Genomic DNA, 98,734 nt, shown 5'->3' on the forward strand with positions numbered 1-98,734 from the left:
CGGCGAGGTTGACGGCCATCTCGCCGTCGCCGGCCTCCCCGACAACCTCGTAACCCTCCTCTTGCAGCATCTCCCTGAGGTCGAGCCGGATCAGCGCTTCGTCCTCGGCGATCAGAACCCGGCGCGGGTTCGAGGAGGGTTGGCTCATCGAGTCGTACTCCTGGTCTCGGAGGTGTGACCCTAGTGTGACAGGGCAGGGGAGTCAGATTGACATCCTGCCCGAGCAGAGGAGGGCGGGAGGTCGAAACGCACCCTACCCGGATAGAGTCGTGGACGAGACGTNCCGGACCGGATCGATCACGATCCCTTCGTCCAGCTCCGCCCGGTCGTCTCCGCAGCGGCCCCGCCCGCTCGACCACGCNCCACCCGCCGGCCCCGGTACTCCAACGGCAGAGAGACGGTGCTCAAACCACCGACAGTGTGGGTTCGAATCCCACCCGGGGTACGTACAGCTTCCACGCGCCGTGGATGCCCAGTGGCTGCCGGGTGCGGTCCGGGGGCGGCGGTCACTTCCGCCAGATGGGCAACCTTGTCGAGGTCTGCCACCGGAATCTTGATCATCATGTGCACATCCTGCCTTTCGTGATCGAGGTGGACGGTGAGCTGAGTTCGGCGACCGACCACTGGCCGGGTCCCCGGTCGGTCAGCGCGGTGCAGGTGCCGCGGGGGTGGTGGGCTCGGACGCCGAGCCGGCGGGTCAGGGTCAGGATTTGGCCGGGGCCGAACCGGTTGGTGCGTTTGGGTGGGCGAAGGCCGTCGGTGTTGAGCTGGTCGGCGATCTGCCGGCTCGACAGGCCGNGGTCGGCGAGCTCGGTGACGCGCCGGACCAGCTGCGGGTAGTAGGACAGCTGGTCGAGGCGGGCGACCGGGCGGACGGCCTGCCCGGTGGTGTGGTGGCCGCCGGCCCAGGTGATGGTGACGTCGACCCGTTCACTGTCGCCGACGACCGCCACGGTGATCGTGTCGATGACCGTACGCAGCAGTTCCTTGCGTTCGGTCGCGGTGGTGGTCGGGGCGCGCCAGACCGCCGGGAGATCATTGGCGAGGGTGCGGATCGCGTCGCGTTCCCGGGCGGTCAGGGTGAGCGGCTGGGTCTCGGTGAACCGCCGATACTCGACGTCCAGGTGGTCGACCTGCGCCAGCGTGGCCTCCCAGTCGGTTTCCAGCTGTCGGGTGACCAGCCGGTTCTCCGGCTCGGCCAGCTGATATTGGCGCCGGNCACGGTCGGCGGCGTACCGGGCGCGCTCCAGCCGCTGACGCCACAGCGTGTCCAGGGTGGCCCGTTCGGCTTCGGCCTGCCCGGCGGCCTGGACGGAGACCTCCAGCGCGNCCGGGGCGACCGCGTCCAACAGCTGGGTGGTCACGTACCGGTCCAGGGCGGGTCCGGCGATGTGCTGACACACCTCGCCGGTGCCGTAGTTGGCGTTNTCGTAGCCGCAGACGTAGCTGTGGGCGGGGCTGCCGCCGGTCGGCGTGTGGTAGCGGACCGTCATCCGATGGCCGCCGCACAACCCGCACCGCAGCAGGCCGGCCAGCAGCGCCGGTCCCNCCCGCGGGGCATCCGGAGACTCGGCGATCTGCCGGTTCGCAGCCATCCGGGCAAGGTTCGCCTCGTACCGTTCGGCCGTGATGTAGGCGGGCATCCGATCCGGGAGAGCCACCAGCCACTCGTCCATCGCGCGCACCACCCGTCCGGTACTCGGTCGGCCGGGCATCTTCCGCCGCGGATCGACCCGGCGCCGCCCGTAGGCGTAGTACCCGGCGTAGATCGGATTGTGCAGCATGATCTGCAGGGTTTCCCGCGACGGGCGACGCCACTGCAACTCGCCTTTCTCCAGTCCGCTGTGGGCCCGCACCGGAAGCCGCACCCCATGGTCGACGAAGTAGCGCAGCACGGCGTTGAGCGTCCCCAACCGGTCGAAGGTGTCGAAGGCCAGCCGTACCACCGTCCGGGCCTGGGAGTCCGGGTCGACCACGACCTCGCCCGACGAGCGGCGCACGTAGCCGATCGGCACNGGGATCGCCAGCTCCCCCCGTTCGGCCTTCGCCAGCCGCCCGGAAGCNATCCGCTGCCTGATCAGGTAAAGCTCCGCCTCGCCCATCGTCCCTTTCAACCCCAACAGCAGCCTGTCGTTGTAGAAACCAGGGTCATAGACCCCGTCGGCATCCGCGAGCAGGGCACCCGACAACGAACACAGTTCCAGCAGCTGATGCCAGTCCCGGCCGGTCCGGGCCAGNCGGGACATCTCGATGCCCAGCACGATCCCGACCCGTCCCATCGTCACCTCGGTGACGAGCTTGGCGAAACCGGGCCGACAGTCCGCGATCGCCGCCGAACGCCCCAGATCGTCATCGATCACCACGACCTTCGAGCGTGCCCAGCCCAACGCCACCGCCGCTCCACCAGGGCGTACTGCAACCGCGTCGACTCCCCGTGGTCGAGGACCTGCTGCTTCGAGGACTGCCGCACGTACACAACCGCCGCGAGATCACAATGTTCGGGTCGGATCTTCCCCTCGGATTGTCCCCACGGCCGGCACGTCGTNACGTTCACCACGACCGCCCCCGCCCGCTGCCACCGCAGCTCGGGCTGCCAGCACACCCAGCAGACGTACCGTCGCCATCCGCCGATCGACCGGGATCCTCATCCACNCCCGGGACTGGGGGGCTCGACTCCGTCACCGGACATCCAGNCCCNCNCCCCGCCTCATCCGCCGGGGACCGCAGCCGCTCGACCAGATCGACCAACCGCAGCAACGCCTCCCCATCGATTATCGCCCCATCCTGCGAGGAGGTACCCGCTTCAGGGGCGTCATGGGTGGCGCACTGAACACGACTACCGCGAACTGAAAGACGGCCTCGGCCTCGACCACTTCGAAGGCCGCACCTTCACCGGCTGGCACCACCACGTCACCCTCGTCTCCCTCGCCCAGGCGATCTGCACCCAGCTCCNCCGCGACCCAAAAGCCCCTGCGCCGGCCTGACCCTCTACGGAGTCCTCCACACCCTCCAGGCCCTGCTCGCCATCTGGACCGGCGCCTGACCCACCTGCCAACGATCCTTCAACCACGCACCCAACGTCACCCCGCAACTATCAGGAGCCACCTAACGAAGTCCTACTAGAGGAGCGCCGGGTCCGGAAGTCTTCTGTCGCCTCCCTGACACCAGTGCAACCCTCAGTGACGCGTTACCGCGGACATCAACGGATACGGAGGATGAATCCCAACACAACGAGCTACCAGTCGATCATGGAACCTCACCATGCGATGCGATTTACCTGCGGAGATATAAAGTGGCAACACAAAGGAGGTGCGGCGGGATGCCACTTCCGAACACGCACGGTGATTGCACAAAGTTGCATACTCAAGAAATCTGACCCGAGCCCATCGCCACAACNACCACTCTCTGTAATCTTGCGATTTGACAATCTCTGCCCCTCTCGATTCCTGCCGGTTGACAGACACTTGCACCGCCTCGTAGAGTTTATTCATGTTTCGCCCGATGCTGTTTGCGCCGAAGCACCATCTCAAAACGAGCGGCCCTTTCCCTGGAGGGTCGACACCCCTCGATCAGCAGCCATCGTGAGACGCCACCAACCCNGTATCAAGGAAAAATCTTCCCGGTTTCCGTGTCGGCCGTAGCGGGATTTCACGAGATCCCGACGATACTCTCGCCCATATTTCGCCGAGAGCAGGAGACGACCGCGGCGGGATCATTCGAGTCAACATACCGTAATCATGCCGATCGACGGACCTTGATCGACAGTCAATGTTGATCGATCAAGACGGAAACCAAATTACTGCGAGTGACCACATGACAGGGAATGGCGACGTACTAGCGATGTCGACAGCCTGGAGAATTGTCGCCGTCCTGAATAAGAAGGTTGAGTTCGGCCCGCTTCTGAACGTACTTGGGCACCTGATGACAGGGCTGGCGGGCGGCATTCCTGACAGGACCGGCCTCGACCTGCAACAATATTTCGACGGAGATGGCGATATCCATCCCGACATCAGCTGTCATCCGGTTATCGTGCTGCGGGCCGACCGCTCGAACCAACTGCGGGCCCTACGCGCGCGGCTACGCGACGTCAATATTCGGGTAGTCGATTTCGTCCATACCATGACCGAGGGCGGCACAGCNACGCAGCTCGCCCGTACGCAGGAAACTCCGGCCGCGGAGCTGGAGTATCTGGGCATCGCCTTCATGGGCGATCGCGCCACTCTGGACTCGTTTACCAGGACGCGAGGCACGGACCGACGAAATGATCAGGGACGTGCTGGAACGGCTCCTGCCGCGGCGGAGCAGTGTGCAGGTCGCGCTCGACTATCTCGCGGGGCTGGCGGATCCGCCGCCCGATCGGCCGTGACCACAACAACCTGACCTTCTACCTGGCCTGGGCGCCGTCCGACCGGCCCGCGACCAGGACCTGCGTCATCACCATCACCATCGCCGACGCCGGAATCAGGCCGTCGCACGCTGGCACCACTACAGCGCCCGGCTCGCTCTCGTCGCCGCCCCGGACTGACCGCCCGACGACCGGAAGTAGGTAATGCAGTGTGACTCTCATTCACCCGCGCCACATCACGCTACGCGGTAGTGGCATCCCGAAGCGGAAAACCGAGACTGCAACAGGACGTCCGCCGTTATCCGCCGTGAGGAGTTCGACCTCGACGGCAACCGCCTCACCAAAGGATGCACCTTCATCATCACCAGCCCACGCGGGAACCGCACCGCTCCGGCCGCCATCCACATCTATATTCGCCTGCACCGACGAATCGAAAACCGCGTGCACTGCGTCCGCGACACCGCCTGGCAGGAGGATGCNTATCACGCCCATCGAGGAAATGGCCCACGAAACCTCGCTGTCTCCGCAACCTAGCCCTCAGCCTCCTTCGCCTCCATGGCGCCACAAAGATCAAGGAGACCCTGGAATACATTGCCGGGGACGGTAACCGGGCATTCCAGCTTCTCGCTACCAAGAGTAGCCGATTCCTATGCTGAGCAACCTTCATACATCCCTGCGACAGNGCTGTCCGGGTGCCGCCGTGCCGCGTAGTAATTCACCAGTCAAATAGCCGCAGATGTATCGCATCCTGGATGAAGATGATACTCTTGGGACATCTGCACGACCGGACTGCCGCAGGCCGTGGTCAGGTTGTCCTTTGCGCTCAGGCCTGCGACTGGTTCGGTTGGTCGAGAGGCAAGGGAAAGGGGTTGTCGGCCGGTACGGATGATGCGCTCCCGGAGATAATGGCCGGTGGTCCGGTCGGATTCGCCGGAGTGAACTCGACCTTTATCGATGTGCGTGTTGCGGTAGCTGTCGCGAACTGCCATGCGGACCGGGGACATCGATATGCCGCGAAAGTCTGGTCCCGCGAATCACTTCTTGGCTGCTCCGCGCTCCGCGCACAACCTGAACCTTCGTGGCAGCATGCCCGGGCAGTGGACCTCCCTCGGTATAGAGACTGTAGCTCTCGATACTAGAAATGAGATTCCAATNCAGCGATTCGCCAATGATGACACGCAGCGCGGAGGTGNGCGCTCCGGCGCGAACTATCGGAGGAGCGGTCTGTCGAATCGCGCAGATGGGGCCCAGATCCTCACCACGCGAGTCGGTCTGCGGATACCAGGCGCGCTCACCTTCGAACGATGGNAGGATACCGGTTCCCAGATCTCCCGTCTAGTCGATTCCTCGGCTTGGTGTCTTGGCGACTGGCTGGTCTACGGCCAGAAAGAGTTTTCGGACCGCTACCTGCGGNCCATCGAGGTCTGCGGCCTCGATTACCAGACCCTTCGTAACTATGCCTGGGTTGCGCGGAAGTTCGATCTTGACCGCCGCCGTGAGACGCTGAGCTTTCAGCATCACGTCGAGGTGAGCTCCCTGCCGCCACACGAGCAGGACAGATGGCTCGATTTGGCCGANGAGTTCAACTGGTCGCGCAACGAGCTTCGTCGAAACATCCGTGCCCACCGCCAGCCCGACGAGAAGGGGGCGGCANGCCCGAGCGGCTCCCTGCCCAAACTCACGGTTCCCGCCGAACGCCTTCTTCAGTGGCGCAGAGCGGCCGATCTCAGCGGAGAGAAGTTCGAGCAGTGGGTACTCCGGGCACTCGATGAGGCGGCCACGGCCAGTCTTCACGAATCGGGCCCGGCCTCCTGACCTCTCCGGTGCGCTCGGCGGGTATCCACCGGCCCTGTTCAAGGCGGTTCAGGGGTCGAGTGCGGCGCCTGGCCAATGGCCATGCTTTAGCTGATCGTCGTGCGGGTAGGGTTGTGATGTGNCGCATGACGCGAGTGAGGGGCTGTCGCCGGAGGGCTGGTTGCCGGACCGAGTGACGGTGGGGGCGTTGACGGGGGTGTTCCCGCCGGAGCTGGTGGATGGGGTGCTTGATCGGCCCNGCGTTTTCCGGACACATTCTATCAGTCGGTTTTAGGCCGCATCATTGCGGTTCAGGAATTCGTTGTGGACTTCTTGCGGTGTTCTGTAGCCGAGTCCAGAGTGGAGTCGGCGGGTGTTGTAGTGAACTCGATGTACCGGGTGATGTCTCGGCGTGCGTGTTCGCGGGNGGGGNAGGAGGNGCGGTGGACCCGCTCGTTCTTCAGGGCGGCGAAGAACGACTCCGCCAATGCGTTATCGTAGCATATTCCGGTTCGTCCGACCGAGTGTCGGAGGCCGAGTGTGACAAGGGTCCTCGCGAACTCCTCCGAGGTGTAGTTACTCCCTCGATCGGTGTGGAAGATCGCGCCTGGGGCGAGCGGGATGGTGCNGACCGCATTGATGATCGCTGCGGAAATCAGCGGGGTTCTGTAGTGGTCATCCATGGCATAACCGATGATCGCTTTGGTGTGGCAGTCGATGACGGTGGCGATTCTGCGGAATCTGGCTTGTCAGGTGTGTCCTGGTTTGGCGTTTCGGACGTCGACGATGGGGAGGAGGTTCGCCGCTGGGCGGGCCGCGAGTTCGCGTGGTGTGGCGCCGGCTGGGGTCGGGACGTCGGCGAGGCGGTCGAGTAGCGCGTCGAGGGCGGTCTGGCCGTCGTCGACGGCGGCGCGTTCGTCGTCGGTGAGGGGGATCGTGGCGAGCATGCGTTGCAGGTTTTCCTTGGCTTCGAGGAGCTGGGCCTTGCTGGAGCCCTTCGGGGTGTAGAAGTCGCAGCGGGCGCAGGCCATCCGGTGAGGNCACTGCTCGAAGAACGTGTAGGTGCACCAGCCGTGGCCGAGGTCGTAGTGCTGCCAGGGCTCGCCTGACGCGGCGGTGCCGGCGGTGACGGCGTCGCGGTCGAGGAGGACCTCGATGGTCCGGACGTTGCGGGCGAAGTAGCCGGCCTCGGTGTATGCCTTGGTGAGAGCGTTCGGGGTGATCTTCGCGTAGTGCTGGGTGGTGTTCGGGGTGCGGTGCCCGAGCCAGGCCTGCAGCTCGAACAGGGTCATNGGCTCCTTGGCGTTGTAGAGCTGGCTGGCGATCGTCGACCGGGCGCGGTGGCTGGTGATGTTGCCTCGGATGTCGGCGGTGGGGACGCCGGCCTTGCGGCAGAGTGCCGGGATGATCGTGCGGTTGATGTAGTACTTGGNGACGGGGTGGGCGCGGACGCTGAAGAGCAGGTCGACGTACTCGTTGGTCTTGCGATCCAGGCGTTGGGGCTGGGCCGNCCGGAGGGCCTGCCGGGCCTCGATGGCGTGGCCGACGATCGGGTCGACCGGTTTGGTGAACGCGGTGCCGGTCTTGTGGACGGGCACGTCGAGCAGGCAGACGGCGTCCTGGGCGAGGACGTCGCGGGAGTCGCCGGGCACCGGAGAGCCGTTGTGCTGCCAGCGGATGCAGCCGAGGCGCAGCCGGGAGATCTCGTCGCTGCGCAGGCCGCTGAACAGCCAGGTCAACGTGACAGCGCGGATCAGTTCCAGGGGTAGTAGCTGCCGGCGGAGGTGCCGGGCAGGTCGGTGGCCGCCAGGTTCAGGCCGGCCCAGAGCAGCTTGGCCCACACGTCGTCGGCGATCACGCGGGGGTCGGTGCCGATCAGCGCCGCGACGCTGCGCGGGACGGCGAGCGCGCGGGCGGGGTCGAACCGGCGGGGGATCCACTCCCATTCCTGGCAGTCCCGGAAGAACGTGCGGGTGGCCATCAGGATGTGGGCCTTGGTGCGCGGGGCGATCGGTGTCCCGGCGCGGCCGACGAGGGCGTCACGGCGTTGGACGTAGTCGCCGACGGCCATCCGGTCGACGGCGGCGACCCAGGCAGCGCAGGTGACCCGGGTCCACTGGCCGGGTTCGGTGATGCCCGGGTGGTCGGCGGCCAGCCACCGTCCGGCCTTGGCCATCAGGGTGCGGATGACGGCGCGGACCTTCGGGGTCAGCGTCGAGGTGGNGTGCCAGCGTTCGACCGACGCGGTCCAGGCCGGGTCGGCGCCCTCAATGACCGGGGCATGGTTGCGGCCTGGGCGCACGGGTGCCTGGCAGTGGCCGAGATCGGCGACCACGCGCTNCAGCGCATAGAGCGCCGAGTGGTGGTGGGCGCCGGTGGCCGGGTGGGCGTGCAGCCGGTCGAACGCCTCGGTGGTCAGGTCCGCCAGCGCGGGGCTGCGGTTGAGCAGGAGCGCCTGGCCAGGCACGCCCGGGCAGCCGGTGACGGTGCTCGTCGCGGACCTGGCTGCGGTAGCCCCACCGGTCCAGGACCAGGCTCCCTACCTGGCCCGGCTGAACCCGGCCCGTAAGACCGACGGCCCGGCGCTGACCGTCCGGGTGATCGAGTACACCGTGCACACCACCGGCCCCGGTGGCACGGCCAGCTCGGAGCTGTTCTGCCTGGTCACCGACCTCCTCGACATCGAGAAGTGGCCGGCGTTGGACCTGGCCTGCGCCTACCNCGACCGGTGGGGCGTGGAGACCGTGATCGGCCACCACAAGACCGACCTCGGCGAGGGCCAGGCGGTCCTGCGTAGCCGCGACCCTGAGGGCGTCGCCCAGGAGATGTGGGCCCTTTTCGCCGTCTACCAGGCGTTGCACCGGCTCATGGGCACCTCCGCCGACGCCACCGGCCTACCCCCCTCAACGATCAGTTTCCGGCACACCCTGACCGCCGCGACCGACTCGATCGGCGCGGCCTTTCCCCCCTGACCAGGCACTCCTCAGCTTCCTACTCCAACTCGTCGAACCAGCCTTCACCCTCCGCGACCGGCCCCCACGCACCACACCCCGCACAAGCAAAAGNCCCGGCGCCTACCCCNCCCGCCAACCCGGCGACCCAGGCACCAGCCCAGTCGAACACCGCCTCGAGCTCCACTGCCTCCACCCCAGACGGTCACCCTGAACACAAATCTCCAAGCAATCCCTTAAAGCATGTCCATTGGGCGGGCGCCTCGCGCGGCGAACGCGTCCGCACGGCGACGGCCGCCCTCGACCACGTTGCAGATCACCCATCCCACGCATCGCCTCATCAGTGAATTGACAAAAACCGGCCGATACGCGTGGCGATGCTCTGCCTGCTCTCGGGTGAGTGGCGCCGTCGCTAGTATGTGAATGCATGTCCGGAGTTGCCGCCGCAGAGTGGAGGACCTGTCAGATGACAAACAAGGAAACACGCGTCGCCGTGGTGACCGGCGCAGGCCGCGGANTCGGCCTTGCAATCGTGCAGGCCCTGGTCAGGGAGGGCTATGCCGTCGTCGCGGCGAGCCGCACGATCACCGGCGCGCTGAAGGAGTTGGCGCCAGACGCCCTCGAAATGGACCTTGGTACTCCCGAGGCGCCGGAACAGCTGGTTCGTCACGCTCTGGACCGACACGGCAGAATTGATCTGCTTGTCAACAACGTCGCGGGTACCTCGACGCCTCCGGGCGGTTTCCTGCAACTCGACGACGACGCGTGGCAGCACACGTTCACCATGACGCTCATGCCGACGGTCCGGACCACACGCGCGGCGCTCCCGAGCCTGCTGGAGCACCGCGGCGCGGTGGTGAACATCAGCTCGGTCAACGCCAGGCTGCCGCAGCCGCGGCTCGTGGCACAGTCAGCGCTCAAGGCGGCGGTGTCGAACCTGGGCAAGGCGCTGGCGGAGGAGTTCGGCGGCCGCGGGCTGCGGGTGAACACGATCTCTCCCGGTCCGGTGCTGACGGACCTGTGGACGGCGCCGGGCGGCCCGGGCGACATGTTCGCCCGCCGGGCCGGCGTCCCGCTTGAGGACTACATCGACCAGATCCCGTCGTCCATCGGTGTATCGACAGGCCAGTTCACCCGCCCGGAGGAGATCGCCGACCTGGTGGTCTTTCTGGCCTCAGGACGGGTCGCCAACATGAGCGGCACGGAACTTGTGATCGACGGTGGCATGCTGAAGTCCGTCTGACACAGAACCGTCCGACCATGGAACCGCCGGCTCCGAGAGAACTCCCACCCGGGGCCGGCGGCCTTTTGCGTCGATATCCCTCTCGCCGCTTCCTACTGGAGGTTGGCGAGCCCCAGCCGGGGCCTCGTCACCACGTACAACCCCTNCCCGCCCTGCGGAACAGGCCCCAGCACCCGTTGCATGGCGGTGTCGAAGAACCGGGCTCGGGCCGCCGCCAGCTCGCGTTCCCCCGGCGCGAGGGAATCAATGTCCTGGGAGCCGTCCAGCGCCTTTTTCCACTCTGATTCGGTCAGCTCGGAGTGGTTGAGTGCCGATGGGTTCCAGTGCCAGCCGTCCCACTGAGCCATCGCCATACCTGTGGCCTCGACGGCGGTGTCGAGTGTCGCCTGGGCGTCGCGCAGATCCTCGATCCCGGACACGACGTCCACGAACGCCTGCTTGATCTCGTCCGGGTTGGCGTCGCGGAGAGTGAGGCGTTGCGCCTCCCAGAAGTACGAGTCCTTCCCCTGGTTCTGCTGGTACAGGTTCGACACGACCACGAGCAGGCGAAGGTACGCCTGGCGGTACGACCGGTCATACAGGTCCCGTGCCGCCTCCTCACCGAATTCGCCACGTAGGACGCTTGCCAGGCTCGCCGCCGCGAGCAGNGCGCTGTACATGGCGAGGTGCACGCCCGTGGACAACAGCGGGTCCAGAAAGCAGGCAGCATCACCGACGAGAAAATATCCCGGCCCGGAGAATCGCTCAGAGGTATAGGAGTAGTCCTGCTCGGCGCGCAGGGAGGACACCAGCTCGGCGGAGGGTAGCAGATTCTCGATCACGGGGCTCTCCCGGATCGCCGCGTGATAGATCGACTCAAGGCTCTCGCCGTTCTGGCGCCTGGAGTTGAAGACGTCCCGGTGCGTCACCAGGCCGACGCTGAGCTGCCCGTCACCGAGAGGAATTCCCCACAGCCAGCCGTCGGGTACATAGCAGATCGCAATCGCGCCCTCCGGCCCGGCGGGGAGCGGCGTCGCATTTTTCCAGTAACCCCAGACCGCGATGTTCCGGAACACCTCGTGGTAACGGCGGGTGCGGAGATGGCGTGTCGTCATGAGGCCGGAGCGACCCGAGGCGTCAATGACGTGATCGAAGGTGATCTCGGCGTTGGTGATTCCCGCGCCGGGCTGGGACCAGACCGCTGACCGCGGCCGATCACCGTCGAACGTGAGGCGCTGTACCTCCGCTCCCTCGAAAGCAGTCACTCCGAGCTCCCTGGCGTGCTCCAGCAGCACCTGGTCGAAGTCCGAACGCAGGACCTGATACGAGGAGGCACGGTCGTCCGTCGGATCCCCGAACGTGACGTCCCATTTCTCTCCCGCCCAGTCGAAATACGCTCCACGCTTGCGCTGGTAGCCTCGGCTCTCCACCTTCTCCCGGACGCCGAGCAGCTCCAGGATGGGCTGGCAGGAGGGTAGCAGGGACTCGCCGATGTGGTAGCGCGGGAACGTCTCCTTCTCCATCAGGGTGACGGAAATCCCTTCGCGGGCGAGGAGGCCGGCGGTGGTGGCGCCCCCTGGACCTCCACCGATCACAAGAACCTGCGTGGAATTCTCCATGTTGCTCCCTTCGACAGCCTGTCCGAGAGGAACTGGGGTGATCTGCGCTGGGCGACAGAGCGCTGCCGGCAGGGCGGAGATCGCCCGGGAACCTCATCACGACGCATATCGCGATTTCGGTTTGTTCAGGCTATGAGTCCCGATCGCATTTCTCAACCTGCGGNTGTGCGAGACCGTGCAGGCGGCGCGGCCGGAACGGGGCGCTCCGGGTGTGACGACGGCACCAGGACGCGACGGGGCGGCGCTACCGACTCCGGGAGCACAGCTCGACAGAACGGGATGGGCGGTGACGGGAACGAGCACAGGGCCTCTGTGGGGGAGCCGTGTCCCGCCGGCGAGACACGAACCGGTACCGGCGCTCTCCACCCGGCCCGGGCCGAACGAGCAGGCCGGGCCGGCTGGGAGCGAAGGCCGCGAGGCGGCCGGCGCCCCGATCGGTGCAACCGGGGCGCGACGGTGGCGCCGTTATCCGGGAAGCTCGATCGACTGGGAGTGACGGAAGACGTTCTTCGGATCCCACCGCGCCTTGACCTGCTGCAGCTTGGGATAGTTTTCCTTGTAGTACAGGTCGTGCCAGGGGACCTTTGAGGAGTTGTAGGCCGGATCGNACAGGTCGGTGTCCGCGTAGTTGATGTAGCACCCGTCGGTCCGGTCATTGGGAACGGGCACGCCACCGGTCGCGGCGTAGACGTCGGAGTAGAAACCACGAACCCAGGCAAGGTTCTTGGCGTCGTCGGCGGGGTCCGACCAGAAGCTCTGGTACAGCGCCTGCATCACGGAGCTACGATGCGGAAAAGCGGTTGCCGATGGCTGTGTCGCGTTGATGTTCCCGCCGAACGGCAGGAGCAGCAGCATCGAGTTCGGGTTGGTGCTGTCGCTCGTGAGGTACTTGTAGATGGTTGCAGTCTCGGCAGCGGTGAACGATTTCCGCAGGTAGGCCGACTTGTGGTCGGCGCGAAGTGTGGGATTGGTCAGCACCGGGGAGTTGGTCGCGAGATAGCGAACAGACTGCAGCCAGGGCAGGTGCTGGGCCTTGACGATCTCCGGCATGGGGCCGAGCTCGCCGGTCGGCCTGATCATCGGTCCCGTCTCGGCGGCAACCCCGTTCCGAATCTCGTTGATGAAATCGGTCAGCACCTTCTCCGGGCTCGGTATGCTCCCCTCCACCAGGGTGAAGATACTCACGCTTCCGTTGGATTTGTGGTTCAGGGCGAGCGAGCTGANGACCGCGACGCCGGGCGAGTCCGGGGCGCTGTTCCGCTCGTGCCATCCGCCGAAGTTCTGCAGGAGCCTGCTCAGCTTGTTCTGGTCGAGGTCGGACCAGGAGAAGGAGAGACCGTTCATGAGCATCGTGGCCGGCGGCTTCGGCAGCAGGGAGCCTGGATCGTCGGATTTTGCCGCGGGCGAGCGCATCCAGTAGCGGGTGACGATACCGTAGTTCCCGCCGCCNCAGCCGGTGTGNGCCCACCACAGGTCACGATTGGGGTCGTTGTCCTCCCTGGTGGCGACGACGCTTCGCGCCGTACCCGACTTGTCGACCACCACGATCTCGATGGCGTACAGGTGGTCGACGACTATGCCGAACCGGCGAGAAAGCGGGCCGTCGCCGCCACCACAGATGTGCCCGCCAGCGCCCACGGAGTAACAGCGCCCACCCGGTATGGTGACACCCCAGCCTCGGTACAGTGCCTCATACACGTTGAGAAGCCTGGCTCCGNCCTCCACGGCGAAAGCCTTCATTGCACTGTCGTAGTAGACCGCGTTCATCGCGGACATGTCGATCACTACCCGTACCGCGGAGTTGGCGACGAAGTCCTCGTAGCAGTGGCCGCCGCTTCGTACCGAGAGCTGCAGCCCGTTCCGGACGGNGGTCTGGACGGCGTCCACCACCTGTTGGGTCGAGCCGACCAGCTGGATGTAGTCGGGAGAGCCGACCCAACGCTGGTTGTCTCCGGTGATGAGAGCGCCGTAGCGTTGATCATCGGACTTGATCGTGACCGGTCCGAATCCGTGGCTCGTCGAGGTCGGTGCCGCGGGGGCCGTGCTGGCGNCCCGCNCCGTCCCGGCATCGACGAGCGACAGCGCACCAGATCCCATGGCAAGCCCCGCGGAGTTGCGCAGGAACGCGCGTCGATCCCGTATTTCGCCGGCGGACTTCTCGTTCATTATGGTGGCAGCTCCATTGTTGGCGAAGAAAGCTCGTGAGGGCATGAGAGCTGCCAGGGTCTCGCTGCCCGGCGCTCCGCCACGTTCGCGGACGTCAGACGCACCGCAAGGCTTTGTGAGACTCGCGACCACAGCCCCATGCGACTCCAGCCAATCGCAGTCTCAGGCGGTTCGGCAAGAAGCGGGTGAACGCTGCGCGCCGCCGCGCGAGTGGGGCAGCACGGACGAGCTCGCCGCCATCAGCGCCCGTGTGCCCGGTTGCCGAGAATGCGTTCGGTCAGATCAGGGCGCACTGAAGGAGACCGGCCCCCGGGGTCATCGACCTACCCCGAACCCGGGCTACCCAGAACCCGGGAGATGATGATCGAAAGTTGTGTTGGATCTCGTTGACACCCGGCTTTCCGGGTGNATGTTCGCCCGATGGGCGGCGCCGGCCCGGGCCGTTCAGGGCCGGGCGGGCCAGCTTGGACCCAGCTACCCCTCGTCCTCCTCCAGCGACGGCTGCCACCCGTAGCGAGTGGCGATCTCTACTGCCCGGGGATAGTCCTCGGGTCCCCAGCGCGGAATGGGCCTGCCGGGCTCGGCCGGCTCGCCGGCCTCCACGAAGAAGTTTTCGAAGCCGCCGGGCGTGTAGAGGAAAACCATACGAACGGCGTGCACACCGTTATTCCGGAACGAATGACCGACTCCGCGTGGCACATGGATGAAGTCGCCCGTGCCCACCTGCCGGCTCTGCCCGCCGCTGCGGAACTCCAGACTGCCGGAGAGGATGTAGAACGCCTCGTCCTCAAGGGTGTGGATGTGCGGCGGCGGCCCGCTCCCGGGCGGGATCGAAGCTTCCAGAAAGGACAGCGAACCGCCGGTGCTATCCCGGCTCGCCTTGATGGTGTAGGCGTCGCCGTCGAACCAGGTTGTCGNCCCCTTTCCGGCGGGTACATGGTTGATCCGCAGTTTCTGTTCCGACGCCTGGTCATCCATTGTGCGCCACCGGTCCCTCGTTGTTCCATGGCTGATCCGGGCGGTAGAGGCGGGCCCGTACCTGCTGTTCGTAGGGGATTCCCACGGGCAGGTTGATCAGTTCCATCTGCATTCCCCACGGCGTGAGAAAGTACACCCAGCGGTCGCCCGCGATGGGACCGTCGGTGATGGTTTCCGGCTCACCGAGTACGTGCACTCCAGGCCAGGAGCGCAGGTAGGCAGCGGCGAGGTCCACGTCCTCCACGTGTATCGCCAGATGATGTCCGCCCCAGTCACTGTTGCGGGGAATCTGCCTGCGCTGGTCCGGNGCGGCGTACTCGAAGAGCTCCAGGTTCGTCACGGCGCCGAGACGCAGCATGGCGACATGCGCACGGGCGTCCGCAGCCACGCCGAGCTTGCGGGTCATCCAGTCACCCGTGGGGTCCTCCACCGGTCCCTGGACGTAGAGAAGCTCCGCGCCCAGGGCCTCGGTGAAGAATCGGACCGCCTGGTCGAGATCGGGGACGGTGTAGGCGACATGGTGAACCGCGTTCGCGCCCGGNATGCCACGGGGCCGACCGGATGGTGCGGCGGCGCTCCGCCGCGGGCTGATGTTCACGCGACGCCTCCCCCGGCCGATGCCTCGTCCGGCCAGATGGTGGAATTGAGCAGGCCGTGGAACTCGAGCAGTAGCCAGTTCAGATCGTCAGCGCCGTGATTTCGCACGTGGTGCACTGCCGAGGGCCCGGCGACCACCAGATGGCCCGGACGGAGCGGATGNGACTCCTCGCCGAGGAGCAACTCGCCCTCGCCGGCGAGGATGAAGTAGAGCTTCGGCGCAAAGCCCGGCGCCTTCTCCACGCAGGCGGCGCCGGGAGGCAGCGACGACCACCGGATGCTCTCCCAGACGACGCTCGACGCGTCGCAGGCGATCACATGGTCGCGGTGCGCTGCTTCGGCGCCGTCAGGCACGTCGCCGAGTTCGCCGATGTCATACACGTCGGTGACGATGGGGTGGCCGTGCCCGCCTACGTCCGACAGCCGCGGGGCCGCGCGGGTGGGCAGGTCGAGGTCGCGGAGAACCTCGGCCGCTCGTGTGACCTCCTCGTGGGTCAGNTCACTGACGAAGCGGGCGTCGCCGATCCCGACCGGTAGCGGGATGCGCTGCAGCCCGTCGCGGTGCCGGGTGGTCTCGCGCAGCGCGTGTNCCAGCAGGTCCGTCCCGCACAGCGGATGCCAGACCGGCAGGCGGAGACGTTTCATCAGGTTGAACACCCGCGCGCGATCCGGCGCGGAGATCAGACCACGTCGTTCGGCGACAATCGTGGTGAGCGCCATGTCGACGCTGACGGCCTCGCCGTGCAGCAGCGCCGGCAGGGCGCGCATCTCCAGTGTGGGGCTGAAGGAATGCCCGTAGTCGACCCGGCGCTCGAGGTTCCTCTCCCACAGGTTCGGCTGAAGCTCCCTCAGCATGNCGTCGACAGCCCGTCTGATCACCTCGCGGCCGACGGCGTCGCCGACAGCCGTCCGTCCCGTGAGACGCTCGGCCAGCAACGTCTCGGCATGCTCCTCGAGAAGGTCGAACAGATGCGCGTCCAGGACAAGGGAGATCTTGAGGATCTCCGCCAGCCCGTTGCTCACGTAACGATCGCCAAGGGTTGCCAGGAAACCGCGGTCCAGCAGAGCGACGGACGGCGCGAAGTAGCTGCCCAGCCGATTTTTGTGGCCGTTGAAGTTCACGCCCGTCTTGATCCCAACGCCGGCATCGACGAGTCCGAGCAGTGACGTGGGGACGCGGATGTAGGGAGTGCTGCGGCGGTAGAGGCTGCTGGCGAGGCCGACGACGTCCAGGATGATTCCGCCACCGATGCCGATGATCGGCTCGTTCCGCCGGGAGATGCCGAAGGAGTCCAGCCCCTGCACCAATGTGAGGACGGACTGCATGTTCTTGGCCTCTTCGGAGGCGGGCAGGACACACAGTTCGTAGTCGCAGTCGTTGCTGTCAAGATATCGATGAATATCACGCCCGTAGAGCGCGTGGATGTTGGCATCCACGACCACGAAGCGGCGGACGCGGTGTACGGACCCCGGGGATCCCGCTTCGATCAGTGCCCTGTTCTCCGGATCGAGAACACCGTCGGTGATGCGTACGTCGTAGCTCANGGTCAGTTCGTTCCGAACCGTCCAGCGGGGGAACGGATCGGCTGGCCNGGGCCCGTCCGGCTGTCGTCCCGTAGACCCAGGGAGCGCCGGAAACCGGCTGTCCGGGGACCCGGTCATGTCCTCCTCTTATCCGCGACCGGCTTCTCAGTCACTTCGTTGACGGCCGTATGCAGGGCATCGGCGACGGAGGCGATGTCGTCGGCTGACGAGAAGGGATCTATGNCGAATCCGGAGCCGAGGTAGGAGTCGACCACTCCGACCGACAGGGCGACCGAACGGGCCAGGATATCGTCCGTACGCGGCAGCATGTGGGCACGGTAGCGGTGGGCCGTGGGATGTGCGGCGCACCCGAACGGGCATTCCGTTTTCGTCGGCATCCGCCGACCGAGCAACTGGGGCATGTTCCCGTAGTAGTGCCGCCCCGAGTTGATCAGGGTGGTGGAGCCGATCCGGGAACTCACGGCCTCGGCCACTGTGATCGACTCGAATCGGAGCACCAGGAGGGAGCAGCAGTCGCCGGCAGGGTCGTTGAGCCGCCGGCGGGCCACACCCGGTATCTCGCCGATCGCGTCGGTAAGTCGCTCCTTCTGTCGCCGGAGCGTGGCGAGGATGGTGTCGATCTTGCGGAGTTGGGCCAGGGCGACCGCTCCGCTCAGCTCGTGCATCCGCAGGTTCATTCCGAACAGCGAGTCAGCGTCGACCACGCCCTGGCGAAGAGGACGGAACCCGTGGTCGTGGAAGGCGAAGGCCCGCTCGTACACCTCGTCGTCCGCGCAGGTCAGCAGACCGCCGTCGCCGCCTGTGATGACCTTGAAGGGGTTGAGCGAGAAGGCGCCCGCCGCGCCGATCGTGCCGAGGCTGCGCCCCCGGTAGGAGCCGCCGCAGGCCTGGGCCACGTCCTCGACCAGGGCCAACCCGTGGGCGTCGGTGATTGCCCGCAGCTCGTCCATGGCGCAGGGCGCGCCCAGCATGTGCACGGCGATCACAGCCTTCGTCCTCGGAGTGATCCGACGGGCCACGTCCTCGGGGTCGAGGGTGAGGGACTCGTCGATCTCGGCGAGAACGGGAACGGCCCCGCGGTGGACGACGGCGGCGATGGTGGCGACGAAGGTGTAACCGGGCACGATCACCTCGTCGCCCGGGCCAACACCGAGGGCGGCAAGCGATGCGAGGATCGCGGACGTTCCACTGTTGACGGCGATGCAGTGGCGGGCACCGAAGCGGTGTTCAATCTCGCGTTCGAGCGTGAACACCATCGACTCGTCGCCCGGATCCGCGACGTCGGAACGGTACCGGCTGAGGCGGCGACTGGTTAGCACGCGCTGCACCAACGCGGCCTCCTCCTCGCCGAGGAAAAACTGCCCTGGACCCGACATGTGCTCTCCTTTCTCCGCGCCCGGGGTTATCCGGTCGACAGGAGTCGATGACCGTTGTCGATGCTCCGATGGGTGTGGGAGAGAATGCCCCGGGCCGCCCGCAGCGCCATGGCCACGCTGGTCAGCGTCGGATTGCTTGCGCTGCCGGTCGGGATCAGGCCGNTGCCGCCGAGATACAGGTTGTCAATGCCCCAGACCCTCGCGTCGGGGTCGACCACGCTCGTGTCCGCGTCTGTTCCCATCCGAACGGTCCCCGTGACGTGCAGCGGCGGTGCGGGCACCACGAAGCGGGGCGGAGAAGCCGGCAGATGACCCCCGAGAGCGCGGGTCGCCCGGCGGAGATCGACCATCATCGACCACTGGCGCGCCAGATCATTGCTGCTGAGAGAGAACTCGAACTCCGGCTGCGGCATCCCGAAGATGTCCCGGGTGGTATCCGAGAAGAGCAGCCGGTTCTCGGGCCGTGGATCGACGAGCCCGAACCACCGTAGATCGACGACCGAACTGCTGTCGATCCCCCGGTGCGGTTCCACGTCGTCGTAGGGCAGGTCTCGATGGATCTGGCAGTGCCAGGGACGTCCCTCGGAGACGGGGATCCACACATTGGGGTCGGGGTCCTGCTCCGGAGCCGTTCCCGGATCACTCGGGAGTACTGTCTGGGCGAAGGCGACTGGCTGCTCGGTCAANTAACGCCCGAGCGCGTCAGGGCGGACACCGGAGGCGTACAGCAGCTGCGGCGTGANCACGGCGCCACAGGCGATGATGTACGTTTCTGCCTCGACCCGGATGTTCCGCCAGCGCGTGTGGTCCTCGATCTCGGCGTACTCGATCCGCGTGNCGCCNGCAGCCGGCTGGAGGCGGCGGCACAGATGCTGCTCACGTAGTGAGAACTCGCCCCGTTCATGGGAGCCGTCGGCGAGCGGGCCCAGAATCGTGTCGGCTCCGCTCCACCGCACCAGCCGGGGATTGTCGGTGCGGCGCTGCGCCGCCAGGGGGAGATGCTGGACCCCGTAGGGTTCGGGCAGGTCGCTGTACTCCCTGCTGAGTGCGTCGAGCACAGTCTGGTGGCCAACTGAATCCGCCGACAGATCAGTGCGCGTGCCCAGCAGCATTTCCGCCTGTCCGTAGAACTCCTCCCAGTCGGCAGCCGGGATGCAACCGGCACGTTCCACGGTCGGGTGGTGCCGCGGAGTCACCCCGGTCCAGTGCGTGGCCATCCCGCCGACCGCGTAGGTCACGAGGGCGGAGTCGATCCTGGCCGGGAGGTCTCCCGGCTGGTCGATGCGATCCGGTGGGGAGGGCGACAGTCGCTGCAGATGGCCGCTGACCAGGTTGCCGTATCGCTCGACGTCCCGCTGGTAGAGGAAGGTGTTCCGCAGATGCTCTCCCGGCCGGCCGGACAGCTGCGGTCCGGCGTCGACCATGAGCACGCTCTGACCGCCCTCGACGAGGATCCGGGCGAACGTACAGCCCACCGGTCCGGATCCCACGATCAGTGCATCGACCCTGAGGCGGTCGTCGCGCTGTTGTGCCATCGGACGTCTCCTTTCCTCTCGTCGGTCGGGACTGGTTCACGAGACGGGGGCGCGAGGCGGCAGGCTTCGGCTTATCGAGGCGGGCATCATCGCGAGAAGCAGCAGCTCCAGCGGAGTATCAAAAGGCGCGCGCCAGTGGCCGCGGGCCGTCTGCGGACAGATGAGCAGGTCGCCCGTGTGCACCGGCCGGGCACCTGATCCAGCGTCAAGGTACGTCCCCTCACCGNCAAGCACGAACCAGACCTCCTCGATCTCATCCCGACCGCGACCATCGAGGGAGGCACCCGGTGCGAGCCGGGCGTAGTCGAACGACTCGCACTCGCTGTACAGCATTCCTCGCCGACCAAGGCAACGCCAGGCGGTCTCGCCGATACCGTCGTCCACGGACAGGGTGAGGCCGCCGGAAATGCTGGACACGATCATCTTTTCCTGCCCGGTGTCAACTCGACGGCAAGACTGACGACAAAGAACTCCAGGCCCTCGCGGCCGGCCTCCACCCTGATGCTGCCGTGGAAGGGCACGCTCACCGAGACGCCCTGCCGCAGGCGAACGGAAGTCGAGGCGTTTGCCGCTACTCCAGCGCCGCTCAACGTGTACAGAACATGTTCCTCGGCGTCGGCCAGGAGTGATTCGCTCGCGCCCGGATCCAGCCGGACCAGTCTGGCCCGGCGCAGCGGGCCGGAAAGCACTTCCGTAGGGTCGATCTCGCCGGCCTCGCGCATCCTGATCACAGCCGCTCCAGCGCCGGGTGGTCCGGGTCGTGCGGTGNCCAGCACCGGACCCGGCACTTCCGTTACAAGCCAGACGAGCTCGTCCGAACCCGCATTGCGCAGACCATGCCGGGTTCCGAGCGCGGTCAACACCACGTCACCCGCGGTGACGAACCGATCTCGGCCGTCGATCGTCATCACGCCCGCGCCAGAGACGATGTAGTCGAGTTGCTCGGTGCGGCTGTGCAGATGTTCTCCGCTGGCTCCCCCGGGGGNCAGCCAGGCCCATTCCACCGCCTCCCAGGGACCGAACATGTTGTTGCGGCGGGCCAGACACTTCCACTGCGCGCGCTTTTCGCCGCCGTGCATTCCGTAGACGAACGAGGGGNCGTCCACGGTGGTTGTCACGACCCGGTCAACCATGAGGGCCTCCAGTACGCGGGGTTCGAGGACTGCGCANGGGCAGTTGTCGGGAGACGGCGGCAGGCAGGACCGCGAGGCCCAGAAGCTCGAGCGAACTCTCGGTGTCGCTGCGCAGCCAGCCGCCCGGGCCGCCGGCCCACAGGACGAGATCGCCCGGACGCACCGGTATCCAGCGGTCAGCGTCATCACGGAAATGACCATGACCATCGAGCACGAACCACGCCTCCTCGACGCCGCTGCGGCCGCGGNCGTCACGGACGGCGCCGAGTCCCAGCCGCATGTAGTCGATGGCCTCGCATTCGCAGTGCAGCATTCCGCGGCGGGCAAGACAGCGCCAGCCGATGTCGCCCGCGGTCGTGCTGAGACCGAGCACGGTCGAAACAATCACGTCGACCTCCGGTGTCTCAGGGCACGCTGAGGCTGGCGATGAACAGCTCCAGCCCCTCCGCGCCCGCCTCGGCGGTGACACTGCTGCCGAGCGGCAGAGTCAGGGCCACGCCACGCTTCAACGGCACGGTCGTGGAGCCGGTCACGGCACTTCCGCTTCCGTCGACCGTGAACAGGGTGTGCTCCTCGGTGTCCGCGACCAACGTCGTGCGTTCACCCGGCGCAAGCCGGGGCAGACGGATCCGGCCCAGCGGCCCNCTGAGGAATTCACCCGCGTCGATCTCACGCACCTCGCGAAGATTGATCACAATGGAGTTTGCCACCGTTCACCCCTCAGATCGGTACTACTGCCGGAAACCAGACAGGGCCGCGGTCGCCGCCGGCCCCAGCACCTCGATGACGAGCCAGCCCAGTTCGTGTCGGCCCGTGTTCCGCAGGCCATGGACCGTNCCGAGACCGGTGAGAACAAGGTCGCCGGCACCGACGGGATGATTTTTCCCGTCGATGGTCATCACACCAGTGCCAAACACGATGAAGTACAGCTCCTCGGTGCGGCTGTGAAGATGCTCGCCGCTGACCCCGGCGGGGGGTAGCCACGCAAACTCCACCGCCTCCCAGGGCCCGAAGAGACTGCTTCTGCGGACAAGACACTTCCACCGCGAAAGCCCGGTGGCACCGTGGACACCATGGACGTATGACGGTTCGTCGAGGTCCGCAACGACTGCTGCCTCGGTCAATTCCTTTTCCCTCCTTCGGACGCTCGCGGAAGGATGGTGACTAGCGCGCCCGCAGGCTGTCGAGATACGCAAGCCAATCACTGAGAGTGGGCGCGGAGGCCAGTTCCTCGAAGGCCACGGGAAAGCCCGCGCGACGCCAGCGACCTACCATGCGCATGATCTCGATCGAGGTCAGCCCGAGCAGGATGAGATTGCCATCAGGCGGGACGTCCTCGGGCGGGCTCCCGATCAACTTCGCGATCATCTCTCGTAGCTCCGGCTCGCCCGGCAGGTCCGTGGTTGCCTTGGAATTGGTCGCCATGTTCGCCCTCCTCGTGGGCTGTCGATGGCCGGTCCCGNCTGGTCATAGACGCCAACGCCTTCTTGTCGATCTTTCCCAGCGGTGTGACGGGGAGTTCGTCGACGAACTCGACCTGGTCGGGAAACTTGTACTCGGCCAGTCCGCGCTGCTGAAGACCCTGGTTGAGCTCGTGCCGTGACGGGCGCGTGCCGGCCGTGACGAGAAAGGCGCCGATTCGTTCGCCAAGCAGCTCGTCGGGAAGGCCGACGANGGCAGCACGCAGTATCCCCGGAAGGGTGAGCAGGTGTTCCTCCAGCTCCGCCGCCGAGGTCTTGTTGCCNCCGCGGATCACGACGTCCTTGATCCTTCCTTCGATGACCAGATCGCCGTTCGCGGTCAGGCGGGCAAGGTCACCGGTGCGGTAGAAGCCGTCGGCCGTGAATGCACGGGTGTTGTGCTCGGCGGCGCGGTAGTAGCCCCGCAGGGTGTACGGCCCGCGGACAAGGAGTTCACCCACCTCTCCGCCGGGCAGATCCCNCTCGTCCTCGCCGACGATCCGAATCTCGTCCTCCTCGGACAGCGGCGTGCCAGTCGTACCAAGGACCGTCTCCGGAGGATCGCCCTGCCTGGTGAGGGTAAGCAGACCCTCGGCCATGCCGAAGACCTGCTGCAGCTCGCAGCCGAAGGCGGGGCCGATCCGTTCGACAAGAGATCGCGCAGGCCGCGCGCCGCCGAGCTGCACTAGGCGCAGGCTCGACAGGTCACGGGTGTTCCACTCCGTCGCCTCCAGCCACAGCTGGGCGAGGGTGGGGACCAGAGAGGTCACGGTGACCCGNCATCGCTCGATCGTGGCGAAGCAGTCGTCGGTGGTGGGATCGTCTGCCAGCACGACGGTGCCCCCGGACAGCAACGTTCCGATGACGCCGGGACAACCCCAGGTGAAGTTGAACTCCAGCGGCAGCACCGCCAGGTAGACGTCCGCCGCGGTGAAGCCGATAAGGTCCGCCGTCGCGCGGCACTGGTAGGCGTAGTCGTCGTGCGTGCGCGGGATGATCTTCGGGATGGCCGTCGTTCCGCCGGAAAGCAGGAAGAACGCAACATCCGATGCGTCCTGCTCCGGAAGCCTCCCGGCTTCGCCGTCCACAGTGGACAGATCGATGAGGTCGTCACCCGCGTCGCCGAGGGCGAACAGCAACCTCAGGCCGTGTGTACNCGCCCGAATCTCCCGGGCCAGCGCTGGGTGATCAAATCCTCGGTGGCGCCCGGGAAACACGTAGGCGGCGGCGCCGGTGATGTCGCACAGGTACGCGATCTCCCGCGACCGGTGCGCCGTCAGCGCGAACACGGGCTTGGCCCCGAGCCGAAACAACGCGAAGCAGGTGGCCACGAACTCCGGCACGTTGGGGAGTTGCACCACGACCCGCTCGCCGGCGCGCAGGCCGTGGCCCGCGAAACCGGCGGCCAGCCGGTCGACCCAACGGTCGAGCTGGGCATAGGAGATTCGGCGCCCGCCGTGCACCAGGGCGGGAGCCGGCCCGTGCCGCTCCGCCGCGGTGCGCAGCAGCCCGCCCAGCGNCTCCCCACGCCATAGGCCCCGTGACCGGTAGCGCTCGGCCGCCTCATCCGGCCACGGAATGCATCCGGCCAGCACGTCAGCCCTCCACGATCGGTTCACAGGGCGTGAGGATCTCCACCACCGCGCAGCCGGCACACGCACCGGCGCCCNCGCTGACCAACAGCACACGGTCGCCAGGGACCACCTGGCCGGTCGTCCACAGGTGTTCCAGGCCGAGGAGGACCTCCGTGACGCTGGCGTGTCCGACCTGGCGGATGTACTCCCAGACCCCGCGATCGAGATCGACGCCGAGCGGTTCGAGGAACAACGTCTCGAGCCCGTCCCGGTTGAACCCGGGATGCGCGACTCTGGTGATCTCGTCGAGAGTGAGACCTGCCTCCTTCAGNGTGAGCTCGGTGACCGCGGCCACCGCGTCGCCGAAATGACCGATTGGCGGTGCGATTCCCTGTGCCCACTGCTGACGCATGAAATCGCGGCGGCTCTCGAAGTCGAGTGGCCGCCCAGTGGTTATGCCGGGCGGGAACAACGGCTCGTCCCCTCGATCCAGAGCCTCCATCCGCGACTCGGACATCGACCTGATGGCGAGAAGCCTGGCGAAGCCGTCGATCCGGGACAGCACGACGGACGATGCGGAATCGGCCAGCACGAAGGCCGATGACGACCGCCAGCGGTCGACGAGCGGNGTGGAGAAGTTGTCCGCCGCCGTGACCAGCGCGGCGGGGNGGGAGGAGTTCGCGACCAGTCGGTTCGCACCAGCCTCGATCGCGGCCAGCATGCCCAGGCAGGCNTGCCGGATCTCCACGGCCGGCACCGGGCGGTCCAGGGTCTTCCGCAGGATGTAGTGCGACGGTGACCATCCTTCCGGACCCTGATGGTGGGTGTAGCTGTGCAGGAGGATCCCGAAGTCGTCCCGTCGAGTCCCGAGCGGCGGACTGCGGTACGGGCGGCAGCAACGGCCATGTCGGGGGCAGGCACCGACCCGCCGACCGCAACCGAGACGATGCCCGACCTTCGCCGGGTGGCCTCCTCGTACCAGCCCTGTGCCACCGCGTGATCGGTACTGACCCGCTCCGGCACGATGCTGCCGATTCCGGCGAGGTAAAGGCCCTCGGTCCTCATGCATCGACCTCTTCCCTGATCTCGTTGGCAACCAGGAAGCGCGCCACGCTGTCGAGCTTCTCGCAGGTCTCCTCGAATTCCCTGGCTGGCTGTGACTGACCGACTATCCCGGCACCCGCACGCAGCCAGGTGCGACCGTTCTCGCGGAAGACCGTGNGCAGGACCAGTGCGGCGTCCAGCGCGCCGGAACTGTCGACGGTCAGGACTGCGCCGCCGTAGAGGCCGCGACGGTCCCCCTCGTGGCGTCGAATCGCGGCGAAGGCCGCTTCCTTTGGTACTCCCGACACGGTGACCGCGGGAAAGACAGCCGTGAAGGCGTCCCAGGCGTCCGCCCCGGCCGCCAGCTTTCCGGTCACCTGGGAGGCGAGATGCTGGACGCTACCCCTTTCCTCGACCGACATGAGGTCGCGAACTCCCACCGAGTTCGGTTCGCAGACCGTGAGCAATTCGTCATGGCCGATCTTGACGGAGATGGCGTGCTCATAGATCTCCTTCGCGGACGACAGGAGTTCCAGGCGCCGGCGGGTGTTCTCCGCGGCGCTCTCCGTGAATGCCCTCGTGCCGGCAAGCGGGNGGCTGACGACCGTGCCGTCCACGTCGACGCTGACCACGATCTCCGGGCTGAAACCGGCTGCTTCCAGCCCGTCCAACCGCAGCAGGAAGGACCGGGCGGGATTGTTCCTACGCCTGCCAAGAACANAGGAGGCGACCAGGTCGATGTCGCTGTCAATCTCGATCTTCCGCGACAGGATGACCTTCTGCAACACATCTGCAGTGATCTCCTGGACGGCGCTCGCGACTGACGCGCAGTACTCGTCTCGGCCGATGTTCCGCACGTTGATCGGCGCCGCCCGGCGGTGGGCACTGTCCGCCCGCGTGGAAAGCAGGTCGACGAGCGTCGCAAGGGTGCCGGGGTCGCTGGAACGCACGTGAGCCACGCCGGCGTGCAGACGCACCTCGCTTCGCGGCACGATGAGGTGTAGAAGCCGCTCGTTGTCTAGACGCTCCCGGCTGCCGTCCCTCGCGTAGGAAAGTTCGAACGCGGCCCAGCCATACACTCGCCACTGCGGCAGCGGCAGCATGGCGAGCAGCTCACTGACCCGCCGCAGCGGCCGGCCGTCCCAGGCAAACTCCGCCTCCCGCACACCTCGCAGCGTCGCGCCGTCGCGGTCGAGGCGAATATCGGCGAGAATGCCGCCCGCATAGCACCAGATGCTCTCGTTCTCATAGACGACGAACTCGTGGTGGGGACCGGACTCGGCCAGTCGGGCCATGACGGCCAGGGGATCTTCCGATGTCTTGACTCTGGCTTCGACGTAACACGGCGAGCCCATGTTGTCCATCCCGGCTGACCTCGATTCCGTGAGCGGCGGCGGCAGAAAGGGGAGATGGCCGATGCGGTGGCGGGCAATGCCCGGCGCGGGGGAACTGCTTCTGCGAGCTGGCGAGTAGGGCCCTGAATGTCTCGCCGGCGAGACAGACCGTCCGCCGCAGCCAAGGATAGTGCAACGGTGTCGGGTGGCGTCAAACGACGCGGACATGCAGAAAAGGCGAGACGGGCGGCCCGCAGCACCGGATGACAGAAGACGGGGCATCGGTGGACGTCTCAATGAGCAGTGCAGTCGTCCTGGCGTCGGCGGCGAATTACTCTCGTCCACCACACAGCCGGCGTGATTGTTGTGGCCGGTGTGGTCGTGTGGTAATTCAGGCGGCACANGAGCAGGCGGACGGAGTCCGACCTGGTATAGCCGACCTGCTCGCTCGGCGCAGTCTCGTTGATTTCCGTGCTGGCCCGGCAGATTTTCCCACCGCGGGGTGCCATGGGTTGCCGTGACCGATCCACGGGCGGCGCTTCGGGGGTCTTCGAAGTTACTGATCTTGAGTTCGTGGGGTGACGTCCGGATCTTGTGGGGTACCCCAGGCATGTGAGGTATCCGGATGGCGGTGGATTGACCGCCGCCGGTCGTGCACGACGGGAACAGATCCGGCTGCGGGCCGCGGACNTGTTCGCCCGGGGGATGTCACCACNGGAGGTGGTCAGGCGGCTGTGGGTGTCCCGCACGTCGGCGTATGCCTGGCATCAGCGGTGGGAGGCCGGCGGTCTGGACGCACTGCGTTCGGTGGGGCCGGGGTCACGGTGCCGGCTGGACGACGAGCAGCGGGTCCGGCTGGCGGCGGAGTTGGATCGCGGGCCGGTGGCGCACGGCTGGACCGTCGACCAGCGGTGGACCCTGGGCCGGTTTGCCACGCTGATCGCCCGGCTGTTCGGGGTGTCCTACACCCTGACCGGGGTGGACAAGCTGCTGTACCGCATGGGGTATTCCGCGTAGCGGCCGGTACACCGGGCGGTGGAACGCGACGAGACCGCGATCGTGACCTGGCGGCGGGAGGTGTGGCCGGAGGTAGAACAACGGCCGCGGCCCGCGGCGCCTGGATCTGCTTGCTCGACGAGACAGGCCAGGGGCTGAGGCCCCCGAAGGGACGGACCAGGTCCCGGCGCGGACATACCCCGATCGTGACCGTGGCCGGGCGGCGTTCCCCGCGGATCTCGATCGCCGGGATGGTCTGCGTCCGCCCGGGTCGCCGGCCCCGGCTGATCTACCGGCTGCCGGTCCACCGAGGCCGCCGCGGTGAGCGGAAGAGCTTCGTCGCCCGGGACTTCATCCGGTTGTTGACCGCCGCGTACCACCAGCTCGACGGGAAGATCATGGTGGTGTGGGACAACCTGCCCGGCCATCATGCCCACGTGGTCGGTGAGTTCATCGACAGCCACGCGGACTGGTTGAGCGTGTACTGGCTGCCCTCCTACGCCCCGGAGATCAATCCGGTGGAGGGCCTGTGGGCGCACCTGAAGACCGATGTCCTGGCCAACCTCGCCGCACGCGGCCTGGACCACCTGATCCGCGTCATCAAGACCGCGCTGAANCGCGCCCAGTACCGCCCCGACCTGCTGTGGGGTTTCCTGGCCGAGACCGGACTCAGCCTGGAACCCCCGTAGCCTGTCACCCTACGAATTCAAGATCAGTAACCTCCGCCACTTGGCCTGACGATGCGACCCCGATACAGCACGAAGCCTGACAACTCCCTCGCGGGCTCCCCGTGGCCTCAGGCTCGACCATGAACCTGCACGGTTACTCACCGCGTTCGAAGGGTAGCTCAACGTCTGATTTCGTACCTTGTTTGTCCGATTTGCTGGTCGAGAACCATGGCGATGAGGAGCGCCAACGGGTCCTTGGTCAGCAGCTCGTCCGCCTCGTCGATCTGGCTCAGGTGAAGTCCCACGTCACAACGGTAGCTTCCTGGACTGCGGATGATCTCGTCCGGGTCCCGCCCGATCTCGGCGCAGTGGGACTTGAGGAGATCGTCGCGCTGCCGAAAGTGCTCCAACGGCGGGCCGGGGNAGTTCCCACGCAGACCGCACCCCTCAGACGGATGACCGGGCCGTCGTGGTCGAACGGATCGGCTTCGGCCCACACCCGGCGATGATCACGCGCGATTCGGCGAGGCCGCGGACAGCCTGACCGGCCGAGACCAGGGGCACGCCGTAGACCTCGAACGACTATTCAACGGCCCTGTGGGAACTCGTACGCGTTGTCACACACGGCGAGGTTCGGGTGTATCCCGTTGCAGCCCGCNGCGCGAGGACGCGGCTGCTTCTTCTCGGGAAGCCTGGCGTCCGCGACACGTCGGCGCCAGAAACTCGCCGACGCCAACACCATGCTCTTCAGGGTCAGGTCAGATAGAGGTCAGTCTCCTCCAGAGCTCGAAGCTGTCGGTAGTCCCGGTCGACCGCCTGCGGGTCCGACGCGGCCAGATAGACGAAACCGGGGGAGCTGGGAAGATCAATGGTGGCGCCGAGATGCTCCCCTGGCCGGAGGTGATGGCTGAGGGCGACGAAGGTGGGCAGCTCCTCCAGCCGAGCCGCCCACTCCAGCGAGCGCACGGTCCCGGCGGTGCGGCTGATCAGGGCGATGTTGCGCAGCGCCCCCAGCGAGCGGACTGTCCTGTCGTCGAACGCCGCGACCCGGTCGGGGTCGAGCAGGGACTCGGCCAACAGACTGGTCTGGGAGACGCCGCAGTACTTCTCCACCACCCACGGCAGGGTGCCGCCGCCCAGCCGGGCGCCGGACTCCACCAGGACGGGCCCCCGGTTGGTGATCATTACCTCGGTGTGCGCGGCGCCGTGCCTGACGCCGAGCGCGTCGAGCACTGCCGGAACGAAATCCCGCAGCGGCGCGGATTCCTCCGATCCGGCGGGGACGAGATCTTCGTGATCGTAAACAGGTCGACGGTCTGGNCCGAGGCGCTTGGAATAGCGCCAGACCTCGACGATGCGGTGCCGCCCGGCATGCGACACGGTGTTCGCGTAGTATTCGACCCCTCGCAGGCGCTCCTGGACCAGCACTGTCGGGTTCGGCTCGCGATAGAGGTTGCGCNCGGCAAGCACCCGGGCGCAGGCCGTCCGCACCTCGTCTGGCGTCCGGCAGAACCACACGTTGTCGCTACCGGCGCTGCTCGGCGGTTTCACGACGACGTCTGTCAGCCGACGCCGCGCGTACCAGGTGCGTGCCTCGTCCGCGTCCGTGAAGCTCCAGGTGCGCGGAACCGTCAGACCCGCCTCAGCCGCCGCCCGACCCATCGTCGCCTTGTCCCGCCTAGCCGCCGACGTGGCCGGGTGATTGCCGTCGAGGCCCAGGTGGTGGGCCAGGATGTCGGCGAGCACGACCCCCGACTCGGTACCTGCCACCACGCTGGTCACCCCGAGTGCCGCCAGCTCCCCGGCCAGCCGGGCGGGGTCGCCGGCGCCGGTCAGGCAGGCCTCGTAGTGCGTCGGATCGAACCCGTCGGTGAAGAACGCGGGCATGTCCTCGGAGCTCTGCACGTGCACACAGGACGCCCCGCGTCGGGTGAGCGCCGCGACGAGCGCCCGACCCGTCNAGTGGCCGTCGACCACTGCCACCCGCGCCTGCCCGCTCACTGGTATGCCATCCTCGGATCGGACATCACCAGGCAGCTCACGGGCGCTCCTCGTGAAAGCAGCAGCCGACCCGGGCGCCGCCCGACATGCTGACGACACCGACTGCGGGGTCGGTGCTGCCGCGCACAATNCAGCCGCCGTAACCATCGCTGGCGCCGGTCACGTCAGGGTCGGACAGGAACACACCCCAGTTGAGGTACAGGTTTTCCGTACCGCGTCCGTCACCGTCCGCCGCGGCGAAGGGCTCCGGGCGGGGGCGTACCCGGCGCTGGAGCACGTAGGGCTGGCCCATCGCCTCGGTGACCCGTGCTCGCCACTGCTNGGGCGACACGGTCCAGCCGGGGACGATACCGTTTCCGCCATGTAGCAGGGTCGGCTTGAGCACCAGATCGTCCTGGTCCGCGGCTGCGAACGTCATCAGCTCGTGCTCGGAGCCGTCGGTATCCGTCACCGTCGGTTGGACGGGGCGGGTCCACGGAAGAAAACGATCAAGACAGTCGCGTTCGGCTGGAGTGCAGGTCGCTCGGAACCGGTCGCCCGACAGCAGGGNCAGGGCGCCCTTGTTGCCGTACAGCTCGGCATCGAGCCGGCTGAACAGGCCGAGCGCGCCCCGGGTCGNGGCGTCCAGGATCGGCTCCACCGCGNCGAGATCGTCCTCGGTGACGATCTCCTCGACCAGGAAGAAGCGGAACACGACGTCGATGACCTGGTCTTCGAGCACCAGCCGGTCGCCTCGGGACCGCAGNTGTCCCACATGGCACGGAAGGGCGTCCAGGCCCATCTCGCCGAGCAGGNCCGCCATCACCCGCAGCCGCGGCTCGTAGGTCACGAAACTCGCCGGCCAGTCGGTGAGTGCGACAACCGGCCGCCGGCCGTCCGGGAGATTCGCCGCGCATTCTGCGCGCAGTGAGTCGACGATGTGCTGGAGCGTGTCGATGTAGCCGAGCCCGTGTTCGTCGGTGAACTCCCGCAGGGCGGGATGCTTGAGCATGGCGCGGTTGATATCGGCGTTCTCAAATCCGCCCAGGGCGCTTGTGATGTTGAGTTCGAGGAGCTTGAAGCCGTCGTTGTCCCGGTAGAGGTCGGACCGCGCCAGCGGGACCAGGGGCGCGCCGGTGTTCGCGCCCCGCAGCACTGCCGAGACCTGCTGGGGGTTCATGCCGACGGCCTGCGCGAACTGGCGCAGGTCGCCGTCGTGGAGCCGGTCCGGGATGTCCATCAGCATCGTGTAAAGGCAGCGCAGGTCAGCCGCTAGGCAGTCTCGTTCCGCCGCCGACAGGAAGACCGGCGAGGGCAGGAAGCGCCCGCGGTAGGCCACGGCCAGCAGTTCCGAGGCGTCCGCGTCCGAGGTGAGCGCCGCTGGATCGACGGTGAGCCGCACGAGATGGTCGAGGTACTTCCTGCCCAGATCGGCTGCGGGCAGGAAGTCCGTCGGTGATCGAACGGGCCTGTTCAAGGTCGAACCTCCGACGCTGGGTGCGGACCGATGTTCCGGAGCCTGTCGGGCGGAATCCCCGCGGCGTCCGCGAACAGGAAGCGGGCGAGCGCCGCGTGGCAGGCCGCCAGCTCAGCACCGCTGACGGTCTCGCGGCCGGTGTGGGCGAGCTCGGAATCCCCCGGACCGAAGTTGACGGCGGGAACGCCGTGGGCCGCGAACCGTCCGACGTCAGTCCAGCCGAGTTTCGGTCGCACGTCCACCCCGGCGCTCGCTCGCAGCGCCGCGAGCAGGGGATGCTCCAGATTGGGTGGCGCGGGCGGCGAGGACAGGACCACCTGGGTGCCGTCGGCGTCCCCGGCGAGGCCGACCACTGTGCCCAGCGCCTCCTCGCTGCTCAGGTTCGGCGCGTGCCGGAAGTTCACCCNTACCTGACAGGCATCCGGCACGACATTGCCCTGCACGCCGCTGCTCACCCCCACGACGGAAAGGGACTGCCGGTAGGTGAGTCCGTCGACGACCGCGGGGCCCGGTTCAAAACTCCCGAACCGGGCCAGGGCGGGAGTCGCACGATGAATGGCGTTGACGCCCCGCCATGGTCGCGCGGTGTGGGCGCGTGAGCCGTCATAGCGCAGCTCGACAACCAGATTGCCCTGGCAGCCCGCCTCGAGGAGGCCGCCGGTCGGCTCGAGCAGAATCGCCAGGTCGGCCTGGAGGAAATCCTGGTACCGGTCGAACAGCAGGGTCATCCCGCTGCGACGGGAGCCAACCTCCTCGTTGTCGTAGAAAACGAACGTGAGGTGATGGTCGGAGTCCTGCGCCCGTTCGGCCANGACCAGCATCACGGCGAGACCGCCCTTCATGTCCACCGCGCCAAGCCCGGATACCGTTCCCGGTATTGCCGTGGGGTAATTTTTCGCTGCTGGCACCGTGTCGAGATGGCCGGCCAGCACCACGTGCCGATCCCGCGCGGGTTTCCCCGCCTGTGCACCCCGCGTCGTCGCGATGATGTTGTTGCCGTCCCGGATCATCCGCAGATCGGGTGCGCGGGCCCGCAGGCGGTGCTCCACCAGCCCGGCCAGCAGGTGCTCGTCGCCGCTGACCGACGGCACCTCCACCAGCGCCGCGGCCAACCGCAGCAGGTCCGTGCGCTCGAGCACCTCGACGCCGGCGGTCGGGTACCGCCCTGACTGCGAGTACATCCAGTTCCTCTCTGTGTCCGAGTCTGTGTGCGAGCTCTGCGTCTCTGTGTGNGAACTCGGCGTCCGAGAGCTACCGCGGATCGGAGATCCACCGGCGGCGGGCTCCCTCGGCGAGGCAGGCCGCGATCATCGTCATCAGCACCGCGCCGGCCGCGAACACGCTCGGCGTTCCGAACGCGGTGGACAGCAGCCCGCCGAGGGCCGCCCCCACGGGCATGGCCCCCCAGGCGACGAGTCGATAGACACTGTTGACCCGGCCCTGCAACGGCCGGGGGATGCGGGTCTGGCGCAGCGCGACCACGACCACGTCCCAGGTCACCCCCGCGCAGGCGGCCGCCGCCAGCGCCAGGCCCACCCCTGTGCCCACCGGTACCAGCCAGACGGCCACATTCGCGGCGNCCATCGTGGCAGCCACGCAGACGAGCGCCTGCTCGTCGCCGAGCCGGCGCACCAGCCGCGGGGCCAACCGGGCGGCGAACACCGCCCCGACTGCCTGGCAGGCCAGCAACAGGCCGTAACCGATGCTGCCGAGCCCAAGCACGGTATGCGCGTGCACGACCATCACCGCCAGCCCGGCGGTGAGCACCAGGTTGATTCCGCCGGCGGCCAGCGCCAGGCCTCGCAGCAACCGGTCCCGCAGCAACCACCGGGCGCCTGTTGTCATGTCGGCCAGCAGACCCGGCCGGGTGGCGCTGACCGGACCCGCACTGTCGACACCTGACCCGGGGGCTGCCGGTAGGTCGGCCGGCCGCTCGCTGGTCGATGGTCCGCCGGTCCGTCGGGTGCTCGGCTTCGCCGAGCGGACGCCGAGCAGGCTGGACAACAGCAGTGCCGACAGCAGGAAGCTGGCGGCGTCAATACCGAACGGCACCGCTGCGGCAATCGCGAACAACACCGAGCCGAGCAACGGGCCGACGAACTCGTTACCANCCGTCTGCGCCGCGAGGAGCCGGCCGTTGGCATCGACGAGCAGCTTCCGGGGCACGACCGAGGNCACGATCACCTGCGACGCGTTACGGAAGAACGTCTCGCAGGTGCCGATCAGGAAGAAGCAGATGTACAGGACCAGTAGATTGCCCCGGTCCAGGGCGACAGCCACCGCCAATGTCAGCAGCAGTAGCCCGCGGAACAGGTCGATGCCACGCATGGCGCGCAACAGGTCGACCCGGTCCACCAGTACGCCCGCTGGTAACCCGAACAGGACGTAGGGGAGGGTGAGCGCGGTGGTGACTCNGGNCACCAGTCGCGGGTCGTCGGTCAAGGTGTAGGCGAGCAGTGGCGCCGCCGTCAGCGACATCCCGTCGCCGACCGCTGAGAGCGTGCTGGCGGTCCACAGCCGCGCGTACCGCCCGCCGAGCCCAGCACGCGCCGACGCCGGCTCTGTCTCGACGGCACCCGCGGTCCCGGGGCCGCTCACGGCTTCGGACCGGGCCACGGGCTCGGCGACCTCCGCCCCCGTGCACTGATCCGCCGGTGTCGGCGGTGTCCTGTCGGCGGGCGCCCGCGCTGGGCCAGGCGGCGTCGAGCCACTCGCCGTCCGGGTCACGCGTGGTTTCCCGTTGGCTGTCGAGCCGCCAGGTTGTAGCCATGCCGCTTCCGCGCGTCCCGCAGGCGGCCACCTGCTCGGACCTCCTCGAGCACCTGTTGTTCCATGGCGGCGATCCGGTCAACCGATGCCGCGACCTCAGCCAGGGACGCCGCCGGTACGACCGTGACGCCGCTGCCGTCGGCACAGATGATGTCGCCGGGACGTACCGTGCGAGATTCCTCGCCCCGCCCAAGTTCCACTGCCTGCTGTACGGCGGCCATGCGCAGCCGGTTCTTTCCACTGCGCATGAAGGCACCGTGCGCCCACAGAGAGNAATCAAACTCGCGGATCCCGTCGATGTCCCGGCAAAGGCCGTCGATGACGGTGCCCGCCACCCCTCTGGCCAGTGCCACCTCGNCGAGGATGTCTCCCCATACGGTGNAGGTGGCGCTGCCAGCGGCGAGAACGACCACGGCGCCGGATGGCACATCGTCGAGAAAGTCCGCAGCCGCGGCCGGCGTTCCGGGTTCGACCCGCTCGAACCGCACGGTGAAGGCCGGGCCGACAACCGGACCGTGCCCGGAGAGGCGTCGGGGGCCCCAGAGCTGCCCGTCGATGCCGGCCAGGTCAAGCGCGTCGCTCACCACCGCCGTACCGTGCGCCGCCAGCACCCGGAGGTATGCGGCGTCGTGCAGGGTAGCCGATGGGACCGATATTTCATCGCTCAAGGTGAACCTCCCGCAAACACGTGAACGGCCAGTTTCCGACCCCCCTGGAAGATGTTGACTTTTGCGTTGTGACTGGCCTTGGACCCGAATCCGGCCAACTGACCGCCGAACAGGAAGGAATCGAGGCTGATGGTCATCGACTCCGCCCGCGGCGATCCCGCGGTGAGCACGGGATACCGCAAGGGTGTGACGCGCTTCTGCGCGACAGCGCCATCGGCGGCGGCCCGAGACAGGGCCGCACACCAGGTACTGCGACTTACGTCGGCGCCGATGGTGACTCCGTCGCCACGGATGTCGTACGGCTCCTTCAGCACGTAGCGCGTCTGCTGCTCCTGCAGTTCATCGAGCAGCGACGTCTTCCCGTCGGCTGCCGTGGCGACGGGGGTGATCCGCCGGGTCCATGGCAACAGGGCCGCCGCCAACCGCCGCTGGCTGTCCGTGAACAGGTCGGCGAACTGTGGATCCTGCACGAAGGCCAGGCAGAGTTTGNTCTCCGCGACATACCTGGCCGCGAACGGGTTGACATGAACCAGGGGCGTGTCGCGTAGCGCCCGCTCCCAGGTACGCACGAACCCCGGGTCGGTCGCCATGTCGTTCCAGCGCACCGTATTGACCTTGTTCCAGCACAGGTCCGCGGCCCGGTCACCGAATCTGGCCTCCCCCCGGTCCACCCGCAGATCACGTGGATCGGCCAGGTACGCGTCGAGTCCGCGCGACCGGAACTCCGCCACGATTTCGCGGCTCTCCCGGCTGGCGGCATCGCTGGGTTGCAGCACCGCCACCCCGTCGAGCCGCGTCGACTTGCCGGTGACCCGGCTCGCCGCGGCGAGCGCCNCGGCCCGCAGCGCCGCCAGGAACCGGTCCTCACCCCGCGTCGGCAGGTAGGTCAGGTCGGACAGCTCGGGTGGCGCGGCGCCCGGGGTCTCGATCGCAAGCAGTTCGGTGACCTGCCGAACCGTGGCGTTGACCCGCGAGGTGAACAGGGTGCCGGCCGGTGCGTCGGCATTGTTTTCGAGCAGGACGAGTCGCTCCGTGTCCTGATCGAGATATCCGTCCAGTCGGCACACCCACGGCGCGTCGGATGGGCCGAGATCGGCGGCGATGAGCCGTTCAGCGCTTGCTGGCAGCCCGAACCAGGCCCGAACCTCGGCATGTTCTCGGAAGTGGCGGACCACGTCACCGAGCAGGGCCACGTAGTCGGCGAGTGNCTCACGCAGCGACTCCGCGAAGGCGCTGTCCAACAGGACGGGCAGCGGAGCGAACGGGAAATCACGGTTGCGGAAGCAGGGCGCCTGCGCGAGCACAGCGGCGGTGACCTCTCGCAACCGCTCCGGTCGGCCGGCCAGCTGGCTGGCCGTCACGAGCGCGCGTGGCCAGTCGATGGACGTCGTCAGCATCGCCCGTATCCGGGCTGCCCGACGGGGTCGGCCTGTTCGTCCGGCCCCGTGACCAGCCCATCCGGCCCGTCCTTCACCGACCAGGTGACCAGGTTCGAGGCCGCCGTCCCCCGGACCTGGTCGAAGTAGGCCGCGACGAGCTGGGCCGTGGCGGGCCGCTGCGGCCACCGCGCGGGTGTGTACCCTTCGACCTCACGGACCGGGCCGAACTCGATCCCGGTGCCGCACAGGAAGACCTCGTCCGCTTGGCGAATTCGGTCCGGAGTGACCGCCTCCTCGGCCACGCTCAGTCCGAGCCTGGGTGCCGTCGCCAGCACCCAGGCCCGGCTGATACCAGGCAGCACGGCGTCACCAAGTCTCGGGGTCACCAGCCGGGTGCCCTCCGCCAGAAACACCGTGGCGGTCGGAGCTTCGCTGACCAGCCCCTCCGCCGTGCACAGCAGGCAGGAGTCGAACCCGGCGGCGACGGCCTGCGCGAGCGCGAGCCGCGGTCCGGCATAGGCGGAGATGTTCTTGGCCGCACTGGGGAAGACCGCCGACGAGGGACGCTGCCACGAACTGACGGTGAGCCTCAGGCCTTCGCCGTCACGTAGCCAACGCTTGCGGCCCGATGGCGTGACGGAGACTGTCAGCGCCGCCTCCGAGCCGTCCCCGATGCCGCCGGCATCGACCGCACTCACCGCGATGCGGGCGTAACTGTCCACCTGCGTATCGTTCACCGCGACCAGTTCGTCGATGATTCGCGGAACATCGTCGCAGCAGGTGTCGTCGAGCAGCATCAGCCGACAGGAGTTCCGCAGCCGGTCGAGGTGCTGGTCGAGAAGCCACGGCCGTAGTCCCAGCCCGGGCGCCTCTTGGCGGTACAGACGGACACCCTCGAAGACCGAGATGCCGTAGCGCAGCGCGATGCTTCCCACCGGCAGCGTTGCCGCCTGCGCCGGAACGAGCTGCTCGCGGTGGTAAACGAGCGGGCCGGCGGGGGCGGGGCCTCCCGCCCCCGCCGGCCCAGCCTCACTCCCCATGACGAAAGACAGGTTCGGTGGGGTCGTAACCGGTGGCGAGAATCATGTCGAAGTGCCGGTGCCGCAACTCCAGGGACGTCGCGAGGGCGTCGACGGCCTGCGCCCGCAGGATGTCCGTGGTGCAGTAACGATGGAGCAGGTCGCGGACCGCGTCCGCGTGCTCCTCCTCCAGCTCGCTCACCGCGTCCCGGCCGACATCCGTCGAGGCGTGGTGCACGAAGAACTCATACCCCTCCGGNGGAAGGCCGTACACGTCCCNCATCACCGCGAGCATGNTCGAACCGTCGGGGTTGACGATGGGGGGCTGGCCCTCCATCANAAGCAGGACCGCGGCCGCACCACTGGTGAAGTGTGCCTCGCGGNCGTTACAGACGCGGATGTTGTGCGCGACGAGAGCGGCGGTCTCCGCCGCCAGCGGAGCGGCCTGAAGTTCCTCGGCGCTTACTCCGACAGTCCGACCGAAGGCGGCAAAGGNTTCCAGATGGCGGCCGGAGCCGGAAAGCGCGCCGGTCTCCTCCTCGTACACGTTCTCGACCAGATGCCGGCGGATCTGATAGTCGTCGACATCCGACGCGACACCGAGAACATTCCGGGTCCACATACTCTTGATGGGCCAGCGGTGCACCACGAATTCACGCAGAAGCCGCCGGGTCGCCTTACCACTGAGGATAAGCTGGTAGAGGGGACTCGTCATCTTCTTGCGCTCGACGATCATTCGGTCCAGGGTGGTGACGATGTCGGACATNGGGATCCTCCTTGGATCTTGTTGCCGGCTCCTGCGATCGTTCGCCGGGCGGTCTGNGGCCTAGACCTGGCCTGCCACCTGCGATGTCTCCAGGACGGACTGGNCACGCAGCAGAGCGTCATAGCCATGCCGGGCCGTCTGCTCCCGAAGCAGGCGGGACTGGTCAAGGCTGACGTCGAGCAGGCCGGAGAGCACATTCTCCGCACTGAACTCCGCGAGCATCCGAATTCGGGTCGAGACGGTGCTCTGGTCTTTCACCAGTGGGTCGAGCGAGAAGTCCGCCCCAAGGTGGAGCGTGAGATGTGCGGCGATCAGCTCGAGTCTGAGGTTGCCGCCGCCCTTGCCGATACCTCCGATTGAGGCATCCAGGGCGGTCGNCCCGGCGTCCAGCGCCGCGCACGAGTTCGCGAAGGCGAGACCCAGGTTGTCGTGCGCGTGAAAGCCGATCACCGGACCGGGACCCTGCTCCGTAGCGGCGTGCACCGCGGCGGAGACTCTCCGGGTCACGTCCTCCGGGTAGAGGCTTCCATTCGAGTCAGCGAGGTACACCAGCCCCGCCCCAGCCTGGGCCGCCCGNCTCACGGCGAGCGCAAGCCGGGCGGGATCCGCTCTGCTGGTGTGGGTGAGGTTCACCGCGGTGAGCAGCCCGGCGTCGCGGGCCGCCGCGAGGTACGGCAGCGCGGGCACGAGGTCGAGGCCCGGCGCCAGCACCCGGACCAGACCGACCCCGAGATCGCCGAGGGGCGCCAGCGCGGCGGGATCGACCTCGCCGGGCCGTACCATGACGGCGAGCCGCGTTCGGTGTACCTCCGCGGCGAGCGTCCGCAAGTAGTCCGNCTCGCATCGGGCGGCGGGACATAACGCGTTGCCCGTCGGGGTTCGGAGATATCCGACCTCCACGAACGGAATCCTGGCTTCTTCGACAGCGCGCACGACGGACGACGCTTCGTCAACTGACCATCGATGACCGTTTACGTATCCACCATCTCGGAGAGTCACGTCGAGAAGGATGGGTCGTCGGCTGGCCTCATTGCCACGTTCTTCGTTTGGAGTGCTTTTCGGGGTCACATCGGCACCCTTGCTTCGAAGATTCCCGAAGTTTCATTGCATCATCGCGGTCAGAACGGAAACGGATTGTCTGNGGCATGCAGCCACTTTTAGCGGACGCAGTCATTCGTGCCACATCAAGCCGCACAGATTGGTGCAACGGCCGGCTCCGATATGTACCACCTTGAGGATATATCACCGCGCGAAAAGGTGTCAACCGCAGCCGACGGGACGCCGCGACCATGGGACCCCGAGCAACGGAGAGTGACCAAAATAACCGGAGTCGGGGCGATCGTTCACCCCGACTCGCACACGCGGCTTATCACGCTGTGTATACAATTTTATTCGACGGCGGCGGCAGGTCCTCCGCGGAGAATCAAGTCCTTCCTGGTCTACGGCGTCGATCCGTATGACCCGAGAAAGTTCGGGAAGCTCTCAGTATTCGCTTCCTGTGCTCTTGTTGTAGAATCAACTAAATGATCGTTGTATACAGTGGTTGTAACTGGTCAGGTGTCTTTTGATCGACAGTGACGGTTAGTTACGCGGTAGCAGTGAGGGTCGGGCTGGTTTCGGGCAGCCAGGGACGGCCCGCGGTGAGGCGGGCGAGGGCGTCGAGCATGCCGAGGTCGTTCTTGCGGGCTGTCGACAGGTAGCTGCGCAGCGCGCAGAAGTGCCGGGCCCCGGCGAGCGAGCGCAGGCAGCCGGAGATCTTCTGCCTCAGCTTGACCATCCGAATGTCACGCTCCGACCCGTTGTTATCGGCCGGTACGGCCAGGTCAGTGAGGAACCGCAGGTAGTCGGCCTCGCGGGAGGCGAGGCGGTCGGCGAGGTTGTTCTCGGTGCGCATCGCCTTCGTGGCGCGGGCCGCGGTCTGGCTGATCCCGGCCTGCACGGCGCTGCGCAGCCGGTGACGGCCATCGGCGCTGGTCGCGAGGTGGATGGCACCAAGGCCGGCGGCGCGGGCGTCGGCGGCGAGTCGCTGCAGGTCGACGAGGGCCTCGATGGCCTGGGTCGCCCAGCACCAGGCCGCGGGGTCCTCCCGCTCGGNGACCGCGACCAGTTCACGGACCACGTGTGCGCAGCAGAGCTGGTGGTCGGCGCTGAGGAAGACGTCGTAGGCCGCCCAGCAGTCGTGCACGGGCGTGCCGGTGAACGCGGGCAGGACGTCGGCGGCGGTGATACCCAGCCGGCCGCGGCGCGGGTGGATCGTGACCAGGGTCAGCCTGTCCGTACGGGCGCAGTGCACCCAGCNCAGCTTCCCCTCGACCCGCAGGCCGGTCTCGTCGGCGCCGAGCACGTCGGCGCGGGTGAGCAGGTCACGCAGCAGCNGCAGGAACGCCTTTTCGAGCGTGGCGATCGCCCGCGCCTGGATCGCGACGATCGTGCCGGCCGACAGCCGGATCCCGAACAGCTCGGACATCGCCTGCGCGGTGCGGTCCTTCGAGAGGAACTGTCCGCCGTACAGATAGAGGGCCAGGGCGCGGACCTGTTCGCCGTACTGGACCGGCGCGTCCACCCCGTGCGGCGCCGCCGCCCTCGTCCGGGCACCGCAGCCGGCGCACTCCCGCTCGAGCAGGGCGGTGTTCGGTGACCGTCCGGCCCGCCGGGAGCACCACGTCGACGACCTGGCGGCGCTCGAGACCGGTCACCGGCGCGAGCAGCAACGCGTCCCCGCACCGCCGGCAGCACTCCGGCTCGTGCAGCACCGTCCGATCCGGATCCGCGACCAGCGCGAGCGTCGAGCCAGGATGACCGGGCTGGCCACCCGGCGACCGGGCGCTCTTCTCCCGGCGCGACTTCGGCGCCGGCTTGGCCAGCCCCTCGCTGCTCGGAGGCTTCGAAGAGTTCCTCGAGTTCTTCCCGAGCCGCGCCTTCAGCTCCGAGATCTCCGCCGTCGCCTGCGCGAGGGCCTCCACCGCGTCCGCCGCCTGNCGGCGTGCCTCGGCCACTTCCTGACGCAGCATGCCGATCAACGCCACGAGCTCGTCATACGACGGCGCAGGCTGATCGGCGGATGACACGCGATCAACCTACAGGGCGGTCACTCACCGCGAACATCCCGCCCGCCACAGCGGATGCCGCCCACACGACCGACCTGCGACAACGCTAAACGAATGAGATACCTGACCAGTAATCGGTTCTTATTGTGGTGCGTTAGGTCCACAAGCTGGCCCGCCGTGGTCGCTGGACCTTGTCCAGCTTCCCGGTGGGCCGCGATGTTTTCGGGGGGGGGGCGACCCCCCGATCCCCCCGTCCGGCCGGCGTAGGTCTGGCTTGGTGATGGTCGGTGCGGTGGTGTCAGGCGAGCCAGGGGTTGGAGTCCCCTCAGCTATCTCGGCGTGTCGCTGCTTTCTGGGCTCGAACCGAGATCCTCACTTGTCAGCGGCTCACGTCTCGGCGTGGGTGGCGGGGCTGGAGCGGGCGTGACCTGCGCCGTGAGGCACAGGGCAGCGTGATCGCTGAGGCCGCGCGGTGGCGGGGGACATGGACGTAGTCGCAGCCTGTCAGCTGGAGCCGGCCGAAGGTGAAGAAGGTGACGCTGCTGGCCGACAGCGCCTGAGGCNCATCCCCATGTCTTCCGACCTCAGGGCCATCATCCGACTGCGGCGAGCACATCCGATCCGGCCGGCTGCATCGGACCGAGGCCGACCACGTCGACACCGTCCGGATCGCTATCCGACGAACCGACCGCGGGTGGATCGGCTACAGGCGGATCGCCTTCGGGCGGATCAGCCGTCGGAGCTTGCTCTTCCAGTATCCGGTGGGCCTCGGCGCGGAGCTGCACGACCAGACTTCGGGCCCTCTTCGACCCGACCCGCAGCCGCTTCCGTAGCTCGTCCGCCGAGATCGGCCGGCGATGCTCCTCCCAGTAACAGNCATCCTCGCGGCGCGCCCGGTCAAGAAGCGCACCGTCCACCACGGCCGCTGCGCGTCGGCCGGACTGACGCTGCGCTGGCACAGCCGACGACGCCACACCGGCGCCATGAACGCCGTCCTGCTGCTCCGCCAGGACCTGAACGGGTGCCACCCGCCCACCAGCCACTTCCGGCTCAGACCGCGAAACCGGGACGTGGACGTTCGCGCGGACGCCATCGGACTCGTTCGTCTGACCCGCGCCNCCCGCCGAGATCGACTGCTTGACCGATGGCGTGGAGCCTGCCTGGCCGGCCTCGTGCATGGCCTGAAGCAGACCGGGGCCGACATGGGCCCAGCCGATCAGCAGCNAGCACCNCACACTGTCGAAAGCGGCCTTGCCGTACTCCCCCGCGATCATCGGCTCGGACACGTTCAACGCCAACGTCACCACGCTCGCGAACACCAGCAACCTCCCTGCCGGCCGCAGTTGCCCAGGATCGGCATCGTGCGCGGCCAGGAACCGGATACCCAGAAGCAGCCCGGCCACGGACAGATCGACCGCCGGAGCAACCAACGGCGCCACATAGACGGGCACGCCGAGCCGTAGCGCGAGCAGCCACACATTGCCGAACGCGAACAGGAAACTCAAAGCGACAACCACAACCATGATCGCCGTGACCAGCCGGACGGTCACCGCCCGCGCCTCCGCCGGCCCTCCCCCGCCGGCCGTCAGAGCTTCCCGCCTGCACCACCGACACCAGCAGGATCACCGCCGAGATCCTCACGGCGACGGCGACCCATCTGGATCTCCGCCCGAGCAGTCACAATCGGTTCAGATCGCTTACCGGACCATGAGGATGTCGAACGAACCTCACCCGGGGTACACAGAGTGTAGCCACCGAGTCACACCAGCATCCGAATCGGAGATGATCGCCCACGCCGCCCACCGCAGGGAGTTGACCCGTAACCCTCGGCCGAGCTTAAGGTTCAGCTCTACCAGCTCTCGAATATAAGATCTTCGTTCGGTTGTGCGGGTTCAGACGGCTGCGCTCAGACTCGATCCGACTGCTAGCCCGGGGGCGCGTCGACATGGTGGGCGGGAAGCTGTCTGTCGAGGACCCGCGGATAGACCGGAGCGCCCGACGGGTCGTCACGTCAAGCCGGTCGGCCGATACAGGCAGACCCCGGCCGACGACTTTCACCGACGTCTCCTCTTTGAACCACCTGCCCCGGCGAGTGCCTACACGGCCGGGCAGCGTCGTCNAGCAGCAGGGTGAGCCACCGCGCCCTTGAGTGAGCAGCGTCGCCGACGTCCAGACCACGTGCGCAAAAAGCTCCCCAAGGTCGCAGTAGGAACCGCACCAATCGGTTCGTGCATCGTGTAATCAGCGGGCAATTGTGTTGATCCGGCCCGCGGGGTCGATTTTCCGAATTCGCTTGTTTCCCTCGTCCGCTATATAGACGCTACCGTCACTGCCGACCGCTATTGCGGAGGGTCGATTCATTTGAGCGCGGGTGGCTGGACCGCCGTCGCCGGAGAACCCGCCAGTACCATTGCCCGCGAAAAGGGTAATCCGCCCGGAAGGGTCGACCTTCCGGACATCATTGGCGTCGTCAAGAATGTAGACACTGCTATCCGGACCGACCGCCACCTGAAGCGGATACATCATCTGGGCTTGGATGGCGAGGCCGCCATCGCCAGCGAATCCGAGGCTCCCGTTACCTGCGATAGTGCTGATCCGTCCCGCCTGGTCGACCTTCCGGATTCGGTTGTTGCCCTCGTCGGCGATGTAAACGCTGCCATCCGCGCCGACTGCCACCCCGCAGGCGTTCCCACAGTCCAGCTGGGCACGGGTGGCTGGACCGCCGTCACCGAAGAACCGACTGGGCGAGGGGCTGGTGCCGGCACCGGCGAAGGTGCTGATCAGCCCGNCCCGGTCGACCCGTCGGATCCGGTTGCTAGCTTCGTCGGCTAGATAGACAACACCGTCAGCACCGACCGCCAGCGCACCCACTCCAGACAGTGGAGAGTCGAGGGCTGGGCCGCCGTCGCCGGAGGACCCGGACTCGCCGAGGTCAACCGCCCTGCCGTTGCCAGCGATAGTGCTGATTCGTCCTGCCCCGTCGATTTTACGAATCCGGCTCTCATCGAGGTCCAGGTTGCTGTCGACCATGTAGACGCTGCTGTCAGCACCGACCGCAAGTGCCGCCACCCAGTTCACCTGAGCTCGATTCGCTGGGCCGCCGTCGCCGGAGAACCCGGCGGTGCCGGTACCAGCGAGGGTGCTCATGCGCCCGGCCCGGTCGACCTTCCAGACCCGATGTTCCTCGATGTCGGCGATGTACACACTTCCATCACCACCAACAGCCACTCCTGCCGGCCTGCTCAGCGGGCCCACCGCAACCGCCGCAGGTCCGGGTGCGGGTGTGGGTGTGGGTGTGTTGAACGTTCCACTACTGGTAGGGCTGGACCCGTTGTTCGATCGCAGGGCGACAAGCGTGCTGGTCGCCGCCAGTGCTGCAAGGGCAACCGCCACAACCCATCGGGGGCGGAAGCGAGTCCGGCCAACGGCCGGACTGCTGCGATGGCGAGACGCCATGCCAGATGGCGGCCTGATCGGTGCGGGCATGAGGTTCGCGGTAGAGCGGATGTCCGCGTCAAGACGCAACGGGATCCCGGCCCAGCCGGGTCCGTAGACGGTGGCGGCCGCGGCGGCCAGTTCCAGCGCGAAGGTACGAGCGTCGGGCTGGCGGTCGGCTGACTTCTTCNCCAAGGCTCGCAGGACCACGGCGGCGAGCGGAGCAGGAACATCGATCATCGGAGGAGGCGGGTCAGTAAGGTGCTGGCGCCACAGCCGGCTCACGGATTGCCTTGGATCGAAAGGCGGGGCGCCGGTAAGCAGCTGGTACATGACGACTCCAAGCGCATAGAGATCGGTAGCGGGGCCGAGCCGGCCGCCGTCGATCTGCTCGGGTGCCATGTACATAGGAGTGCCGGATCGGCTNCTGGCCGTGGCCCCGGAGCCTTCGAGCAATTTCGCGATGCCGAAGTCGGCGACCTTCGCGATGCCATCGGCGGTGAACAGGATGTTGTCGCCCTTGATGTCGCGATGCAGCACTCCAAAGCTGTGAGCATGCTCGAGTGCGGCGGCGACGGCCAGTCCCACCGCGCAGCCAGCCTGCGGCGTCATACCCGCACGTCTGCGGCTGAGAGTGCCACCGGCGAGCAGTTCCATCACGACCAGACACAGGCCCTCTGCTTCGACATAGTCGTACGCCTTGACCACATGGGGATGGTCGAAGCCGGCGAGCACCCGGGCCTCGGCGGCGAAGTCCAACGACCTCCCCTCAGGCCCTTCGGCCTGCATCACCTTGATCGCGACCGGACGACCCAGCCGTCGATGCTTCCCAGCCAGGACCAGGCCGAACGCCCCCGAGCCCAGCTCGGCGCCGAGGGCGTAGCCCGGCAACGCCTTCTGTACCCGCCTCCGGTCAATGATCATCTCCGGTGGGAGCGGACCCGCCGCCCCGCTCCTGAAGTCCGTGTCACAAGCGAGCAAGCCTAACCAAGCTGCCACGAACGGTTACAGAACCGTCGCATGCGGGACAGGTGGACCGGCCGTTACGCAGTATCGGTTGATCCATTTTCGTCCAGCCGCAGGACCTCCAGGGAGCTCGACGTGGCGAGCCGCTTCANGACCGCGGGGCGGTCTCCGGTAACGGTCTGGCCTGAAGGAGACCGGGGCCGACGTGGGCCCAGCCGATCAGCAGCCAGCACCGCACACCGTCAAAGGCGGCCTTGCCAACTCCCCCGCGATCATCGGATTGGACACGTCCAACGCCAAGGTCACCACGCTCGCGAACACCAGCAACCTCCGGGCCGGCCGCAACTGCCCAGGATCGGCACCGCGCATGGCCAGGAACCGGATACCCAGAAGCAGCCCGGCCACGGACAGGTCGACCNCCGGAGCGACCAACGGCGCCACACAGGCAGGGACGCCAAGCCGTAGCGCGAGCAGCCACACGTCGCCGAACGCGAACAGGAAACTCGAGGCGACGACCACCACCATGATCGCCGTAACCAGGCGGACGGTCAGCGCCCGCGCCTCCGCCGACGGCCCTCCGCCGCCGGTCATCTGACCTTCCCGCCTGCACTACCGACACCGGCAGGATCACCGTCGAGATCCCCACGGCGACGGCGACCCATCTGGATCTCCGCCCGAGCAGTCACAATCAGTTCAGATCGCTTACCGGACCATGAGGATGTCGAACGAACCTCACCCGGGGTACACGCGATGTAGTCTCATGATCACAATTCGCTTCGGCTGAACGCAGACTTGCGCCCCCCTCTTCGCGAAGGTGGCCTCCACTCTCCGTTGAACTCAAGGCGCCGGCTCAGATACTCGATCGGATGAACCGCCATTCGGCCCTGTGGCTTCGCGCCCGATCCCCCCTCGACGCACCAAGCGCCCGGGGCCGGCTTGATCCGACGGCACCCGGCGGCCGACAGTGACCGCTGTGGTTAGCTTCGCTGGGGCCGCCGCGCTGATGCTGGTCGTCGACACCGGCACCACTGGCAGGGATCGCGGCTGCCTGACGTTCCGCCCGTAGAGACGACCGTCCGGGCGCCGCGGACCGGGGTCCGCGGCATCGGTCCTCCGTGATCCAGAGGCAACGTGGTCGGCGAATTTCGGCAAGTCGCTCGATTCGTGTCGCCGAACCACGCCTTGGCGCCGACACCCGGCACCACGCCACCAGGTCCTCGGACGTGAAGGTCACCTGTGCGATCTTCGGGACGGGCATCCACTGCGCGGCCAGCAGGATCATCTGCGCCCGCCGCCACGGCACCACCGACCGGCTGCCGCGGCGCACGACGCTTGACAGGCGCGGGCCCTCCTCGTCGTCGATCGCCCGCACCTGCACCCGTTCGCCACCGGCCAGCCTCAACCNCCCCGCCGGCCCGCCAGCGAAACCCCCGGCGTGTCCTCACGACAGGTCCACGGTAGGGCCAACCTCCCCAATGGGGTACTAGCTTGTCGGCGGCTCCCAGGGCGGCGGGCCAGGGGTGGCCCGCGCGATCCGCGGGGCCGGCTGGGGCGACCGCGAGGCCAGCCGGACGGCCTAGCCGACCGGTCAGCGTGGCGGGCAGGTTTGGGCCCGCGCCCAAGGCGCACCACTTCAGGTAGGTGTCCGATGGGCCGCCCACGCGGGTGTCCTCGTCGAGGGGCTTGCCTGCGGCGTCGAATCGGTTCACCGCTGCTGTCACCTGCTGAGGAGCGCCTCATGGACACGAGCGAGCTGCGCAGCCTGTATGACTTCGATGGTCCGGTCGTGACCGTGTACGCCAGTACAGATCATGCCCGTGAGAACGCCGCCCGGCTCTACGACCTGCGGTGGACCGACATCCTCGCCGATCTCGAAGGCCAGGGAGTCGGTCCCGCCACCCGCGACGCGCTGCTCGCCGAGCGGGGCGACTCCCATTACCGTGAGAGTGGGACGCGCGTGGTCGTGGCCGTCGGCGAGGGTGGATCCGCCCACGTCCCGTTTGCGCGATGGCTTCCTGGGCGGTCGGATGTCGACGTCGTCGCGGTCGGACCGCTNCCACACCTGCTGCCGCTGCTCGACTGGGCCGACGGTCGGATCCCACACGTGATCGCCCTGGTCGATCGGCGCNGGGTCGATGTGCTCGCCTACACCGACGGTCCCCTGCCGGCCGGCGGCGTCTCCCAGGACACGACCAGGCCGCCATGGCACAAGNCACACACCGGAGNCTGGGCCCAGCGACGCTATGAGAGCCGCGTCGAGGAGCATTGGAAGCACGGTGCGAAGGACGACGCCGATCGCATCGTCCGGGCCGCGCACGACATCGCCGCCGAGGTGGTGATCCTGGCCGGCGAGCCGAAGGAGCTCTCGCTGGTCCGCGAGAAGCTGCCGGTCGAGGTCGCGACCAGGGTCGTGGTCGTCGAGGGTAGCCGCGCCCGGGACGGGTCCGACGACCATCTGGCCGGTCGCGTCATGGACGTGCTCGCCGAGCAGCGGACCCGGCGGACGGCGAGCCTGNTGGCCGAGTTCGAGCAGTATCGCCGCCGCGCGACCTCACTGGTCGGGGCGGCGAGTGGGACGGTTCCGAGATCCCTCGGATCTGTGTCCGCGGCGGGCGTCGGCCACCAGGAAGGGTCGGGTGTTACGGACAGGAGCGGTGGACCGCGATCCGGGGACCGGATCGCGTTGGATGCCGCTGACGGGCCGCGGGCCACGGTCGCTGCCCTGCGTCTGGCCCAGGTGAGCGACCTGCTGCTGGCCGAAGGGATCCCCGCCGGCGCGCCGGCCTGGATCGGGCCGGACCTCAGCGAGGTCGCGCTGGATCCCGCGGACCTGCCGGCGGTCGCCCACCCGATCCGGGCTGGGCGGGTGGATGCGCTCATCCGGGCCGCGTTGGGCACCGGAGCCGCCGTCCACAGCGTCCCGGCCGACGTGCCGGAATCACCGACCGAACGGGTCGGCGCGCTGCTGCGTTACACCCTTTCGACGCCCGGCTGAGAAACGACGCCCGGCTCTCGTCGACATCCGACCGTAAAGGGCATGCGGTCGCAGGCCGGACAGGGGCCGCTGTTCTGATCAGCGAGAGCTCAAGCACGCAAGCCGGGCGGTGGCACGGCCGTGGCGGCGCCGGCGGCGATCAGCTCGTCGATCGTTTCGCGGGCGATCCCGACTTCGGTGAGCACCTCGATCGTGTGCTCGCCGAGTACCGGCGGGGGCAGATGCAGCTGGGTCGTCAGGTCGCCCAGGTCCCACAGTGCGCCCGGCTGCTCGAAGCCGCCCCAGTCGTGGTGGCGGTAGCGGGCGATCAGTCCCGCGGCGTCGTTGTCGGCCGAGTCGAAGAACGCGTCGCGCTGGTCGAGCCGGACCTCCTCGGCCGCCACACCCGCCCCGGCGAGCAGATCGAGCACCTCACCGGCCGGGCGGACGGCGGCCGCCGCCGCGAGCTGCGCCGCACTCCCGCAACCGAGCGCCCGGCAGGCCGCCGCGACGTCGCTGTCAGCGGTCGCGGCCATCGCGACCCACCCCTGCGCGCAGGCCAGCAGGCGCCGGCCCGGTGTCGTGGTCAGCTGCGCCTGGTCGAGCATCGGCACCGGGGCGAGGGCGCCGTCTGGTTGCAGGTAGGTCTCGCTCGTGGTGAGCACCCCGGCACCCAGCAGGGACGCGGCGACCGAACTCGCCCGACCGGTCCGGTCCCGGGCCAGGACCGCCCACAGCGTCGCGGCCGCGGACGACAATGCGCACTGGTGGTCCATGAACCCGAAGCGGTGCCACATCGGCGGGTTGCCCTCGCCGCCGCCCATCTGCTCCCATCCCAGCGACGACTGGAACAACTGGTCGTAGCCGGGCCAATTGGCGCGTGCGCCGTCCGGACCGTACGAGCTCGTGTGACAGAACACCACGTCCGGATTCACCGCACGGACGGCCTGCTCGTCCAGGCCGAGCCGGCGGGCGGCCGGGACGCGCAGGTTGTGGTGCACGACGTCGGCCCAGCGCAGCAGGGCTTCGACGGCCGGCCGGGCGGCCTCGGACTTGAGGTCGAGGGCCACGGCGCGCTTGCCGCGCTGGCAGCCGACAAACGNCCAGTCGCCCCAGCGGCCGGGTTCGCCGGCCGCCGGTTCGACCTTCACGACGTCGGCGCCCAGGTCGGCGAACAGCATCGGCGCGAACGGCCCGGCCAGGAACGCGCCGAAGTCCAGCACCCGTAAACCCTGGAGCGGGAAACGCAGCGACTCGACCGGCCCACCTGCGGCGGAGTCTGCGGCGCCGCGGCCGCGGTCGCGGTCGGTGGCCGTGCTGCGGGGCGTCCAGTGCCTGGCGGCCACGTCCTGGTGCTCACCGAGCCGGGGGGCCGGACTGCGGACGGTGGCAGGCGGGTCCAGCGTGACCGGATGGCCGGGCACGGTGATGCGGCCGGCCTCGGGGTCGTCGAGCTGGGTGACGTACCGGTTGACCTTCGCCTGCTCGTCGTCGAGGACCGCGCCGAGCGGCAGCACGGGCTGCGCCGGCCGGTCGTTGGACCACAGCTCGGCCAGCCACTCGGCCGCGGGCCGGCGGCGGAACGCCTCGACGTTGGCTCCCCAGTTCGGGAACGCTCTGGCCATGATCCCCCCGGCGTGGCGCCGGTTGGCCTCGGCGACCGCGTCGGCACCCATCTCGTCGAACACCCGCTTCGTCAACGGCAGGTCGTCGGGGCACGGCGGCATGACGTGGATCCATTCGCCGTCGGCGCACTCGAACAGTGGTGTCACCGCCCCGTCCTTGGGCATGCCCGCCGCGAGCAGGGCCGACGGCGCCTCAGCCCGGTGCCAGTGCATCATCATCGGAGNGAGCGCGCCCTGGACGAGGCTGGTATGCACCGGCCCGCCCCGGCCGGTCCGCCCCCGTGCCACCAGCCGGGCCGCGATCCCGGTCGCGCACAGCCACATGGCCCCCCAGCTGCCGAGCGGGAACCGGACGTGGACCGGCCCCGGCCGGTGCCCCTGCTGCTCGTCGAGGATGCCCAGTCGCGCCAGCGCCAGCAGGTCGTCAACCGGACGGTCCGCGTCGACGTGGTTGGCCGGCCACGCGAGCACCGACGAGACGACCAGCGCGGGGTAGCGGCTCCCGACGGTGGCGTCGTCGAGGCCGAGCCGGGCCGCCGTCGTGGGACCGTATGAGTGGACGAGCACGTCGGCGCCGCGCAGCAGCTCGTCGAGCCGTAATCGCCCCTCGGGGGAGTCGACGTCCAGCACCAGCGACTGCTTGGAACGGGCCCAGGTACGGAAGCCGGGCAGGGCCCGGTCGGGGTGNCCGCCGGGCGGCTCGACCAGGACGACCTCCGCGCCCGCCTCGGCCATCAGCATCGTCACCGTCGGNCCGGCGACACCGGTCGACAGGTCGACGACCCGGATTCCGTCAAGCAGTGCTTCGGGCATGCGGGCTCCCCTTTTCCTCGGGCTCTTCTCGGACGCGGGTGTCACAGCCAGCTGGTCAGACAGTCGAGCGCGTGGTCCCAGGACTGGTCGCGGATCGTCTCGTCGAACCAGTCGTTTCCCTCCTCGTCCACATCATGCGACCAGAACGCGTGGGTGACGCCAGGGTAGAGCTCGACCTGCCAGTCGACCTACCAGTCCTCGATCCGCCTGCGGAGCTCGGCCAGCAATCGTGGCGNCATGATCGGGTCCTGGTCTCCGTGGACGACCAGGGCGGGTGCGTGACTGTTCCAGATCAGGTCCATCGGGATCCGACGAACCGACCGCGGGTGGATCGGCGGCAAGCGGGTCGCTCTCGGGCGGATCAGTCGTCGGCACCACCACCTCGACGGTGCCCTGATCGAACCTGCGCTGCGGAGACACGGTCAACGACGGCGCGCCCTCGTCGCCGGCTCGCTGTTCCGCCGGGACTTCGGCGGGCGCGACGGNCACACCAGCCGACTCTGGCTCAGCATGCGAGACCGGGACGTGGACGGTCGTGCAGATGTCATCGGCCGCCTTCAACTGACCCGTGCCACCCGCCGAGATCGACTGCTCGACCGATGACGTGGAGCCTGCCTGGCCGGCCTCGTGCATGGCCTGAAGCAGGCCGGGGCCGACGTGGGCCCAGCCGATCAGCAGCCAGCACCGCACACTGTCAAAGGCGGCCCCGCCGACTCCCCCGCGATCATCGACTCGGACACGCCGAGCCGTAGCGCGAGCAGCCACACATTGCCGAACGCAAAAAGGAAACTCAAGCCGACGACCACGACCATGATCGCCGTGACCAGCCGGACAGTCACCGCCCGCGCCTCCGCCGGCCCTCCCCCGCCGGCCATCAGAGCTTCCCGCCTTCACCACCGGCACCACCGGCACCACCGGCAGGATCACCGTCGAAATCCCCACGGCGACCGCGACCCATCTGGATCGCCACCCGAGCGGTCACAACCAGTTCCGATCGCTTACCGGACCATGAGGATGTCGAACGAACCTCCCCCGGGTACGTACATGGTCCTCGCGCTGAAGTAGCTGCGTGGATGCTTCCTGTGATGTTGCAGCGCCGCCGCCGCCCGGGGCCCGTCAGTTCCAGGCCAACAGCGGCACCCCAGCCCGTTCCAGCGCCCGCTCGACGGAGAGGTTCCCGTACATCCGCCGGGCGATACGGGACATCGACTTGTAGATCACCACGTCGAACCGGGCGACGTCCGCACCGCGGCCCCGGACAGCCGGTTCCCCACGATCGGACTCGACATCGCGGCAATGCGCNGCGATCACCCAAGGACTCCGGCGACGCCGACGTGGCGTGGCGTGGTCTAGTTGCCGCATCAGCGACTGACGCGGATCCTGGTGCTCCTCCGTCGGGGTTCGGCCCGCGAAGGCCACCCTCACTTCACCACGGAGCAGGCTCAACGGCATCCCGAGCGACGAATCCGCAAGATCCGAAAGGCCACTCAGCCCAGGCTCCACCGGGTCGATGCCGGAACGCCGCGCCCGGCTCACGCCGCCCGCCCCGCCGTTCTCCCCGCCGTCGGGCCGGAGCCTCAGGCGACGTTCGCCTGTGCGACGACTGACCACGTCGCTTCCGCGAAGGAGGTAAGCACCTCACGCCTCATGCGGGCCGCCGAATCCGGGTCACGGGTTGGCCGCCCACAACAGTCGAATGTCGTGCTGCGTCCGACGCGCCATCACACGCAGCGCGTCGTTCAGAATCACGGCCCGATCGTAGACAATCGGCGTGCCGGCCGAGTCGAAGGTCGTGCGCTGGGCCACCATCGCCACTCCGCCGCCCGGAACTCCCGCCGCCCGTGCCGTGTTCCTGGGCATCGGCTTGGCCTGGAAGTCCTCCTCGGCCGTCGCGAGCAGCAGCGAGCACCGGCCGCGGAGGGACTGGTAGAGCGAGTGTTGACTGAAGTCGACGTCCCTGAGCTGTTCGGCCCAGGGCAGCGGCACCCACGACACCTGGTGGACGACGGGTCGCCGACCAATCTTACGAAGGCGCTCGAGGCGCAGGGCGCGTTCCCCGTACTCCCGGGACAGTGCCAGCGCCGCTGGCCTGGTCATCGGCCGGAATCCGTCGGTCAGCACCTGCGTGGTCAGGTCGACGCCCTGCACCCGCATGTCGGCGGCGAGGCTGTTCAGGGAGCGCAGATCGAGAACGGCCGGCCCGGGCGTGACGAAGGTGCCCCTTCCCCGCGCCTGGACGATCAGACCGTCCTTCTCCAGGCTGTGNAGCGCCTGGCGAAGGGTCATGAGGGTGACGCTGTAGTGGCGGCTCAGTGATGCCTGGGAGGGGNGNGCCTGGCCCGCGGTGAACTCCTTCCGCTGGATGCGGTCGAGCAGGTCGCTCTTGATCTCCAGGTATCTCGGTACTCGCGAGCCGGNCAAGTCGGGGCCCCTTCCGTCTGATGGCAATGCTGCAGCCTGCCAGCTTCCACGAGACCGTTGCGGGCGCACCATCGTGCATAGGGCAAACACCAGTGGCTTCGGGTGGATACGTGTGGTTCGAGGAGGATCGCGGTCCACTGTCCCCGGGCCCNCAGGCACGAATACGCCTGCCGTCGCCGTCGGACACCTGCGCTTCCGGCGGACGGACCACCGAGCAGATCACAGACGAGATGCTTCGGNGGGAGTCGAGCTCTCGACCCCGCAAGAGTTCTAGATGTGTTGACGCGCAGGCTGCTACGATCGCGATCAGCAGTCGAAGAGTTCTAGAAGACTTTGGATCATTGGCCTGCGGCAACCCCGGCCGGCGAGGCCTGGTCCTGTGGCGGCGCGGCGCCTGGCCGCGCCAGACGGGCGGAGGTGCCATGACGCCGGCGCTAGGAACCGGACGCACGATTCACGAGTCCGCCGCACGAGTCGGCGGTCTGAGCAGGCTCGCGGACCGTGAAGCCACGATCATTCTCGGCGCCGAGTCGGCGATGTCCGACCCGGGAGTCTCCGGACGCTTCGGCGAGTTCGGCGGGCGATACGTGCCGGAGGCACTCGTCTCGGCATGCGAGGACCTCGAAGCCGCCTACCGTGACGCTCGCTCGGACCCGAGCTTCACGCAGCAGTTGGATCATCTGCTGTCCGTGTACGCGGGCCGCCCGACGCCCGTCACGCCCGCGAACCGGCTGTCCGAGGAGCTCGGCGTGCACCTGCTGCTGAAGCGCGAGGATCTGGCCCACACCGGGTCCCACAAGATCAACAACGTCCTGGGGCAGGGACTCCTCGCCCAACGGATGGGGAAGAAGCGACTGCTCGCCGAGACCGGCGCGGGGCAGCACGGCGTCGCGACGGCCACCATCGGCGCCCTTCTCGGCTTGGACGTGGTCGTCTACATGGGCGAGGCGGACATCCAGCGCCAGGCATTGAACGTCTTTCGNATGGAGCTGCTCGGCGCCACGGTGGTGCCGGTGACAAGCGGCACGCGGACGCTNAAGGACGCCTGTAGCGAGGCGCTGCGGCAGTGGGTCACGCAGGTCGACGAGGCCCACTACTGCATCGGATCCACCATGGGCCCTCATCCCTACCCGTGGATGGTGCGCGAGTTCCAGNGAGTGATCGGAACCGAGGCGCGGGCGCAGTGCGCCGGACTCCTCCGCCAGGGCGTGCCCGACGTCGTGACCGCCTGTGTCGGCGGTGGGTCGAACGCCGCGGGGACGTTCGCCGGGTTCGTCGACACGCCGNCCAGGCTGGTCGGCGTGGAGGCAGCCGGAGGCGCCGCGATGACCGACGGCCTGCCCGGTATTCTCCACGGCTTCTACTCGAACATCCTCCAGGACGAGGACGGCCAGGTCCGGGAGGCTCACTCCATCTCGGCGGGGCTGGACTATCCGGGAATCGGACCCGAACATGCCGGGCTCAGCACCTCGGGCCGCGCCGAATATGTGACGGCGAACGATGAGGAGGTCGTCTCCGCGGTGGTCCGGCTGGCCAGGGCCGAGGGCATCCTGCCCGCACTCGAGTCCGCCCATGCTCTCGCGTGGATCATTCGGGCCGCCGAGTCCGGCGAGATCCCGTATGGATCGACGGTCCTGATGACCCTGTCCGGACGGGGCGACAAGGACGCCGAACAACTGAGGAGGCTCGTGTGACCACCCCCCACCCTGCCGGGTTCGGCGCCGTCGAGCGCGCCATGCAAGCGCGGCGGGACGTGGGCGGCAAGTGCCTCGTACCGTACGTCACCGCGGGGATCACGGAAAGTTGGCTCGACTACGTGGCCGCCGCTCAGGACGGTGGCGCGGACGCGGTCGAGATCGGGTTGCCGTTCTCGGACCCCATGCTGGACGGCCCCATCATCCAGGCAGCCTCGTCACGGGCACTGGTTCGAGGCAGCACCGTCGGGGGGCTGCTCGACGAGCTGGCCGGCTTCCGCGCCGAGGTCCCGCTGATCGTCATGACCTACAGCAACATTGCCCGGCGGCACGGATACGACGATTTCTGCCACCGGCTGGCGGAGGCGGGCCTGGCCGGACTGATCGTCGCGGACACCCCGGTCGACGAGGTCCGCCCTCTTGTCGACTCCGCCACGAGCGCCGGGCTCGAGCTGACGATGCTGGTCGCACCGTCGACCAGCCCGGACCGCGTTCGGCAGATCGGGGCGACCAGCCGGGGCTTCGTGTATGTGGTCAGCATCATGGGAGTCACCGGCGTGCGCGACACCGTATCGGACTCGATCGTCGGGACGGTGCAGGGTGTCCGAGACGCCACCATGATGCCCGTACTGGTGGGTTTCGGTGTCTCGACCCCCGAACAGGCGGCCACGGTCGCAAGCGTGGCAGACGGTGTTGTCGTGGCGTCGGCCCTCATGCGTTCGATTCTCGACGGCGCCCCCGCGGGCGGGATTCGACGCGAGGTCGACGCCCTGCGCGTCGCCGTCGACTCCGCAGCCGCAGTCCGACCGACCGACATCGCGCCGGGGAGGAGGGCCCCGACGGGGAACCGATGATCCCCGCCGTGGGTTCGGCATGCCGGCCCGCCTGCGCACAGGCCGGATCCCGGCGGTCAGGCACTTCTCGCGACGACCCTTCCTCCGCCGCCCGTGGCGGAACCCCTCACCGTGCCGCGTCCAGCTGCTGTCCGTATTCCTGAAGCGAACGCACATCAATGTCACCGTGAGCGATGGCACCAATGCCCTGGACGGCCGCGGTCAGCGCCTGCATGGTAGTCAGGCACGGCACCCCCCGGGCAGNGGCGACGGCGCGAATACCGTGGCCGTCGCGCCGCCCTTCGGCGCCGGACGGCGTGTTGATGATGAGGTCGACCTCGCCCCTCTGTATCAGCGTCAGAATGGTGGGTTCGCCGTCCGGCCCCGGGCCTTCGCTCTGTTTGCGGACCACCCGCGCCTCGATCCCGTGACGCCGCAGGATCTCCGCGGTGCCGGAGGTGGCCAGCAGCTCGAAACCGTGGGCGATCAGTTCACGTGCGGGAAAGATCAACGCTCGTTTGTCGCGGGCGGAGACCGAGACGAAGGCGCGCCCCTTGACGGGCAGCGCCCCGTAGGCACCGGCCTGCGACTTGGCGTAGGCGGTGCCGAAGGCCGTGTCGATGCCCATGACTTCGCCGGTGGAGCGCATCTCGGGGCCGAGGACGGTGTCGACGCCGCGGCCTTGCGGATCACGGAACCGATGCCAGGGCAGCACCGCCTCCTTCACCGAGATCGGCGTGTCCAGCGGCAGCGTGCCGCCGTCGCCGGAGGGCGGCAACAGGCCCTCCACGCGCAGTGCGGCGATGGTCGTGCCCAGCGAGATCCTGGCAGCGGCCTTGGCCAGCGGAACCGCGGTCGCCTTGGATGTGAACGGTACGGTTCGCGACGCGCGCGGGTTGGCCTCCAGCACATAAAGGATGTCCCCAGCCAGCGCGAACTGGATGTTGATCAGGCCGCGTACGCCGACTCCGAGCGCGATGGCCTCGGTGAAGGCCCGCAGCCGCTTGATGTCATGCTCACCCAAAGTGATCGGCGGCAGCACACACGCCGAGTCGCCGGAGTGGATGCCGGCCTCCTCGATATGTTCCATCACACCGCCGAGATACAGCTCACGGCCGTCATAGAGCGCGTCCACGTCGATCTCGATCGCGTCGTCCAGGAACCGGTCGACCAGCACTGGACGGTTCAGGCCGATCTCGGTGGACTCGGCGATGTACGAGGNCATGCGTGTCTCGTCGTCTATGACCTCCATGCCGCGTCCACCGAGCACGTAGGAGGGGCGGACGAGAACGGGGTAGCCGATCTCGTCGGNGATGGCCTTGGCACCGGGAAACGATGTGGCGGTGCCGTGCTTGGGCGCGGGCAGGCCCGCTTCGGCGAGCACTTGGCCGAAGGCACCGCGGTCCTCGGCGAGGTGGATGGCCTCGGGTTGGGTACCGACGATGGGCACGCCGTTGTCCTTGAGTGCCTGGGCGAGGCCCAGCGGGGTCTGGCCACCGAGCTGCACGATGACGCCGGCGACCGGGCCGGCCTGCGTCTCGGCGTGCACGATCTCCAGAACGTCCTCCAGAGTCAGCGGCTCGAAGTAGAGCCGGTCGGAGGTGTCGTAGTCGGTGGACACGGTTTCCGGGTTGCAGTTCACCATCACGGTCTCGTAGCCGGCGTCGTGCAGCGCGAAGGAAGCGTGCACGCAGGAGTAGTCGAACTCGATGCCCTGACCGATGCGGTTGGGGCCGGAACCCAGGATGATCACAGCGGGATTCTCGCGCGCCGCTACCTCGGACTCCTCGTCATAGCAGGAGTAGAAGTACGGGGTACTGGCGGCGAATTCGGCGGCGCAGGTGTCGACGGTCTTGTAAACGGGGCGGAGGTCGAGCGCGTGCCTGGCCTCGCNGACGACCTCCTCGCNCAGACCCCGGATGCCGGCGATCTGGACGTCGGAGAAGCCGTGCCGCTTGACACCGGCGAGCAGGTCCGGGTCGAGCCGGTCGGCCTCGGCCAGCTCGTCCGCGTATTCCTTGATCAGGAAAAGCTGATCCACGAACCAGGGGTCGATCTTCGTGACATCGAAGATCTCCTGAGAGTCGGCCCCCGCGCGGATGGCCGCCATGACAGTGTTGATCCGGCCATCGGTGGGCACCGCGGCCCTGGCGAGCAGGTCGTCCTTGTCGCCGGGCGCGGTGACGAAGTCGAACTGCGAGCCTTCCTTCTCCAGCGACCGCAGTGCCTTGTTCAACGCCTCGGCGAAGTTGCGGCCGATGNCCATGGCTTCGCCGACCGACTTCATGGCAGTGGTGAGAGTGGCGTCAGCGGCCGGGAACTTCTCGAAGGCGAAACGCGGCACCTTCACCACGACGTAGTCGAGGGTGGGTTCGAAGGATGCCAGGGTCTGCTTGGTGATGTCGTTGGGGATCTCGTCCAGAGTGTAACCGANGGCGAGCCTCGCAGCGATCTTGGCGATCGGGAAGCCGGTGGCCTTGGATGCGAGCGCGGAGGATCGCGATCCCCGGGGGTTCATCTCGATTACGATAACTCGGCCGTCATCCGGGTTGACAGCGAACTGGATGTTGCAGCCGCCGGTATCCACCCCGACCTCGCGCATCACAGCAATGCCGATGTCGCGAAGGATCTGGTATTCGCGGTCGGTCAGCGTCATCGCGGGCGCCACCGTGATGGAGTCACCAGTGTGCACGCCCAGCGGATCGACGTTCTCGATGGAGCAGACCACCACGACGTTGTCGTTCCTGTCACGCATCAGCTCCAGCTCGTACTCCTTCCAGCCCAGGATGGACTCCTCCAGCAGTACCTCGCTGGTCGGCGACAGAGTGAGACCCTGCCCGGCGATACGACGCAGTTCCTCCTCGTCGTGGGCAAAACCGGAGCCGGCACCACCCATGGTGAAGGAGGGGCGGACCACGACCGGGTAACCGCCGAGCGTGTCGACGCCGACGAGCACGTCGTCCATGGAGTGGCAGAGAACCGAGCAGGCCGATTCACCGTGCCCGATCTTCCGCCGGACGGCCTCGACAACGGCCTTGAACCGCTCGCGATTCTCGCCCTTGTGAATGGCCTCGACGTTGGCGCCGATCAGTTCGACGCCGTACTTCACGAGTATGCCGCTCTCGTGCAGGGCGATCGCGGTGTTGAGCGCGGTCTGGCCACCGAGGGTGGGCAGCAGCGCGTCGGGCCGCTCCCGGGCAATGATCCTGCCGACGAACTCCGGGGTGATCGGCTCGACGTAGGTGGCATCGGCGATCTCCGGATCGGTCATGATCGTGNCCGGGTTGGAGTTGACCAGGATGACCCGCAGACCCTCGGACTTCAGCACGCGGCACGCCTGGGTGCCGGAGTAGTCGAACTCGGCTGCCTGGCCGATGACGATCGGGCCGGAGCCGATGACCAGAACGGACTGGATATCGGTGCGTCTAGGCACGCTGGCTCTCCATGAGGGAGACGAAGCGGTCGAAAAGATGCACGGCGTCGTGCGGACCCGCGGCCGCCTCGGGGTGGTACTGGACGCTGAACGCCGGCCGGTCGAGCAGCCNCAGGCCCTCGACCACATCGTCGTTGAGGCAGACGTGGCTGACCTCGACGCGACCGTACGGTGTGCCGCTCACCGCGTCGAGAGGGGCTTCGACGGCGAAGCCGTGGTTGTGCGCGGTGATCTCGATCTTGCTGGTGGAACGGTCCTGGACCGGCTGATTGATGCCACGATGGCCGTATTTGAGCTTGTACGTACTGAAGCCAAGCGCTCTGCCGAGGAGTTGGTTACCGAGGCAGATGCCGAACAGCGGGGTGCCACGTTCGAGGACGGCCCGGATGACGGTGAGATCGGCCGTGCCGGGATCTCCTGGACCGTTGGGCAGAAACACCCCGTCGGGGACGACCGTGTAGACGTCCTCGACCGTGNCATCGGCCGNCAGCACATGCACCTCGATGCCGCGCTCGGCCATGCGGTGCGAGGTCGTTCCCTTGATACCGAGGTCGATCGCGGCGACCGTGAACCGCCTGGTGCCGACGGCGGGGACGACATACGGCTGCGTGGTGGTGACCTGACCGACCAGGTCGGCGCCGGTCATCTCGGGTGCCCGGCGGACCTCGGCGAGCAGGGTGCCCGCATCGATCGGGCTCTCGGTAGAGCCACCGGCGAGCGCGGAGCCGGAGAAGATGCCCACCCGCATCACGCCGCGTTCACGCAGGTGTCGGGTGAGCGCGCGGGTGTCAATGCCACTGATACCGACGACGCCCTGGGCGGCCAGTTCGTCGTCGAGGGAGCNCCGCGCGCGCCAGTTGGACGAGACGCGGGCAGGGTCACGTACGACGTAGCCCGCCACCCAGATGCGGGACGACTCGGNGTCGTCGTCGTTGACTCCGGTGTTTCCGACGTGCGGAGCAGTCATGACGACGACCTGGCGGTGGTACGAGGGGTCGGTCAGCGTCTCCTGATAGCCGGTCATGCCGGTGGAGAACACCGCCTCCCCGAAGGTCTTTCCCACCGCGCCGTAGGCTCGGCCGCGAAAGGTGCGGCCGTCCTCCAGTACGAGGAAGGCGGGCGTGGCGGCCGGCCGGGTGATCATCGGTTCGATCCGCGCACTGTGCGTCCTCCTCCGACCAGGAACGGCATGTCAGGCTCGCACTCCAGGCGGAACCGGGCGGCGGTGGCGGCGACGGCCTTCTCCACGTCGCTGCTGGAGTCGCCACGGAACCGGAACCGGGCGCCGACGTGCTCATATCCGCCCACGCGCGGGATCACCTGGCCGACCGTGGGGATCACGGACGCGTACGGACCTTCACCAGAGCCCAGCGGCCCGGGAAGATCCCAGGAGATCACGCGGCAGGGCGCCGGGACCGGGGACGGCACCAGCAGCCAGCCACCCGTANGCCAACGGGACGGCACGGGAAGTTCCGGGCGACGACCGAGCTGGATATCCGCGGCGGCGCGCATCAGGTCGACGCCGTGCACCTCTCGCCAGACGAAGGGGATCTCCGCCCCTCCGACTCGACAGCCCGCCTCCAGAAACCGGATCACCGGCGACCTCTCGGGGGACGTGCCGACGAACGCCTCCAGATGGAAGACCCAGGGCTGCGAGCTCAGCGCACCCGCGAGCCTGGCCGTGAACTCGCCCAGTGGCCCCAGAAGTTCGGGATCGTCGACCTCGACCGAGCCAAGCGTGTGGCCCTCGGCGAAGTCCACGCAGGTGCTGACATACCGGGAGGCCCGCCAGGGGCCGAGCCGGTCGCCGGTCCACAGGCCATCGATGTGGAAGATCTCGTCGGCGCAGAACTGCTGCACCAGGCGCGGCTCCGGTGGCGCTCGGTGCAGCAGCGGCAGATCGGCTGCAGAGTCGAGGCGTACGACGCCCCGACTGGCTGTCCCCCGGCGGGGCTTGACGATGACGGNCCAGCCGTGGGTGTCGGCGAACTCCCGGACCNCCGTCTCGTCGGGCGCGTCCGCGAAGGCGGGGGCGGGTATTCCCGCGGCTTCGGNGACCTGGTTCATGACGAGCTTGTCGCGGAAACGAGCGAGCTGGCCAGGCGTCTGGCCCGCGCAGCCGAGCCATTCGCGGACGAGTGCGGCGGTGTCCAGATCACCTTCGTTGAGTGCCACCACGCGCCGAGGAGCCCCGAACCGGGCACTTAGTCCGGTCACCGCCTGCCGTACTGCGTCGAGGTCGTCGGTGGCCGGGACCACCCGGGTAGCCGCCGCACTGCTGGGGACGGAGGACATGCCCAGCTCTGTGGTCACGTAGCTGACCCGGTGCGTGCCGTGGTCGAGGTAGTCCTCGTAGTGGGCGTGCTGATCGCGCCAGCGGTGCAGGACGATGATGTGTCCGCTCATACCCGCTCCGTCCCGGGCATCGACATGTCATGGATCCGGCCAACCGCGAAGGTTGCCGACACCACCGCGGCGCGGGCTGAGCTGAGCGCGCCGCGGGCGGCGTCGAGATTTCCTCCCGGTAGCTGTGCCACGATGTCCGTCGCGCAGTCGATCAGGTGGAGCGCGGCCCGGGTGAGCGGCTGCTCGCAGGTGTACTGCTCCTCCACCAGCCGCCGGACGGAGTTCAGCCGGGTGACGGGGTCCTGCGCCAGATCGTCCGTCGGGGCAGCAGAAGCGATCGTATTCACGGGCGATTCCATCCCAGGGGTCGGAGTGGACTGAGGGCGCCCCGCCTAACCGGACGCCCGTGGGCAGGGAGAAACGGCGGCTGAGACCGGGGCCTCGGACTCAGCCGCCCGGCACGGCCAGAGCGAAACAGAGGAGTGGGAACCTCGAGAGGGCCGGCCGTCAGCTCGTCTCGATGCGGATCCTGGCGTTCGCGGCCTCGCACTTGGCCACGGCATCGTTCGCGTCGCGGCCGGAGGCGATGACATATCCGGAGACGCAGTCGGCTACCGTCAGCAACGGCGGTACCGTCTCGCCCACGTTCTTACCGATCACTACCGCCACCTCGGCGTTCGTGAACTCGTCCAGGTAGGGCAGGAAGACGTACGGCACCTCGCCCTGAGGGACCCGGCGAATCTCGTCGGCCACGTCGTCGGGCACCTGGATGGCAGTGATCGTGCCCGGCTCCGGGGTGAGAAACCGGACCGCGGCGCCACCCAGCGGCTCGGGCGAAATCGCCGGCAACTCGTCGATGCCCAGCGGTACGGTGAGGAACATCCGGTTCAGGTTCAGTCCGAATGCGCGACGTACCAGCTCGGGCGCACCGCTGCCAGCCAGCCGCGCGTGCGATTCGAGTACGCGCGGCCCCTTGCTCGTGAGNACGAACTCGCTGTGCGAGGGACCTTCGGTTAGGCCCACGGCGTCAAGCAGTTTCGGGGTAAGCGCGCGGAGTTCGGCGAGCTGGGGAACGGCGTAGCGGCTGGGGGTGCTTACCNCCCACTCGACGTACTTGTCGTTCATGCGGTATTCGGAGTACCCGATGACGAGGTGCCGTCCCGCGTGCGAGAAGGAGTCCACGCTGACGACGGGACCGTGCAGATATTCCTCGGCGATGGCCGCGGAGATGCCCGCATCCTGTAGCGCCTGCCAGGCATGCTCCGCGTCCCGCGAACCNCTCACCGGATGAATGTGCAGGCTCGCCACACCGTCCACCGGCTTGACGATGATCTGGTCACCAAGCTCGGCCTGGAACTCGGCGACCTCGGCAGCGCTGTGCACGATGCGATACCGCACCGGGCTCAGCCCGTGCTTGTCCAGCAGTTCCCGGGTCAACGCCTTGTCCTTGAGCGCGCGGGCTGTGGCCTCAGTGACGCCGGGCAGACCAAGCGAGTCCACGACGAACCCGGTGGACTCGGCGGCCGGCTCGGTGGTGGTCAGAACGCGGTCGAAGGGGCGCTCCTCATGCAGCGCCCTCAGTACGTCGAGGATGGCTTGGCCATCGGCGATGGGTGCGTGCACGATCCGCTCGCAGTGTTCTGCGATGCTCACGTCGTAGGCGCCCTCCTCGTGGACGAGGACCACGTCGACTCCAAGCTCCACGGCACCCGCGATCGGCGCCGGCCGGCCGCCGATGACTGCCACCCGGTACTTGCCCATAAGAATCCCTTCGATGGTTTTCGCGATGTGGTGTGACGGCGGTCCTACTCCGGTCCTTGACCGGATCCTGACCGCGGAGATGTCCCGCCGGACAGATGCGGCGCAGGCTGTGCCATGTCAGGCCGCGTAGCAGCGGCGCAGCCAGCGGGCAGTCGCATCCGGCGCCGGCGTGAAGGACTTGCGACGGTGAAGCACCCGATGATTGTCGAAGATCATGAAGTCACCGGTACCGAGGACGAATGCAACCGACGGCATCGCGCCCAGAGCCGCGGACCACCGCGTCAGCGTCTCGCGTGCGGCATCCGTGCGGCCGACCGTCGTCCCGCGGTCGTAGCGAACACGGTAGCGGCCGTCCGGGCCGACCTCCAGGACAGGGGTGTTCATCAGCGGCCCGGTGGCGTCCCTGTCGTTGGAATAGGGCACGCCGACCTCGAACTCCGCGGCCATCAGGCCGAGTCGGGTCTTCTCGTCGAGACCTGCCACGACGTCATCGAGCGCCGCGACCTCGGTGGGGACTTGCTCCTGGTTACGTATGGCAAAGAAGGTCAGATAGGGCGGAGTGTACAGGCGCGGGTCGGAGCCGATCGGGCCGAACTGCTGCTGAGGATTATCCGAATGCCAGAAAAACTCCGAGTCGGAACCCCAGGAGCTGGTTGTCCCAACAGCCGCCGGATTGGGTACCACATTGCGGATGAGATGCCCGCTGTTCTCATAGCCGACGGCAAATGGAATGCGACCGAGGATGCGTATGAGTCCCAGGTGGATCGCATTGGTCATGGCGAGCCCAACCTCGTCCCCGAATCCGCTTACCGGAGTCAAGGGAAAATCCTGGGCAGGGAGATTGGACAGGACAAGCGCGTGCCCGCCTTCCGTGGTAAACGTCTGGATCCCACGGAGGACGTCATCGGGAAGGTGGCGCCGCAATGGATACGAGCCGATGTCGGCGAGAATTGTGGCATCGAAGTCCGAGTCCAGTCTGGTCTCCGAGACGCGTTCCGAAATCTCTTTTTTCAGCAGGTCCCGGACGCTGTCCTCCAGAGAGTACCGGGCGAACTGGAGCCGGCTGGCCATAGACGTCTCCCATCATTCGGCTACATGTCGCCGTGTGCCACTCGGCGAGCCCGCGGTGGAACCACACGGATCCAGTAGGTGTCCGCATTCCGTTTCCAGCGACGTGACAGGGGGTCCGCTGCGACCCGACTCAACAAGCCGATGGGTGTCACAAAGAGGTAATAGAAGGGCAGCAGCAGAAAGGAAAGCATGAAAATTCCGTTCTCGAACAGATAAGGACGGATTTAACGCACTCGGGACGAGCGTGCGCAGCGCACGGGCAAGGCAAGGTCGCCGAGCCGTCAGAACTCAGTCCAGCGGGATTTCCTCGCGCCAGTCGGACTCCTCCGACCAGGCCGGCTGAGCACTCTTCATCAGCAAGAAGTTTCCCAGTGCCAGCACATCGATGTCCGTGCGCATGAAGCAGGTGTAGGCCTCGTGCGGGGTGTTCACGATGGGCTCTCCACGTACATTGAAGGACGTGTTGATCAGGACCGGACAGCCCGTACGGTCCTTGAAGGCTNTCAGCAACCNGTGAAAGGCCGGATTGTTGTGCTGCGCGACCGTCTGNACGCGCGCCGAACTGTCGACGTGCGTGACAGCGGGGATAGTGGATCGCTGCACTTTCAGTAGTTCCAGTCCGAATGTGTCTTCGTCCTGGACCTCCAGCCTCTGCGAAGCCGCGATCCGAGAGACCACAAGCATGTACGGGCTTTCCTGCGGCAGGTCGAAGTAGTCCTTGGCGTCGGCTGCCAGCACGGCCGGCGCGAACGGGCGAAACGACTCCCTGAACTTAATCTTTAGGTTCATTGCGGACTGCATGGCCGGGTTGCGCGGGTCGCCGACGATGGACCTGGCGCCCAGCGCCCGCGGCCCGAACTCCATGCGCCCCTGGAACCAGCCGACAATCTTCCCATCCGCCAACTCGTCCGCTACCGCCCTGGCCAGCGTGTCGCTGCCCAACCGTTGGTGCGGGATGNCGTTGGCCTCCAGGTACGCGAAAATCTGCTCGTCCTCGTACGCGGGGCCCAGCAGGGAGCCGTTCATCACGTCGCGCCCCGTGCGCGGGTGGTCGCGCCGCACCCCACGCTCCATGGCGACAGCCTGGGCCGCACCGAGAGCGCCCCCGGCGTCACCCGCGGCCGGCTGGATCCACACTTCATCGAAGATCCCGGCGTCAACGATCCTGCCGTTGGCCACACAGTTGAGCGCGACGCCGCCGGCCATGCACAGGTGGGCCTCGCCGGTACGCTCACGCGCTGTCCTGGCCAGGCNGAGCACTACCTCCTCGGTGACCGCTTGAATGGAAGCCGCCAGATCGAACTCTCGTTCGGTGAGCTGACCTTCGGGAGTGCGTCGCGGTCCACCGAAGAGCTTCTCGAAGCCCCGCCCGGTCATCACCTGACCGCGCAGATATTCGAAGTGGCGCATGTCAAGGCGGAAGGAGCCATCGGGCTTGACGTCAATGAGCCGCTCACGGATGACGTCCGCGTAGCGCGGCTTGCCGTACGGCGCAAGGCCCATCAGCTTGTACTCGCCCGAGTCGACCTTGAAACCGCAGAAGTAGGTGAACGCCGAGTACAAAAGCCCCAGAGAATGCGGGAAGCGCAGCTCCGCAACGGGTCGCAACTCGGTGTCGCGACCGTGCCACAGCGTCGTCGTAGCCCATTCACCGACGCCGTCGATGCACAACACTGCCGCGGATTCATAGGGACTGGGAAAGAAGGCCGAAACGGCATGTGACTCGTGGTGGCGGCGCACGGAAAGCTCCGGCACCTTGCCCCGTCCCAGTGCCGCGAGCTCGCCGCGCACTGTGTCCGCGGTGTGCAGCCTGCCCCCGCGCATGATCCATGCAGGCAGGGTCTCCCGAAAGGAAGCGAAGCCCATGGGCGCGGCGCCCGCGAAGGTGGACAGTACCCGGCGGAACTTCAGCCGTGGGTCCTCGTAATAGGCGACCACGGAGATGTCGTCCAAGCTCACGCCCTGCTCGTCCAGGCAGTACTCGACGGCGCGCGAGGGGAACGACGAGTCGTGACGATTTCTACTGAAGCGTTCCTCCTGAGCCGCCGCGACCGCCACACCGTCGGCTACCAGCGCGGCCGCGCTGTCGTGGTAAAAGGCCGAGATTCCGAGAACCAGGTCAGACACCGCTGTCATTCCTCCGCCCGAACAGGGCCACGCCCGCGCGCGACCGGGTGGATGTTTACGGCTATCTCTCCAAACAGACGTCCACTTGCTGTCAAAGGTCCGCGCGCATGTCCTGCTGTGCCCCGCGTCGCCAACGTCTCCCCGCGAGCCGGCCGCTCCGGGCAGCCATCCGCGCGCCCAGCCCGCTGGGCGNATTCAGTGACCGGTAGCCCACACGCACCCGCTCCCAGATCCCTGCCCGACCCCCGGGGCCAGGCGCGTCGGGGAGNGCANCCAACAGCGTGTCCACCGCGTCCGCCGCCCACGCAGAATGTCCGGTCGCGACGTTGTCGATGGTGTTGTGGATGTCCACGAAGCGGGTACTGAAGCCGTACTCCTTCAAGGCCATCCGCGCCCTGCGGTACGACCCACCTACCCCGGACAACTCCATCGCCAGGTTCAATCCCAACAGCTCCGGCATGAGCGTCCTTGGGAAGCGTCCGATGCAGAGCCAATACACCGGCAGTTCGAACGACTCGTCCCGGAGTCCGGGCCACCGGGCGAACTCCCGCGAGGCCGTCGGCGGCAGCTCGACGCCCATCTCCCGAAGAACGTCGCGGTAGATCAGCATATGGTTCAACCGCGGCTCGCCGTTACCGAGTTCGTCCCAGTACGTTTCGAAGAGCGAGTGTCCGATCCCGGAAGAGGCCTGCTCGTGATCGGTGAACCCCTGCAGCCAACTGCCGTCGATCAGAGTCAGCGGCGCCGTCTGTACGGTGTCGTCGACGACGGCCTCCCGGGAGGGCAGCGGGATCGCCGCGTTCCGCTCGAACTCGGCCCCGTGACGGTCGTGCTGGATCTGTAGCCAGGGCCNCAGACCCTCACGGTCCCAGTGCTTCGGCAGCTGCAGCACTCCGCGATCCATGCGGTAGCGAGAACGCGCCAGCCAGCCCGCCACGTACTGCCTGGCCCAGNAGCGCAGCGCCGGAGTGTCGTTACGACGCATCAGCAGGTGGTACGCCTCGCGCACGCCAGCCGGCGCGCGGCCCGGCAATCGCGCTCCAGCCGCAAGCGCACCGGCCACACCAGCCAGAGCACCGTCGGTACTCGTGCCCTGGGCGGCCGGAGAACCCCCACCGGCAGCGCCGGCAGCGGGCGGGGCCGTACCCGGGGCCACCGAGTCCGCGGGCGGGCTGACTGGCAGCGAGTCGATCCACCGCCGGATGACGGTCAGGTCTTCCGGCGAGAAGACCCGGAACATCGGCCCCCGCTGGCCCACCAGCCCCCGCACAAGCGGGCTGNCCTCCGAACGCCCGGGCCTGACCAGCGTGCTGCGGGCCAGGACGTCGAGCAGCGGCCCCGGGTCCGTCCGACACTCCGCCAGCCAGACGGCGAGCGGCCTGTCTTCCAGGGTGAACTGATGGTGATAGACCGCGCCTTCGCGTGCCCGCAGCCGCAGCAGCTCCGACATTTCGAAAGCCGGGTCCCCGGCTGCCACCAGCCCGGCATGGAGCGCGCCCGACCAGTCACGCAGCGCAGCCATCGTCCAGCCGAGACCCCGGCGCACGGCGTCGGCTACCTGGACACCCTCCTCCGTTGTCAGCTCGTCCACCACCGTGCGGCACTGCTCGGTCGGCGCCGGGTCTCCGACTCCGCGTTCCTTGCCCGGATCGACCGCGTCCCAGTCCGCCGCCGTCGGTAGGACATCCCTGACCATCGTCAGCGCCGGCAACAGGCCGACCGTGCGCAAGCACAGGTCGGCCCCGAGGATTTCCCCCCGGAAGTCGTCCGGCCGCCTGCTCATCGCCAGCAACAGCGCCGGAAGGCGGAATGCCGCCTCGGTGATGCGCCGGTCACCGGCTAACCGCACCGTCGGCACGGCGTTCTCGGCGANCCGTAACCGGCGCAAAAGATCAAGGTAGGCACTTCCTCGGGATGCGCCTGGGTGACCGACGCCCACATCGGAGGCATACAGTGCGAGAATACGCAGCACAACGGGAACGTCAGCATTCCCTGGGGCACTGAGCCATTGCAGCCATGCACCGTAGACGCAGGCCAGCGGAGCGCAGCTGAGGACGGCCCGGCGAACGAGTATCCGGCGGTCTCCGTCCGGGTCGCCACTCCCGGCGCCGAGAAGAGCGCGGAACCGTTTGCCCTCGCAGGCTGCCCAGTCAGCGGCCCCTCGGACCAGGNCATCAAGCGAGTCGTCCCCGTCCTGCGTGTGTCGGCGCAGCTCGGCCTGCATTTCCTCGACGAATCTGTCCCCGGGAAACAGCGCCTCCGGGTCGGAGACGTACGCATACAACGCCCGCGCAGAGCCGTTTTGCGGCTCGTACGGGACGTACCCGCCGTGTTGCGTAGCCGGCGCCTTTCTGGCAACTGCCTCACGACCTCGCATGCTTCTCCTTCATCCCGTTTCGTGGTGCGCTCGGAATGCGGAACGCGGCCGCGGTCCGGTCAGAACATGGGATATATGGATGCGTCGTTCTTACGGTTGGCGCGCTTCTTGCGCCGGGTCACCCTGTCTACGATCCTTCGCAGGAGAGACATGGCAGTGATACCTGCCTTCAAATAAGAGGGAAATTGATCGCCGGGCAGCTTGGGAGGATCATTTAGGAGAGCCCGAGAGTTTCGGCCATGATCCTTGCGACGAGGTCGTAGCCATGGTCTGTGTAGTGCGCACGATCCACGTAGATCCAGTCTTTTTCGGTGACCNCATCAGCGACAATAGGGTTCAGGTCGACATAGCGTACGGCGAGCTTCTCGCAGCCGGCTCGCAACTTCTCGGAGAAGGCCTGGGCGACCTCCTTCGTGGAGATGTCGCCGTAGAGCTCCTCCCAGGTTCCGAGCTTGGAGATCCGGTCGATCTCGTCGAAGAGCAGCTGCTCCTGCGGGGCGTGCCTGTCCCGCATCCACAAGGCCATCGGCTGCAGTACGTATGACAGCCGAGCCCGCGGACCCGCCAGCCGTCGCCAACTGTCGAGATGACGCAGCGTCAGATCAGCGGCGGCATCGATGACCTTGGGGATGTCGCGGCGCACGTCGGCATGCGTAGAGATTGTCTGACGACGCTCATGCCGTCGGCCGAGAATCTTGGCNGTCGCCTTCCGGTTACTTTCCCTGAGCTCCTGCATCTTGTCGAAGTACTCACCGCAGAACCAGAATGCGCCGTGGTCGCCCTNCTGCCACTCGGGAAGCCGGCCAACGGTCAGATCATTGAGCCCGGAGAAGATGACGATCTCGTCGATCTCCGGCAGCAGATGGNGGTGGAGCGTGAAAAGAAGAAGCTCCTGGGTCGAATTGTAGCACCTCCCGCCGAAATTGAGCCAGGGACCGGACGGAGCATGCGTGCGCCACAGCTGCGAAGCAAGTGTGGTAGCGTCACTGGTCGCCCCGATACCGAGCACTGTGGAGCTTCCGGAAATTAACCGAACAGGCCCTCCCGGTATTTTTCCGGCCGCGGAGGCCGTCTCTCCGTTCGGGCCATGAGATATCCGGAATCCGGCTCGATCCGTGTTGATCACGGAGGACCTGTAGTCAGTCCGGTGGAAATACATGAGGTAAGGCTGGTAATTAGCCTCACCGCGATCATCGAAATTTCCATACTCCTGGAGCTGGGGAGTCATATCGTCACGGTGAAGTTTCACGGATACATACTCCTCGGTTTCGAAGGAGGATGAGGGGAGTCCGGAATATTAGACGCGGAACAGCGGCCCGCGGTGGAGTTTGTGCTGCGCCGCCTGCGCCAGGGGCCGGACCACGAGACGATCGATGTTCACATGCTGGGGCAAGCCGACAGCGAACGCCACGCACTCGGCGACGTCAGCGGCGGTGAGCGGATGGTCGACACCCTCGTAGAGGGCTGCAGCCTTCCCCGCGTCACCTCGCAGGCGGTTGAGGGAGAATTCCTCGGTCCTGACCATCCCGGGAACCACCTCGATGACCCGGACGGACTCTCCACACAGTTCCAGTCTCAGGGTTTCGCTGAGTGCGTGCTCGGCGTGCTTCGCGGCGCTGTACCCGCCGCCGCCCTCATAGTTGGTGAAGGCCGCGGTGGACGTGACGGTGACGATGGTGNCACCGCGTCNGGAACGTAGCAGCGGCAGCAGAGCCTGTGTTATCTGCAGCGTGCCGAGCACGTTGACGGAAAACATTCGCTCCCAGTCCTGCGGCGAACCGGTCGCGACACTGTCCGCGCCTATGGCGCCGCCAGCGTTGTTAACGAGCACATCGCAGGAGTCCAGCTCGGCGGCGAGCTGCTGGACCGCCGCTGCGTCCGTGATATCCGCAACGCGGGCCTGGGCGCCGGTCTCCTCCGCCACTTGGCGAAGCCGCTCCCCGCGTCGGGCGACGGCAACGACGCTGAAACCGTCCTTCGACAGGCGACGCACGGTCGCCGCACCGATTCCGCTACTTGCCCCGGTCACCACTGCTCTGAGGGTCACGAAGTACCACAACCTTTCACTCTAATTGCCGCGGCAATAAAAGCCAACCGCGTCCTAAAGCGCCCCGGGACACCGCCTACTCAGGCGGAGAAATCGGTCCCAGGAAAGCGCGGACGACTATTCTCTCGAACGTCCGGAATCCACTGACACATGGACCACTGCCCACCGACTCCATAAGGAGTCGAACTATCAACAAGGGGTAACGCTATGATTCTGCATGGCCACCCCTTCATTGTGAAAGGTTTTTTCTCGCAGAGTGACATGAGTCACTTTCCATGACTTCTTCGCGGATGTTTACATCCTTCTCGGAGATCTGCCGCTTCCGCTGCTTCGCCGCAAAGAAACGGTGCCTGCTTACCGGATAGCCCCGAGGATCCACGGTGGGATCTTGAGCCGGATTTGCATTGACGCAGGCATGACGAGCGGGTACATTAGCACGTTTCCCCACGATCGATAAGCCCGTGGTTCGCGAGCCCTTAGCCCGAGGAGNACTCGTAGTCCGGTGATCGGTCGAGGGACCGGTNCACCCTCGATGGACACAACCTCGCCCGACGTCTTCCACCACCATCGGATGNGGCTGTTGGTGCGTCGAGTGGTATGGCACATCAGTGGTAGCGGGGCCCGTGACAAGGACATGATCATGGCAACCCGCAGACGTACCTCCGCAGGAGGACGGCCAACACTCAGCTCACGACGACCATCCGATGTCGAGAAGCATGCCGCCACTGGCCGCGAAGCCATCGAACATGAATGCACGCAGGGCGGGTACGGCGGTGTTGCCGCTCGCATCCTCACCCGTGACTCCGGGCCAGGCCGACACCAAGCTTCCCTGGCAGGCGGGGGCCAGCCCCGCCACCACAAATCTCAAGGGAGCGCGCGAGACGATCCTTCTGATCGAGCAACTGATCCGAGCGGCCTCCCACGGGCAGGACCCCGTGGTCGTCGGCAAGCCAGCATGATCTGCCAGGATTGCACTCCCGGAACTGNCTGCTCGGCCTTGGAATGTAGACGCGGATCACCNCCCTCCATGGAAGATCNTACGGCGGCGTCACCCAGAAGATCCTCGGTGACCTGTTGCAGGCTTCCCGTCGCGAAAATGATGATTTCCTCTTCTAGCAAGAAGTCGGGCCATGCAACGTGGAAAGTTTTTGCACGAGGCATCCCTCTCATGTCGGCGCTATGGGAGATTCCTGCCTTCAGACCGGAATTCCCAGGTCCTTGAACCATCTGGTGACCGCGTCGACGACGTCAGCACCGGGCCCACTTCCGACGGGGCCTTCCATGGATTTCAGCTCGTGGTAGAGGCGCTTGATGGCGCCACCCTCGAAGCTCATAGAGTTTACTGCGCAACCCGCAATCACGGGTTCGATGGGNGTGAGGGTACCGATATCCACGAGTTCATCGCCGACGAAGACCCGAACGGTGGTGATGTTCGAATCGATCTCGACTCGGAGCGGGTCAGAGGTGAGGAATGACCGAACAAGATAATAGATCTTGTCGGTGAGCTCGGCGCCGTCCTCGACGACGCTCGACTCGATGTATCTGTACGGCCTGCGCCGGTTGAAGACCAGCCGATAGGTGCGCGCGGTCTTCTGCTCACTACTGGGCATGGGGCCTCCTGGGTTTCGGGAGATGCCGCGCGGATTCCCGCCCCGCCCGGTGCGGCGGAGGGGACGGTACTGACCGACGGCTCGGACAGAGCGGCGCCCACACGGATGCCGCCGAGGCGGCATCCGGCGCTTCGGTCCGGCCGACCAGCACCAGGGCGGCTACCGAGCCGGTCCACTCGTCGTTCATGCATGCTCTTGACACGTTGGCTTGCGCGGTCAACTCGTCGTGGTCGGCCCCGAGGTGTCGATGGCCAGCGAGATGGCCAGCATGCCGAGCACCGTCCNCATCACGTAGCGCTGGACCCTCAGCCAGGATGGGCGGCGGGCAAGGAAAACGGCGATGGCACCGGCCGCCAGCACGATGATCAAGTTAACTGTGACGCTCACCACAATCTGAATGGTACCCAGCAAAAACCCCTGGAGCAGGACGTGTCCCGCCTTCAGATTGACGAACTGCGGGATAAGCGAGAGATACATAATGGCAATCTTCGGATTGAGCAGGTTCGTCATCAAACCCATCGTGAAAAGCTTTCGCGGAGGATCAGGGGGGATGTCCTGAGGAGTGAACACGGAGACGCCGCCGGGTTTCAGCGCCTTCCAGGCAAGATAGGCGAGATAGGCCNCACCGGCGAGTTTGACGGCAACATAAAGTTCGGGCACGGNGGTGAAGACTACAGACAGCCCCAGGTTCGTGGCCAGCAGGTAGATTATGAAGCCGAGGGCGACTCCACCGAGTGAAATTATTCCGGCGCTCCTCCCCTGTACGATACTGCGGGATACGAGATAGATCATGTTTGGCCCCGGAGTAAGCNCCANCCCGAGCGCCACCGCCATGACACCAATAATTCCGCTGACTTCAATCATGGCAATCTTTCACTTCCTCTCGACCTTGTAGTCCGCCATCGCGCAGCCATCGTCTCGAACGTCGATGCGTAACATCTCGGAAAGGTCGCGAAGAAAACAGCAGGTGATGAATCCGGCGGTGAGCGGCATTTCCGGAGCGCTGGAATCGCGTCGGTTCCAGTCCCCAGTCGTCGGCATCGCCAAACGGGCGAGCAGGGCCCCGGGGACACTGTCCGACTCCTCGAACACCCGCCACGGGGCCTCGCCTCGACAGCGTTCGTGGCACTCCAGTCCGTTCAGTGACTGCGCACGAGCCGGCCCGGCGTCACACGTCGGTTCCTGCACACCCGTTTCAAGCGCCCCGTCGCGGCGCTCACGGAAAAGGGGGCCCATGTTCCACACACGGTGGCCGTGCCCCGGCGGCGACCAGCTGACCGGACCGACACGTNACCGTGTGCCGAGGGCATTCACCAACGGCCGCTGCCCCCCGGCAGCGTACCGACGGGGCAGGCCCGCGACCTCGTACCGGCCGAAGGGCCGGGACACGAAGCCACAGCGATTGCACCGAGCTTGAGGGGACCGAGATTGAGGAGACCGGGCTTGCGTGAACCGAGCGAGGAGAGCCCGACGTCGTGGCGATCGCGTGGTCACATNCACGAGCCTCCTTGCAAGCGTACGTCCCCATCTGGTGTGCTTCGGTGCCCCTCTCGCGAGCTGCAGGATCCAGGATCGAGTTCGACAGCGAGTGTAGGTTACCTTTCCGTCTCGGCGCAATATTTGGNATTGCACTCGGTGCAATCGAGATGCTTAGATAATGACAAACAGAGAGGTAGGGGGAGTGGGACGTGAGGGACTATCGGCGTGTCGCCGACGACGTGGCCGCGGAGATCAGGGCAGGCCGGCTCAGACCTGGAGACCGGCTTCCACCCCAACGGATCTTCGCCCGTGAACACGGCATCGCCAATTCCACCGCTATCCGCGTCTACCAGGAACTCGCCCTGCGTGGCCTCACGGTNGGCGAGGTGGGGCGCGGCACCTTCGTGTGCGCCGCCCCTCGCCTGGCGATCCCCATGCACAGNGAAACTGCTGGCAACCGGGTCGATCTGGAGCTCAACTACCCGACGGTGCCAGAGCAGACCAGACTGCTCGCATCGGGACTCGGCGGACTGTTGCGTGCGGACGTCCTGGAGAGCGTGCTTCAGCCGGTCGGCGCAACCGGTACCTCCGCCACACGCAGTGTGGCGGCCGATCTTCTCTCGCGCGGTGGCTGGCGTCCCGACCCAAGCAGGGTGCTTTTCTCCGGGAACGGTCGGCAGGCAATCTCGGCCGTCATCGCTGCTGTGGTGCCGCGGGGCGCCCGGCTGGGCGTCGAAGAGCTGACCTACCCCGCCGTCAAAGCCATCGCCACCCGGCTCGGCATCACCCTGGTGCCGCTGGCCATGGACCAGGCGGGGCTGATTCCCGAGGCCATCGAAGAAGCCCATTCCGGCAGCCCGCTGCATGCCATCTACGTACAGCCGACCATGCATAATCCGCTATCGCTGTCCATGCCCCAGGAGCGTCTGGTCCACCTGGCCCAGGTGCTGTTGCGATTGGGAATTTACGCGATCGAGGACNCCATCTGGGCCTTCCTGCGCGACGATCTGCCGCCGCTTGCTTCGCTCGCTCCGGAGCGGACGGTCTTCGTCGACAGCCTGTCCAAACGAGTCTCCCCCGGTCTGACACTCGGATTCGCGGTAGCACCCGGCGGCATCGCTGGTGNCATTGNCGCATCGCTACGCTCAGGCGGATGGACGCCCATGCGTTTCGCGTTGGAGGCGNCATCCCGCTGGCAGGCGGACGGCACGATAGAGATGCTGGTACGGGCCAAGCAGCGGGAGACCGCGATACGACAGGAGATCGCCTCGCAGCATCTCGGCGGATTCAGTACGAAGAGTGACCCGCGTTCGTACTACTGCTGGTGGGAGCTGCCCAGCCCGTGGCGTGCGGATACGTTCGTCACCGCTGCCTCGCGACACGGCATCGGGGTAACTCCAGCCGCAGCTTTCTCCGTGGGTCGTCACCGCGTTCCCAGGGCTGTCAGAGTCGGCCTGGCCCCACCCCAGCGCGACGTACTGTCCCGGGCNCTGGCTGTGCTTGCCGACATCGCACAGTCGTCACCGGACGATGTGGTCACCGACTGAACGGAACTCGCGCCGAGCGTGTCCGACGCGGATGGGACAGGACACCAGCGACACGCCTTCTGCCGAGGTCTCCATGGCTGCGACGGCCCCTCTGGACTGCCACCCGGATGATCATTGTGAGTTCACTCCGAGGAGTTGACCTGTAGCCTTTGGTCGTCTTCGCCGGTTCCGCCGCTCTGGTTCAGGACGCGGGTGTGGAACCGCGACGAGGTCCGGGGACTGTTCGACCGCATCGACGTGCCGTTTCGGACCGTGGGCGGGGTGCACCACGCACGGGAGCTGCCGACGATGTTCCCCCGGCTGCACCTGCCCTTCGCCGAACGGCGTCCGGTGGTGTTCCAGGTCGTGTTCGGCTCCTGCCTCTGCCTGGCCGTCGGACTGTTCCTCCTGGTCGCGGTGGTGCTCCTCGGACCACCGCCGGCCGGCGGCGGGCGCGAATATAGTCACCGGTAGGTGCATAATTCGCCACTTTCGGCAGCCGGCCGCCGCGGACGAGTATCGGAGACCCATGACGCAAGGCGACGCCCTCCCGCATCCGTTGTCGCAGGCGAGCAGCGAGCCGCCGGCCGGCTGGGCCCCCACCGACATCGACGTCTCCACCCCCAGCATCGCCCGGGTCTACGACGCGATTCTCGGCGGGAAGGACAACTTCCCCGCGGACCGGGTCGTCGCCGACCAGTTCATGCAGTTCGTTCCCGGTGGGCGGGAGGCGGCGCAGTACAACCGGGCGCTGCTCAACCGAGGGGTGCGATACCTGGCGGAGCAGGGCGTCCGCCAGTTCATCGATCTCGGTTCGGGCCTGCCGACCGTCAGCAACACCCACCAGGCGGCGCAGAGCGTCGCGCCCNACGCGCGCGTGGTGTACGTCGACAACGACCCCATCGTGCTCGCGCACGGCCGGGCCCTGCTCGCCGAGAACCGCAACACCACTGTGATCACGGCCGACTTCCGGCACTCGCAGAAGGTCCTCGCCCACCCGGACCTACGCGCGTTGATCGATCTCGACCAGCCGGTCGGCCTGATCCTGTTCGGAGTCGTCCACCACATCAACGACGACGAGGACCCCGCCGGTGTCATCCGGCACTACCGGGATGCCCTGGCCGCCGGCAGCTACCTCTTTCTGACGCACTTCGTCGCGCATGGCGAGCAGACGACCGAGCTGGAGAAGATGCTGCTGGCCGACCTCGGTACCGGACGGTTCCGGACGCTCGCGGAGATCGGCGAGTACTTCGACGGCCTCGACCTCGTCGANCCCGGTCTCGTCTACAACCCGCTGTGGCGCCCGCAGGAGCCGGTCCCCGAGCCGCTGACCCTCACCGAAAAGCTGGTNGCCGGGGGTCTGGCCCGCAAGGCCTGACCGCGTGGTCGCGCCGGCCGCCACGGCCGCGGACCGGAAGGTCGTCCCGCCCGGACCACGTATATCGTGTGCTGACTAATTCGGGGGGCTAGGGGCCCGTGCACGTAGAGGTGAAGAACCAGGGGGGTTCACCGGCACCCGCGCCCGATCGGGTGCTCACGTCCAGCGAGCAGATCCTGGCCGCCTCCAATCGGGCCAGCGCACCGCTGACCTGCGGACTGTTCGTGNAGACCATGGGCACGTTGGACGTGACCCGGCTCCGGCTCGCGGTACGTAGGGCGATCGGGCGGCATCCCATGATGCGGGCGAGCCTCTACGGGGCACGCCAGTATGCGTGGCGGTTCGCCACGATGCCGTCCTCGGATCCGGTCGGGCAGATCGGCGACGGCAGCGACGGCTGGCGCGTCCACGAGACCATGATGTCGTCCCCCTTCGACCTGCGGGCCTACCCGCCACTGCGGATCGCGTTGGTGCACCGGCCGGACGGCGACCAGCTCTCCGTGGTCGCGCATCACCTCGCGGTCGACGGCATGAGTCTCGCCGCCGTCGTGTCCGAGATCTTCGCCGAGTACCGGGTCGCCGACGCCGACGCCGACGCCTCCGCGGCCGCGGGCCGGTCCGGCGGCGGTCATGTCGGGCTGCCCGCCGGTGTGCCGTCGGTTCCGAGGTCGGCCGGCCATGGCTGGACCGCCTTCACGCATCGCTCCGGGCGACACATCACTCCGATGGACGCCGGCCGGACCGCCGGCTACGGCTACCACCCGCTGACCCTGCCGGTGNCGGGACGGCGCGTGCTACTGCCCGGCGGACGTCGGATGACCGCCAACGACCTGCTGGTCGCAGCGGCCCATCTCACCATCGACCGGTGGAACCGGCAGCGCGGCGGGGAGGCCGCGACACTGCGCGTCAGGATGCCGATCGGGCTGGGGACGATGCCCGGCGCGGGTGGCAACAACACCGGCCAGGTGCTGGTCGGCACCGAGCCGGCGGACCGGGCGGACCTGATCAGACTGGCCGTCCGCATCGTCGACCAGACCGAGCACGCGAAGCAGGCGGCGGCCGCGCCCGTCATCGCGGGAGTCGCCGGCAGGGTCGGCGCGGCCGCCACCGGGCGGATTCCCGGGCCCTGGCGGGGCTCGCTGCTGCGGTTGGGTGTGCGGACGGCGCGACCGCTCATCACCCCCGCCGCCGCCGTCAGCAACCTCGGCCCGCTCGCCGACATCACCTCCGACACCCGGCGATCTCCGCGGTCTTCTTCACCGGCACCGCCGGCATGCCCCAGGGCCTCTTCATCGGCGCGACGAGGTACGGCGCCGGTATCCGCCTCGCGTTCGGGTACCACCGGCATCTGTTCGGCCGCACCGCCGCCGCGGCCTTCGCCCAGGTCTTCCGGGCAGCGTTCGACGAGCTGGCCGCTATCGGGCGTGAAACGCCGCCAGCAAGATGACCGCCAACCGACGCCGCGACGTACCCGGTCCCGAGAAATGCGAGCGACCGGAGAAAGCGGATTGCCGGCGCGGGGATTCGAAGTTCGTCGAGCCGCACATCTCCCCGAGCTCTTTGGGGATCGAGGTAACAAGGAGTGGACGTTGCGGCATAGCGAGAGCGGAGCGGGGCTCGTCGAGCCCGACGAGCAGCTTCGCCTGGAGATGGCGAGCGGTAGGAGCGCCCTCGCTCAGCTCCTACGAGAAGAGGTGCGCACCGCGCGGGGGACCGCGCGGGTCCGTGCCGGCTTCGAACTGGCGCTCTTCAGGCTTCTTGGCAGGCCGCGGTTCATGCAGCGGACTGTGCAGTGGTAGAACGCCCCACCAGGCGCGACCGAATCCCCGTACCGGTTCTGGCGGCCCTGGCCGGCGGGCATGATTCGGCCGCTGCGAACGCGGACGCGGACGCACCGCGCTACGAGCCGGACTGGGTGCGGACCCTGTTCACCCTCCCCGAGCTGCTGCGGGTGCTCGACCTGACGCCGACGCTGCCCACGACGTCGGCGCGGTGCGTGCCGAGCGGGCACGGGGGCGTCCTCGGCGCCCAGCAGCTCGGTCAGCAGGTCGTCCTTGCCGAGCGGCTGGCGCCCGGCAAGCGGCTGCACTCCCTGCAGACGGTGTTCATGCGCGGCGGCCGCACCGATCTGCCGCTGGAGATCGACGTGGAGCGGCTCGCCGGCGGCCGGTCGGTGGAGTCGTTCGCGCTGTCCCTGCGCCAGGGTGCCGAGCAGCTCAGCCGGGCACAGGTGATGCTCGCCGCGGACGAGCCCGACTACCACCGGTTCGACTCCCCCGCCGCGGACGTCGGCCGGCCGGCCGACGCCGAACCCGTCCGCCGCGCGCTGCTGCCCTGGGAAGCGGCGATCATGCCGCGCAAGGCGTCGCGCCAGCTCGACCTCTGGACCCGCATCCCGGACGCCCCTGACGATCCGACCGGGTGGCGGGCCCTGGTTGCCCACACCATCGAGACACTCGCGATCGCCGACGGCATGCTCAACGGCGGCATCACGCTGCCGCCCCGCGCCGAGCTACAGGCGGTCGTCCTCACCGCGACCGTCACCTACCTGGACGATCTCGACGTCCGCGACTGGCACCTCTACCGGGTCCACACGCCGCAGGCGGCCCGCGGGCGGATTCTCGGCCGCGGTGAGCTGCGCGGCGCCGACGGCGGCCTGCGGGCGGTCTTCGACACCGTCAACCTCGTGCGGCCGCTCCGAACCCGGCCCGGCCAGGCGGTCCAGGCAGGCCAGGCGGTCCAGCCGGGCCGAGCGGGCCAGGGCTCGGCCGGGCAGGCGGGTCAGTAGCGGCGGTTGGTGTTGCCCTGGTCGACGGGCAGGACGACGCCGCTGATCCAGCGGGCCTCGTCGCTGGACAGGAACACCACGGCCGAGGAGATGTCCTCGGGTTCGAGCCACGGCCGGCCCATCGGCATCGACGCGGCGAAGCCGTCCCGGCAGTCGTCCACCGTGGGGTTCGGCAGGTCCGGGCGGAACAGGTGGAACTGCTGGGTGTTCTCGGTGACCATCGGGGTGTTCACGGTGCCGGGCGCGATGACGTTCACCCGGATCTGGCGGTGCGCCACCTCGTTGGCCAGCGACATCGCCATCCCGATCACGCCGTTCTTCGTGGTGACGTAGTCGGACAGGTTCGGGACGCGGTTGAGCGCCGCGCCCGAGCTGATGACGATGATCGACCCGCCCCGGCGCCCGGCCAGCAGGTGCGGGACGGATGCGGCGAGGGTGTGGAAGACGCCGGTGAGGTTGATCCCGATCACGTCGTCCCACTGCTCCGGCGGGATCTCCCACAGCCGGCGCGCGGGCGGGGAGATCCCGGCGCTCGCCACGACGATGTCCAGGCCGCCGAGTTCGCGCACGCCGGTGGCGAGCAGATCGACGATCGCCGCCCGGTCGCGCACGTCGCCCACCCGGGCGATGATCCGCCGGCCGGTCCTCTCGACCAGGGCGACGGTCTCGGCGAGCTCGTCGGCGGTGCCCAGCGGGTAGCCCATCGTCGCGACGTCGGCGGCCCGGTCGATGCCGATGATGTCCGCGCCCTCGCGGGCGAGCGCGACCGCGTGGGAGCGGCCCTGCCCGCGGGCGATCCCGGTGATGAAGGCGACCTTGCCGGCGAGGCGTCCCTCGGCCGCGGGGGCCGTCACCGCGGCACTCCCGGCCAGGTCGTCGCCACGCGTCCCATCGTCATGGTGTCCTCCNGCTTGCGTCGTCACCAGGCCGTCCACACCAGGCCGTCCACACCAGGCCGTTCGCGTCGCACCCGACCCTCCGATAGTCATATCGTTTAAATATTCGCCCGTCACCCGAAGGAGCCCCGGCGGTGGAAGAACCCAAGTTCGTCCGGGTCGAGATCGCTGACCGCATCGCCACGGTCACGCTCGCCCGCCCCCCGCGCAACGCGCTGAGCGCGCCGATGATGCGCGAGATCGGGCAGGTGTTCACCGAGCTCGGCCGGGGGAACGAGGCCGCCGTCGCGATCCTCGCCTCGGACTTCGAGCGCGTCTTCTGCGCCGGCGCCGACATCACCGAGTCGGATCGCCGCTACAACCGCCGTGAGCTCCTGCCCGAGGAGAGCCTGACCGACCTGATCGATCCCGGCTCCGTCGTGCGCGGCTGCCTCGCCGGCATCCGCGACGGCGGCCTGCCCGTCGTCGCGGCGGTCGGCGGCGCGTGCGTCGGGGCCGGAGCCGCCCTGGTCGGCTGCTGTGACCTGGTCGTCCTCGCCGAGGAGGCGTTCTTCTCGCTGCCGGAGATCGACGTGGGCGTCCTCGGCGGCACCCGGCACGTGCAGCGCCTCGTCGGGCCGATGAAGACCCGCGAGATGGCGCTGACGGGCCGGCGCGTGCCCGCGGCCGAGTTCTACCGGCTCGGTGCCGCCGCCGCACTGGTGCCCCGCGCCGAGCTCGCCGACACGGCGCGCGCCCTGGCCGCGGAGGTCGCGGCGAAGAGCCCGCTGGCGCTGCGGCTGTCCAAGGAGTCGATGAACCGGGTCGAGGACCTCCCCCTCGACGAGGGCTACCGGCTGGAGCAGGACTACACCGCGCGGGTCAGCCGCCTCGACGACGCCGGCGAGGCGCGCCGCGCCTACCTGGAGAAGCGCGAGCCGCACTGGACCTGGCGCTGACGCTGTTCACCGGGCGCCGCCGCAGTGACTCGGCGCCGCCGCAGTGACTCGGCGGCGGCGCCGCAACTCGGTGGCGCCGCAGCAACAACGCGGCGGCGCCGCCCGACGTTCGGTCAGGCGACGTGCCAGCCGGTGTCGGCGGCGATCTTGGCGGCGTTGACGAGCACGGCGGCGTCCGAGCACAGCCAGACGACGACCTCGGCGATCTCCTCGGGGCGGCTGAGCCGGCGGATCGGCTGGGCCTGCTCCATCGACCGCAGCTGCTCCGGCGTCAGGTACTGGCGGGCCCGCTCGACGATCCCGGTGTCCACGTTGCCGGGCGCCACGGCGTTGACCCGGATGTTGCGCCGGGCGTACTGCAGGGCGGCGGCCGTGGTCAGGCCCACCACGCCGTGCTTGCTGGCCGTGTACCCGATGTCGGCGACGTTGCCCTTGTAGGTGGACTCCGACGCCACGTTGACGATGGCCCCGCCGCCGCGCTCCAGCATCCGCGGGATCTCGTACTTCAGGCACAGGAACACGCTGGTCAGGTTGGTGCGCAGGATCCGCTCCCAGAGCTGTTCCGGGTAGCTGACGACCGGATCCTGGGACTCGACGATGCCGGCGTTGTTGTGGGCGTAGTCCAGACCCCCGTAGGTGGCGACCGTGCGGTCGACCATGTCCCGCACGGCCTCCGGCTCACCGACGTCGGCGTGGACGAACGTCGCCTGCCCGCCCGCGGCGCGGATCAGCTCGACCGTCTCCGCCCCCGTGTCCGGGTTGATGTCGGCGACGACCACCGCCGCGCCGCACTCGGCGAACCGCCGGGCCGAGGCCCGTCCCATCCCGTAGCCGCCGCCGGTGACCAGTGCGACCTTCCCGGACATGTCGATGTGCACCGTGGCCGTCATGCAGGGGTCTCCTTCATCGCTGGTCAGGACCGTCCCACGGCGCTGGACGGGTCGAAGTCCAGCTCGGGCAGGCAGGCACCGGTGATCGCGGCCGGGTCGAGATCGTCGGCGAGCGGGGGGAACGACGCGGGACGCTTCGCCAGGAAGCTGTCGATGCCCTCGCGGAAGTCCGGGCCGACCGCGGCGGCGGCCATCGCCCGGTAGGTGCGGCCGAGCGACGCGTCGAGCTCGCCGGTGCTGTCGGTGCGCAACTGGTGGCGGATCAGCGCCAGCGACACCGGCGAGCAGTTCGCCGCGATGTCCGCGGCATAGGCGCGCGCGGCGGGCAGGAGCTCCGCGGGGTCGACGACCCGGCTGACGACGCCGAGCTCGCGGGCCTCGTCGGCGTCGAACACCCGCGACGACAGCAGCAGGTCCGCCGCCCGCTCCTGCCCGATGAGGCGGGGCAGCAGCCAGGTGATGCCGAACTCGCCCGCCAGCCCCCGGCGGGCGAAGGCGGTGGTGAAGCGGGCACCGCGGGCGGCGAACCGCACGTCACACAGCAGGGCCTGGACCAGGCCCATGCCGGCGCAGGCCCCGTTGACGGCGGCGATCATCGGCTTGCGCACCGACCAGGCCCGCACCGGCGAGCGGCGGCCGGTGGTGTCCATCGGCTTGCCCGCGATCTGGCCGAGCCGGCCGGTGTCGACCCCGGGGCAGAACGTGGTGCCCGCGCCGGTGACGATCAGTACGCGGATCGCCGGGTCACGATCGGCCTGCGCGAGGACGTCGAAGTACCGGTTCTCCATCTCGGGGTTCCAGCCGTTGCGCCGCTCCGGTCGGTTCAGCGTCACCACGCCGACGCCGTCGCCGCCCACGTCGAGCAGCACCGGCCCCTCGCCCACCACCGACCGGTCCGCCCCCGCCTCGCCCGCGGGCGCCCCGCCCGCAGCCGTTCTGTCCGCGGCCGCGTTGTCCGCGGGCGTCGTCGATTCCGTCGTCACCGCCGCCTCCCACCTGTAGCTCTCGCGCGAGGGCCAGCATTTCCCCTCGACGGGCACAGTGTCGAGCGATGCGGCAAATTCACTAGATGCTTTAGCGATCGAGCCGTTGGCTGGGCTCTCCCAGGCCACCCCCGCGGGCTCCGCGACGCCGGTCGGCGGCGATTCCTCGCCGGCCGGTGGGCCCCGAGACGCCGCCTACGATTGCCCGATGACCAGCTATCCGTCGCAGGGGCATCCGACCGGGCCGCCCGCGCTGGTGGGCGAGGCGCACGCGTGCGCCGAGTGCGGTCTCGTCTTCTCGACGCTCACCGTGGAGGAGGTCCTGGCGCAGCTCGCGACGCTGCCGGCGCAGGTGACGCAGGCCGTCACCGCCGCCGGGCCCGACCTGCTGCGGGAGCGTCCGGCGCCCGGCACGTGGTCCGTGCTGGAGTACGCCTGCCACCTTCGGGACGTCCTCGCGACCTCCACCATCCGGCTGTACCGGGCCCGCACCGAGACCCGGCCCGTCGTCGAGCCGATGCTCAACGACCTGCGGGCCCGCCGGTTCCGCTACAACGAGCTCGACCCGGCCGCGATCCTGGCCGAGCTCGCCGCCAACGCNCACGGGCTGCGCGACGAGGCCGACCAGGTCGGGCCGCGGGACTGGGAACGGACGGTGGCACGCCTACCCGGCGAGGAGCGCACCGCCCGCTGGCTGCTCCGCAACGCGCTGCACGAGGGCGTCCACCACCTGGCCGACATCCGGCGAGGGTCAGGAGCGGCGTAGCGCGTCGATGGCGACGTCGAGGGCCGCTTCCAGATGGGTGGTGCCGCCGGTGGACAGCAGCATGAGAACGCCGCCCTGGATGCCGGCGATCAGCGCCGCGGCGTGGGGCTCGGCGTCCAGCAGCGGGGAGATCTCGCCGGCTCGCTGCATCNCACGGATGCCGGTGACGATCTCCGCCTGCCACCGGTTCATCAGCTCCCTGACGACCGCCTGCGCGCCGGGGGTGCTGCGGCCGAGCTGCGAGACCAGGACACTCAGCGGGCAGTGCCGCCCCTGCTCCCGGTAACGGGCGACGACCTTGTCCCGCCACGCGAGCCACGCCGACCAGGAGGTGAGGTCGCCGAGCTGGGGTTGCTGGTCGGCGAGGACCCGGTCGGCCTCGAAGCGGGCCACGGCCAGCAGCAGCTCCTCCTTGCCGGTCGGGAAGTAGTGGAACAGCTGGCTCTTGCTGGTACCGGTGCGGGCGCGGACGTCGTCCAGCGTGGTGACGCTGACCCCACGCTCGCGGATCTCGGCTGCGGCCCCCTCGATGATCCGTTGCCGGGTCGCACTGCCCTTCGACGTCAGCCTGCTCGGCACGTCCGCCCCTCCCGCCGCACAAATCTGGACTTGCGGGTCCAATTTATCCCGGGCAGATTGGGCCGCGCACCAGCAGATTGGGCCGCGCACCAGCGGACGCCCCACGACCCCCCAGCGGTCATGCAGACCATCGCCGGAAGGAACCCCCGAATGTCGACGACCACCCCACTGGCCGGACGCAGCGCCCTCGTCACCGGTTCGACCGACGGCATCGGCGCGGCGATCGCGGCCGAGCTCGCCGCGGCCGGTGCCCACGTCGTGGTCAGCGGTCGTGACGCCGGGCGCGGCGCCGAGGTCACCCGGGTGATCGGCGCGGCGGGCGGGCGGGCCACGTTCGTCCCCGCCGACCTCGCCGCCGGTGCGCCCGCCGTGCAGGCGCTCGCCGACGCCGCCCGCGCCGCCGTCGGTGGCGTGCCGGACATCCTCGTCAACAACGCGGCGATGCTCATCACGCCGAAGCCCACCGCGGAGGTGGGCGAGGCGGTCATCACCGCCGCGCTCGCCGTCAACGTCACGGCGACGTTCCTGCTCACCGGCGCCATCGCACCCGCCATGGCGGCCCGCGGCAGCGGAGCCGTCATCAACATCGGCTCCATCAACGGCCTGGTCGGGATGGACGGGTCGGCCCTCTACAGCGCGACGAAGGCGGCCGTGCACTCGCTGACGAAGTCGTGGGCGGCCGAGTACGGCCCGGCGGGCGTGCGGGTGAACACCGTCGCCCCCGGCCCCACGCTGACCCGCCGCATCGAGCAGTACGCCGACCGCATCGCGCCCCTGGTCGCGCGGGCCCCCTCGCGGCGGCCCAGCAGGCCGGCGGAGATCGGTCGCGTGGTGGTGTTCCTCGCCGGCGACGACGCCGCCAACATCCACGGGGCGACGCTGAGCGTCGACGGCGGCTGGTCAGCCGTCTGACGATGCGCACCGCCGGGGCCCCCGGCCGGCTGTGCCCCGGGAGGAGAAGGAGGAAGCCTCCGCGGCGAAGAGGAGCCACGGAGGCTTCGTGATGCCGCGCCTCCCGGGCGGAAGCACGCCGCGGGCCGCGGCGGACTGTCGGGAAGGACGGAGAACGCAAAGGCGGCGTCGGGCCCGCCGGGGGCCTTCTCGGACGGAGCGGACCGCGCAGGCCGCACGGAACGCTCAGGCCACGCGGACCACTCAGGCGGAGCGGAACGATCCTGCGTCGGCGTGCTCGCGCGACGAACCTCCGCGCCGCTGCGACGGGACGGCGACGGAAGTCCGAACGTCCTCGTCGCGGGTGAGGATCGCCACCATCTCCTNCCGGGTGGACGGCGAGAGCTGGGGGTCGGAAAGCAGCATCGCCACTTCGCGACGCTGGGCCCGCGCAGCGCGGTGCGAGGTGAGCGACGTACGCAGGGAGGAAACAACGGAATTCTGGGTGCGCATGGAAACTCCTTGACGTTATTACCCCGGGAGAGTGGGCCACTGTCACCCTCCGGCTTCCATTGTGCGCCCGCAGCGCGACTTTCGACAGGGCTGTCGACGTGATCTGGACTGCAGTCGGCACTTCCGGCCGGCCAATATGACCCGGCCCACAGTAATGGCGCTCACAATCGCCCGCGAGCCGTAACACCGGTCACACCCATTAAGGCAGGGACAATGTGTCCCCGTCGCGCGGGTCACAATTCCCGCCTCAGCCGGGCCGGTCGGCACGGCACCGACTGGCTATTCACCTCGTAGCCCAGGTCACATTCGCCCACACCGGAACAACCTTGCGGACGGCAATCGCGTCGGGCCTTCCTGACCACCAGCCGCCGGCCGGACGCCCGGCAGCCGCCGACGCGCCAGGACCAGCGCCAGGACCAGNGCTGTGGCACCAGGTCGGCGCCGCGAGGATCCGGCGCGGTCGTGGTGCCCCCGGCCACGCCGAAGGCCCGTCAGCGGTGAGCCGGACAATGCACCAGCTCGCGAGAACCCAGGTCGTGCACCCGGCCCGGAAGGCGCCCCCACCGATATGTCTCCGTGACCCGGGCGCGCGTCCACCTGTGATCTGTGGCGTGTGGAGCACCAGGTCGGCCGGCGCCCGCCCTGGTTGCGTCGGCAATGACAGGAGGTGGCGACGCTCGACCTGAGGCCAACCTGCTCAGCCCGTCAACAACCTCCTGTAGCTGCTGGCCGCATTGTGGCCGGGACCGCCGCGGATCGCTTTTCGGATCCGTGTGCGTTCGGTGGGNCACGGGAAGGTTCCAGNCCGACCTCCGACCCTGATGATCATCGTGTTCGGTGGGGCTGCGCCGCGCCGTTGCACGCGAACCCGGAGTGGTGACCGATCCTGACAGCCGTGATCAGGACGCGTCCCCATGTGCACGCCTCGACGGGCGGGATCAGATCGCCCACAANCCGACTGTTCACAATCGGATACACGACCTGATTCCGGGACGGTGAAAGGCGACCGCACCAGGGATGTCCGGGATGGACGAGGGCGAGCGCGTCGACAGGCCGACGCCAGGTCCCGCGCGGGCCGGCCGCATCGACGGCACCGGTTCGTCCGCCTCCCCCGCACCGGTCCAGCGCCGCGGGCGATGCGGGCGCGACGCGCCACCGAGGAGGATCGCCAGGAGATCAACCGGTGACGCCCGCCGTGACGATCAGCCCGCCCCTCCATAGACTCTCGTGCTAACGTGCCTCTGCATGAGTCTTCGTCAACCCATCATGGGGTGACGGAAGGGTGGGTAACACTGCGGCNATCTCCGCTCAGAGCGTTACTCAGCAAGATCATCAATGCTCGCGAGAAGTGTCGTCAACCAGGAAGATCGTCGTCACCCGCGAAGATCGTCGTGGCCGCGAAGATCGTCGTCACCCACGGAGATCGTCGATACCCGAGGAGGTCGTCCGATGNGCGCGTCCGGCACGATGACCGAGTTCGACCGGGGGGCGGNCAGTCTCTGTCTCGACTTCGTCGCGACCGTGCGCGACTGGCCGGGGCGCCGCATCGAGCTGCTCGCCACTCCGGCGGAGCTGACCGGCTGGTTCGAGGAGCAGGGCCTGCCGGCCGCCGCCGGCGGCCTCACCGAGCCGGACCTGCTCGCCGCCCGTGACCTGCGGGGGGCGGTGAACGAGACCACCCGCGGTCTGATCGCCAGCCGGCCGCCCACCCCCGAGGACATCCGGCTGATCAACAAGGCGGCCCGGCGTCCGACGCCGATGTTCCTGCTCGGCCCGGGCGGCCGGACGCGGACCCCGGTCCCGGAACCCGACGCGGGCGCCGCCCTCTCCGTCATCGCCCGCGACGCGATCAACCTGCTGGCCGGCCCGGATCTCGGTCGCGTTCGGGCCTGCGACAGCGACGGCTGCGCGACGCTGTTCCTCGATCGTTCCCCCTCCGGGCGACGGCGCTGGTGTTCGATGCGCCGCTGCGGGGGCAGGGTCGCCGCGGCGAACTACCGACGCCGGCGCGCCACACGCTCCCAGGCCTGACCGTCGCCCCCGGACCCTCGGCCCCGATCCATCGGCCCCGATCCATCGACCTCGAACCGTCGACCCCGAACCGTCGACCCGAACCGTCGACCCCGATCCGACTCCCTCTCGGAGGTTCTCATGTCCACGCCGCCCGCGGACGCCTTCCACCAGCGGCTCCATCAGGTCACACCCGCCGNCCTGTCGACCAGTACCTCGCAGACCGCCGGGATGAGCCGGGTCGAGGCGTTGTCCGGGAAGACCGTCGGATCCGTCGACCTGTGGATGGGGCAGACCCACGTCNCCGCGGCGACCGCCTCCGCGAACCATCATCACGGCCGCTCCGAGACGGGCATCTACGTCGTCTCGGGCCACCCGAGCTTCGTCTTCCTGGAGCACGAGGAGGAGATCCGGCTCGACACGAACCCGGGCGACTACATCTACGTGCCGCCGTGGGTGCCGCACCGGGAGGAGAACCCGGATCCCGACGAGGAGGCCGTCGTCGTCATCGCCCGGACCACCCAGGAGGCGATCGTCGTGAACCTCCCGGACCTGCGGTGGGTCGGGCCCGTCGCCACCGGCAACGTCGGCCCCGCCCGCCGGAAGTGGCACACCTACTGACCGCATAACCGCCTAACCGCCTAACCGCCTAACCGCGGCTCAGCGTCAGGTGTCCGACGCTCGCGGCGGACCGGCGGGGGGCGTGGTGCCGGGGAAGGGCGGCTCGACCCCGGGCTTGTCCCGGCCGCGGTGGATCGCCGCGATCTGCGCGAGCAGGCGCGTGCGCGCCTCGTCGGCGGACAGGCCGAACAGGTCGAACGACACCACGCCGCCGAGCAGGCCGGGCCGGGGGCAGTCCTCCACCCGGACCGGGACCAGCCTGCGGGCGAAACCGGTGGGGTCCGCCTGGTACGCCCCCTCCCACTCGGCCTGTCCGTAGACCGAGCGCAGGTAGGCGCGCGACAGCACCNCCAGGGTGCGGGCGCCGGCGCGAATGCCCTCGTCCATCCGGCTCATCCAGTGGCTGCCGGGAACGAAGTCCCAGGCCTGCACCAGCACCGTGTACCCCGCGACCTCGAGGTGCCAGGCGATCCACTCCGCCCAGCCCCGGTCGGCGGCGGTGTAGGAGACGAAGAAGTCCCATCGCGCCACGGACCCGGTCGACTCCGCATCCATACCGGACGGCCGCTCGCCGCCGCGTCCAGGCGCATTCACCGCGCAATCTTGCCACGATTTGTCACCAGGTCCCAGGGCGCGCCGGTCGCCGTCGTCGCCCACCACGCCGCGCCGGGTCGACGGGCGCTGCGGTTGCGGTTTTCCGGCCAGTATGACGTGTCGACGACGATTGGGGGTCAGTTGGGCCAATAGCCTGCGCCGAGACGGTCCACGTCGCTGTGCTGTGACAATGGCGGCCCGCCCGGGCCGTCCGGACGGGGGCGGGCGACATGACGGTGACACGGTTGCGAGATGCGGTCCGGACCGCGACGGCCGGGGGGTGGCGGCGGGTCTGCCTGCTCCTGGCGGGACTGCTCGCGCTCGTGGTCACGCAGCCGGGTACGGCGCGGGCCGCGGACACCGCCGGGTTCGCCGGCGTCGCCGGTCGGGGCAACGGTGTCGCCGTGCCGTTCGAGGGGTTCACCGACCGGCGCGGCGGCCCCGCCCCGATCGGCGGAGCGGTCGGCGTCGACCTGGTGCTCGGCTCGACGGCCCGGCCGTACCTGCCCTGCCAGCACTACGACCCGCGGACCCGGACCGGGGACACGTTCGTCAACGCCTGCCAGGAGCGGGGCAGCTACGCCACCTACACCCGGTTCCCGGCCGGGCGCGGGCTGGTCTTCCCGACCGGCTACTTCGTGGGCAACGCCCAGCCCGACCTGGTCCGCGGGGGCAGCCTGCCGACCGGCTGGGGGGCGCGCACGNCGGGGCTGTCGTTCGAGTTCTACCCGGAGCAGCGCCGCGACGGCGACTACGTCCACTCCCGGTTCTACCTCGACCGTTTCACCCACCGAGCCAACGGCTGGGCCTACTCCGCGGACGTCGGGCGGATCGCGCTGACCACGCTCGCCGACCCGGGCACCGCCCGCCTCGGCGGCCGGATGACCGTCGGCGGTCGCGCGCCCGCCCCCGGCCGGGCGAAGGTCGTCATCTTCGGCGGGGCGGCCCGCTCGTCGACGGGCTACCCGATCTCCTCGTTCGCCGTCCACACCGGCAGCGGGGCGCCCACGTGGAGCTCCAGCCCGCTCTACGCGGGAGATCAGCGGATCACCGTCACCGACACCGCGACCCGGCGCAGTTGCGTCCTGGACCGCCACGGCGTCCGCGGGCCGAACAACGTGGTCGACTTCGACCTGGCCGCCCCGGGGTTCGGCCACCCGGACAGCATCNGCACGTCCTGACCGCCGCCGCGTCGGCACCTCCTGACCGCCGCCGCCTGCCAGGGGCGGGTCACCAGGTGACCGGCAGCGACCGCATCGGTCATGCTGATCGCCCCCCACCGAGCCTCACCACCAGCAGAACTACCCTTCGTGCTGGGGGTAGAACCGTCCGCGCCCGTCGGGGTGGGGCTCACCGGGGGGCGTCGAGGACGTCTCCGCGGTCGGTTCCGGCCGGCTCGGCGTCAGCGGGGTCGGTGTCGACGTACTGGCTGGCCTGGAGGGTGAACAGTTCGCGGTAGATGCCGGGGCGGGACATCAGCTCGGCGTGGTTGCCCTGGTCCGCGACGAGGCCGCCGTCGAGGACGTAGATGCGGTCGGCGGTGCGGACGCTGGCGAGTCGGTGGGTGATGAGCAGGACGGTGCGGTCCCGGCCCAGCTCGCGGATGAGGGTGAACAGGGTCTGTTCGGCGCGGGCGTCGAGGGCGGCGGACGGCTCGTCGGCGATGAGGACCGGGGCGTCCCGGTAGACCGCCCGGGCGCAGGCGATCCGCTGCCACTGGCCACCGGAGAGGTCGTGCCCGGAGTTGTACTGGCGGGCCAGCGACGTGTCGTAGCCGTGGGGCAGCTTCTCGATGACCTCGGCGGCCTCGGTCGCGCGGGCCGCGGGGATGACGCTGTCCGGGCCGTCGGCGAGGAGCCGGCTGATCCGGCCGACGGCGATGTTGAGCCGGGCCGACATCGGCCACTGGGTGTAGTCCTGGGGGATCACGGAGATGTTCTCGCGGACGCTGTCCGGGTCGACGCCGGCGAGGTCGACGCCGTCCCAGCTGACGGTGCCGGTGTCCGGTTCGTACAGGCCGGCGAGGATCTTCGCCAGCGTCGACTTGCCGCTGCCGTTCACCCCGACGAAGGCGACGACCTCGCCCCGGCGCAGCTCCACGGTGACGCCACGCAGGGCGGGGGTGTCGGTGCGCGGGTAGGTGTAGACGACGTTCTCGGCCCGCACGACCACGGGCCGCGCCGGCGCCACCTGCTCCCGGGGCGCGGGCACCAGCCCACCGGCCTGCGCGATCCAGGCGCGGTACTCCCCGAAATAGAGGAAGTTCTCGTACGCGGTGTTGAGGGTGGTCAACGCCTGGGCGAGAGCGCTGCGGCCGGTGCGGATCGCGAGCACCGCGGTGCCGCCGGCGGCCAGCGGCATCACCCCCGCGTTGAGCAACAGGATCAGGGTCCCGTAGACGACGCCGAGGGCGAGCCCGGACACCGCCTCCCCGGTCAGCCGGTACCGCGCCTGGCCCCGGCCGACGCGGACCTGCTCGGCCTCCTGCTCGCGGGCGAGGATCGTGTACTCGTCGAGCAGGAAACGGCCGAGGCCGAACGAGCGGATCTCCGCGGCGCACTCCCGGGCGGTCATGTGGTAGCGGAGCATGTACTGGCGGCGGACCTGGCGCAGCCGGCCCAGCCAGGAGGCGTGGGCGAGCCGGGCCGAGCGCAGCGACGCCCAGCCGTCGGGCAGGATCGACAGGACCAGCAGGGGCAGCAGCACCGGATGCAGCACGCCNAGCACACCCCCCGCGGCGGCGATGCGCACGGCGGAGGTCAGCATCTCGATGGCGTTGTCGACGAGTTGGCGTCCGCTGGCGGCACCGCGCTCGGCCGCGTCGAGGTCGTCGACGAAGCGCGGGTCGTCGAAGGCCATGATCGACGTGCGGGTGGCGAGGTCGAGCAGCCGCACCAGGCAGACCCGGTCCACCCGGGGGCCCAGGCGCACCCGCACCAGGTTGGTCGCCGCCGCCAGGCCGCTGCGCAGCACCTCGGCGGCGACGACGAGGACGAGGGCGGGCAGTGCCTCGCGCAGCCGCTGCGGGGTGGGGCCGTCGCGCAGCACCGCGGTCAGCGCGCCGGCGACGGCGAGCAGGCCCGCCGCCTCGACGACTCCGGCGAACACCCGCAGCACGACCATGACGACGAGGCCGGCCCGGTNGGCCTCCCAGGCCAGGGACCAGGCAAGCCGCAGCAGCCCGGGAAGCCGACGGGCCAACGTACGCACGCCGGTCTCCGCCATCGTCCGGTCGTGGCGCGACCATGGCCGGACGCGGTCGTCGTCCTCCTTGCCGTAGGTGAGCACCGGATCGTGTTCGGCGGCGGGCGGTGCCGACGGTGNCTTCCGCTGGGCGGGAACCGGGCCGTTCTCGGAAGTGCGTTCCACACCCGCGAGGGTCGCCCTTCCCGCCCCCGCTCACCCCCGCTTTGGAGGGGATCTGCGTGTCTCCGAGTGGATCGGCGTGTCCTCGCGTGGATCGGCGACAGGTACGCCGGGCCGCCGTCGGCAGGCGAGGCCGATACCCCGAACGGGCGACAACGCCGGACATTTCGCCGGAGCCGGGATAATGCAACGATGAGCGGACCGGACGAGTGGGTGTTGAATGCCTACGAGCAACGTTCGGCGCCGTCTCGGCAGCGCACGGCCACCGTGCCGGTGAAGGGATGGGGCCGGTTTGTCAACAGATGACATTACCTCCGAGCAGGCGTACGTCTCCGCTCTCTACGATCGGCTCGACGGGCTTCGCCGGCGCACCACGTCCCGGCTGCGGACGGTTCTCCGGCACTCCGAGAGCCTGCCCCGGGCCCGGTTCGAGCGGGACGCGGCCAGCGCCGACTGCGCGGCCACGCTGGCCCGGATCACCGCCGCGGAGAACGGCCTGTGCTTCGGCCGGCTGGACTTCGACGGCGGCGAGCGGCGCTACGTCGGCCGGATGGGCATCTTCGACGAGGACGCGGACTACGAGCCCCTGCTGATCGACTGGCGCACCCCGGCCGCGCGGCCGTTCTACGTGGCGACCGGAGCCGCGCGGCTCGGCGTCCGGCGCCGCCGGCACATCACGACGCGCCGCCGCGAGGTGACCGGCCTCGACGACGACGTCTTCGAGCTGGCCGTCCGGGAGCCGAGTGCCACCGAACTGGTCGGCGAGCCGGCGCTGTTCGCCACCCTCAACGCCGCGCGCACCGGCCGGATGAGTGACATCGTCGAGACGATCCAGGCCGAGCAGGACCGGATCATCCGCTCGGACCACCGCGGGATCCTCGTCGTCCAGGGCGGGCCGGGCACCGGCAAGACCGCGGTCGCGCTGCACCGCGCCGCCTACCTGCTCTACACCCACCGCGACCGGCTCGCCCGCAGCGGCGTGCTGGTCGTCGGGCCGCACCCGACGTTCCTGCGCTACATCGAGAACGTGCTGCCGTCGCTGGGTGAGACCAGCGTGGTCAGCGCGACGGTGGAGGCGCTCTACCCGGGGGCGCGGGCGCAGCGGCCGGAGGAGCCGGCGCTGGCCGAGCTCAAGGGCCGGGCGGTGCTGGCCGACGTCCTCGCCGCGGCCGTGCGCGACCGGCAGCGGCTGCCCGGCGGGCAGACGCTGGAGATCCACACCGAGGAGCGCCTGCTGCTGCTCGAACGCAGCACCTGTGTGNGGGCCCGCGCGCTCGCCCGGGAGTCCGGCGAACTGCACAACCAGGCCCGGACCCTCTTCGTACGCGCCGTGATCGAGGCGCTGGCCCGCCAGGTCGCCGACGGGTACGCCGCCGAGACGATCACCGCCCAGGTGCTGGAGGCGGACCCCGAGGCGCTCGACCTGCTGGCCCCCGCCGGCTTCGGCGGCACCAGCCTGCTCGACGACGACGACCTGGCCCAGCTGCGCCGGGAGCTGCGCGCCGATCCGGCCGTGCGGGCGGCGCTGGACGAGCTGTGGCCGGTGCTCAGCCCCGAGCAGCTCGTCGCCGAGCTGTACGCGGACCCCGGCACGCTGGCGTCCGCGGCGCCGGAGCTGACCGCCGCCGAGCGCCGCCTGCTGCACCGGCCGCTCGCCGAGGACGGCACCGACCCGGACGACGCCTGGCTGCGCGCCCTGCGCGACGCCACCGCCGGCGCCGCGGCGTCACCCGGCCCCGGCGACGACGGCGGGGTCGGGACCAGCGAGGGCGGTGACCAGGACGGGTCGGCCGACGGAGACGGTGACGGCGACGGCGACGGCGATGCAGCCCGCACCGGTGGGGGGCCGCGACCGGCCGGCGGCTGGACCGCGGCGGACATCCCACTGCTCGACGAGGCGGCGGAGCTGCTCGGCGAGGACGACCGCGCGGCCCGCGCCGCGGCGCTGCGCGACCGGCTCGCCCGGGTGGCCTACGCCCAGGGCGTCCTCGACATCATCTCCCGCGACGTCGAGGACGACCCGGAGATCATGATGGCGACCGACCTGATCGACGCGGCCCGTCTCGCCGACCGGCACGAGGACGCCGACCTGCGGACCATCGCCGAGCGCGCGCTGGCCGACCGGACGTGGACCTTCGGCCACGTCGTCGTCGACGAGGCGCAGGAGCTCTCGGAGATGGCCTGGCGGATGGTGATGCGCCGCTGCCCGACCCGGTCGATGACGATCGTCGGCGACATCGCCCAGACAGGCGACCCCGCCGGCACGACGTCGTGGGAAAGGGTCCTCGCCCCCTACACGGCGTCGGGCCCACGGCCGCGGCAGGAGTCCCTCACGGTGAACTACCGGACTCCCGCGGAGATCATGGCGGTGGCCGCCGACGTGCTCGCGACGCTGCGGCCGCCGCAGCAGCCGCCGCGGTCGGTGCGCGCGCTCGGCCTCGACCCCTGGCGGCTGCGGGTGACCGAGGACGAGCTCGGCCCGGTGCTCGCCCGGACGGTCCTGGCCGAGCTGGAGCGGCTGAGCGCCGGTCAGCTTGCCGTGCTGGTGCCGGCGGGGCGGCTCGCCGAGCTGACCGCCGCGGTGCGGGCGGCCGTGCCGGCCACCGAGACCGGCGGCGGCGCCCGGCTGTCCGCGCCGGTCGTCGTGCTCGGGATCCGGGAGGCCAAGGGGCTGGAGTTCGACACGGTGCTCGTCGTCGACCCGGACCGGGTCCTCGCCGAATCCCCGCGCGGCGCGCACGACCTGTACGTCGCGCTGAGCCGGGCGACGCGGTCCCTCGGCGTCCTGCACACCGGCGAGGTGCCGGCGATGCTCGACCGCCTGTCGCCGGCGGGGCCGCCGGCGGACGCGCCGCCGGCGGCCCCGCGGTCGACGGCAGGGCGCGCGTCCACGTCCCCGACGGCGTCCCGGGCCGCGGGGACGTAGGCGCTCGGGCGCCGGCTAGCCCGCCGGAGGCAGCCGACGACCGCGGCGGCCTCCCGACGTGGGCGGTGCCGCCGACCGGGCCGAGCCCGCGTCGGTGCCCGCGAGCGCCGGCGTCCCGCGCGCCGGCGTGTCCCAGCGCCGGCCCGGCCCCTGCTCGCTGGGGGCCTTCGTCAGCGCGTCCGCCGGGTCGACGAACCGACCGGTCTCCTCGTCGAGGATCGAGATCTGCGCGCGCCCGATGTCGAAGTACATGCCGACGAGCTCCAGCGCGCCGTCCTCGAGAGCACGGCGCACGGTCGGATGCTCCCGCAGGTTGTCGAGCTGCTGGGCGACGTTGGCCCGGCCGAGACGCTCCACCGGCGGGAGGTCCTCCGTCCCCGGCGGGGGCGTGCGGGTCAGCGACGCGTCGGCGTGGGACAGCCAGCCGGCGAGCGCCGACTCCGGCTGGCCGGGCGGCGTGCCCTTGAGCAGCGCGTTCATCGCTCCGCAGCCGGAGTGGCCACAGACGACGATCGCGGGCACCCGCAGCACCTCGACGGCGTAGTCGAGCGCGGCGGTGACCGACAGGTCGCTCGGCGGCACGACGATGCCGGGCAGCGGGCCGGTACCGGGGGCGATCCCGACCCCGGCGGCCATCCCGACGCCCGAGGCCATGCCGAGGCCGATCCCGCCGGAGCTCGACGAACCGGAGCTCGACGAACCGGGGGCCGTCCCGCGTGAGCCCGTCCCGGCGGGACCGCCGTCCGACGCGTGGAGCCGGTCGAGATCGGCGGTGGCGCGCGCCGGGTGGCGCGGGCTCTGCCGCGGAACGATGTTGCCGATGTTGCGGACGGTGAACAGGTCGCCCGGCCCGCTGCTGGTGATGATGTTCGGGACGATCCGCGAGTCGGCGCAGGTCAGGAACAGCGCGGAGGGCTGCTGTCCGGCGGCGAGACCGTCGAACGTGCCCCGCAGCAGCGGCGCCGCCCGGCGGTGGAACTCGTTGACGCCGACGAGCATGGTGCCGACGTAGTCGGCCTGGCCGACCGCCGGGGGCGCGCCGTCGGCCGTCCCGGCCTGCCGATCGTCGTCCTGATCGAACTCCTGCCACTGCGACCAGGGGGCGAACCAGCGTGGCAGGTGCGGCGTCACCGATCGGCGCCGTTCGGTGTGGTCGGACCGGCGGAACCAGACCTGGCCGATCTCGTCGACGCTGACCACCCCGCCGGAGGCCTCGTGGTTGGCGCACCAGCCGCGCAGATGCTCGTAGGCGGCGTGGTCGAGGTAGTCGACGATGAGCTCGATCGAGACGGGCGCACCGACCGGGATCCGGCCGAGGACTCGGGCCAGGCGCGGCAGCGACAGGAAGCTCAGCGTCCCCTCGACCTCCACCTGCCAGAGTCCGTCGCTGTGCACCAGGCGGACGCTGGACCACAGGACCCGACGCAGGACCAGGCCGAGCGCGGTGACNAGCCCGAGTGCCACACCCTGCAGCAGGTCCAGGGAGACGACACCGACCAGCGTCACGACGTAGACGGGCAGCTCGCCGTGGCGGCGGACGTGGCGCAGGTGGGCCACGTCGACCAGCCGCACCCCGACGACGACGAGCAGGCCGGCCAGGGCCGCCAGCGGGATCCACTCCACGGCGAACCCGAGGAAGAGGGCGAACGCCAGCACCCAGACGCCGTGCAGGATCGCCGAGGCGCGGGTGCGCGCACCGGAGACGACGTTGGTCGAGCTGCGGACGATGACGCCGGTGATCGGCAGACCGCCGATGAGGCCGGACAGGAGGTTCGCCGAGCCCTGGCCCAGCAGCTCCCGGTCGAGGTCGGCCCGCGGGCCCCGCCAGCCCTTCGAGGTCGCGAGCTGGTCGACGGCGACGGCGGACAGCAGCGACTCCACGCTGGCGACGATCGCCACGGTGAAGATCCCCAGCGCGATGCCGGACCAGTCGCCGTGGGGCAGCTCGGGCAGGGCAATCGAGTCGAACAGGGAGGCGGGCAGGTCGACGCGCGGCACGTCGAAACCGACGGCCGCGGCGAACGCGGTGCCCGCGACGACGGCGACGAGGTAGGCCGGAATCCGGCGAACGGCGCCCGGGACGGCCTGCGGCAGCCGCGGCCAGAGCAGGATCGTCGCGATCGTGACCAGGCCGACGACGGTCGCCGGACCGTGCGGGCTCGTGATCGCCTCGGGTATCGCCCGGATGTTGTCCAGGGCGTGGCTGTCGGCCTTCCCGCCGAGCACGACGTGGATCTGACCGAGGACGATGGTCAGGCCGATGCCGCCGAGCATGCCGTGGACGATGGCGGGCGAGACGGCGAGGGAGGCGCGGGCGACGCGGCACAGTCCGAGCAGGATCTGCAGCAGGCCGGCNCCCACCGTGATCATGCAGGTGACCCGCCACCCGTAGGTGTTGACGAGATCGGCGACGATCACGGTCAGGCCCGCGGCGGGGCCACTGACCTGCAACGGGGCGCCGCCGAGGGCTCCCGCGACGATGCCGCCGACCACCGCGGCGAGCAGGCCGGCCGCGACCGGAGCTCCGGAGGCGACGGCGATGCCCAGCGACAGCGGCAGGGCGACGACGAAGACGACGAGGGAGGCCTGCAGGTCGGGACGCCATCCCTCACGGC

At 68.6% G+C, this 98,734-nt stretch carries 44 protein-coding genes, 1 tRNA gene and 106 pseudogenes; 43 read left to right on the forward strand and 108 right to left on the reverse strand.

What is annotated here, in order from left to right:
* Window positions 1–148, reverse strand: a pseudogene (locus UK94_RS19975) (response regulator); the annotation flags it as partial.
* A gap of 224 nt (window positions 149–372) precedes the next feature.
* Between UK94_RS19975 and UK94_RS19980 the strand changes: the two are divergent.
* A tRNA-Leu gene (locus UK94_RS19980) sits at window positions 373–445 on the forward strand.
* Between the two features lie 885 nt (window positions 446–1,330).
* Here the strand turns inward: UK94_RS19980 and UK94_RS59010 are convergent.
* The 5 pseudogenes from UK94_RS59010 to UK94_RS59030 all read right to left on the reverse strand — a co-directional run.
* Window positions 1,331–1,427: pseudogene (locus UK94_RS59010) on the reverse strand (hypothetical protein); the annotation flags it as partial.
* Between the two features lies 1 nt (window position 1,428).
* Window positions 1,429–1,493: pseudogene (locus UK94_RS59015) on the reverse strand (hypothetical protein); the annotation flags it as partial.
* 56 nt (window positions 1,494–1,549) lie between these two features.
* Window positions 1,550–2,015 (reverse strand): annotated as a pseudogene (locus tag UK94_RS59020) (recombinase family protein); the annotation flags it as partial.
* 49 nt (window positions 2,016–2,064) lie between these two features.
* A pseudogene (locus UK94_RS59025) lies at window positions 2,065–2,237 on the reverse strand (recombinase family protein); the annotation flags it as partial.
* A 1-nt stretch (window position 2,238) separates the two neighbouring features.
* Window positions 2,239–2,393, reverse strand: a pseudogene (locus UK94_RS59030) (hypothetical protein); the annotation flags it as partial.
* Window positions 2,394–2,819: 426 nt separating this feature from the next.
* Here UK94_RS59030 and UK94_RS59035 point away from each other — a divergent pair.
* The 5 pseudogenes from UK94_RS59035 to UK94_RS59055 all read left to right on the forward strand — a co-directional run.
* Window positions 2,820–2,952, forward strand: a pseudogene (locus UK94_RS59035) (IS701 family transposase); the annotation flags it as partial.
* A 2,702-nt stretch (window positions 2,953–5,654) separates the two neighbouring features.
* Window positions 5,655–5,758: pseudogene (locus UK94_RS59040) on the forward strand (antibiotic biosynthesis protein); the annotation flags it as partial.
* Between the two features lies 1 nt (window position 5,759).
* Window positions 5,760–5,922: pseudogene (locus tag UK94_RS59045) on the forward strand (antibiotic biosynthesis protein); the annotation flags it as partial.
* Window position 5,923: 1 nt separating this feature from the next.
* Window positions 5,924–5,998 (forward strand): annotated as a pseudogene (locus tag UK94_RS59050) (antibiotic biosynthesis protein); the annotation flags it as partial.
* A 1-nt stretch (window position 5,999) separates the two neighbouring features.
* Window positions 6,000–6,160: pseudogene (locus UK94_RS59055) on the forward strand (antibiotic biosynthesis protein); the annotation flags it as partial.
* Window positions 6,161–6,888: 728 nt separating this feature from the next.
* Here the strand turns inward: UK94_RS59055 and UK94_RS59060 are convergent.
* From UK94_RS59060 to UK94_RS59070, 3 pseudogenes are all read right to left on the reverse strand, one after another.
* Window positions 6,889–7,179: pseudogene (locus UK94_RS59060) on the reverse strand (integrase); the annotation flags it as partial.
* Window position 7,180: 1 nt separating this feature from the next.
* Window positions 7,181–7,431 (reverse strand): annotated as a pseudogene (locus UK94_RS59065) (integrase); the annotation flags it as partial.
* Between the two features lies 1 nt (window position 7,432).
* Window positions 7,433–7,571, reverse strand: a pseudogene (locus tag UK94_RS59070) (hypothetical protein); the annotation flags it as partial.
* Window positions 7,572–9,556: 1,985 nt separating this feature from the next.
* On the opposite strand from UK94_RS59070, the gene UK94_RS74425 reads away from it, so the two are divergent.
* Window positions 9,557–9,607: hypothetical protein (locus tag UK94_RS74425; RefSeq protein ID WP_268761522.1), on the forward strand; the 51-nt coding region annotated here is incomplete at its 3' end.
* 1 nt (window position 9,608) lies between these two features.
* Window positions 9,609–10,333, forward strand: a pseudogene (locus tag UK94_RS20015) (SDR family oxidoreductase); the annotation flags it as partial.
* Window positions 10,334–10,479: 146 nt separating this feature from the next.
* On the opposite strand, the pseudogene UK94_RS59075 reads toward UK94_RS20015, so the two are convergent.
* The 34 genes and pseudogenes from UK94_RS59075 to UK94_RS76285 all read right to left on the reverse strand — a co-directional run.
* Window positions 10,480–10,980, reverse strand: a pseudogene (locus UK94_RS59075) (FAD-binding protein); the annotation flags it as partial.
* Between the two features lies 1 nt (window position 10,981).
* Window positions 10,982–11,931: pseudogene (locus tag UK94_RS59080) on the reverse strand (NAD(P)/FAD-dependent oxidoreductase); the annotation flags it as partial.
* A 465-nt stretch (window positions 11,932–12,396) separates the two neighbouring features.
* Window positions 12,397–12,538: BBE domain-containing protein (locus UK94_RS59085; RefSeq protein WP_235488873.1), on the reverse strand; the 142-nt coding region annotated here is incomplete at its 5' end.
* Window position 12,539: 1 nt separating this feature from the next.
* A pseudogene (locus tag UK94_RS76265) lies at window positions 12,540–13,011 on the reverse strand (FAD-linked oxidase); the annotation flags it as partial.
* Between the two features lie 382 nt (window positions 13,012–13,393).
* Window positions 13,394–13,648 (reverse strand): annotated as a pseudogene (locus tag UK94_RS59090) (FAD-linked oxidase); the annotation flags it as partial.
* 1 nt (window position 13,649) lies between these two features.
* A pseudogene (locus UK94_RS59095) lies at window positions 13,650–13,799 on the reverse strand (hypothetical protein); the annotation flags it as partial.
* Between the two features lies 1 nt (window position 13,800).
* Window positions 13,801–13,923 (reverse strand): annotated as a pseudogene (locus UK94_RS76270) (hypothetical protein); the annotation flags it as partial.
* Window positions 13,924–14,571: 648 nt separating this feature from the next.
* Window positions 14,572–14,982, reverse strand: coding sequence for a cupin domain-containing protein (locus tag UK94_RS59100; RefSeq protein ID WP_313949557.1), 411 nt, complete (start codon window positions 14,980–14,982; stop codon window positions 14,572–14,574).
* A gap of 85 nt (window positions 14,983–15,067) precedes the next feature.
* Window positions 15,068–15,382, reverse strand: a pseudogene (locus tag UK94_RS59105) (VOC family protein); the annotation flags it as partial.
* Window position 15,383: 1 nt separating this feature from the next.
* A pseudogene (locus UK94_RS59110) lies at window positions 15,384–15,616 on the reverse strand (VOC family protein); the annotation flags it as partial.
* A 53-nt stretch (window positions 15,617–15,669) separates the two neighbouring features.
* Window positions 15,670–15,834 (reverse strand): annotated as a pseudogene (locus UK94_RS59115) (2-epi-5-epi-valiolone synthase); the annotation flags it as partial.
* Between the two features lies 1 nt (window position 15,835).
* Window positions 15,836–16,053, reverse strand: a pseudogene (locus UK94_RS76275) (2-epi-5-epi-valiolone synthase); the annotation flags it as partial.
* A gap of 209 nt (window positions 16,054–16,262) precedes the next feature.
* Window positions 16,263–16,528: pseudogene (locus UK94_RS59120) on the reverse strand (2-epi-5-epi-valiolone synthase); the annotation flags it as partial.
* A 1-nt stretch (window position 16,529) separates the two neighbouring features.
* A pseudogene (locus UK94_RS59125) lies at window positions 16,530–17,115 on the reverse strand (iron-containing alcohol dehydrogenase); the annotation flags it as partial.
* 325 nt (window positions 17,116–17,440) lie between these two features.
* A pseudogene (locus tag UK94_RS20045) lies at window positions 17,441–18,593 on the reverse strand (DegT/DnrJ/EryC1/StrS family aminotransferase); the annotation flags it as partial.
* Window positions 18,594–18,619: 26 nt separating this feature from the next.
* A partial coding sequence (locus UK94_RS74445) for a hypothetical protein (protein ID WP_268761524.1) occupies window positions 18,620–18,755 on the reverse strand: 136 nt, incomplete at its 5' end.
* 1 nt (window position 18,756) lies between these two features.
* Window positions 18,757–19,195: pseudogene (locus UK94_RS59130) on the reverse strand (GMC oxidoreductase); the annotation flags it as partial.
* Between the two features lie 1,702 nt (window positions 19,196–20,897).
* Window positions 20,898–21,113, reverse strand: a pseudogene (locus tag UK94_RS59140) (cupin domain-containing protein); the annotation flags it as partial.
* Window positions 21,114–21,665: 552 nt separating this feature from the next.
* On the reverse strand, window positions 21,666–21,905 hold a 240-nt coding region (locus UK94_RS34760), incomplete at its 5' end, for a hypothetical protein (protein ID WP_235488832.1).
* 193 nt (window positions 21,906–22,098) lie between these two features.
* Window positions 22,099–22,466 (reverse strand): annotated as a pseudogene (locus tag UK94_RS76280) (cupin domain-containing protein); the annotation flags it as partial.
* Window positions 22,426–22,686 carry a phosphopantetheine-binding protein gene (locus UK94_RS20080; RefSeq protein WP_055751071.1) on the reverse strand — a complete coding sequence of 87 codons (261 nt, stop codon included), beginning with the start codon at window positions 22,684–22,686 and terminating at the stop codon, window positions 22,426–22,428. The gene UK94_RS20080 and the pseudogene UK94_RS76280, both read right to left, overlap by 41 nt.
* 38 nt (window positions 22,687–22,724) lie before the next feature.
* Window positions 22,725–22,935, reverse strand: a pseudogene (locus tag UK94_RS59150) (2,3-dihydroxybenzoate-AMP ligase); the annotation flags it as partial.
* Window position 22,936: 1 nt separating this feature from the next.
* Window positions 22,937–22,981 (reverse strand): annotated as a pseudogene (locus UK94_RS74460) (hypothetical protein); the annotation flags it as partial.
* Between the two features lie 25 nt (window positions 22,982–23,006).
* Window positions 23,007–23,202 (reverse strand): annotated as a pseudogene (locus UK94_RS59155) (AMP-binding protein); the annotation flags it as partial.
* Between the two features lies 1 nt (window position 23,203).
* Window positions 23,204–23,500, reverse strand: a pseudogene (locus UK94_RS59160) (AMP-binding protein); the annotation flags it as partial.
* A gap of 1 nt (window position 23,501) precedes the next feature.
* Window positions 23,502–23,877 (reverse strand): annotated as a pseudogene (locus UK94_RS59165) (AMP-binding protein); the annotation flags it as partial.
* A 1-nt stretch (window position 23,878) separates the two neighbouring features.
* A pseudogene (locus UK94_RS59170) lies at window positions 23,879–24,238 on the reverse strand (AMP-binding protein); the annotation flags it as partial.
* Window positions 24,239–24,391: 153 nt separating this feature from the next.
* A pseudogene (locus UK94_RS59175) lies at window positions 24,392–24,626 on the reverse strand (3-oxoacyl-[acyl-carrier-protein] synthase III C-terminal domain-containing protein); the annotation flags it as partial.
* A 1-nt stretch (window position 24,627) separates the two neighbouring features.
* A pseudogene (locus UK94_RS59180) lies at window positions 24,628–24,923 on the reverse strand (3-oxoacyl-ACP synthase); the annotation flags it as partial.
* Between the two features lie 41 nt (window positions 24,924–24,964).
* Window positions 24,965–25,016, reverse strand: a pseudogene (locus tag UK94_RS59190) (hypothetical protein); the annotation flags it as partial.
* A 340-nt stretch (window positions 25,017–25,356) separates the two neighbouring features.
* The coding region (locus UK94_RS59195; protein WP_235488877.1) for a chorismate-binding protein at window positions 25,357–25,516 on the reverse strand (160 nt) is incomplete at its 5' end.
* Window position 25,517: 1 nt separating this feature from the next.
* Window positions 25,518–25,933 (reverse strand): annotated as a pseudogene (locus tag UK94_RS59200) (chorismate-binding protein); the annotation flags it as partial.
* Between the two features lies 1 nt (window position 25,934).
* A pseudogene (locus UK94_RS59205) lies at window positions 25,935–26,059 on the reverse strand (hypothetical protein); the annotation flags it as partial.
* Window position 26,060: 1 nt separating this feature from the next.
* Window positions 26,061–26,955 (reverse strand): annotated as a pseudogene (locus tag UK94_RS76285) (hypothetical protein); the annotation flags it as partial.
* 330 nt (window positions 26,956–27,285) lie between these two features.
* Here UK94_RS76285 and UK94_RS74465 point away from each other — a divergent pair.
* From UK94_RS74465 to UK94_RS20105, 3 genes and pseudogenes are all read left to right on the forward strand, one after another.
* Window positions 27,286–27,363, forward strand: a pseudogene (locus UK94_RS74465) (DNA-binding protein); the annotation flags it as partial.
* Between the two features lie 26 nt (window positions 27,364–27,389).
* Window positions 27,390–27,690 (forward strand): annotated as a pseudogene (locus tag UK94_RS20100) (winged helix-turn-helix domain-containing protein); the annotation flags it as partial.
* A gap of 62 nt (window positions 27,691–27,752) precedes the next feature.
* A partial coding sequence (locus UK94_RS20105; protein ID WP_235488835.1) for a transposase occupies window positions 27,753–28,285 on the forward strand: 533 nt, incomplete at its 3' end.
* 261 nt (window positions 28,286–28,546) lie between these two features.
* Here UK94_RS20105 and UK94_RS59215 read toward each other — a convergent pair.
* The 17 genes and pseudogenes from UK94_RS59215 to UK94_RS59285 form a co-directional block, all read right to left on the reverse strand.
* Window positions 28,547–28,642 (reverse strand): annotated as a pseudogene (locus UK94_RS59215) (Fe-S cluster assembly protein HesB); the annotation flags it as partial.
* A 448-nt stretch (window positions 28,643–29,090) separates the two neighbouring features.
* Window positions 29,091–29,657 (reverse strand): annotated as a pseudogene (locus tag UK94_RS59220) (hypothetical protein); the annotation flags it as partial.
* A 1-nt stretch (window position 29,658) separates the two neighbouring features.
* Window positions 29,659–29,796, reverse strand: a pseudogene (locus UK94_RS59225) (hypothetical protein); the annotation flags it as partial.
* Window position 29,797: 1 nt separating this feature from the next.
* Window positions 29,798–30,297: pseudogene (locus UK94_RS59230) on the reverse strand (hypothetical protein); the annotation flags it as partial.
* Window position 30,298: 1 nt separating this feature from the next.
* Window positions 30,299–30,437: pseudogene (locus tag UK94_RS76290) on the reverse strand (hypothetical protein); the annotation flags it as partial.
* Window positions 30,438–31,790: 1,353 nt separating this feature from the next.
* A partial coding sequence (locus UK94_RS76295) for a M20/M25/M40 family metallo-hydrolase (protein WP_313949554.1) occupies window positions 31,791–32,200 on the reverse strand: 410 nt, incomplete at its 5' end.
* Window position 32,201: 1 nt separating this feature from the next.
* A pseudogene (locus UK94_RS76300) lies at window positions 32,202–32,605 on the reverse strand (peptidase dimerization domain-containing protein); the annotation flags it as partial.
* A gap of 1 nt (window position 32,606) precedes the next feature.
* Window positions 32,607–32,975, reverse strand: a pseudogene (locus UK94_RS76305) (M20/M25/M40 family metallo-hydrolase); the annotation flags it as partial.
* A gap of 3,646 nt (window positions 32,976–36,621) precedes the next feature.
* Window positions 36,622–37,650, reverse strand: coding sequence for an aminotransferase class IV (locus UK94_RS20145; RefSeq protein ID WP_011605777.1), 1,029 nt, complete (start codon window positions 37,648–37,650; stop codon window positions 36,622–36,624).
* Window positions 37,640–37,888: pseudogene (locus UK94_RS59235) on the reverse strand (iron-containing redox enzyme family protein); the annotation flags it as partial. The pseudogene UK94_RS59235 and the gene UK94_RS20145, both read right to left, overlap by 11 nt.
* A 125-nt stretch (window positions 37,889–38,013) precedes the next feature.
* A pseudogene (locus UK94_RS59255) lies at window positions 38,014–38,124 on the reverse strand (iron-containing redox enzyme family protein); the annotation flags it as partial.
* A gap of 1 nt (window position 38,125) precedes the next feature.
* Window positions 38,126–38,395 (reverse strand): annotated as a pseudogene (locus UK94_RS74470) (iron-containing redox enzyme family protein); the annotation flags it as partial.
* 1,585 nt (window positions 38,396–39,980) lie between these two features.
* Window positions 39,981–40,489, reverse strand: a 509-nt coding sequence (locus UK94_RS59265; RefSeq protein ID WP_235488837.1) for a transposase, incomplete at its 5' end; no start/stop codon positions are given.
* Between the two features lies 1 nt (window position 40,490).
* Window positions 40,491–40,693 (reverse strand): annotated as a pseudogene (locus UK94_RS59270) (transposase); the annotation flags it as partial.
* 1 nt (window position 40,694) lies between these two features.
* A pseudogene (locus UK94_RS59275) lies at window positions 40,695–40,770 on the reverse strand (hypothetical protein); the annotation flags it as partial.
* 1 nt (window position 40,771) lies between these two features.
* Window positions 40,772–40,958 (reverse strand): annotated as a pseudogene (locus tag UK94_RS59280) (transposase); the annotation flags it as partial.
* A gap of 283 nt (window positions 40,959–41,241) precedes the next feature.
* Window positions 41,242–41,358: pseudogene (locus UK94_RS59285) on the reverse strand (DUF6444 domain-containing protein); the annotation flags it as partial.
* A 6,550-nt stretch (window positions 41,359–47,908) separates the two neighbouring features.
* Here UK94_RS59285 and UK94_RS74475 point away from each other — a divergent pair.
* The 4 genes and pseudogenes from UK94_RS74475 to UK94_RS59310 all read left to right on the forward strand — a co-directional run.
* Window positions 47,909–47,971, forward strand: a 63-nt coding sequence (locus UK94_RS74475) for a hypothetical protein (RefSeq protein ID WP_268761525.1), incomplete at its 3' end; no start/stop codon positions are given.
* A gap of 1 nt (window position 47,972) precedes the next feature.
* Window positions 47,973–48,055, forward strand: a pseudogene (locus tag UK94_RS59295) (hypothetical protein); the annotation flags it as partial.
* Window positions 48,056–48,069: 14 nt separating this feature from the next.
* Window positions 48,070–48,358: pseudogene (locus tag UK94_RS59305) on the forward strand (hypothetical protein); the annotation flags it as partial.
* Between the two features lie 168 nt (window positions 48,359–48,526).
* The gene (locus UK94_RS59310) at window positions 48,527–48,838 is read left to right on the forward strand and encodes a hypothetical protein (RefSeq protein WP_235488840.1); all 312 of its coding nucleotides are present in this window, start codon (window positions 48,527–48,529) and stop codon (window positions 48,836–48,838) included.
* Window positions 48,839–48,927: 89 nt separating this feature from the next.
* On the opposite strand, the gene UK94_RS59315 is transcribed toward UK94_RS59310, so the two are convergent.
* The 8 genes and pseudogenes from UK94_RS59315 to UK94_RS20195 form a co-directional block, all read right to left on the reverse strand.
* A partial coding sequence (locus UK94_RS59315) for a CoA transferase (RefSeq protein WP_235488842.1) occupies window positions 48,928–49,919 on the reverse strand: 992 nt, incomplete at its 5' end.
* Between the two features lies 1 nt (window position 49,920).
* A pseudogene (locus UK94_RS59320) lies at window positions 49,921–50,666 on the reverse strand (CoA transferase); the annotation flags it as partial.
* Window position 50,667: 1 nt separating this feature from the next.
* Window positions 50,668–51,129, reverse strand: a pseudogene (locus UK94_RS59325) (CoA transferase); the annotation flags it as partial.
* A gap of 1 nt (window position 51,130) precedes the next feature.
* Window positions 51,131–51,195, reverse strand: a pseudogene (locus tag UK94_RS59330) (hypothetical protein); the annotation flags it as partial.
* A gap of 1 nt (window position 51,196) precedes the next feature.
* Window positions 51,197–51,255, reverse strand: a pseudogene (locus UK94_RS74480) (hypothetical protein); the annotation flags it as partial.
* 671 nt (window positions 51,256–51,926) lie between these two features.
* The gene (locus UK94_RS76310) at window positions 51,927–52,094 is read right to left on the reverse strand and encodes a hypothetical protein (protein WP_011605794.1); all 168 of its coding nucleotides are present in this window, start codon (window positions 52,092–52,094) and stop codon (window positions 51,927–51,929) included.
* Between the two features lie 277 nt (window positions 52,095–52,371).
* A partial coding sequence (locus UK94_RS20190) for a hypothetical protein (RefSeq protein ID WP_235488844.1) occupies window positions 52,372–52,557 on the reverse strand: 186 nt, incomplete at its 5' end.
* 366 nt (window positions 52,558–52,923) lie between these two features.
* The coding region (locus UK94_RS20195) for a GntR family transcriptional regulator (protein ID WP_235488846.1) at window positions 52,924–53,520 on the reverse strand (597 nt) is incomplete at its 5' end.
* A gap of 692 nt (window positions 53,521–54,212) precedes the next feature.
* Here UK94_RS20195 and UK94_RS59335 point away from each other — a divergent pair.
* The 6 genes and pseudogenes from UK94_RS59335 to trpA form a co-directional block, all read left to right on the forward strand.
* Window positions 54,213–54,658 (forward strand): pyridoxal-phosphate dependent enzyme (locus tag UK94_RS59335; RefSeq protein WP_235488883.1); only part of this gene is annotated, 446 nt, incomplete at its 3' end.
* Window position 54,659: 1 nt separating this feature from the next.
* Window positions 54,660–54,712, forward strand: a pseudogene (locus tag UK94_RS59340) (hypothetical protein); the annotation flags it as partial.
* A gap of 1 nt (window position 54,713) precedes the next feature.
* Window positions 54,714–54,830 (forward strand): annotated as a pseudogene (locus tag UK94_RS59345) (tryptophan synthase subunit beta); the annotation flags it as partial.
* Window position 54,831: 1 nt separating this feature from the next.
* Window positions 54,832–54,962, forward strand: a pseudogene (locus UK94_RS59350) (tryptophan synthase subunit beta); the annotation flags it as partial.
* 1 nt (window position 54,963) lies between these two features.
* Window positions 54,964–55,370 (forward strand): annotated as a pseudogene (locus tag UK94_RS59355) (pyridoxal-phosphate dependent enzyme); the annotation flags it as partial.
* Complete coding sequence (trpA, locus tag UK94_RS20205; protein ID WP_200912870.1) at window positions 55,367–56,224, forward strand: tryptophan synthase subunit alpha; 858 nt, start codon at window positions 55,367–55,369, stop codon at window positions 56,222–56,224. The pseudogene UK94_RS59355 and the gene trpA, both read left to right, overlap by 4 nt.
* 106 nt (window positions 56,225–56,330) lie before the next feature.
* Here trpA and UK94_RS59360 read toward each other — a convergent pair.
* From UK94_RS59360 to UK94_RS59500, 30 genes and pseudogenes are all read right to left on the reverse strand, one after another.
* Window positions 56,331–56,467 (reverse strand): hypothetical protein (locus UK94_RS59360; protein ID WP_235488886.1); only part of this gene is annotated, 137 nt, incomplete at its 5' end.
* Between the two features lies 1 nt (window position 56,468).
* Window positions 56,469–57,424 (reverse strand): annotated as a pseudogene (gene carB / locus UK94_RS59365) (carbamoyl phosphate synthase large subunit); the annotation flags it as partial.
* Between the two features lies 1 nt (window position 57,425).
* A pseudogene (locus UK94_RS59370) lies at window positions 57,426–57,514 on the reverse strand (hypothetical protein); the annotation flags it as partial.
* A 1-nt stretch (window position 57,515) separates the two neighbouring features.
* A pseudogene (gene carB / locus UK94_RS59375) lies at window positions 57,516–58,096 on the reverse strand (carbamoyl phosphate synthase large subunit); the annotation flags it as partial.
* Between the two features lie 16 nt (window positions 58,097–58,112).
* Window positions 58,113–58,464, reverse strand: a pseudogene (gene carB / locus UK94_RS59385) (carbamoyl phosphate synthase large subunit); the annotation flags it as partial.
* 1 nt (window position 58,465) lies between these two features.
* Window positions 58,466–58,636, reverse strand: a pseudogene (locus tag UK94_RS59390) (hypothetical protein); the annotation flags it as partial.
* Between the two features lies 1 nt (window position 58,637).
* Window positions 58,638–59,481, reverse strand: a pseudogene (carB, locus tag UK94_RS59395) (carbamoyl phosphate synthase large subunit); the annotation flags it as partial.
* Between the two features lies 1 nt (window position 59,482).
* A pseudogene (locus UK94_RS59400) lies at window positions 59,483–59,636 on the reverse strand (hypothetical protein); the annotation flags it as partial.
* The coding region (locus UK94_RS59405; RefSeq protein WP_235488888.1) for a hypothetical protein at window positions 59,629–59,747 on the reverse strand (119 nt) is incomplete at its 5' end. The pseudogene UK94_RS59400 and the gene UK94_RS59405, both read right to left, overlap by 8 nt.
* Before the next feature lies 1 nt (window position 59,748).
* A pseudogene (locus UK94_RS59410) lies at window positions 59,749–60,112 on the reverse strand (gamma-glutamyl-gamma-aminobutyrate hydrolase family protein); the annotation flags it as partial.
* An 11-nt stretch (window positions 60,113–60,123) separates the two neighbouring features.
* Window positions 60,124–60,479: pseudogene (locus UK94_RS59415) on the reverse strand (carbamoyl-phosphate synthase domain-containing protein); the annotation flags it as partial.
* A 1-nt stretch (window position 60,480) separates the two neighbouring features.
* Window positions 60,481–60,557 (reverse strand): annotated as a pseudogene (locus UK94_RS59420) (hypothetical protein); the annotation flags it as partial.
* 1 nt (window position 60,558) lies between these two features.
* A pseudogene (locus UK94_RS59425) lies at window positions 60,559–60,780 on the reverse strand (carbamoyl-phosphate synthase domain-containing protein); the annotation flags it as partial.
* 1,258 nt (window positions 60,781–62,038) lie between these two features.
* Complete coding sequence (locus UK94_RS20225) at window positions 62,039–62,329, reverse strand: hypothetical protein (RefSeq protein WP_041939555.1); 291 nt, start codon at window positions 62,327–62,329, stop codon at window positions 62,039–62,041.
* 160 nt (window positions 62,330–62,489) lie between these two features.
* A pseudogene (locus UK94_RS59430) lies at window positions 62,490–62,966 on the reverse strand (biotin carboxylase); the annotation flags it as partial.
* Between the two features lies 1 nt (window position 62,967).
* Window positions 62,968–63,081: pseudogene (locus tag UK94_RS59435) on the reverse strand (hypothetical protein); the annotation flags it as partial.
* A gap of 1 nt (window position 63,082) precedes the next feature.
* Window positions 63,083–63,260 (reverse strand): annotated as a pseudogene (locus tag UK94_RS59440) (biotin carboxylase); the annotation flags it as partial.
* 1 nt (window position 63,261) lies between these two features.
* Window positions 63,262–63,743: pseudogene (locus tag UK94_RS59445) on the reverse strand (biotin carboxylase); the annotation flags it as partial.
* 117 nt (window positions 63,744–63,860) lie between these two features.
* Window positions 63,861–64,814, reverse strand: coding sequence for a TauD/TfdA family dioxygenase (locus tag UK94_RS20235; protein ID WP_011605804.1), 954 nt, complete (start codon window positions 64,812–64,814; stop codon window positions 63,861–63,863).
* A 288-nt stretch (window positions 64,815–65,102) separates the two neighbouring features.
* Window positions 65,103–65,316, reverse strand: a 214-nt coding sequence (locus UK94_RS59450) for a carbamoyltransferase C-terminal domain-containing protein (RefSeq protein WP_313949555.1), incomplete at its 5' end; no start/stop codon positions are given.
* 48 nt (window positions 65,317–65,364) lie between these two features.
* Window positions 65,365–65,756 (reverse strand): annotated as a pseudogene (locus tag UK94_RS59460) (carbamoyltransferase C-terminal domain-containing protein); the annotation flags it as partial.
* Between the two features lie 17 nt (window positions 65,757–65,773).
* A pseudogene (locus UK94_RS59465) lies at window positions 65,774–66,067 on the reverse strand (carbamoyltransferase N-terminal domain-containing protein); the annotation flags it as partial.
* A gap of 1 nt (window position 66,068) precedes the next feature.
* Window positions 66,069–66,950: pseudogene (locus tag UK94_RS59470) on the reverse strand (carbamoyltransferase N-terminal domain-containing protein); the annotation flags it as partial.
* 184 nt (window positions 66,951–67,134) lie between these two features.
* Window positions 67,135–67,209 (reverse strand): annotated as a pseudogene (locus UK94_RS74485) (hypothetical protein); the annotation flags it as partial.
* A gap of 5 nt (window positions 67,210–67,214) precedes the next feature.
* A pseudogene (locus UK94_RS59475) lies at window positions 67,215–67,779 on the reverse strand (iron-containing redox enzyme family protein); the annotation flags it as partial.
* Window positions 67,780–70,615: 2,836 nt separating this feature from the next.
* Window positions 70,616–70,997: SDR family NAD(P)-dependent oxidoreductase (locus tag UK94_RS59480; protein WP_235488847.1), on the reverse strand; the 382-nt coding region annotated here is incomplete at its 5' end.
* An 11-nt stretch (window positions 70,998–71,008) separates the two neighbouring features.
* A pseudogene (locus UK94_RS59485) lies at window positions 71,009–71,365 on the reverse strand (SDR family NAD(P)-dependent oxidoreductase); the annotation flags it as partial.
* Between the two features lie 1,826 nt (window positions 71,366–73,191).
* Window positions 73,192–73,259, reverse strand: a 68-nt coding sequence (locus UK94_RS74490; protein WP_268761526.1) for a hypothetical protein, incomplete at its 5' end; no start/stop codon positions are given.
* Window position 73,260: 1 nt separating this feature from the next.
* Window positions 73,261–73,597: pseudogene (locus UK94_RS59490) on the reverse strand (LysE family translocator); the annotation flags it as partial.
* A gap of 41 nt (window positions 73,598–73,638) precedes the next feature.
* A pseudogene (locus UK94_RS59500) lies at window positions 73,639–73,786 on the reverse strand (LysE family transporter); the annotation flags it as partial.
* Window positions 73,787–74,663: 877 nt separating this feature from the next.
* On the opposite strand from UK94_RS59500, the gene UK94_RS59505 reads away from it, so the two are divergent.
* The 14 genes and pseudogenes from UK94_RS59505 to UK94_RS20300 form a co-directional block, all read left to right on the forward strand.
* On the forward strand, window positions 74,664–74,833 hold a 170-nt coding region (locus tag UK94_RS59505), incomplete at its 3' end, for a GntR family transcriptional regulator (RefSeq protein ID WP_268761527.1).
* A gap of 1 nt (window position 74,834) precedes the next feature.
* Window positions 74,835–74,896, forward strand: a pseudogene (locus UK94_RS74495) (hypothetical protein); the annotation flags it as partial.
* A gap of 160 nt (window positions 74,897–75,056) precedes the next feature.
* Window positions 75,057–75,434: aminotransferase class I/II-fold pyridoxal phosphate-dependent enzyme (locus tag UK94_RS59510; RefSeq protein WP_268761528.1), on the forward strand; the 378-nt coding region annotated here is incomplete at its 3' end.
* 1 nt (window position 75,435) lies between these two features.
* Window positions 75,436–75,579, forward strand: a pseudogene (locus UK94_RS59515) (PLP-dependent aminotransferase family protein); the annotation flags it as partial.
* A 7-nt stretch (window positions 75,580–75,586) separates the two neighbouring features.
* A pseudogene (locus tag UK94_RS59520) lies at window positions 75,587–75,638 on the forward strand (hypothetical protein); the annotation flags it as partial.
* 1 nt (window position 75,639) lies between these two features.
* Window positions 75,640–75,943 (forward strand): annotated as a pseudogene (locus UK94_RS59525) (PLP-dependent aminotransferase family protein); the annotation flags it as partial.
* A 250-nt stretch (window positions 75,944–76,193) separates the two neighbouring features.
* Entirely contained in the window at window positions 76,194–76,454 is a 261-nt protein-coding gene (locus UK94_RS20280; protein ID WP_055751096.1) for a hypothetical protein, read from the forward strand.
* Between the two features lie 55 nt (window positions 76,455–76,509).
* On the forward strand, window positions 76,510–76,848 hold a 339-nt coding region (locus UK94_RS59530; protein WP_235488849.1), incomplete at its 3' end, for an SAM-dependent methyltransferase.
* A gap of 1 nt (window position 76,849) precedes the next feature.
* A pseudogene (locus UK94_RS59535) lies at window positions 76,850–77,252 on the forward strand (SAM-dependent methyltransferase); the annotation flags it as partial.
* A 1-nt stretch (window position 77,253) separates the two neighbouring features.
* Window positions 77,254–77,330 (forward strand): annotated as a pseudogene (locus tag UK94_RS59540) (hypothetical protein); the annotation flags it as partial.
* Between the two features lie 261 nt (window positions 77,331–77,591).
* Window positions 77,592–78,137, forward strand: a 546-nt coding sequence (locus UK94_RS59545; protein WP_235488895.1) for a condensation domain-containing protein, incomplete at its 3' end; no start/stop codon positions are given.
* A gap of 494 nt (window positions 78,138–78,631) precedes the next feature.
* Complete coding sequence (locus tag UK94_RS59550) at window positions 78,632–78,805, forward strand: hypothetical protein (protein WP_235488851.1); 174 nt, start codon at window positions 78,632–78,634, stop codon at window positions 78,803–78,805.
* Between the two features lie 142 nt (window positions 78,806–78,947).
* Window positions 78,948–79,157: a hypothetical protein gene (locus tag UK94_RS20295; protein WP_041939557.1), complete on the forward strand. Its 210-nt coding sequence runs from the start codon at window positions 78,948–78,950 to the stop codon at window positions 79,155–79,157.
* Entirely contained in the window at window positions 79,151–80,146 is a 996-nt protein-coding gene (locus UK94_RS20300; protein WP_011605823.1) for a thioesterase family protein, read from the forward strand. The genes UK94_RS20295 and UK94_RS20300 overlap by 7 nt, the downstream gene beginning before the upstream one ends.
* On the opposite strand, the gene UK94_RS20305 is transcribed toward UK94_RS20300, so the two are convergent.
* Window positions 80,140–81,000 (reverse strand): mycofactocin-coupled SDR family oxidoreductase, encoded by an 861-nt coding sequence (locus tag UK94_RS20305; RefSeq protein ID WP_011605824.1) that lies wholly within the window; start codon window positions 80,998–81,000, stop codon window positions 80,140–80,142. The two genes, UK94_RS20300 and UK94_RS20305, sit on opposite strands and share 7 nt — an antisense overlap.
* Before the next feature lie 176 nt (window positions 81,001–81,176).
* Here UK94_RS20305 and UK94_RS20310 point away from each other — a divergent pair, with 176 nt between their 5' ends.
* Window positions 81,177–81,980 (forward strand): enoyl-CoA hydratase-related protein, encoded by an 804-nt coding sequence (locus UK94_RS20310; protein ID WP_011605825.1) that lies wholly within the window; start codon window positions 81,177–81,179, stop codon window positions 81,978–81,980.
* Between the two features lie 113 nt (window positions 81,981–82,093).
* Here the strand turns inward: UK94_RS20310 and UK94_RS20315 are convergent, their stop codons facing one another.
* The 3 genes and pseudogenes from UK94_RS20315 to UK94_RS76315 form a co-directional block, all read right to left on the reverse strand.
* Entirely contained in the window at window positions 82,094–82,870 is a 777-nt protein-coding gene (locus UK94_RS20315) for a glucose 1-dehydrogenase (RefSeq protein WP_011605826.1), read from the reverse strand.
* A 23-nt stretch (window positions 82,871–82,893) separates the two neighbouring features.
* Entirely contained in the window at window positions 82,894–83,853 is a 960-nt protein-coding gene (locus UK94_RS20320; RefSeq protein ID WP_011605827.1) for an enoyl-CoA hydratase-related protein, read from the reverse strand.
* A 918-nt stretch (window positions 83,854–84,771) separates the two neighbouring features.
* Window positions 84,772–85,453, reverse strand: a pseudogene (locus UK94_RS76315) (TetR/AcrR family transcriptional regulator); the annotation flags it as partial.
* On the opposite strand from UK94_RS76315, the gene UK94_RS20335 reads away from it, so the two are divergent.
* The 3 genes and pseudogenes from UK94_RS20335 to UK94_RS20345 form a co-directional block, all read left to right on the forward strand.
* Window positions 85,349–86,110 carry an SDR family oxidoreductase gene (locus UK94_RS20335; RefSeq protein WP_055751099.1) on the forward strand — a complete coding sequence of 254 codons (762 nt, stop codon included), beginning with the start codon at window positions 85,349–85,351 and terminating at the stop codon, window positions 86,108–86,110. The pseudogene UK94_RS76315 and the gene UK94_RS20335 sit on opposite strands and share 105 nt — an antisense overlap.
* 1,985 nt (window positions 86,111–88,095) lie before the next feature.
* Window positions 88,096–88,633, forward strand: a pseudogene (locus UK94_RS20340) (CGNR zinc finger domain-containing protein); the annotation flags it as partial.
* A gap of 283 nt (window positions 88,634–88,916) precedes the next feature.
* A pseudogene (locus tag UK94_RS20345) lies at window positions 88,917–89,233 on the forward strand (cupin domain-containing protein); the annotation flags it as partial.
* 45 nt (window positions 89,234–89,278) lie between these two features.
* Here the strand turns inward: UK94_RS20345 and UK94_RS59560 are convergent.
* A partial coding sequence (locus UK94_RS59560; RefSeq protein WP_235488853.1) for a toll/interleukin-1 receptor domain-containing protein occupies window positions 89,279–89,582 on the reverse strand: 304 nt, incomplete at its 5' end.
* Window position 89,583: 1 nt separating this feature from the next.
* Window positions 89,584–89,788 (reverse strand): annotated as a pseudogene (locus UK94_RS59565) (toll/interleukin-1 receptor domain-containing protein); the annotation flags it as partial.
* 269 nt (window positions 89,789–90,057) lie between these two features.
* Between UK94_RS59565 and UK94_RS59570 the strand changes: the two are divergent.
* Together UK94_RS59570 and UK94_RS59575 are read left to right on the forward strand one after the other, a co-directional pair.
* Window positions 90,058–90,531 (forward strand): annotated as a pseudogene (locus tag UK94_RS59570) (hypothetical protein); the annotation flags it as partial.
* 1 nt (window position 90,532) lies between these two features.
* Window positions 90,533–90,996: pseudogene (locus tag UK94_RS59575) on the forward strand (hypothetical protein); the annotation flags it as partial.
* A 181-nt stretch (window positions 90,997–91,177) separates the two neighbouring features.
* Here UK94_RS59575 and UK94_RS20360 read toward each other — a convergent pair.
* On the reverse strand, window positions 91,178–92,548 hold a 1,371-nt coding region (locus UK94_RS20360; protein WP_235488854.1), incomplete at its 5' end, for an ABC transporter ATP-binding protein.
* A 937-nt stretch (window positions 92,549–93,485) separates the two neighbouring features.
* On the opposite strand from UK94_RS20360, the gene UK94_RS59580 reads away from it, so the two are divergent.
* Both UK94_RS59580 and UK94_RS76320 read left to right on the forward strand, forming a co-directional pair.
* On the forward strand, window positions 93,486–94,454 hold a 969-nt coding region (locus UK94_RS59580; protein WP_235488856.1), incomplete at its 3' end, for a DUF2075 domain-containing protein.
* Between the two features lie 1,101 nt (window positions 94,455–95,555).
* A complete protein-coding gene (locus tag UK94_RS76320) occupies window positions 95,556–96,119 on the forward strand; it encodes an ATP-binding domain-containing protein (protein WP_313949559.1) in 564 nt (187 codons plus the stop codon).
* A gap of 15 nt (window positions 96,120–96,134) precedes the next feature.
* Here UK94_RS76320 and UK94_RS59590 read toward each other — a convergent pair.
* The 3 genes and pseudogenes from UK94_RS59590 to UK94_RS59600 form a co-directional block, all read right to left on the reverse strand.
* A partial coding sequence (locus tag UK94_RS59590) for a carbonic anhydrase (RefSeq protein ID WP_313949556.1) occupies window positions 96,135–97,568 on the reverse strand: 1,434 nt, incomplete at its 5' end.
* A 1-nt stretch (window position 97,569) separates the two neighbouring features.
* A pseudogene (locus UK94_RS59595) lies at window positions 97,570–98,474 on the reverse strand (solute carrier family 23 protein); the annotation flags it as partial.
* 1 nt (window position 98,475) lies between these two features.
* A pseudogene (locus UK94_RS59600) lies at window positions 98,476–98,734 on the reverse strand (SulP family inorganic anion transporter); the annotation flags it as partial.

The sequence above is a fragment of the Frankia sp. AvcI1 genome, assembly GCF_001420875.1.
Lineage (GTDB): Bacteria > Actinomycetota > Actinomycetes > Frankiales > Frankiaceae > Frankia > Frankia alni.

What these genes read in the sequence shown, in the direction of transcription:
- UK94_RS20080 (WP_055751071.1), bottom strand. Translation starts at nt 22,686, where the DNA reads ATGGCGACCAATTCCAAGGCAACCACGGACCTGCCGGGCGAGCCGGAG.
- UK94_RS20145 (WP_011605777.1), bottom strand. Translation starts at nt 37,650, where the DNA reads ATGGGGAGTGAGGCTGGGCCGGCGGGGGCGGGAGGCCCCGCCCCCGCC.
- UK94_RS20235 (WP_011605804.1), bottom strand. Translation starts at nt 64,814, where the DNA reads ATGGCCAGCCGGCTCCAGTTCGCCCGGTACTCTCTGGAGGACAGCGTC.
- UK94_RS59550 (WP_235488851.1), top strand. Translation starts at nt 78,632, where the DNA reads ATGCCCCAGGGCCTCTTCATCGGCGCGACGAGGTACGGCGCCGGTATC.
- UK94_RS20315 (WP_011605826.1), bottom strand. Translation starts at nt 82,870, where the DNA reads ATGACGGCCACGGTGCACATCGACATGTCCGGGAAGGTCGCACTGGTC.
- UK94_RS20335 (WP_055751099.1), top strand. Translation starts at nt 85,349, where the DNA reads ATGTCGACGACCACCCCACTGGCCGGACGCAGCGCCCTCGTCACCGGT.
- UK94_RS76320 (WP_313949559.1), top strand. Translation starts at nt 95,556, where the DNA reads ATGGCGGTGGCCGCCGACGTGCTCGCGACGCTGCGGCCGCCGCAGCAG.